Below are 109,417 nucleotides of genomic sequence, written 5' to 3' on the forward strand. Positions count from 1 at the left end.
CTGCACGGTCGCAATCGCGTTGCCGGCGTAGATGGGCCGCGTGAACGTGTCCTCGCTCTCGACCGACAGAATGTCGCTGATCTGCATGACGTCGAGCAGGGCGGCGACGCGCGGCGCGATATTCTTGCCGTTGCTGGTGGCCGGCGCGACGAACGCGTCATGGCTGCCCATCAGCTCGACGACGAGCGGCGCGATGTTTTCGGCGAGCGCGTGGCCGAAAGCTGCGTCGTCCGCGACATGGACCTTGCCCACGCCAGCGATCTTTGCGGCGGCCTCGGCGACGCCCGACACACCCTCGCCCGCGACCAGCAGATGCACCTCGCCCAGCTTCGATGCGGCGGTGACGGCGGACAGCGTCGCGTCCTTGACCACGCCGCCTTCATGTTCAACCCAAACCAGTGTCTTGCTCATGCCGCAACTCCCAGAGCCTTCAGTTTCGCAACCAGTTCATCCACATCTGCCACCTTGACGCCGGCGGAGCGCTTGGCGGGCTCCACAACCTTGAGCGTCGCGAGGCGCGGCGAAATGTCCACGCCATAATCGGCGGGGGTCTTGCTCGCGAGCGGCTTGCTCTTGGCCTTCATGATGTTGGGCAGCGAGGCGTAGCGCGGTTCGTTGAGGCGCAGGTCGGTCGTGATGATCGCCGGGGTGGAGAGCTTGACCGTCTCCAGCCCGCCGTCAACTTCGCGGGTCACGCTGACGCTGTCGCCCTCGACCTCGACCTTGCTGGCGAAGGTGCCCTGCGGCAGGTTCAGTAATGCGGCGAGCATCTGGCCGGTCTGGTTGCTGTCGTCGTCGATCGCCTGCTTGCCCAGGATGATGAGGCCAGCGCCTTCCTCTTCCTGCACCTTGGCGAGCAGCTTGGCGACGCCCAGCGGCTCCACCTCGTCATCGGTCTGGATCAGGATCGCCCGGTCCGCGCCCATGGCGAGCGCGGTGCGCAGCGTTTCCTGCGCCTTGGCGACGCCGATCGAAACCGCGACGACCTCGGTCGCCACGCCCTTTTCCTTGAGGCGAATGGCTTCCTCGACCGCGATCTCGTCGAACGGGTTCATGCTCATCTTGACGTTGGCGAGGTCCACGCCCGTCCCGTCCGCCTTCACCCGAGGCTTCACATTATAGTCGATCACCCGCTTCACGGGCACAAGGATCTTCATTTCAACATCCTCCGTTATCAATGCCAGCACGGGCGCGGGCAGCCCGTTTCCGGACCACCCGCACCCTCATTTGTTCAGTCAGGCGGGAAAGTGCCTCAGGCCGCCTTCCTCACTTCCGCCACGATCTTCTTGGCCGCGTCGCCCAGATCGTCGGCGGGGACGATGGGGAGACCCGAATTGGCGAGTATGTCCTTGCCCTGCTGGACGTTCGTGCCTTCCAGGCGGACGACCAGCGGAACCGACAGGTTCACTTCCTTGGCGGCCGCGACAATGCCGTTGGCGATGATGTCGCACTTCATGATGCCGCCGAAGATGTTGACCAGGATGCCCTTCACCGCCGGGTCCTTCAGGATGATCTTGAACGCCGCCGTCACCTTCTCGGTGGTGGCGCCGCCGCCCACGTCGAGGAAGTTGGCGGGGAATTCGCCATTCAGCTTGATGATGTCCATCGTCGCCATGGCAAGGCCCGCGCCGTTCACCATGCAGCCGATGTTGCCGTCGAGCTTGATGTAGGCGAGGTCATACTTGGACGCTTCGACTTCGGCCGCGTCCTCTTCGGTCAGGTCGCGCAGTTCGGCGATGTCCTTGTGACGGAACATGGCATTGCCGTCGAAGCCGACCTTGGCGTCGAGCACGAGCAGGTTGCCCTGCTCGGTCAGTGCCAGCGGATTGACCTCGATCTGCTCGGCGTCGGTGTCGAGAAATGCGGCATAGAGCGACGCGGCAACCTTGGCGGCCTGCTTGGCCTGATCGCCGGTCAGGCCGAGGGCTGCGGCGACCGTGCGCCCATGGTGCGGCTGGAAGCCCGAGGCGGGATCGACCGAGAAGCTGTGGATCTTTTCCGGGGTCGAATGGGCGACTTCCTCGATGTCCATGCCGCCTTCGGTCGACACGACGAAGGCGACGCGGCTGGTGGCGCGATCGACCAGCAGCGCAAGGTAGAATTCCTTGGCGATGTCCGCGCCGTCGGTGATGTAGAGGCGGTTGACCTGCTTGCCCGCTTCGCCGGTCTGGATCGTCACCAGCGTGTTGCCCAGCATGTCGGTGGCGTGGGCCTTCACCTCGTCCAGGTTGAAGGCCAGGCGCACGCCGCCCTTCGCATCGGGGCCGAGTTCCTTGAACTTGCCCTTGCCGCGACCGCCGGCATGGATTTGCGACTTCACGACATAGAGCGGCCCGGGCAGCTTCTTGGCGGCCTCGACCGCTTCATCGACGGAAAAGGCGGCGTAGCCGGCGGCGATCGGCGCGCCATATTTCGCCAGCAGTTCCTTGGCCTGATATTCATGAATGTTCATGGGGTCGCCGTCCTTGTGCGTCTAAGCGGATGACGGACGGCTAAGCACAGACCCGTGAATCGCGCCAGCGAATTTCGCAAAATGACTTTGCAAAATTGCAAAAGGCTCGGGCCGACCGCGACGCAATATATTGCGAAATGCGGATCAAAAGGCGCAGGAAATGGCCGCCCCACTAGTCACCGAAATGATCTCGGGATCCTGCAAAGCGCGCAGATTGTGGAGCAGTTCGTCCACAGACAGGCCATTACTGTGAGACTTGCGGATCGAACCCAGCGACTGGAGCCGCCGCAGTTGCAGCAGGCTCAGCCGATCCGCCATCTTCGGCGCCATGCACTCCGCCATCCGGGGCGACAGTCCCGCCTGCGTGAGACCATTCCGCAGCCGTGATTCGGGAGAGAGGGAAGCGCAACCGGGCAGCAGCAGGGCCGCAAGGCCGCAAAGATGGGATGTCATTTTCATGTCGATTTTCATGGCCGCCCGGACAGGAACGGACAATAGAAGAGAGAGCAGCTTTTTTGGAGGAAGGAACCGGCCTTGGACAGGATATTCGCCGCCATGTCGCACCGTGTGGCAAGTTGGGCGGGGCAGCCTCAGGCCTTCATCCTGGCGCTTGCGACAATCATCATCTGGCTGATCACCGGCCCGATCTTCGGCTATTCCGATACCTGGCAGTTGGTCATCAATACCGGCACCACCATCATCACGTTCCTGATGGTGTTCCTGATCCAGAATGCACAGAATAGGGACGGCTCTGCCATACAGGCGAAGCTAGACGAATTAATCCGCGCCATCGAGACCGCCCGCAACGACTTCATCGGTATCGAGCATCTGACCGAAACCCAGCTGCAAAATATCAAGGCGGTGCTGGAACGCGAATGCGGCGATGACGAGACGCATCGCAAAGCTATCGAGCGCCTTATCGATCGCCGCTGACCCGCGTTAATGCGCCAGCGCCAACAGCTTCATATTTTCCTGACGATAGGCGTCGATCTGCTCGCTATATCCCCTTGCGAGCCCCTCATAGGCCGCTCTTCCCTTCGGCGAGCGGCTGCTTTGTGCGTGGATCAAAGCCATCTGCCGCCGATGCAGCAGATAATTCACATCCTTCTCCATATCTCGCCCTCCTCCATTATCTTTAAAGAGTGTGGTCGAATTGGCGCGCAACGGCCCTGAATCGTGCATGCGGGGCGCAGTTTACCATCAATTTTCACGCTTGGCGAATCGGCTCAGGCGGAATGTTCGACATCCTGCCGCGCCGACGTGGCGATCCAGCGCAGTACCGCATAACCGGCAAGCGCCGACAGCAACGATCCCATGAGAACCCCGCCCTTCGCCTCCTCGATCAATTCAGGCGAAGCCGGGAAGGCCAGTGCGCCGATGAAGAGACTCATGGTGAAGCCGATGCCGCACAGCAAGGCCATGCCGTACACCTGTCCCCAGCCAGCGCCGCCCGGCCGCTCGGCGATACCCAGCCGCGCCGCCCCCCAGATTGCGCCAAATATGCCAAATTGCTTGCCGAGGAAGAGTCCCAGCGCGATCCCGAGCGGCAGCGGCGCGAGAAGGCCAGCAAATGTGCTCCCGTCCAGAACCAGTCCCGCATTGGCGAAGCCGAACAGCGGCACGATCAGATACGCGCTCCAGGGATGGATACCATGTTCCAGCCGGTGCAACGGGCTGTCGTCGGCATCGGGCGCGGCGGGCGTGCGCCGCAGCGGCACCGCCATCGCCGCCAGCACGCCCGCAACAGTCGCATGGACGCCCGACAACAAGGTCAGATACCAGAGCAGCAGAAAACCGATCAGATAGACCGGCAGCGCCTTCACGCCCACCCGATTGAGCCCGAACAGGGCAGCCAGCACGCCTCCCGCCCCGGCCAGCGCGGCGACATCGACATGCTGGGTGTAGAAAAGCGCGATGATCGCCACCGCGCCCATATCATCGACGATGGCGATAGCGGTCAGCACCAGCTTGAGCGACGCCGGCGCCCGGTCCCCCAGCAGCGCCAGCACCCCGATGGCAAAGGCGATGTCGGTCGCCGCCGGAATCGCCCACCCATTGCCGAGGTTCGGCTGGCCATGCGTGACCACCATATAGACCAGGGCCGGCGCGACCATGCCCGCCACCGCGGCGAGCACAGGCAAGCGCCGCCGCTCCCAGGTCGAAAGCTCGCCATCGACGAATTCGCGTTTGATCTCCAGCCCGACCAGCAGGAAGAAAATCGCCATCAACCCGTCATTGATCCACAGATGCGGCGTCATCGGGCCGATGGCAGGGGAAAGCACCGGCCCGACGGGCGCATGGAGCATGTCGTGGTAAAGATGCCCTGCCGCCCCGGAAAGGTTGGCGGCAATCATCGCCAGCGCCGAAGCCATCATCAACAGTACGGCGCCGCCCGCCTGACTTTTCAGGAACGCCCGGATCGCTGAGGGTTGGCGACGGCTCATGTCATTTGCTCCATGGCGTTCAGAAAGGGCAACGGGCCGCCCCGGTCAACCCGTAGAATAAAATTACATAAATAATGTTAGTGGCTTGGAACGGGCTTACGCAAATGGCATGGTCCCACCATGGCGCGTTGGGAGGCACGTCTTGGGCGATATGCTAGCGACGGCCATGGGCGGCCTTTATCGGGAAGTGCTGCTCTTCGCCGCTATCGGCATAGCGATTGGCGGTATCGACGATCTGCTGATCGATATCCTCTTCGGCTTCCGCCGCATTTGGCGCGATCTGACCGTCTATGCCCGCCATCCGCGCATGACGACGATGACGCTGCCGCCCTCGGTTAACCCTGGCCGCATCGCCATCTTCATCCCTGCCTGGCAGGAGGCGGAGGTCATCGGCCCGATGCTTCGCAACGCATTGCGACAATGGCGGGCGGACGACTACCGCATTTTCGTCGGAGCCTATCCCAACGATCCGCAGACCATCGCCGCCATCACGGCCGTTGCCGAGGGCGATCCGCGCATCGTCCTTTGCATCAATCCCCGCCCCGGTCCCACGACGAAGGCGGACTGCCTCAACCTGCTGTGGCAGGCGATGCAGGCGTGTGAGGCCAGCGGCATTATGTAGCAAACGCACCAGCATGATTACGCCTGCCCGCGCGCGCGATGGCGGATGTATCGCAGATGGTGATGCGTCGTGATCGGGATGCTTTCCCGCGCCTTTAATTGGAGGGAAGCAGGCCCCACAAATTTTGTGTTCGCATTGAGCGAACCATTCCTATATATAGCCAGAGGGGCGTTCGCAGTTTGTTCTAGGGGTTGCAAACGGCGCACCAAGGCCATCAATATGACTTACACGCCGCAGCACATAGCTAACTACTTTCTGGCAAAGGCCGAAGAGGACGGGCGGCCTTTGACGCCGCTTAAGCTGATCAAGCTCGTTTACATTGCTTACGGCTGGGTCTTAGGTTTGCTTGGCACTAGGTTGTTCGAAGAGCGCATAGAGGCATGGAAGCATGGGCCGGTAATTCCGTCCATCTACCATGAGTTCAAGCATTTCGGCGGCGGAGCTATCACAGATGATGCCGTTTGGTATGATCTTGATACAGGCGACTGCAGGCGTCCAACGATAGATTCCTCGGACCGGGATCTGCAGATTATCCTTGATAAGGTTTGGGCTGCTTACAAGCGGTTTTCAGGTTGGGCGCTTCGTCAAAAAACCCATGAGGTTGGCACTCCTTGGGAGCAGACTTACGATCCTAATGTCAAAGGCAAGCAAATTCCTGACGATCTGATCAAGCCTCATTTTCAACAGAAAATAAGAGAGATCGTTGACGCAGCCGAGCGATGATGGTGATGCCGACCTATTGCGGCGCTTGAGCGGACTTAGCAGCAAGGACGTTGGCCGCGCTGCTGAGATGAAGTCTCCGAATTTTTCGGAAGACGATGACGCTAATGACAAGCGTTGGTGGAAGGCTCAGCACCGCCGAACGATAAACAAAATCAAAAGGATTTTTTTTTGGTTTTTGCTGTTGGCAACATGCGGCTTCATAACCCTAAGTGCTGCAGGTTATCTTTACCTTGTATCTCTTTGGTTAGGAACAGTTCTCTATGGGACGAAGGTTCATGACCCGGTTGCTTTGAAATCCTTCATCGACGGCGTTCTTTGGTCACTTTTGATTGTGTTCGCTACCTTGTTTTTTGAGGGAACCTTCAAGGACAAAGATTAAAGCCGTAGATCGTGCGACCCAATCGCCTCTAAACATTGGACCAGAAACACCGCTGTAAATTTACCCCGGCTCAGCTTGTTCCTGATATTCGGCTCAGAGTCCATCACCCCTATATCGGCCAGCTTCCCCACTAGGTCGGCGTAGGACAAGCTACGGCGCTTTAGCTCCGCTTTAAGCAGCCCCTTGACCTGTTCCTCCCAATCCTTCTGCGACTTCGGCATGGTGCATCCCTTTCGATTACGGATGCATCATATTCGATACCTTTGCCATTGACAACAGTGCGCGATTGCCATTATATGCGATGCATAAGCAACGGATACGATGACAATGCAGCACTTTCTCCTCTCTGCCCAGGCCCGCACGATCAGCCTCAAGGCTGTTTTCACCATGGGCGAGGACAAGGCTTACCGGACCTTCTGCGAAATGCGCTGGCCGGAAACCGAGGGTGAGGCTGTTTGCCCGCGTTGCGGCTGCGTCGAAACCTACAACATCACCTCGCGCCGCAAGTTCAAGTGCGTCGCCTGCCATCACCAGTTTTCGGTTACTTCGGGAACCATCTTCGCCTCGCGCAAGATGAGCTTCACCGACCTTCTGGCTGCGATCGTCATCTTCGTGAACGGCGCTAAGGGCGTTTCCTCGCTCCAGCTTAGCCGCGACCTCGATTGCCAGTATAAGACGGCCTTCGTTCTCACCCACAAGCTGCGTGAGGCGATGGCGAAGGAACTGGCTGATCGCCAGCTCGACGGCACGGTCGAAATCGATGGCGCTTACTTCGGCGGCTATGTGAAGCCGGAAAACCGCAAGGAAGATCGGAAGGACCGCCGCCTCAAGGTGAACCTCACCGGCAAGCGCCAGTGTGTCGTCATCATGCGCGAGCGTGATGGCAAGTCGCTGCCCTTTGTCGTGAAGAACGAAGGCGATGCCGTTCCCTACGTTCGCGATCATGTCGGCACTCTCGCCACCATCTGCGCGGACGAAGGCACTGGCTGGGATGCCCTTCACGCGGGCTGGGAAACCCACCGCGTCAATCACTCGGTTGCGTTCATGGACAAGGGCGTCTGCACCAATCAGGCCGAAAGCTATTTCTCGCGCCTGCGTCGCATGGAAGTCGGCACCCACCACCATATCGCCGGCCCCTACCTCTATGCCTACGCTGGTGAGGCTTCGTGGCGTGAGGATAACCGCCGCGTAGCAAACGGCACTCAGGCCGCGCTGGTGACGGCGGCGGCGATGGATGCCCCTGTCAGCCGTCAGTGGAAGGGGTATTGGCAGAGGGCTGCTTGACAGGTATCATAATACCTTTATAGTTGCACTATGTGGTCCTACATTCGCCTCAAACTTATTATGGACCTGGCGCGGGCGCTACGTGTCCCCGTCCAGGTCCATCAATCCTATTTCACGTCAACGAGTGGAAGGAGCGCCCGCAGAGTGCTGGGCTGACTAAATTTCCCACGCGCAATTGCTTTGTCGTAAGAAACGTCAATAACTAGCATTTTGTCACGCGTTGGAGAGAACAAACTCATATACAATCGCCGCTCAAGAATTTCGAGAGTCTCATAGGTTTCAACTAAGCAGAACGAGGTTGTCTCTGCCCAGACCCTTTGACACTTATTTACCTCTGCCATGAAGCTAGCATATCGAGCTCCGTATGACGCGGCAGTGTCGTAGTCGATTGTAAAGCTAATTGCGTAAGTTGCCATTGCGTAAATTCCCCGTTCGGGTTGCCGCAATCGCCTTGACGCTTCGCTTCAAAGGAGTAGGATTCTCCCTGCTTAATTGCTCAGTCCACCGGCGATTGCATGATCGTGGTGGTTGATCGAGGGGCTGGACCACGAATCCGGCCCCTCAACCATGTCGGGTACGGATCATGAACGCATGATCCGAAGAGTCTATGGGGCATTAACTAAGATAAAGAAAAAGTTATGTATTGTTGCTTGCGAGCAACAATTAAAGACGGCTTTATATACAGCTTTCCTTATGTAGAGCCATTCCGCCACTCGCCCGTAGGCTCCCCCTGCTTCCCGGATAGCTGCCATCGCAGCAGCCCGCCCGCTGTGGCCTTGCTGGAGGCCACGAAGCCCTTGTCGCGCAGCTTCTTGAGGCTGTGGCCTGTCCGTGTCGCTATGAGCTTCTTGAGCGCCTTGTCGGACGTATTCAGCCCGCGAACCTCCATCACCATTCTGGCGAGGTCCAGCGTCGTCAGGGCAACGTCGCTCTTGCGTATGGCGTCCAGCAGGAAGCGTTGAACCTCGCCACGAAAGGCAGCGTTCGGCGGCGGCACTGGTTTGACCGGCGCGTCGGCCAGATCAATGTCAGGCTCGAATATGCGGATGGATCGCTCAAGGCTGTCCAGGTCCGCCATGTGCTGGGCTAGCTGCGCCTGTAGCGCCTCTATCTTCCCGACGATTTCCGCCCGCTTGTCGATCAGGCCATGCACAACGAGTTTCATATGATGACATTACGCCACCTTGACGATTACATCTATCATTGCGCTGGTGCGTTTGCTACATAATGCCGGAGGCCAGCGACGGGGCACTGTTCAAGGCGGTGGTGCTGCACGATGCCGAAGATGTCGTCCACGCCGATGAAATCCGCCTGTTCGACTTCATGATCGACCGGTTCGACCTGGTGCAACTGCCCGTCCTGCCGCTGCCGGGCAAAGGCCGCTGGCTGACCCGTGCCATTGCCGATCATTATTGCGACGAATTCGCCGAAAGCCATGGCAAGTCTCTGACGGTACGGGAATCTCTGGGCGCGTCCATTCCCTCTGCAGGCGTTGCCTGCGCCTTCGACCGGCAGATGTTGGGTCGGCTGACTGATCCGGCACATAGCGGCCCATTCGATCCCACGTCGCTGACCGAAGACTATGAAGCCGGACTGCGTATCGCCAATATGGGCGGTCGTGGCGTGTTCGTACGGATGCGCGACCGGCAGGGCGGACTGGTCGCCACACGCGAATATTTCCCCGACACCATCGATACCGCCGTGCGGCAGAAGGCCCGGTGGATGGTCGGCATATCACTCGCCGGCTGGGACCGGATGGGGTGGCATGGCGGTCCGGCGGAATGGTGGATGCGCGTCCGCGACCGTCGCGCGACACTCGCCGCGCTGGTGTTGTCCGCCGCCTATCTGGCGCTGATCCTCTGGGCGCTGCTTGCGGTGCTGGGGTGGATCATGCCGCTGCCGCCGCTGCCGCCCGCGCCCCTGCTCGACCTGCTGCTGTGGCTGAACGTGTGGCTGATGGCATGGCGGACGGCGGTGCGGGCGCTGTTCGTCGGACGCACCTACGGCTGGCGGCAGGGCCTGGCTTCGATCCCCCGGACGGTCATCGCCAACTATATCGCCATTCTAGCCGCCAGGCGCGCTGTGTTCCAATATGCCAAGTCGCTATGGGGCGTGCCGCTGCGCTGGGACAAGACCCAACACCGCTTCCCTGAACTGCACGCCGACTCATGATGAGCGCCGCCAACAGCCGCCCGCTGCGCTTCTTCTGCCTGCTGGCGGTGGGCTGGACCGGGGCGCGGCTTGTTGGAGAAATGGCGCTGTTGCCCGATACGCACTCCCCTGCGCCGGTCGACTATGTCCCCTCGCCCGGCAGGTCGAATCCAGCCATTCCCCAGGCCGTTCTCGCCTCCGCCGCCGTCGCGGCTCTCCCCCCTACATTGCTCGACCGCCGGCAAGGCCGTTCAACGCCCTTCGCCGCTCACGCTGCGGCGCCCATCCCCCGCCTGCCTGCTCCTTCGCGCGCTGATCAAGGCATGCCGATCCATCTCATGAATTTCATCATATTCACCGCCGCCTTCGCCAACCGCCATTATGCCTCGGACCGGGACTATATGCAGGCTTTTGAGCCGACCGCCGCGCCGCCGCCGGTCCCCCTCGCCGCGCCGCGCAGTCCCGATCGCTGGCGCGCCAGCGCCTGGACACTCTGGCGCGCGGATGGGTCAGGTGGGACGGAACTTGTGTCAGCCGGCAGGCTCGGCGGATCGCAGACAGGGCTGCGGGTGGATTATGAACTAACCCCGCAAGCCCGCAGCCGCGCCACTGCCTATGCCCGCCTGACCAGCGCGCTCCAGCGCCCCTCCACTCCAGAAGCAGCGGTCGGCCTTGCCTTCCAGCCATCGCGGGCCATTCCCGTCACCCTCGCCGCTGAACGCCGCATCGCCCTTGGCAAAGGCGCACGGGACGCCACCAGCCTGATGGCCGTGGGCGGTTTCGGCCCCGTCGATGTCGCGCCTCGCTTGCAGGCGGAAGCCTATGCCCAGACAGGCATGGTCGGCTTGCGCCGGCGCGACCTTTTCATCGACGGGAAGCTCTCGCTCCTTTCGCCCCTCGCCCGATCGCGCGTGAAGATAGGCGGCGCGATTTCCGGCGGGGCGCAGCCCGGCGTCAGCCGGCTGGACATCGGGCCGGAACTCCAACTGCGCCTGCCGCTGCCACAGATGGGCGCCCGCATTGCCGTCGAATGGCGCGAGCGGATCGCCGGCAATGCCCGGCCCGGCTCTGGCATGGCCGTCACCTTGGCCGCTGATTTTTAGCGGCCCAGCCTTCCTCTGGCACCGCTTTGGGGCTACCGCAGGGTCAGCATGGATCTTTACCTGCCCATCGCCAACCTGTCGGTCAACGCGCTGGTCATCATTGGCCTTGGCGGGGTCGTCGGCCTGCTGTCGGGCATGTTCGGGGTTGGCGGCGGGTTCCTGACGACGCCGTTGCTGATCTTCTACGGCATCCCCCCCACCGTCGCCGCCGCTTCGGCAGCGTCGCAGGTCACCGGCGCCAGCGTTTCTGGGGTTGTCACCCACATGGAGCGTGGCACCGTCGATTTTCGCATGGGCGGCGTGCTGATCGCCGGCGGCGTGGTCGGCGCGGGGCTCGGTGTGCTTATCTTCCGGCTGCTGCAGCAATTGGGGCAGATCGATACGGTGATCGGCATTCTCTATGTGCTGATGCTCGGCGGCATCGGCGGGCTGATGGCGAAAGAGTCGATCCAGGCGCTGGTCGCGCTGAAGACCGGAAAGCGGCTCCAGGCTCGCACCCGCCGCCACCATCCGCTGGTTGCGGCGCTGCCGATGCGCTGGCGCTTCTACCGCTCGGGCCTCTACATCTCGCCGCTCGCTCCGCTGCTGCTCGGCATGGCGACCGGCATCCTGACCATGTTGCTGGGGGTTGGCGGCGGCTTCATTCTTGTGCCCGCCATGCTCTATCTGCTGGGAATGACCACCCAATCGGTCGTGGGCACGTCGCTTTTCCAGATCCTGTTCGTCACCATGGCGACGACGATGATGCACGCGATGACGACGAAGGCGGTCGATCTCGTCCTTGCCATGCTGCTGCTGATCGGCAGCGTCACCGGCGCGCAGATCGGCACGCGCATCTCCATGTCTATCCGGCCGGAATATCTGCGTATCCTGCTGGCGGCGATCGTCCTGATCGTCGCCTTTCGTATGGCGCTTGGCCTTGGCTGGCGGCCGGACGAAATCTACACGATCGAGCTTCGCTGATGCGCCAGCGGGCCCTCGTCTTGGTGCTGGCCGCGTTTCTGCTAAGCGCCGCCGATGCGCCGATCCTCGTGCCGGACGTATCGCAGCGCGAAGTCGTCATCCAGTACAGCTTCACCGGGGCGGACCTGCTGCTGTTCGGCGCCATCGTCTATCCCGACGGGCGGAAGCCAGACCGGCCCGCCGACATCGTCGTCGTCCTTAAAGGACCGGAACAGTCGATCGTCATGCGCGAAAAGCAGAAGGTCGCCGGCATCTGGGTCAATGCCGACACCGCCCGCTTTCGCTCGGCACCCAGCTTCTACGCCATGGCATCGTCCCGCCCGATCGACCGGATCGTCGACGAACGCACCGCCGCCATTTACGAGCTTGGCGTGGACAAGCTTCAACTCTCCCCCGCGTCGCTCAACGAAAGCGCGGAACTGACGCGCTTTCAGGCGGGGCTTGTCGATCTGCGCGACCGCGCGGGGCTGTTCGTGGAAAAGCCCGGCACGGTCGAGATCACCGACGGCGTGCTGTACCGCGCCCGCTTGCCGCTGTCGGCCCGCGTGATCGTAGGCGATTATACCGCCGAGACATTTCTGGTGCAGGACGGCCGCGTCGTCGCCGCCGCCGTCCGCGACATCACGGTCCGCAAATCCGGCTTCGAGCAGTTCATGGCGACCGCGGCCGAACATTGGTCCTTCGCCTATGGTCTGGTAGCCATTGCCATGGCAGTCGCTATGGGTTGGGCCGCCGGGGCGATCGCACGCCGGGTCTGATGGCGGTGGGCAAAGGATTGCGCTGAGACCATTAGTCAGACTAAAAGCACCTAGGGCGGCTGGGGAACAGGCATGGGCATCGATACGCACGACGCGCCAGGGGACTTTCTTCGCCTGGCCGATCGCAGCCATCCCCTGCGTGCCTCGCTTTCGCGCGAGATGCACATACGCAAGATGCCGCCCCTGCGCGCGCCTGCCCGTATGCTCCAGTTCGTGATGCAGGTGGACGAGCACGAAGCCCGGCAGAGCGTCGCAGCCATGACCGCTCTGCTCGCAACGGACGGCATCGCCGCCGCGCCCGCCGAACGCTTTTTTACCTGCCGCCTGGGCGACCTCGGCTTCGCCTGGGAACGGCATACGGAGTTCATGACCTACAGTTTCACCTTGGCAGGCGACGGCGCACCGTTCGACTTGGCGCCGTTCGACCGGGTGCCCGACTGGATCGCGCGCTTGCCCGGCGTCATCCTCCGCTCCAGCCAGATCGCGCTGGTCGATGCGCCGCCGGCGGAGATGGACATCGCCCGCTGGTTCTCGCTCGACGACCTCGTCATATCGGACGTAGCGCACGGCCGCGCCCGCATCTGGAGCGATTTCCGCCTCCACCCCCGTGGTTTCGGCCAGTTGCTGATCGAGGACCGGGGGCTGGAAGGGGCGGAGACGGCGCAACTTGTCCAGCGGCTCCAGGAACTCGGCAATTACCGCAAGATGGCTCTGCTCGGCCTGCCGGAAGCACAGCAGGCGACCCCCATCGTCACCGACCTGGAGCAAAGGTTGACCGCGATCACCACGCAGGTCGCGGAAAAGGAGGCCGATCCCGATCAGGTGCTCGATCGCCTTTCGGCCCTCAGCGCCGAACTGGCGCAGATCGTCGCCCGCACCCGTTACCGCATGAGCGCCACCCGCGCCTATGCCGACATCTGCTTCGATCGGCTGCGTCGGCTGGATGTCGCGCCGGTGCGCGGCTATGGCTCACTTGACGATTTCACCGAACGTCGGCTGCTGCCCGCAACCCGCACCTGCGACGCCTTCACCCGCCGGCTGGAGGATTTGTCGCAGCGCACCGCCTGGACCAGCGCCATGCTGCGCACGCGTGTCGACACCGCTCTCGCCCGCCGCAACCGCGATCTGCTAGCGTCGATGGACCGGCGGACCGGGCTTCAGCTACGCCTTCAGCATACGGTCGAAGGGCTGTCAGTGGTCGCGATCAGCTATTATGCGCTGGGCCTGCTCCATTATGTCCGCGAAGCGCTGGAGCATCAGGGGCTGCATTGGCCCAGCTGGCTCGACCTCGTGCTGATCCCGTTGACTGTCGTCGCGGTGGGGCTCGGTCTGCGCCAGATAAAGAAGGTGAAACGACCGCTCCGCAGCGAAGCCGATCACTGACCCGCGCTGATTATCTCAGCGAACAGCCCCGGATCGACGTTGCTGCCTGACAGAACGACTACGCTCGCCCCGTCGCAGGGCGGTGCGATGCCGCTCAGCATCGCCGCCAGCGCCACGGCGCCGCCCGGTTCGACCACCAGCTTCAGCACCGAGAAGGCGAACCGCATCGCGTCGCGAACCTGTTCGTCGCTGACCGCCAGGCCGCCCGCCAGCAAGGAGTGGTTGATCGGAAAAGTCAGCGCCCCGGGGCTTGGCGCCATCAGCGCGTCACATATGGTGCGCGCATCGGGGGCCACGCTTTCCCGCAGCCCGCTCGCCAGCGAACGCGCCGTATCGTCATAGCCGGCCGGCTCGACCGTGTAGATGGCAGTCGCGGGATGATGCGCCTTTACCGCCGTCGCGATCCCGGCGGTCAGCCCGCCACCGCCGCAACAGACCAGCACCTGCCCTATGATTGCACCAGCCTCCCTCGCCTGTTCCACGATCTCAAGCCCGGCCGTCCCCTGTCCGGCGATGATCCATGGATCGTCGAAAGACGGCACCAAGGTCGCCCCCCGGCTCTGCGCCAATGCGGTGGCGATATCCTCACGGCTCTCCCGGTGCCGGTCATAGGTCACGACCTCGGCCCCCAGCGCGCGCGTGTTGGCGAGTTTGATGGCGGGCGCGTCGGACGGCATCACGATCATCGCCGGCATGGCGAGCAGCCGCGCGGCCGCCGCGATCCCTTGAGCATGATTGCCCGACGACCAGGCGACCACCGCCGCCGCCCGCTCTGCGCCAGTCAGCCGCGCAAGCCGGTTGTAGGCGCCGCGAAACTTGAACGATCCGGTGCGCTGCGCGCCCTCGAACTTCAGCAGAACCCGGCGCCCGCAGCGTACATTCAGCACGCCATTTTCCAGCAGAGGCGTCCGCACGGCAGCCGGCGCGATAACCCGCGCCGCGTCGATAATGTCGTCCAGGTCGATCATGCGGGTCTCCTTCGCTACCTGCCCTAAAGCGCTGCGCCGCTCATCGCCATAGCCGCTTGGCCGCCAATGGCCGACATAAAGAAGGGCGCGCCCGGCGTTTCCGCCACGCGCGCCCTTGAGGCTTGGGAGAAGAGGGGTTCAGCGCGAGGCGAACTGGCGGCCCCGGTTTGCGATGGCCCAGCGCTGCGGCGTCGCGCCCGGGGCGGATTCGCGCACGAAGCACTGCCCCTTGTTCGACTGGATGATGCGGCAGGCGGCCTGCGCGTCACCGCGATTGGCAAAGCCGCTGATGGCGAGGCGGTGATAGGCCTTGCCCTTGACCGTCGCCTGGCTGGTGAGGACCGGAAAGGCGGCCAGCGTGGCGTTGCGGCCAGCCATGCTCAGCCATTTTTCCTTGGCGATCGCCGGGCTGTCATAAGCGCCCAACTGGACCACCCAACCGCTTGCGCCGTTGGCGACGGGCTTGAGGAAGGCGACCTGTTGCATCCTGGCGGCAGGTGCGGGCTGCGCCTTGGGCATCGACCTGACGGCTGGCTTCAGCACTGGCTTGGCGGCCTGGCCTTCGACCACCAGATCGCGGGCAGCGACACGAACGGGGGTTTCAGGCGCCTTGATGGCCGGCGCTTGTTCGACAGCGGGTTCAGGCGCGGGTGCGGCCTCAGCTACGGCAACCGGCGCTTCAGGCTCGGCTGCGGGTTCCGCCGCGGCCTCCGCCATCTGCACCGGCGTGTCGGCGGCCGGCGCGGCAAGCGCCAGCGCGACCGGCTGGCCCGGATCAGCCTCGTTCAGCGTCACGCCCATCAATGCCGCGACGCGCAGCGGCGCGAGCGACGGTTCGGCGATCTGCGCCCAGTCGGAAATGCGCTTGTTGGCGGCCAGCGGCTCCATGTCCATGCCCACCATCATGCGCGCGTCCTTCCAGCGGCCCGCCAGCGCGAAGGCATAAGCCAGGTTCTGACGGGTGCGCGCGGTGGCGGAAGGCTCCTGGATCGCTTGCGTGAGGATGCGGACGCCCTCGACCGGGTCGCCTGCCATCGCCATCGCCAGACCATAGTCGCCAGCCGGGACAGTGCCGGCATTGGCGGAAAGCAGGCTGCGTGCTTCGTCGGCGCGGCCCTGCGCCACCTTGACCAGTGCCAGGCTGATGATCGTGCTGGCATCGCTGCTGCCCAGCGTCATCGCGTCGCTCAGCGCCGTGTCGGCCGAAGCGAAGCGGCCGGCGAGCACATAGGCGCGGCCCAGCATCTGGCGATAGGCCGCGTTCTGCGGCGCGAGCCGCACGGCGGCTTCGGCGGCATCCACCGCCTTGCCGGCGTTGCGGGCGGCGAGTGCGCGCCCTGCCTCCTCGGCGAATTTGGCCGGATCAGCCTTTGGCTGCACGGCGGACGTGCGCGGATGGAAAGCGGCACCGGTGCAGCCCACCATGGTCGTGGCGACGATCAGCGATGACAGCGCCGCCTTTCCGAGATTGTTGCGGTTCATATGTCTACCCACCCTTCATTCACTGGCCGTCGCGCGTCAGCGGCAGCTGCTTGGTCAGCCGGTCGATCTCCGGCAGGTTGTCGAGAAATTCGTCCAATGCTTGCGTCACGATCTGTTGCGCCGACCGCCGCGTGACCGCGACAGCCAGCCTCAGCTTCAGGTGCCGCTCGGCGTCGAGCCGCAGCGTGAAGGCAGCCTTGCGCCCGGCCGGGGCTGGCGCGATGGTCGCGGCGACCCGCTTCGCCAACTGCTTGCGCTCGGCGACGACCGGCGGCACGGCAGCGGCCGGTGCGGGCATCGGCGTCAGGCCGATCGGCACGGGCGCTTCCTCGACCGGCTCGGGCGTCGGCTCGACGTCGAAGCCCATATCGTTCCAGCCCAGGTCATCCTGCTGCACCGCACCCGCCGTCGCCCGGCCAAAGCCCAGCATCGGACGGCGCATGGCGGGCTGCGCCGCGCCCTTTCGCGCCAGCAGGCCGGAGGTGAGCGAGGCCAGCGGTTTCGGTTCGGCCATGACTTTCGCGCTCCCTTACTGGCCGATCACGCGACGACCGAAGCCGCCGCTGGACGGGCGGGTCGCGACGGTGCCAACGCTGCCCTGGGGCACGGAAAAGACCGTGCGGCGGAAATTCTTTTCGAGTCGGTCGGAGATATAGGTCCACAGCGCCCCGACTTCGGCCGCCGAGCGCCCCTTGGGATCGACCTCCATCACCGTGCGCCCGTCGATCATCGAGGCGGCGAAATCGGTGCGATGGTGCAGTGTCACCGGCGCGACCGTGCCATGTTGCGAGAGGGCGACGGCGGCCTCGGACGTGATGCGCGCCTTTGGCGTGGCGGCGTTGACGACGAAGATCAGCGGCTTGCCCGCGCGCTCGCACAAATCGACGGTCGCGCCCACGGCGCGCAGGTCGTGGGGGCTGGGGCGGGTCGGAACCACGATCAGCTCGGCGACCGAAATGACGCTCTGGATCGCCATTGTGATGGCGGGCGGGGTGTCGATAACGGCCAACTTAAAGCCCTGCTGGCGAAGGATCTCTAGGTCGGCGGCAAGCCGGGCGACCGTGGTCTGGGCGAAGGCGGGAAATTCCGCCTCGCGCTCGTTCCACCAGTCGGCAAGGCTGCCTTGCGGGTCGATGTCGATCAGCACGACGGGGCCAGCGCCGGCGATCTGCGCCTGCACGGCGAGATGGCCCGACAGGGTGGTCTTGCCCGATCCGCCCTTCTGCGAAGCCAATGCCAAAATCCGCACGCTATTCCCCCCAGGAAATCCACTTCCTTTGCGGGATGCCATGGCTGCGCCTAAAATTCGGTTAACCGGCAAAGTCTTTGCCAACATGGGACAGACGCCCTTACGAACAGCGGCTATGCTAACAGGACTTTAACCTTGAGAGATGATAGAAGCGGGCGACATCATCTCGCGCGGGAGCTTTGGGCGCATGAAGCAGTTTTGGGGAATGGCGGCTGCGGTCGCGGTGCTGGGCCTGGGCACGCCTGCATCGGCGGACGTGAAAGCGGGCGTCGATGCCTGGCAGCAGGGCGACTATGCCAAGGCGGTGGGCGAATGGCGGCCGCTGGCGCAGGCAGGCGATCCCGACGCGCAGTTCAACCTGGGCCAGGCGTACAAGCTGGGGCGCGGGGTGCAGCCCGACCTCAATGTCGCGCTCGACTGGTATCGCAAGGCGGCGCAGCAGGGTCATCTCCGCGCAGAGGATAATCTGGGGCTGCTGATGTTCCAGCAGGGCGACCGAGCCAACGCGATCACCTATTTGCAACGCGCCGCCGCGCGGGGCGAGCCGCGGGCGCAATATATCGTGGGCACGGCCCTGTTCAACGGCGACCTGATCGGCAAGGACTGGGTCCGCGCCTATGCGCTGATGACGCGCGCGTCGGCGTCGGGCCTGCCGCAGGCCGCGACCAGCCTGGAGCAGATGGACAAATATATCCCTGAGGACCAGCGCAAGCAGGGGCTGGCGCTGGCCGCCAGCCTGGAGAAGTCGGGGAGCGGGACGGCGCTGGCCGCGGCCCCCTCGACGCCCGCGCCGGTGCGGAGCGCGCCGTCGTCCGTCCGCACGACCGACCTGCCGCCTTCCACGCCCTATCAGCCGGCACCGACGCCGCCGGCACCCAAACCGGCGCAAGTGGCAGTCGCAAAACCCGCCCCCCCCAAGCCCGCGCCACCCGCCCCCCGCCCGGCTGCCCCGGTCGCGGCCCCTGCGGCCGGGGGTGGCTGGCGCGTGCAACTCGGCGCGTTCGGCGAGGAAGGGCGCGCCCGCGCTCTCTGGAGCGAACTTAGCCGAAAGGTCGGTGGCCTCTCCGCCTACCAGCCCTATCTGGTGAAGGCCGGCCCCGTCACCCGGCTTCAGGCTGGCCCGGTCGCCAGCAGCGAAGCTGCCGCGCGGCTGTGCGGTGCGATCAAGGCTGCCGGCGCGGACTGTATGCCCAAGAAGATGTAGGCATCAGCCCCGCGCCTGCTCCACAATCCAGTCGCGGAACAGCGCCATCGGGCCGGTCAGCGCCTCGCGCGGATAGACGAGATAATAAGCGCGCTCGCTCGACAGCGGGCGGTCGAAGGGGATGACGAGCGTCCCGGCGTCCAGCTCCGGCCGGATCAGGAAGCTTGGGATCAGCGCGACCCCCGCCCCTGCCGCCGATGCCTGCGCCAGCATCAGGAAATGCTCGAACGCCGGACCGGGCCGTAGGCGCGATGCGTCCACGCCCGCCGCGCTCAGCCATCGCGGCCAGGCGTCGCGGCGCGAACTTTGGCTGAGCAGCGGCACGTCGAGCAGGTCGGCAGGCGTGCGGAGCGGATGGGCGGCGAGCCAGTCGGGCGCGCAAACGGGCACCGCTTCCTCGCGGAACAGGAAGTCCATTTCGACGCCCGGCCAATCCTGTTGAACACCGAAATGTACCGCTGAATCGAACTCTTGATCGGCGAAATCGAACGGTTCCGACCGGGCGGCGAAGTCCACGATCAGGTCGGGATGGCGCGCCGTCATCTGTGGCAAGCGTGGCGCGAGCCAGCGCATCCCGAAGCTCGGCAGGGTGGCGACGCGCAGGGCGCGCTGTGTCGACCGGGCCGCGGCGCGGGCGCTGGCTCGGCGGATGCGGTCGAGCGCGGGGACCAGTTCCTCGGCAAAGGCGCGGCCGGCCTCATTGAGACGGACGCGGCGGCCGATCCGGTCGAACAGCGGCGTCCCCAGCATCTCTTCCAGCTGCGCGATCTGGCGGCTGACGGCGCTCTGCGTCAGGCCGATCTCCTCCCCCGCCTGCGAGAAGCCTCCCAGCCGCGCCGCCGCGGCGAAGGCGGTCAGGGCGCGCATAGGAGGCAGTCGACTCGCTCCGTTCTTCATTCCGTTCTCGCATCTGCATATGCGCTCTATCGATTTTGAAAGCAGCGCAGGCCATGCCATATAGGAGGCTCTATCGGGAGCCTATCATGTCGAATGCGAATATGGGACATTTGAATGCGTTGCTCGTTCACGCGCTGGGCGAGGACCGTGCGCGCGCGACGTTCGACATGCTGGTGATCGATCCGGCTCTGCGCGTCGATCAAGGGCCTATGGTGTCGCGCGCCGCCTTCGCGATGGCGATGAACGTGGCGCTGTTCGACGATCTGCTGCGCCGGGTGCCGAGCGGGGCGGCCTATGTCGCGGATACGCTGGCGCGCGGCGGCAAGGTGGTGTTCGACCATGGCGCGCTCCGGACCGTGCGCTTCCCCGAAGGACCGACCGGCGCGCTGCCCGGCGGCGAGGACGCCTTCACCCGCATCTTTCTGCCATTGGGTTATGAGATGGCGGCGCTCTACCCGCTCGACCGGCTGAAAATGACCGGGCGCGCCTATCGCCACCGCGATTTTCCGGAGGCGATCCCGCAATTCTTCCTGTCCGAACTCCATGTCGATCGCTTTGACCCCGAATTTGCCGAGGCGGCGCAACGGGTGTTCGGCTCCTCGCGCGACCCGCTCGACGCGGCGGCGGAAGCGCTGCTGGCGCGGTTCGCGGCGGACGGGCAAGCGCCTCTCGCTGAGGCCATGGCGTCGCTACCCGCGATCCTTGCCGCCTTCGACCGCCAGCATGACGCGCCCGATTTCGCGGATTATCAGTTGCTCCTGTCCCGCTCCAACGAAGCCGCCTGGATCGCGACCGAGGGCAATGCCTTCAACCATGCGACCGACCGGGTGGCGGATGTGGCCGCGCTTGCCGATCGGCTGAAGGACGAAGGCCGGCCGATGAAGGAGCGGCTGGAAATCTCCGCCAGCGGTCGCGTGCGCCAGACCGCTTTCCGCGCCGACAGCGTCGAACGCGCCTTCGCCGGCGGGGATGCGCGGCAGGTGCCCGGCTCCTTCTACGAATTCATCAGCCGCGATATCGACCCCGAGACGGGTCGGCTCGACCTTGCCTTCGATACCGGCAACGCAACCGGCATCTTCGCGATGACCAGCGCACAGGCGAAGGGATGACCGCGATGCTGCAATCCTTCGATCCCGCCTCGCGCGAACTGGTGTGGGAAGGGCGGCAAGCCGACGCCGCCGCCTGCAACGCCGCCATCGCCGCCGCCCGCGCGGCCCTGCCCGGCTGGCGGGCGCTGCCGGTCGAGGAACGGATCGCCGTCGCGCGCCGCTACTCCGCCGTGCTGGGCGAGCGGCGTGCGGCACTGGCGGAGTTGATTTCCCGCGAGACCGGCAAGCTGCTGTGGGAAAGCGACGCCGAAGTGGGGTCGATGATCGCCAAGGTCGAGGTATCGATCCAGGCCCATGCCGAGCGCACGGGCGAGCGCGCCGCCGACATGCCATTCGGCCGCGCGGTGCTTCGCCATCGCGGCCATGGCGTGATGGCGGTGCTCGGCCCCTATAATTTCCCCGGCCACCTGCCCAATGGCCACATCGTCCCAGCGCTGATCGCGGGCAATGCCGTCGTCTTCAAGCCGTCCGAGATCGCGCCCGCGACCGGCGCGGCAATGGCGGACGCCTGGGCGGCGGCAGGGCTGCCAGACGGGTTATTACATGTCGTGCAGGGCGGCCGCGCGACCGGAGAGGCGCTGGTCGCGGGCGATATAGACGGGTTGCTCTTCACCGGATCGGCGGGCGCGGGCGCGGCGCTGAGGCGTGCGCTGGTCGACCGGCCGCATGTCATCATGGCGCTGGAGCTGGGCGGCAACAACCCACTGATCGCGTGGGATTCGCCGGAGGCCGCCGCATCGATCATCGTCAATTCGGCCTTCATCACCACCGGCCAGCGCTGTTCCTGCGCGCGCCGGCTGATCGTGCCGGAGGGGGCGGTCGGCGACGCCATCGTTGAAGCGACCGCCGCCCTGGCCGGTCGCCTGCCGATCGCCGCTTGGAACGAGCCGGGCGCGGCGTTCATGGGGCCGTTGGTGTCGGACCAGGCGGCGGCCGGCGCGCACCGCGCCGTCAGCGACCTCATCGCGCGCGGCGCGCGGGTGATCCGCCCGTTTACAGGCGTGGAGGGCCGCAGCGCCGCCTTCGTCGCCCCTGCCCTTCTCGACCTGACCGGGGTGAATGCGCCCGACGCGGAGATTTTCGCGCCGGTGCTGTCGGTCATCCGCGTGCCCGATTTCGACGCCGCGATCTCGGTCGCCAACGCCACCGCCTTCGGCCTTTCCGCCGGCCTGATCTCGCAGGCCGAAGCGCTTTGGCGGCGCTTGGTCGAGGAAAGCCGCGCCGGCGTCGTCAACCGCAACCGGCCGACGACGGGCGCGGCAGGCAACATGCCCTTCGGCGGCCTCGGCGCATCGGGCAACCACCGGCCCAGCGCCTATTATGCCGCCGACTATTGCGCCTATCCCATCGCGAGCTTCGAAGCCGACGGGGTGGCGGCGGTGCCGGTTAGCGGGGTGGCGGCATAGGGGTGGGTGGCGGAATGGCGGCTTTTGGAGAGATGACCGGCGATAGCTGACCTAGCGCGTTAAAAGATCGTTCGGCAACAATCGCACCAGCTTCGGCCATTCACTCTGGCTCTGGTGCGCCATAAATATCGAGATCGAGGCACAAACCCCGATCACCAAGACGAGCGAGAGTTTCAGAACGGAGGGCAACGCCCTCGTTGCTATCTTCAAGAAACAGGCCGCAAAATACGCGACTGCTAAACCGCTGCGAGAACATCCGCCATGATACGATGTCATCCGACAAACTATCTAACAGATCATTGATTTGTCGATCAAGATCAGCTGGTTGCTGATCTTTTGCTGACACCCGCCATGACCCAGTGTGGGCTATCTTGTCCCTGCCGCCGGGCGTTTGAAATGTGCCGCCCATCTTGACGGCGACAGTTGGCTCACCAAGCCGCTCTGTTATCTCAGTCGGGTCGAGATCGTCTCCATAGAAGCCTATTGATGCAGCCGATCGGTGTAAGACGCCCATATCGCAGCCTAACATGAGCGGTGGCTTTCCGCCAGATTTCGTCGCTCAGCGTCCGATGTGCTATCTGCATGAGCGGCCGGTTTCAGGGATGCGTATGACATTAGCGAGCGACGAAGAATGGTCGATAGTTGACCATCCGCCTCACGAACTCCGGTTGCCGTCAGCGCAGGCTCACGCGCCATCACCGCAAATCACGCAAGCCTACTCCGTCACAACCCCAGCTTCGCCCAGAAATCGTCCGGCGTGATGCTGTTGGCTGGTGCTTTCGCTTCGGCGCGGCGCGTCCACGACGAATGGGGCAAATGGTCGCCTGCGATTGTCGGTGCGGCGCGGCGGTGGGGGCGAGAACGTCTGGCGGGGCGGGTCATGTGTCTTCTCCTGCTCTGAGAGGAACACGAAACCTGCGTGGTCGCATCGGCGCCGTGCGCTTTAGCCGTTGGTGACGCGGAGCAAGCTGACATCCATCAAAAGCCGCGGAGCGAAGCGCTCGCAACTATATCTACCCATCAACTAGAGAATGTCGAAATAGCTTTGCTTGCAGCCCTGGCAGCGCGGCTTGACCGTCGCCGGACGATGTTCGGGCTGCAGACGGCCGGATCAGGTGATGATGCTGTAGAGGAACCAGCCCACGATCAGCAGGCTGGAGACGATGCAAATACGATCACCAAAAATGTCGATACGCGACATTGCCGAACATCCTTCCATTCAGCCGATCTTTGCCGGTCTGTATGAAAGGCATTACACCGATTTTCACCTAGAAGAAACAGCAAACATAAGTTGAGGCGTTCAATCAACGCGGTGAACAGATGTTTGACAGGGGTTGAATTGACGAGAGCGGTACTGGGAGCGCTAACATTGCCTATGTGCCGCCCGTTAACGACAATCGGGCCCTCGTCGTTGCTGAAAGGCGCGAGTCGCCTCCTGCGGTCCCCTATAGGCTTCCTGATGCTCCGCGCTCCAATAAGTGAGTTCGTCGATCGCGATCCGTTCGCCCGACACGGCGCACAGCACGAAATTGCCTGGCCGAACCACGTCGAAATGGGACGGCCCATATTGAAGGATCGCGAGCCCCTGAATGTCCGCTGCCATCAGTCGCCCGTCAGGATACGGTCGACCAGCTGCTTGACCGTGGGCACGAAGCCGTTGGAGTAGAAGGGGTCCTGCTTGAACTTGTACGCGCCATGGCCGGCGAAGAGCAGGTTCTTGTCCAGATCACCGCCATGCACCGCCTGTTGCAGGGATTTCTGGATGCAGAAGCTGCGCGGATCGGCGAGCCGGCCGGTCGAGTTGGTCTCGCTGTCCATCCAACTGGAAAAAGCGCATTGGGACAGGCAACCCATGCAGTCGGTCTGATCCTTGCGGATCTCGTCGCGTTCCTCGACCCCGACGAACACCAACGTATTGTCGGGCGTCTTGAGCGCGGAGACGAACCCCTGCCCCACCCATTCCCGCGCGCGCTGAAGGTCGCCGCGCGTCACCCAGAAATTCTTGCCCTTCACCCCCGCGTCGAGCTGGTGCGTATGATCGCCCGCCTGCTCGGTGCTGAACGGAATCTGCCGTTCGGACCGCGCCTCCAACTCGCGCAGGAAGGGGTTGCGGACCGCCGAGCTGTAGAAGCCGGTGGGCGAAAAGCGATGCAGCAGCACGTCGCCCGGCTCCAGCTGCATCAGCCGCTCCTTCCAGAGCGGCGGGATCGGGCTTTCCTGCGTCAGCAGGGGACGGGTGCCGAACTGGAACATGATCGCGCCCAGTTCCGGGTTGTCGATCCAGTCGTTCCAGTCTTTTAGGTGCCACACCCCGCCCGCCATCACGATCGGCACATCGTCCGATATGCCGCCCTCCCGCATGGTCGCGCGCAGGTCGCGGACGCGGGGATAGGGGTCTTGCGGCGCTTTGGGGTCTTCCGCGTTGGACAGGCCATTATGGCCGCCGGCCAGCCACGGGTCTTCATAGACCACCGCCGCCAGCCATTCCGACGCCTTGGAATAGGCACGTTTCCACAGAGCGCGGAAAGCGCGGCCCGATGACACGATCGGCAGATAGTTGACACCGTAGGACGCGGCGATTTCGCTGAGCTTATAGGGCATCCCCGCGCCACAGGTGACGCCGGCCACCATGCCGCGCGTCTTTTCCAGGACGCCGTGCAGCACCCGCTGCGCCCCGCCCATTTCCCACAGAACGTTGATGTTGATCGCGCCCTTGCCGCCCGCGATCTCGAAGGCGCGCTTCACCTGCTCGACGGCCCCGTCGATGGCGTAGGCCACCAGTTCCTCGTGCCGGTCGCGGCGGGTGCGGCCATGATAGATTTGCGGGATCACGTTGCCAAAACTGTCATAGCTGTCGGCGTTTACCGCCGAAACCGTGCCGATGCCGCCGGCAGCCGCCCAGGCGCCGGAACTGGCATGGTTGGACACGGCGACGCCCTTTCCGCCCTCGACGATCGGCCACACTTCGCGGCCACCATAGACGATGGGCTTCAACCCCTTGAACAACGACATCTCCACATGTTCATCCGGTCATCGGACCGGGTAAAATCGACCCTATAGCAGCAATTGCCGTGTATGACGAACTTCGCGGCCCCTAGCGTAAAATATGGGGACGTGCCAGAGCCCCGCCATAAAGCACGGCATAGGCGTTCACCATCGCATCTTCGGCATAGTCGCGCTGCGCCCGCGCGCGGTTCGCCGCGCCGAGGCGGGCGCGCAGATCGGCGTCAGCCGCCAGCGTGCCGAGCGCCTGCGCCAGCGCCGCTTCATCGTCGACGACGAAGGGCCGGTTCTCCGGCGCGACCATGTTGGCGACGTCGCCTACGTCCATCGACGCCGCCGGCACGCCCGCCGCCATCGCCTCCACCAGCGAGATCGGGAATTGCTCGCTGTCGGACGACAAAGCGAAGATGTCGAACAGCCCGACGAAGCGCCACGGCCGGTCCATGAAGCCCGCCATGTGCAGATCGTCCATACCGTGCGCGGCGGCCTCGGCCAGGATCGCGTCACGCTCCGGCCCCTCGCCTACCACCACCAGTTGCAGCCGGTGCTTGTGCGCTGCCACGGCACGGACCAGGCGCGGGATATTCTTGACAGGGCGCAGCCCGGCGAGCGTCCCGACCAGCATCTTGCCCGGCGATCGGACGAGGCCAGGGATGGCATCGGACGCGGGCGGTTGTTCGTAGCGGGCGACGTCGATGCCGTTGCGGATCAGATGCACCTTGTCCGCCGGTTGTTTCCAAACCTGCCGCGCGATCCCCTCCAGCCGCACCGAAGGCACGACCAGCGCGTGGGCGCTTTTCAGCGCCAGGCGGCGGAACAGGTTGCGCTTGGTCTTGAGGCCGTTTGCCTCGTCAGCGTTGAACCCGTCCTCATGATGGATCAGCGGCGGCATTGCCGCGCCCCGCCCTGCCAGCCGATGCGCCATCACCGCGTCCATCGACCCCCAGTTATAGGTGAGGACAAGGTCGAAGCGCTTGAGAAACGCGCGAATCTCCCGGTAGCGGGCCGGCCCCGGCTTGCCCGCGAAGGACGGGCCGTCGGGGAACTCGACATCGACCGAAGGGTCTATCGCGTCGCGCGCGCCCATCGCTTGGCGGTCGGCGCTCATGATGCTGTGCCGCGCCTTGTCGCCCCAGATGTTCATCAGGCGCACGGCTCGGGCTTCCTTGCCGCCGAGCGAGAAGCTGCCATGGACGTGGAGGATATGGGGCGGCTCAGCCATGCAGCACGCGGGCGAGCAGCTGGTCGATCGCCGCGATGCTCTCCGGCTCGTCGAGGACGGGCGCATGGCCGACGCCCGATACCGTCACCAGCTCGGCGCTGTCGCCGATCTCGCGCGCCATCCGCGCCGCATTGGCTTGGCTCAGCAGGTCAGACCGCGCGCCGCGCAGCAGCAGCGTGGGAATATCGCGAAAGGCGGGCATCACCGGCCACATGTCGACTCCGGTCTCGCTGCCCATGGCGCGGATCGGCTCGGCGATCTTCATGTCGTAATCGAGCACGATGCGCCCGCCGCTATTGAGGCGATAGAGGCGCTTCGCCATCGCCAGCCAGCGTTCCAGATCATAGCCGGGATAGACGTCGCCATTGGCCTCCGCCAGCGCGCGGGCGGCATGGACCCAGGTGGGGTGCGACTGGCCGACGCCGACATAGGCGCGGATACGATCGAGCCCCGCCTTGTCCAGTTCCGGCCCCACATCGTTGAGCACCGCGCCTGCGAGCCATTCCCGGTGGGTGGCGGCGATCAACATGGTGATGATGCCGCCAAGCGACGTGCCGATCGCGACGAAGCGGATGACGGCAAGGTCCGCCAGCAACCGGCTTATGTCCTGCAAATAGGTGAGCGGGACATAGGTCATCGCGTCCTTGGCATAGGCGCTTTCGGCCCGGCCACGCATGTCGGGGCAGATCAGCCGCCATTGCCCCGCCAACCGCCCGGCGAGCGGCTCGAAATCGCGCGCGTTGCGCGTCAGCCCCGGCAGGCACAGCAAGGGCGGCCGACCGTCGCCGCCGCCGGCATAGTCCCGATAATGGAGCCGCAGCCCATCGGGTGACCACCAATATCCGTCCTTATAGCCGCTCAAGCTTGATCCTTCGGCTGCCCCACCCCCATATCGCCGCATGAGCCAGCCCCCGCAAGCCGCCAAATATCGTCCCGCCACTCAAATCGACGCGCTGATGCCCGACATCGCCGCCCCGGTCGCGGCGGCGGATTTCCCGCAGACGATCCTGCGCTTCCGCAACGACCGCGCAGCGACGACCGTAGGGCTGGACGCGATCGGTGATGACGAATGGATCGCCCATTTCGGCCGCTTCGCGACGCTGGAGGGCAGCCTGCCGCAGCCGCTGGCGCTGCGTTATCACGGCCATCAGTTCCGCCATTACAATCCCGATATCGGCGACGGGCGCGGCTTCCTGTTCGCGCAACTGCGGGACGATCGCGACCGGCTGATGGACCTTGGCACAAAGGGGTCGGGCCAGACGCCCTATAGCCGTTTTGGCGACGGGCGACTGACGCTCAAGGGCGGCGTGCGCGAGATATTGGCGACCGAGATGCTCGAAGCGCTCGGCGTCAACACGTCCAGGACTTTCTCCCTGATCGAAACCGGCGAGGCGCTGGAGCGCAACGACGAGCCGTCCCCCACACGCGGATCGGTGCTGGTGCGGCTCAGCCATTCGCACATCCGCATCGGCAGCTTCCAGCGCGCCGCCTTCCATAACGACACGGCGCTGCTGGAGCGGCTCACGGATTATGCGCTGACGCACCTTTATGGCGATACGCCCGGCGACAATCCGCCAGCGCAACTGCTCGGCCACGTGGTCGAGCGCACCGCCGATCTTGCCGCCAGCTATATGGTCGCGGGCTTCGTTCATGGCGTGCTCAATAGCGACAATATCAATGTGACGGGCGAGAGCTTCGACTATGGTCCTTGGCGCTTCACCCCGCTCTGGGACGCGGGCTTCACCGCCGCCTATTTCGACCATTCGGGCCTCTACGCCTTTGGGCGGCAGGCGGAGGCGATCCATTGGGACGTGGCGCAGCTTGCGGTGTCGCTGCGGCCGTTGACGCAAGCCCCGCCGCTGGTCGAGCAGCTCGAACGCTTTCCCGCCCTCTATGCAGAGGCGATGCAGCGCCGCTTCTGCTGGCGGCTGGGCGTCGTGACAGGCGGCGATCCCGCACCGATGATCGAGGCGGCGGTGCGCGGCATGATCGCGACAGCGACGCCGATCGACCGCTTCTTCCACGACTGGCGTGGCGGTGAGCCGCGCGACCCGAGCGCCTATGCCGGCGCGGACTGGGCGCTGTTCCGCGAAGCGATCGCCGGCGTCGCGACCATCCCTGGCGCGCGCGACCATAACTATTGGTCGGATGATGCCCCCTGCTCCATGCCTATCGGGGAGGTCGAGGCGATCTGGAGCGCCATCGACCAGGCCGACGACTGGACTCCCCTCCATGCCAAGGTCGCGGCGATCCGCCGCATGGGCGAGGCGCATGGGACTTTCGAAACCGCCTAGCTCAGTCCTTGCCGTAGTCCCCGGCAAAGAAACGCTCGATCACGTCGCGCGCCAGCCGTGCCGGGCGGAGCGTGCTGGCGTCGACACAACACCAGCTCGACTTGACCTCGGCCAGCACGTCCTCGCCGCGGCGGATCACCGTTTCATAGAAAGCGCGCGCGCCCTGCACCTTTTCCAGAAAGACGGTGGCGATCACTTCGTCGTTGAGGAAGGTGGGCTTGCGATAGGTGATTTCGTGCTTGAGCGCGACCCAGAGATGCTGCGCGACCGCCTCGGCCGGCGCCAGCGCGCGCCAATGGTCGAGAACGGCATTCTGCACCCATTTCAAATAGCTGGCATTGTTGACATGACCCATGAAGTCGATGTCGGCGGGATCGATGCCAATGGCATAATCATGGGGAATCGCGTTACTCACAATCGTGTAAATAGCAGTCCTGCAAAGCGGCCGATAGGGCGCCATGAATAAAAAGGGCCGGATCGCTCCGGCCCCCTTTTCGTTGGTTGGATCAGAAGCGCCAGCCGACGCTCGCCACCACCTGATGCCGGTCGGTGTCGACGTTGAAGCGCTCGCTGGTCGCGCCATTGGGGAAATTCAGCTTGCCGTCGGTATAGTTGGAATAGCGATATTCCACCTTGGCGAAGGTATTGGCGTTGATCGCGCGCTCCACGCCGCCACCGATGCGCCAGCCATCGAGCTTCAACGACGTGTCCGTCGTCTCGTTGGTGTTACCCGCCAGCACATTGAGCTTGCTGTTGGTATAGCCGCCCTTGACGTAAACCAGCGTCGCCGGGTTGGCGAGGATGCCCGCGCGCGCGCCGACATAAAGGTCGCGGCCCTGGCTCACCCGGCCGAAGCCGAACTGGTCGGTGGGATCGAAGCGGTCGCTCTTGGCGGTGGAGTCGGTATATTCACCCTCGACGCCGACGACCGCGCTGCCAAGGTTCACGTCATAGCCGACGCCGACACCATAGAGCAGCCCGTCGATCGACTGGTCGTCGCGACCATTGTCATTGTCGAAATCGCTGCCCGCTCCGACATGGTCATAGCCCAGGATCGCCTCGACGCGGGGGCCGGTGAAAGTGGGGTTGACGTCCTGTGCCATGGCGGGTGCGGCGACCGTTACACCGGCGAGAAGGCTTGCGACCAGAATCTTTTTCATTTGGGTAACTCCGTTGTTCATCACCCCCGCGGGAGTGAGACGACGAAAGCAACGGCACCCCGTCCGGGTTTCATGAACGCCAGATAAACAACTGATTATGTGGCATCATTGCCACAATTGCGGCTCGGCTGAACCCATCTTTGGTCATTTGAAGCGGCAGACCGTTCTGATCTGAATCAACATTCAACCACGTTGACGGCCAATCCGCCGAGCGAGGTTTCCTTGTACCGGCTCGCCATGTCCTCGCCGGTCTGGCGCATCGTTTCGATCACCGCGTCGAGGCTGACAATGTGGCGGCCGTCCCCCTGGAGCGCGAGATAGGCGGCGTTGATCGCCTTGACCGCGCCCATCGTGTTGCGTTCGATGCAGGGGATTTGCACAAGGCCGCCGATCGGATCGCAGGTCAGGCCGAGATTATGCTCCATGCCGATTTCGGCAGCATTTTCGACTTGCCCGTTGGTGCCGCCCAGCACCGCGGCGAGCCCGGCGGCGGCCATCGAACAAGCGACGCCGACCTCGCCCTGACAGCCCATTTCGGCGGCGGAGATGGAGGCGCGCTTCTTGTAGAGGAAGCCGATCGCGGCGGCGGTAAGCAGGAAGCGGCGCTCCCCGTCGCGGTCCGCGCCGGGCACGAAACGGCGATAATAATGCAGCACGGCGGGGATGACGCCCGCCGCGCCGTTGGTCGGCGCGGTGACGACCCGGCCGCCCGCCGCATTCTCCTCGTTCACGGCCAGCGCGAACAGGCTGACCCACTCGAAGATCTGCGCCGGGCCGAGCGCATCCTGTTGAAGCCGCAGCCGCTGATGGATGGCACGCGCGCGGCGGCGTACCTTGAGCCCGCCGGGCAGCAGCCCCTCCTGCTCCAGTCCCCGGTCGATCGAGGCGGACATCGCATCGATCACGGCATCGAGGAAGGTCTCCGTCTCGCCCTGCGTGCGCCATGCGCCTTCGTTGCGAAGGACGAGCGTAGCGATGGAAAGACCGCTGTCTTCACCTTGCCGCAGCATTTCAGCGCCGGATGAAAAGGGATAAGGCTGGACGACATTGTGGCCGAGCGGCGTGTCGTCGCCCACCGGCACGTCGCCCGCCAGCACCGCGCCACCGCCGATGGAATAATAATCGCGCACCACCGGCTCTGCCGCATCCTGACCCCAAGCGGAAAAGCGCATCCCGTTGCTGTGCGCTTCGAGGAATTCGCCCATGCGGAACAGAAGGTCGCGCTCTTCCTCGAAGAGCACATGGCCGCCCAGCGCGCTCCCGAAGCGGATGCGGCCTTCCTTGCGGATGGACGCCAGGATCGCCGGGATGCTGTCAAGATCGACGCCCTCGGGCGTGTAGCCCGACAGGCCGAGCAGGATCGCGCTGTCGGTTGCATGCCCCCGCCCGGTCAGCGCCAGCGAACCGAACAGTTCGCACTGGACGCGGACGGGTTTCGCCACAAGCGAGTCCATGAACATCAATGCTGCGCGCATCGGGCCGACCGTGTGCGAGCTCGATGGACCGATGCCGATGGTGAACAGGTCCATCACGCTGATCGCGGTGGCGGCGTCGATGCGGCTGCCGGTCATGGATCAATAATCCTTCGACACGCGCACGTTCGCGCTTTGCCGCCCGAGCGTGGAGATCGCGCCCAGCAGCGACAGCCAGCGCGTCACCTGATATTCGATCCGTGTGGCGCTGTATCCCTGCCCGTCGGTGATGAGTTCGACATAGGTCTTGCGCGTCAGATATTTGCCCGCCGCGATCGACGTGCCCTGCCCCTGAGTCGGATCGGCGGCGATGATGCGGAGCCGGTCGAGCCCCGCCGCCTTGCGCACCGCGTTGATCGGGTCCAGCCCGCCGCCGCCCTGGAGCGATCCCACGGCGGAGGCAAGTTGCAACGCTTCGGGCGCGGACAGGTTGGTGATGGAGGTGCCGAACAGGATTCGCGAGAGCAGCTCGTCCTGCGGCAGCGCGGGCGTGCTGGTGAACGTAATGTCGGGTTTCAGGCCGGTGCCGCCGACATGGATGACCGCGCTAAGGTCGCTCACATCCGCCTCCGCGCTGATGTCGAGCGTGGGGTTGGTGGGCACCTTGCCATCGAACTGGATATTGCCTTCGCGCAGCTCGAAGCGGCGGCCGGCAAATTCATAGCCGCCCCGCACCAGCTCGGCCCGCCCGGCAATGGCCGGATTGGTGACGGTGCCGCCGATGTCGAGATTGGCGCGCCATTCGCTGTCGAGACCAAGGCCGGTGACGATCAGCCGGTTGCGCGCCCGCGCCTTGATCGCGAGCGCCCACGGCACGGTGGTGCGCGGCCGCTCAATCTCCTCGCCGCGCCGGTTGATCTCGATCACCTTGAGCTCCGGGATCTGCGCTACAGCCGCAGCGCGGCCCAGGGTGAAGCGGCTACGGTTGAGGACCAGGTCGCCGCCGATCGTACCGCCAACGCCATCGGATTTGAGAGAGATCGGGCCGGTTACGGTCGCGGCGATATCATCCCGCTCCAGCAGCGCGGCATTGTCGGCCTGGAGCGCCAGATCCATGCCCACCCCGGCGATGCCGTTGAAGGTGAAGCGGCCAGTGCCAGTCACACCCCCGCCATTTTGCGCGGTCGCGGCGAAGCTGGAAATGACAAGCTGCGCGCCGGAGAAGCGCCCCCGCGCCTTGACCCCGCGCAACCGCATTCCGGTCACGGGGCTGTTGATCGTCGCAGCGTCTGTGACCAAGCTGCCGGTGATGACCGGCTGGCCCAGCGTGCCGCGCATGTTGGCCGACACCGCCACCATGCCGCCGATGTCGACGATCTCCACGCCTGTCAGCCGCCAGAGCGTGTCGGCGGTGCCGTTATAGCGCAGCTGCGCGAAGAAGGGCGCGCGGTTCAATCGCTCGACAAGGCCGCCACTTTGGCCCAGCGGATTGAGCAACGCCTGCGCCTGGCCGATTGTCCGACCATCGGCGACGAAAACCATGCGGGTCGCCAGCCGATCCTGCGTCAGCACGGCGTTAACGCCGACATCGACGGGACGCGAACTCAAGGACAGGCCGGAGCGGGACAGGCCCCGGATACGCAGTTCCGCTTTGCCGGTGGGCATCCCGCCGCCGCGTGGATGGACGAAGGTGAGGGAGCCGGTCGCCATGCCGCCCAGCCCCAGATTATCATATGCAATGTCGAGCAGCGATAGCGGCAGCTTTTCCATCCGCGCCTCGATCCGGGTCGTGGCCACGCCCAGTTCGCCCGCAAGTTGGAGCGATCCTCCGGCATAGCTGATCGTCGCGGGCGACAGCCGCCAGCCATCCTGCGTCCGGGTGAACAGCGCCGCGCGGTCGAGGCGGATGGCGCGCTTGTCGATCGTTCCGCCGGCTGACAGGCGGATGCGGTCGCGCTCCACCTGCGCCTCGCCCTGGATGTCGAACAGCCGTCCGCGCTGGCCCGACAGGCTCCCGCGCACCTTGCCGACGCCGTCCACCAGATCGGCATTGGCGACGAAACGGCCGAGCAGCACGCCGCCTACGCGCAGTCCACGCGCCTGCGCCGTCATGGTGACGCTGGTGCCCGCCGGGTCGAGCAGGATCATGCCATCGAGCGTGCCGCGCCGCACCGCGATAACGGTCGGGCCATCGAAGCTGGCGTCATTGGCCGTCAGCTTCAGCTCCACCTGCTGCACGGCGTTGACGGGCTTGAAATTGATGTAGCCGCTGACCGGGCCGGTGACGCCGAGTTGGCCGTCGAGGCCGCCGGTGACCGGGCGGATGTCGCCGCTGGCGGTTACGCCCGAAACGGCAAGATTGGCGACGCGCACCACTGCCTGCCCGCCCGGCGGCAGCAATATGACGCCGCGCCCGGTGAACGGGCCAAGGGTCGATCCGCCCTCCGCGGTGTAGCTGTAGCCTGCCGCATCGGGGACGAGGTGCGCGCGCACGTCGCGCAGGCCGAGCGCGTCGAGCGGGCGTTGCAGCAACAGGTGGATTTCCGGCCGCTCGATCATCCCGTCGAGCGTCAGTTGCAGCGGCCCGTAACGCTGGTGCCGCCCGCTCGCCTCTATATGTAACGTCTGATCGGGGTTGCGGATGCCTGTGCCGGCGAGCATGAGCAGTGGCGAATCAAGCTTTAGGCCGGTGAGCGCGATCCGGCCGTCCGGAAGCAGCTCTATGTTGCTGCGGGCATTCGGCAAGCCACCGCCCAGGGTCCGCAGAAATTCATTGTCGAGCCGCCGGACCTTCGCCGCGACGACACCGCTGAGCCCGAAGCCGCCGTCGCGGCGCGGCACGGCCTTCAGCTTCGACGTGATGTCGACAATGCCAAAGTTGCGAATGAAGAGGTTGTTCAACTGCCCGTCGAGGCCGAAATCATAGCGGCCGCTCGCAAGGTCGATCAGCATCACCAGCCGGCCGCGCAGCTTGTCCGATCGGAACGGCATGGGGTTGCTGATGATCTGCTGGCCGTTTAGCTGAAGCACGCCGTCGATCTGGAAATTGCGGACGATCCCTTCGACCAGTTCGCCCTGTCCGTCGAGGCGGCGGGCGCGCAGGCTGATGGGGATCAGCGCCGGCCCGCGCTCGGCAATGCGGCCCTTGCCCTGCGCGCGCACGTCGCGGATCACCGTCTTGTCAAAGGCAATGTCGCGCGCGGTCAGCAGATAATTATAGCCGAGCGAGGCGAACGCTCCGTCCAGCCGGGCTTTGAGCGCCACATCGCTGCCGCGCATGGTTTTGATCAGCGCCTGCGGGCGGGCGAGCCGTACTGCCAGTTGCACATTGTCGAGCGCATTGTTGCGCAGGTCGATCGCGCCATCGGCGCTGAGGTCGAAAGCCGCCGATTGCAGCGTCACGTGCCCGTCGAGGACGCGGTCGATCAGGGTTCCGTTCGCCCGTACCGCCAGGCGCGGGTCGGCCATGCGGCGCAGCAGGCCGTTGCCCGCGATCGCCTTGCCCTCGATCGAGCCGCGCGCCGAATAAGCGCCGCTGCGCGCCGCCAGCACGAAGTCCGCGACCGGCTGGGCGTCCAGCGTTGCGGAGAGACGGCCATCCCACTGCGTCCAGCTGCCCTTGCCGCCGATCCGCAGATTGGCCGCTTGCTTGAGGCCCGCCATCGCCGCCAGCACGCCGCCCTTCGGCGCGTTGACAGTGACGTCCAGCGAGAAGCGATCATCGTCCGGCCGGCTGTCGAGCGCGATGGCTAGCGCGTCGCCGCCGTCGACGGTGCGCGCCGACAGGTCGATGATCGCCCGGCCGCCGCGAATGTCGGCGTCGCCCGTCATCGTCGCGACCTGCTCCTGCCCCGTGACGCCACGCGCGATCGTCAGGCGGCCGACCGAAAACTGCATCAGCCGAATGTCGAAGCCGGGCAGGATCGGCCCCTGCCGCCGGGTGGGATTGAGGCTGGGCAATTTATGCAGCGTCGCGCGCGGGATGGACAGCCGGTCGATGTCGAGCCGGTTGGACAACCAGGCGAAGGGCCACCAGTCCAGCTCCACACGGGGCGCGTCCAGGAACAGGCCCTTGGGGTCGGACAGGGTCAGATTGTGCAGGACCGCCTTGCGATAGATGCTGCCCTCGATCCGGTCGACATGGATGCGAAGGCCCGAGGACGACTTGATCGTGGCGATGCGCGACGCGAGGAACCGGTGCCCCGGCCCCGTGTCGAGCCATAGCAGTGCGCCGACGACGATCCCCAGCAGGGCGAGCAGCACGCCCAGCAGCCAGCGCTGCCACCGCCCGTCCCAGGCGCGGCGCGGGCGGGGCGGCGGCGGCACGGTTGGCGCGAGCGGCTCCTCCGCCATCAAAAGGCCTGCCCCAGCGAGACATAGACCGCGATCTTGGGATCACCCGACTGCGGATTGAGCGGCGTGCCGACATCGACACGGATCGGGCCGAAATTGCTGTAGTAGCGCACGCCCATGCCCGCGCCGATGCGCAGGTCGCGGAAGCGGGGCAGGAAGCTGGTCGAGATATTGCCCGCGTCCACGAACGGCACGACGCCGAAATTGCCGAAGCGGATGCGCCCCTCCAGCGAAAATTCGGCGAGGCTCTTGCCACCCACCGGATCGTCGTCCGGGCCGTAACGCGGGCCGATCGCCTGATAGCCATAGCCGCGCACCGATGCGCCGCCGCCGGCATAGAAACGGCGGGAAGGCGCGATCCTGTCCACCGTCGATCCCAGGATGGTGCCGAAGCGCGCGCGCGCCGCCACCACGACCTTTTCCCCCACCGGCTGGTACAGGCTGCCGTCCAGCTGCACCCGCGCATAGCCGAACGTGCTCCCCTGAAACGACAGTTCGGGACTGACCCGCCCGCCCAGGCGAAAGCCCTTGCTGGGGTTCAGCAGGTCGTCGCTGCCGTCATAGGTGAGGCTCAGCGGCACCGCGCCGATAAAGAAGGTGCGCCGCGCGCCGCCGGAAAAAGCATCCGCCTCGTCCGATGCGATCAGTTCCGCGCCGACCCGCCAGACCCAGTTCTTCTGGAACAATATGTTGGTCTGGCGCTCCAGCCCGCCCGACAGGGTGATGGTCCGCGCGTCATAGGCGTCGCGCCGGATGTTGCTGACGGACACGAGCCCCGTCAGCACATTGTCGCGCCGATGAAAATTGTTGCGACGATAGGTGAAGGACGCGGTCTGCTCCTGCGTGCCGACGACCCCGCGCACCGTCACCGAACCTTCGGGCGGGAAGAGGTTGCGATGCTGCCAGCTTACCTCGGCGCGATAGCCCTCACCCGTGCCATAGCCCAGTTCGCCCGCGATCGTCCTGAGCGGCGCGGGGCGCAGAGCGACGTCGAGATCGACATGCTCGCCGTCGCCTGCATCCACGGGCTTGAGCGTCACCGACGAAACCAGCCCGGTCGCCACGATCGCGCGGCGCAGATCCTCGACATCCGACGCCATATAGGTATCGCCCGGATCGAAGCGGGCGATTTCCTGCACATGGTCCGCGCCGAACAGCCGGGTGTCGTCCATCCGGATCGTGCCGAAGCGGCGGAACCCGCCCGGCGCGACGATGAGGTCCAGGTCTCCCTTGCGCTCCTCATGGTCGATGCGGACCTCGGGCTCGTCCACGCGGGCGAAGGGGAAACCGCTCTCGGCGAGCTTCGTCGCCAGCGCATCGCGACCCGCCAATATCGCGTCGGCATCGACCGGATCGCCGGGCTTGGGCGGGAAGGCGGCGCGCAGCCGCGCCTCCTGCCCGGCCGCTTCGGCCAGCCCCAGCACATCGACCGACGCCAGCAGATATTGGGTGCCGGGTACGATGTCGAAAGCGACCGAGAGCCGATCGCTGCCGGCGGGCGGCGCGGTCACGGCGCTGCGGATGCGCGCGGCATAATAGCCCTTGGCCCGCAGCAGCCGGTCGAGCAGTTCGCCATCCTCTTTCATCCGGCGATTGATCTGGGCGAGGTTGGCGGCCTTGCCCTCCCCCTGTTGCAGAACCGAAAGCTCGTCGAAGCGCTGCGTGAACTGGGCGTCCGCGATGGCGTCCACCCCGTTAAGCTGAACGCTGTAGCGGCGTTCTTCGCCCGTGTCGGCGAAGCTTGCAGCTTCCTCGACTGGTTCCTGCGCCGATGCGGGGTCGGCCGGAAGGGGGGCGGCGTCCACGGCCTGCGCCGCCGGATCGACCGGATCGTCGGGTAGTGGAGCGACGCTGTCGGGCTGGGCCATGTCGGGCCAATCCACGCCGATGTCGGGCATGGCGTCGAGCGGCTGCGCGACATCAGGGCTATTGCCAGGCGGCGCGGCCTCTTGCGCGCGCACGGCGACCGGCGCGGTCGCCAGCAGGGACGCGATCAGAAGGCGGGCGGCATCCGGGCAGCCAGAGACGCGGCGTTGGAACCGCAAACCATCGGTCATGGCGTGGGTCTAAACCAGATTCCCGTTCAAGCGCCAGCCCGGAAACGGCCGGCAGACCTGCCCTTCAGAACGCCTGGCTCAGCCGGTCGAGCAGCGCGCGAGCGGGGCTGATCTCTTCCACCCTACCCTGCCCCATCATCATGTCCATCCTGTCCTGAAGGCGCGAAACGCGATCGTACAGTTCCTGGCTGGCGTCGATCAACGCGCGGGCGGTGAAGGGGAAAGTCGCCGCCAAGTCAGCGTCGCTCGGGCTTGCGCGGCCGAGGCGATATTTCTCGTCGGCCAGGTCAGCATCGCCAATTTCGCCTCGCTGCCAGGCGCGCTGGCTCAACAGCCAGGCGATGATGTGCATCAGCCGGGTCGTGACCTTCAATGATTCGCAGGCGAAGGCAACGCGCCGCAGCGGGTCCGCAATGCCGTCGTCCAGCGACGCGCTCCCGTCGAAATAGGTGCGCGCCTCATCCGCCATAACCATCGCCTCGACATAGAGGCCGTCGACCAGCCGGCGGTGAAGTCCGCGATCAAGAAGGGCTGCGCTTGGCATCCCGCCTGACTGCCATATTATGGCAATCTTGTCAGGCCCGTTACGGCGCCTCTCCAGCGGCTGTCCCATTTGGGATCGGTTAGCGCGGCGTTAACCATGCCGGGGCCTAGCGAGGATACTCAGGCGATGATGTCGGGGACCAGCGCGTCCTCCAGCATCGCAATCTCGTCGCGCAGGCGCAGCTTGCGTTTCTTGAGCCGCGCGATCTGCATCTGGTCGCCGCCACCTCCCGCCGCCAGCGCGCCGATCGCACTGTCCAGATCGCGATGCTCTACGCGCAGATGCTCCAACCGGCGCATGATGTCTTCCCGGCTCACCGCGCCCTCGATTCCCCGTCACCAACCCTGACTGCCCCTGATAGCGAGGCAGGCCGATGCGGGCCATCGCAAATTTCCAAGCGGCCCATCGCAAAGCGATCCAGGGGGCGAGACAAGCCCGGCGAATCATGATCTAATCGGTCATCCATCGCCCCTGTAAGGAGATTGTCATGGAAAATAGCCACATTTCAGCTCTTTCGGCAAAGCATGCCGGTTTGGAAGCGCGAATTAAGGCGGAGACGAGTCGGCCTATGCCCGACGACATCCTCGTCGCGTCGCTCAAGAAGCAGAAATTGCGGCTCAAGGAGGAGATAGCGCAGCAGCATTGATGCAGCGCCCGATCGGCCCGGCGGTCATGCAGTGACCGCCGCCAGCCCGATCCCTCTCCTTTTCATATGACATGAAAGCCCCGGTGACCCAGTGGTCAGCGGGGCTTTTTCATAGGACAAAAATATCGAGAGCGCGGCTCAGCGACGCGGCAGGCGGTGCTGGGCGGAACGCAGATAGTCGGGGATGGCCGGCTGCTGGCCGTTGCCGGTCACCGGCTTGCGGGCGAGTTGGGGGTCGATGGGTTCATCGAAAGCCAAGCCGATCTTGTCCTCGCGCGACCAGGCGACGGTGCCGCTGATCTGGCCCACCCCGCGCAGATCGCAGATGATGTGCGCACCAGCCGGGACCGGCCGCTCACAATCGGCCATCAGACCAGTCGCCGACAGGTTACGCACCCGCGCCTTGCCCAGCGGCGCGCCGTCGGGCGTGGTCAGCGTGGTGAGCAGGAACAGGCTGTCACGCGGCGCGGCGCGCGCCGGTCCCCGGTCAGATATGTCCTGATTATCGTCCATGCACCAACCCGCGTGAATATTGTCTCTGGATGACCAGCATTCTAACCGCGGGGTGATGGAAAAAGGGTTAATCGTCGCGCGAAATCTTTTCCTGCCGTTCGTGGCGTTCCTGCGCCTCGACCGTCATAGTCGCGATCGGGCGGGCCTCCAGGCGACCGAGCGAAATGGGTTCGCCCGTCACTTCGCAATAACCATATTCGCCCTCGTCGATGCGGCGGAGCGCAGCGTCGATCTTCGATATGAGCTTCCGCTGGCGGTCGCGGGTCCGCAGTTCGATCGACCAGTCGGTCTCGCTCGACGCGCGGTCGTTGAGGTCGGGCTCGCGCAGCGGCTCATTCTGGAGCACGGCGAGCGTGCCTTCCGCCTCGGCCAAAATCTGCTTCTTCCATGCCCAGAGACGCTGGCGGAAATATTCCAGCTGCATCGGGTTCATGAACTCTTCGTCGGCCGACGGGCGGTAGTCTGCGGGAAGCGTTACAGTCGATTTCGGCGGCTTTTCACCGTCTTTATCGGAATTCAGCACCGATGCCATCTGGCTCTCCGACTCGTAAGACCCCGGCGCTTTTCTCTTTGTCCGGGCGCCTATGACTTTGATTGCGCGCCTCATAGCCATCGGCACGAGCCGACACAAGCGGACATTCGTCGCACCCGCCGCCCCTTTAGAGTCCTCCGCCGCGTGCGGTCTCGCTGCTGGAGAGCAAGTGCTCTTAACGTAGCGCAAGCCGGCCGTGCCAGAGTGGGACGTTAACCATATTCCTTGATCAGACAGCAGCTTTTCCCTCGACTTGGAGGCCAGATTCAGAGTTAACGGCATTGAAGTTAACCCTTCTTTTGCGTTCTTAGGCACAGGAAGTTTCCGACACCCACCAGGCGCAAGTCACGGCGGGTCCAGCGGCAACAAAGATAAGAGTGGATCCTATGTCGGTACGGATGGCTTTGGCTAAATTGTGCGCCTGCACCTGTGGCGGGGCGATCATCGGTGGCGGCGCAGTCCATGTCGCCGAAAGCGCTCGGCCGGCGGTGGTCCACAGCAGCAAGAGCATGAAGGCGGCGCCCAAGAAGCGCTACGCCGTGCGGACGGTCAAGCGCAAGGTGGTGCGCACCGTGACCGCCTGCGCGCCGCAGACCGTCACCGTCACCAGCCAGCAGGCACCCGTGCCCCTGCCCGCGCCGATCCCCATGGCCCCCGCCGAAATGCCGGTGATGTCGGGCGGCGGCGGCGCGGTGCCGATCGTGATGGGCGGTGGCGGCGGCTTCGGCGGCGGCGGTTTCATCGGCGGCTTCTTCGGCGGCGGTGGCGGCGGCAGCGGCGGATCGGTCGTGATCTCGTCCACCAGCAGCTCGACCGGCGGCATCAGCAGCTCGACCTCGACCGGCGGGAGCTCCAGCTCCTCCTCGTCGAGCAGCAGCTCGTCCTCCTCTTCCTCGTCCAGTTCCTCTTCGAGCAGCTCGGGCGGGTCGAGCGGCGGCAAGCCGGGCAAGCCCGATCACCCGCACAAGCCCGATCATCCGTCCAGCTCCGGTTCGAGCGGCAGTTCGGGTTCGAGCGGGTCGTCCAGCTCGTCCTCGTCGAGCGGCTCGTCATCCTCGTCGGGTGGCTCGTCCAGCTTCGGCAGCACCGGGTCGAGCGGCAGCAGCTCGTCGTCCTCGTCCAGCAGCAGCTCTTCGAGCAGTTCCTCTTCCAGCAGCTCGAGCGGGGGCTCGAGCAGCACCGGCGGCACGGATGTTCCCGCGCCGCCCATGGTGCTCCTGTTCGGCGCGGCGGCGGTCGCTCTGGTCGCCCGCCGGCGCTTCGCCGAGCGCAAGGCACAAAGCGCGGCCTGACCGGCGGCCCCGAACGGACAAAAGGAAAGGGCGGCCCGCGCGAGCGGGCCGCCCTTTCCTTTTGCGCCAGTCGACTCAGCTGGCGGCGATCAGCTTCTCGATCTCGGGCACCGGATGGTTGGTCAGATCCTTCGCGATCTCGCCCACCAACCGGTCCTGCACTTCCTTGTGCAGATGCTTGCGTATCTCGCCCAGCGCTGTCGGCGGCGCGACGATGATCAGCTTCTCATAATCCTGGGCGAAGGCACGCTGCTTGAGCAGATCAGCGGCCTGGGCGGCGAATCGCTGTTCCTCCAGCTCATGATAATTATTCTCGCCCATCGTGCCGGACTGGGTGCCGGTGCTGGAAGACTGCCCCGCCTTGTCCGACGCCTGATCGAGATGGGATGGATTATCCTGCTGCTTCACCGCCTCGGCTTCCAGGTTCGGATAGTCGCCGTCGCCCTTGTTGCGGAAGAAGAGCAGCTTGCGCCCGTCCGCCACCAGCACCATCGCGTCATGATCGATCCGCATCACCTTCTCTCCTTTGTCTTGGTGTAGTGGACACCCAACGGACAGGAGTACGCAGGGTTGCGCGGTTCGCCGCGCGGCGGCATAGCGCTGCCCCATGCACGACATCCGCTTCATCCGCGAAAACCCCGCCGCTTTCGACGCTGCTCTCGCCCGCCGCGGGCTGGCACCGCTGTCGGGGGAGATATTGGCGATCGACGAGCGGAGCCGTGCGATCAAGACGGAATTGCAGCAGGGCCAGGCCCGCCGCAACGAAGCCAGCAAGCTGATCGGCCAGGCGATGGCGGCGAAGGACGCCGCGACCGCCGAAGCGCTCAAGGCCGAAGTCGCCGCGCTCAAAGACCGGCTACCCGCGCTAGAGACCGAGGACCGCGAGACTGGCGAGGCGATGACCGCGACACTCGCCGCCATCCCCAACCTCCCCGCCGACGATGTACCCAATGGTGCCGACGAAGCGGACAATGTCGAGCTGACCCGCTGGGGCGAGCCGCGCGCGTTCGACTTCGCGCCCCAGGATCACGCTGACTTCGGCCCCGCGCTAGGGCTGGATTTCGAGGGCGGCGCGGCACTCTCCGGCGCGCGCTTCACCGCGCTGCGCGGGCAGATGGCGCGGCTGCACCGGGCGCTGGCGCTGTATATGCTCGACACGCAGACCGCACAGAACGGGTATGAAGAAACAGCCGTGCCGCTGCTGGTGCGGGACGAAGCGCTGTTCGGGACCGGGCAACTGCCCAAATTCGCCGAGGATCTGTTCAAGACCACCGATGGCCGCTGGCTGATCCCGACCGCCGAAGTCTCCCTCACCAACCTCGTCGCGCAGCAGATCGTCCCGGTCGAGAGCATGCCGCTCCGCCTGACAGCTCTCACCCCCTGCTTCCGCTCCGAAGCGGGATCGGCAGGGCGCGATACGCGCGGCTTCATCCGCCAGCATCAATTCGAGAAGGTCGAACTGGTCGCCATCTGCGCGCCGGACGACTCCCAAGCCGAGCATGAACGGATGTGCGCCGCGGCGGAGGGCATCCTTCAGGCGCTGGATCTCCCCTATCGCAAGATGCTGCTCTGCACGGGCGATATGGGCTTTGGCGCGCGCAAGACCTATGACCTCGAAGTCTGGCTGCCGAGCCAGCAGACCTATCGCGAGATCAGCTCCGTTTCCAATTGCGGCGATTTTCAGGCGCGCCGGATGAACGCGCGCTACAAGCCGGAGGGCGAGAAACAGACGCGCTTCCTGCATACGCTGAACGGTTCGGGCCTCGCCGTGGGCCGGACACTGGTCGCGGTGCTGGAAAACTACCAGCAGGCGGACGGCAGCGTTACCGTGCCGGACGCGCTCGCCCCTTATATGGGTGGCGTCACCGAACTGCGTCCCAGATAAGCTTTCCCGGAGTGACCCATGCGTATCCTGCTGACCAATGACGATGGCGTCCATGCTCCCGGTCTCAGGATATTGGAGCAGATCGCGCGGCGCTTTTCCGACGATATCTGGATCGTCGCGCCGAGCGAGGAGCAGTCGGGCGCTGGGCACAGCCTGACCCTCACGCGCCCCTTGCGCATCCGCAAGCATGGGGAGAAGCATTACAGCGTCACCGGCACCCCGACTGATGCCGTCATGATGGCGGTCGGGCACCTGATGAAGGATGCAAAGCCCGACCTCATCCTGTCGGGAGTCAATCGCGGCGCGAACCTGGCGGAGGACGTCACCTATTCGGGCACCGTCGCCGCCGCGATGGAAGGCGCGATCTCGGGCATCAAATCGATTGCCTTGAGCCAGGTCTATGCCCGTGAGGGAATGGGCGACGCCGTGCCCTTCGCCGCCGCGCTGGCCTGGGGCGAGCGGGTGCTGCGCCCCTTGATCGACATGCCGCCCAGCCCGCGCCTGCTGTTCAATGTCAACTTTCCCGCCATCGATCCCGAAGCGGTCAAGGGCGTGCGTGTCGTGCGGCAGGGCTTTCACGACGTCGATCGCACCCGCATCGTCGAAAGCACCGACCCGCGCGGTTATCGCTATTACTGGTTCGGCCTTGGCTCCAGCGACGCGGTGCCGGAGGGCAGCGATCTTGGCGCGATAGCGGCGGGCTATGTCACAGTGACACCGCTCCATTACGACCTGACGCAGGACAGCGCCATGGCGGCGACGACGGCGGCGTTCGCGGGAGTGGATGGTTAAGGGCTGGCAAGCATCGCGCGATGCGATACACAACCGCGATGCAGCGCTTGTTCCTTCTTATTATGCCGCTCGGTCCGCTGATGCTGTCCGCCTGCATACCTAACGAATCCAACCGCGCGCAGCCGCAGCCCACCCCTCCGCCCCGACTGGATGCCGACGCCTCGGCGGTCGATCTGGCAGAGCCCGAGCCGGTATGGACGGCGCAGCAGGTGGTGCCCAATGCGCGGCCGGTGAGCGCGTCGAGCTATATCGTTCAGCCCGGCGACACGCTGCGCGGGATCGGCAACCGCACTGGCGCGGGATCGGAAGCGATCGCGCGCGCCAACGGCCTGTCCCCGCCCTTCACCATCCGCGCGGGGCAGCGGCTGTCTATCCCCGGCGGCCGCTACCATCTGGTGGCGGAGGGCGAGACGGGGATCGCCATCGCGTCGGCCTATGGGGTGGCGTGGAGCCGCATCGTCGCGGCGAACGGCCTTGCCGAACCCTTTGTGCTAAGGCGCGGCCAGCGGCTGCTGCTGCCCGACGACACGCCCGCCCGGCCGCCCGGCATCGAACAGCGTGCCGCCGCCTTTCGCATCGACATTGACGATGTGCTGACCGGCGGCCAGCCGGCGGCGGCGGACGATGCTCCTACCCCCGCCGCCTCCTCGCCGCGCCGGCCGCTTCCGACGAATGTCCCGATCGCGCCGCCTGCCCGCTTTGCCGGCAGCTTCGCCTGGCCGGTCAGGGGGACGATCCTGTCCCGCTTTGGACCCGGCGAAAGCGGCGCCCGCAACAATGGCATCGACATCGCCGTGGCGATCGGGACGCCGATCCAGGCGGCGGCGGACGGCGTCGTCGCCTATGCGGGCGACAAGGTTGCGGTGTTCGGCGGGCTGGTGCTGCTCAACCATGGCGGCGGCTGGGTCAGCGCCTACGGCCATGCGAGCCGGGTCGACGTGGTGCGCGGGCAGAAGGTCACGAAGGGTCAGGTCATCGGCCTGACTGGCGACACCGGCTACGCCAGCAAGCCCAAGCTGCATTTCGAACTGCGCAAGGACCGCGCGCCGGTCAATCCGCTGGGCCAGCTGCCGCCGGCATGAGGATCAACGACCCGCAGATAAGTCCCGACAAGGCCGGCTTTCTGCGCCGCCGCTCGGCGCTGCCGCTCTGGGCCGACCTTGCTTGGCGATTGGCGCTGGTGTTCGGGCTGATCGCGATCGTGCTGGCTCTGCACTGGTTCGGGCGCGATGGCCTGAAGGACAATTACGACAACGCCATCAGCTTCATCGATGTCCTGTATTTCACCACGGTCACGGTCACGACCGTGGGCTATGGCGACATCGTGCCCGTGACGCCGGAGGCCCGGCTGTTCGAATCGATCTTCGTGACGCCGATCCGGCTGTTCGTCTGGCTGATCTTCCTCGGCACGGCCTATAACCTCTTTTTCCGCAACATCCTCTACAGGTGGCGCATGGCGCGTATTCAGGCCGATCTGCACAATCACATCGTCGTCACGGGCTTCGGCACCAGCGGGCAGGAAGCGGTGAACGAACTGCTGGCGCGCGGCGCCGACGCGCGCGAGATCGTGGTGATCGACGGTAGCGAGAAGGCGCTGGCCGAGGCTGAGGCGCTGGGCTGCAACATCCTGTGCGGCGATTCGACCCGCGACCGCACCCTGAAGGACGTGGCGATTCACCGCGCCCGCAGCATGATCGTGTCCGCCGGGCGGGACGACACCTCGATCCTCATCACGCTGACCGCGCGGCACCTCGCCCCGCGCCTGCCAATCAGCATCGTCGTGCGGAACGAGGATAATGAGTTGCCCGCGCGGCAAGCGGGCGCGACGACGGTCATCAATCCCGTCAGCTTCGCCGGACTGCTGCTGGCCGGCAGCACCAGCGGCAAGCACATCGCCGACTATATGGCGGACCTTGCCGCGTCGGGCGGGCGGGTGAAGCTGAATGAGCGCCCGGTGCTGCCTGAGGAAATTGGGGGGCCGCTGTCCGCTATCCGAACCGGGCTTGGCGTGCGGCTTTATCGTGGCGACCGACCGATCGGCTTCTGGGAGGCGGAGGCGCAGAAACTCCAGACTGGCGATTGCATCATCGAGATCGTCGAGGGCGCGGGCGCAGGCACGGAAGGCTGACGCGCCTACCCCGTGACATTCGCGCGCAAAATCCCTATGTGCGCGGCGATCATGGCAACCAAAATCCCGCAAGCGCCGAAAGTCGGCATGGTGTCGCTCGGCTGTCCCAAGAATCTGGTCGATAGCGAACGCATCCTCACCAAGCTGCGCTCTGACGGCTATCAAATGTCGCCCGACTATGCGGGGGCGGACGTGGTGCTGGTCAACACCTGCGGTTTCCTCGATTCCGCCAAGGAGGAGTCGCTCGAAGCCATTGGCGAGGCGATTGCGGAGAATGGGCGCGTCATCGTCACCGGCTGCATGGGGGACGAAGCCGACGTGATCCGCGCGAAATTCCCGCAGGTGCTGGCCGTTACCGGCGCGCACCAATATGAGCAGGTGGTCAACGCGGTGCATGACGCATCGCCGCCAGTGCCCAACGCCTTTGTCGATCTGGTGCCCGAGGGCGGCCTCAAGCTGACGCCCCGCCATTACAGCTATCTCAAGATTTCCGAAGGCTGCAACCACCGCTGCTCCTTCTGCATCATCCCCTCGATCCGGGGCGATCTCGTCTCCCGCCGCATCGACGCGGTGCTGCGCGAGGCGGAGAAGCTGGTCGCGGCCGGCACCAGGGAATTGCTGGTCATCAGCCAGGACACGTCGGCCTATGGCGTCGATGTGCGGCACGAGCCACGACAGTGGAAGGGACATGAGGTCCGCACCCACATGACCGACCTGGCCCGCGAACTGGGGCAGCTCCGCACCGCGGAAGGGCGCGCGCCCTGGGTCAGGCTGCACTATGTCTATCCCTATCCCCATGTCGATCATGTCGTGCCATTGATGGCCGAGGGGTTGCTGACCCCCTATCTCGACATCCCGTTCCAGCACGCCGCGCCGAGCGTGCTGAAGGCGATGAAGCGCCCGGCCAACGAAGCCAAGGTGCTGGACCGCATCCGCAAGTGGCGGAGCATCTGCCCGGATATAGCCATCCGCTCCAGCTTCGTCGTCGGCTTCCCCGGCGAAACGGAGGCCGATTTCCAATATCTGCTCGACTGGCTGGACGAAGCGCAGCTCGACCGGGTCGGCGCGTTCCGTTTCGAGCCGGTGGAAGGCGCAGCCGCCAATGACCTGCCGGGCGCGGTGCCCGAAGAGGCCAAGGAAGAACGCTACCAGCGCATTATGGAGAAGACCGCCGCGATCAGCGCCGCGAAGCTCGCCGCCAAGGTCGGGCGCGTGCTGCCCGTCATCATCGACGAGGTCGGCGAGCCGGACGAGGAGGATGGCTCGATCGGCGCGACCGCGCGCTCACAAGCCGACGCGCCGGAGATCGACGGGAATGTCTTCCTGCGCGACGTCGGCGCGACATTGAAGCAGGGCGACATGATCGACGTCTGTATCGAGGACGCCGACGACCATGACCTGTATGGAGTGCCGGTTTAGACCCCGATCGCCAGGAATTTGTCGGCGCGGTCGGTCCGCAGCGCATCGGCGTCCATGGCGACGAGCGCGTCCAGTTCCGCCTCGATCGCGGTGCCAAGGTTGGCGATCGCCTGCACCGGATCGCGATGCGCGCCGCCCACCGGCTCGGGGACAATGCGGTCGATCACGCCGAGCGTTTGCAAATGCTGCGCCGTCACCTGCATCGCGGTTGCAGCATCGCTCGCCTTTTCGGCGGTGCGCCAAAGGATCGAGGCGCAGCCTTCGGGCGAGATGACCGAATAAACGGCATGCTCGAACATCAAAACACGGTTCGCGGCCGCAAGCGCGATCGCGCCGCCCGAACCGCCCTCGCCCACGACCGCCGAAACCATCGGCACGCCCAGTTTCAGACAGGCTTCGGTCGAACGGGCGATGGCTTCTGCCTGGCCCCGCTCTTCCGCCTGCACGCCTGGGAAAGCGCCCGAGGTATCGACCAGCGTCACGACCGGCAGGCCGAACCGATCCGCCAGTTCCATGAGGCGGATCGCCTTGCGATAGCCTTCGGGCTTCGCCATACCGAAATTATGGCGCACCCGGCTCGCGGTATCGTCGCCCTTTTCATGGCCGATCACGACCAGCTTGCGCTCGCCAAGCGTAGCGAAGCCGCCCAGTATCGCCTGATCGTCGGCAAAGGCGCGGTCACCGGCCAGCGGCATGAAATTGTCGAACAGGCCCGCGACATAATCCTTGAAGTGCGGCCGGTCGGGATGGCGCGCGACCTGGGTTTTCTGCCAGGGCGTCAGTTTCGCGTAGGTGTCCGCCAGCAGCTTGGCGGCGCGCTGCTCCAGCGTAGCGATCTCGCCGTCGATGTTGATATCGCCCACGCTGGCGGTGGCGCGCAATTCCACAATGCGCGCTTCCAGTTCGGCGATCGGCTTCTCAAATTCCAGAAAGCTTACCATGGGCGCTGCGTTAGGGCGCTGGCGGCGCGGCGTCAACGCGGTCGCGCGAGGCCATGGTCGCGAGCGGATGGCGCTGGTTGACCAGCTCGACCAGGCGGCGGCTGTCGACATGGGTGTAGATCTGCGTCGTGCCGATATCGGCATGGCCGAGCATCGTCTGGAGCGCGCGCAAGTCGGCGCCGCCCTCCAGCAGGTGCGTGGCAAAAGCGTGGCGCAGCACATGCGGGCTGACCCGTTCCGGCGCGATCCCGGCGGCGGCGGCAAGCGCCTTCACCAGCTGATAGAGGCGGATGCGGCTGAGATGATTCTTGCCCGATGGGAAAAGCCAGACGCTGTCCCCCGGCACATGCGGCAGCCAGGTGGCGACGGCGTGCCGTGCCCGGTCGGATATCGGCACCAGCCGCTCGCGCCCGCCCTTGCCTTTCAGGATCAGGAACGGCCGATCCGCCGCCAGCGCCCGGCGCGGCAGCGACACTAGTTCCGTGGCGCGCAGCCCGGAACCGTAGAGCAGCTCGATGAGCGCGGCAAGGCGGAGGTCGAGCGAGGCTGGTTGCTCAGCCCCGATGCGCTCGGCGATTAAAGCGAACAGTCTGTCCACCTCCGCCGTAGAGAGAATTTTGGGCAGAGGCCGGCGCGTCACAGGACGCGGCAGGGCGGCGGCGGGATTGTCCTCGCGCAGCCCTTCCTCCTCCAGAAAGCCGTAAAAGGCGCGCAGGGCCGACGCTTTGCGCGCCACCGACGAGGCCGCCAGCGACGCCCACTCCGCTGCCAGCGTGCCCACCGCGTCCTTGCTCGCGCCTCCAAGGCCGCCCATGATCGCCCCCGCGCCGGTCAGGTCGGCGCGATAGGCCAGCAAGGTGTTGCGCGACGCGCCCCGTTCCGCCGCCATCATTTCGAGAAAACGGTCGATCAGGGCGTCGTCGTCCTGCCCCATCAGACCCGGCTGAGCGCCTCGGCCGCGATCATCCGCGCTTCGGGATCGAGGCCGACGCGATGCAACGCCGCGACGATATGGTAGAGATGCGTCGGCGGCAGCCTGCCCCAGTCGCTGCCTTGCATGCCGACCGCGGCGAGCAGCGCGACCGTCGCCTTCTCGCCACGCTGCGCCGCGCCGCCGATGGCGCGCGCCCAGCGGCTGTTGGCGGCCAGGGTGAAGCCATTGTCCTGCGCCAGCGTCGCCGCGTCTCCCGGCGACAGGCGCGCGAGGCCAGCCAGCGCCGCGATCAGCATTCGTCCCTTGTCGACGCCTGCATCGCCGACATAGCTTAATGCCCGACCGCTGCTGATCTCCACCACCGGGCTAGGCGCGCCCACGGCCAGCAAGGCCCAGAATTGCGATGCGCCTGTCCCGCTCAATTGCCCATCGGCGCGCGCCCAGCGGGCGGCGTTGCGGTCATAGCCAGCGGTCAGCATCGACGCGACGAGATTGGCGGCGTCCTGCGCGTCCGCCTGGGCCACCGGCAGCGCGGCGGCCGCGCGCGCGGTGGCGATCAGGCCGACATAGTCGGGCTTGGCCCCATCCTGCCACCAGCCGCGCATCGCGCCGATCCGGTCGCCCACGGTCGCGCCGGCGTAGGCGGTCCGCAGCGTATCGATCCTGTCCGAAAGATCCGCCGGAACGTCACCGTCGCTGCGGATCTGCCCGTAAAGGCCGACCAGCGAGGCGCTCGACAGCACACCCAGCCGCGCAGCGACGTCCGCCCCCGCCCGTCGCCGCAGCGGCGTCAGCGCCGGCGCGCGGGCTTCCCAGGCGCGGACATGCGGACCAACGGTGGCGTAGAGCGTATCAGGGATCTCGACGTTAAGGGCGGTCGCGAGGCCGAATCGCCAGGCGGTCAGCCGGTCGACGCCATCCCATTCGATCTTGACCGATCGGCGCGCGTTGAATCCGGTGCCGACCACCTTTTCCGCCAGCCGATAATCGACGCCGCGCACCACGCCGCGCCGCTGCGCCTGATTGAGCGCGCCGCTCGCCGTGCCCTGATCGCCCGACAGCGCCGGGCAGATGGCGCGGGTCATGTCCCAGCCGGGGGCCTTGCTGGTCCGCAACGCCCCTTCTGACAGCGGGCAGAGGCCGGCCGGATCGGCGGTCGCCAGATAGGTTTCCATCGCGACGGCGTAGAGGCGCGGACTGAACTGATCCGAATCGACGCTCTGCACCATGAGGCGTGCGCTGTCCGCCTCCCCCATTCGCAGCAGCAGCCAGGCGCGCTCGGCCGCCCAGTCCGCGCCGTTGACGTCGCGCGGCGTGTCGGTTGCGGACAGCAAGGCGCGCCGCAGCAGAATGGACGCCCAGCGTGACATGATCGGCGCGCGGGTTTCGCGCATCAGCGCGGCGAGGAACTTGCCCTGCTGGTTGCCGAACGCTGTCGGTTCAAAACCCCGTGTTTCAGGCGTCAGCGGTCCGATCCGATCAAGCGAGCGGCGCGCGCTGTCAGGCAGGTCGTATTTCGCCTTTTCCGCCGCCAGTTCCTCGGGCGTCATCTCCTCGGCGGCGTTGCCAGCCTCGGCCAGCGACAGATCGGGTGGAGTCGCGGGGTCGAGCGGCTGCACCATCGGCGCGCCTGCCGTCGGCGCAGGCGCACCGGGGGTCGGCCGCGCGGGCGGAGGCGTTGGCGCTGGCGCTTCGGGCGGGTCGCCGAAGCCGGGCGGCAGCAGCGATTCCGGCGCCTGCTGCGCGACCACGGGCAGGGTCAGGGCAAGCGCGAAGCTGCCCAGCGCCCATCTGGCGTTCCCCCTCGGCCAGCGCATCCGCGTTACTGGCCCAGCTTCTCTTGCGGGATGACTTTCTCGACGCGCTGCTGCGGCTGCTCCCCGCCGCGCGACCAGAAGAAGGCCAGCAGCGCCACGACCAGCAGCACGAGGACGAGGGGGATGATCGGCAGCCGCGGGCTGCGGCGGCGCGCGCCGCCTTCGAAACTGCTGAAGTTGCGATTATTCTTCATAAGTCCTTGGCTTAAAGCTGATCCGCCCGGAGTCAGGCCGGACAAGAGGGGAAAGATGCGATTTGCCTCTCTGACGGCTGGCTGTATAGCCCCGCAGGCCATGCAACGAAACAGCAAAATCCCCGACAGTTCGGCGAGGCGCGGCCCGATCGTGCTGGTGGGCATGATGGGCGTGGGCAAATCGACCGTCGGCCGGCGGCTGGCGGCGCGGCTGGGCCTGACCTTCGTCGACGCCGACGAGGAGATCGAGAAGGCCGCCGGCATGAGCGTGGCGGAGATTTTCGAGCGCTATGGCGAGTCCCACTTCCGCGACGGCGAGCGGCGTGTGATCGCCCGGCTGATGGACGGCGCGCCCAAGGTGATCGCGACCGGCGGTGGCGCCTTCATGCAGGAAGAGACTCGCCAGCTGATCCTGGAAAGCGCGACCGCCGTGTGGCTTGACGCGGATATCGACATATTGGTCGACCGGGTCGGCCGGCGCGACAGCCGCCCCTTGCTGAAGAATCGCGATCCGCGCGCGGTGCTCACCGAGCTGGCGGCGGTGCGTAACCCCGTTTACGCGCTCGCGCCCATTCACGTCAAAAGCATCGCCGCGCCGCACGAGATCGCGGTCGAGAAGATCATGGAGCAATTACCGCAATGGCCCTAGTCCGTGTCGCGCTGGCGGAGCGCAGCTACGACATCGTGATCGAAGAAGGCGCGCTCGACCGGGCGAGCGACTGGCTAGTCGGCCATGCGCGCAAGGGGCGGCTGGTGGTCGTCACCGACGCCCATGTCGCCGCGACCCAGTTCCCGCGCCTCGACGCGAGCCTGCGCGCCGCCGATATCGCCGTCGAACCGATCATCCTGCCGGCGGGCGAGAAGACCAAGAGCTGGCACCATCTGGAACAACTGCTCGACGCGCTGCTCGCGTTGGAGATCGAGCGGGGCGATCATATCGTCGCGCTGGGCGGCGGTGTCATCGGCGATCTGGTGGGCTTTGCCGCGTCGATCCTGAAACGCGGCTGCCACTTCATTCAGGTGCCCACGACCCTGCTCGCGCAGGTGGACAGCTCGGTCGGCGGCAAGACCGCGATCAACACCCGCGCGGGCAAGAATCTGGTTGGCGCCTTCCATCAGCCTTCGCTGGTGCTGATCGACCCCTCGACGCTCGACAGCCTGCCGCCACGCGAGACGCGGGCGGGCTATGCCGAAGTAGTCAAATATGGGCTGATCGACGATCCCAACTTCTTCGCCTGGTGCGAGAGTGACGGACACCGCCTGCTTGCCGGCGATTCCGCAGCCCGCGCCTACGCCATCGAGAGGAGCGTCCGCGCCAAGGCCGCGATCGTCGCCGACGACGAGCGCGAAACGAGCGGCCGCCGGGCGCTGCTCAACCTGGGGCATACATTCGGTCACGCGCTGGAGGCGGATACCGGCTTTTCCGACACGCTGCTGCACGGCGAGGCGGCGGCGGCGGGCATGGCGCTCGCCTTCCGCTACTCAGCGCGGCTGGGCTTGTGTCCGCAGGCGGACGCTAATCGCGTGACGGCCCATCTGAAGGCGGTGGGCCTCCCGTTCGACCTGGCCTCCGCGCATGTGAAGGCCAACGGCGCGGCGTTGGTCGCACACATGCTGCACGACAAGAAGATGGCGGCGGGAACCCTTCCCTTCCTGCTGGCGCGGGGCGTCGGCCAAACCTTCCTTTCGAAGGACGTGGCGCTGGACGATGTGGCGGCGTTTCTGGACACGGATCGGGCGGCAGGCTGAGCGGGGGCGCCTAAGGCCCCTGCACCCATTTCCGCCCCTCCTGCCGCCAGAAGCGCGGCTCCACGCCGCCCGTCTTGCTCAGCGCCCGCCAGCTTGCCCGCGCCCCATCGATCGTCGCTGCATCGAAGAAATAGAAGGCCCGCTCAAACCCCAGCGCCTCCTCCCGCCAGACCCCGTCCGCCAGCGCCACATGCCGCGCGCCGTTCGCCGCCGCGCAGCTTTCGCCGAGCAGGATCGGCTGGTGCACCTCGCCGCCCTCTCCCGCCATCCCATGCGCCAGGAAGCTCTCCGGCGGCCCGGCCCACAATCCCTGCGAGATACGGGCGCGCTGCGCGTCGTCCTGCGCCACCACCAGCAGCCGCGCGCCGAGATCGAGCACGCGCGCCGCGATCGCGGGGAGCACCTGTTCGACGGGATCGCGGCTCAGCTGGTAGAAGTCGACCTGCATTATGTGCCCGTCAGCGCTCGAACCGGTCCGCCACCAGCCGGTCGAGCAGCCGCACGCCGTAACCCGTCGCGCCCTTGTCCCAGGTGCCGCCCGGCTTGTCGGCCCACACCATGCCGGCAATGTCGAGATGCGCCCATTTGACGCCGTCTTCGACGAAGCGCTTCAGAAACTGCGCCGCCGTGATCGACCCGGCATAACGCGGGCCGATATTCTTCATGTCGGCGATCGGACTGTCGATCAGCTTGTCATAGGCGGCCGACAGCGGGAAGCGCCACAATTGGTCGCCCACCGCCTGCCCGGCCGCCGTCAGGTCCGCCGCGAGCGCATCGTCATTCGAGAACAACCCGCCATATTCATTGCCGAGCGACACGATCATCGCGCCGGTCAACGTGGCGAGATCGACGATCACCTCCGGGCTGTAAGTCCGCTGCGCCCAGGTGAGCGCATCGCACAGCACCAGCCGCCCTTCGGCGTCGGTGTTCAGCACCTCGATGGTCTGCCCCGACATGGAGGTGACGATGTCGCCGGGGCGCTGGGCATTGCCATCGGGCATATTCTCGACAAGGCCGCAGATGCCGACGACCCGCGCCTTGGCCTTGCGTCCGGCAAGCGCCATCATCGCGCCGGCGACCGCACCCGCGCCGCCCATGTCCCACTTCATGTCCTCCATGCCGGCGGCAGGCTTGATCGAAATGCCGCCGGTGTCGAAGGTCACGCCCTTGCCCACGAACACGACCGGCTTGTCGGCCGTGCCTCCCGTACCGTCCCATTCCATCGCCAGCAGCCGCGCCTCGCGCGGCGAGCCTTGCGCCACGCCAAGCAGCGCGCCCATGCCCAGTTCCGTCATCGCCGCCTTGTCGAGCACGCTGATCTTGACGCCCAGCGCCTCCAGCGGCCGGCAGCGTTCGACGAAGCTTTCGGGGTAGAGGATGTTGGCCGGTTCCGACACGAGTTCGCGGGTAAAGGCGACCCCGGCGGCGACGGCGGCCTGCCGCTCCCACGCCGCGTCCGCACCCGTCGCGACCAGCGTCAGCGTCTGGAGCGTGGGCTTGGCTTTTTCCGGCTGCCGGGTGCGATAGGTGTCGATGCGCCAGCCGCGCAGCCGCGCGCCGAACGCCAGCGCCGCCGCCTGATCGGCGCTCGCCCCACCGAAAAACTCGACCGCCGCATGGATCGCGCCGCTCGTCGCCAGCTTGGCGGTAAGCGCCGCGCCGGCCTTCTCATAGTCCTGATCGGTCTTGCCGCCTACCCCCAGCAACAACACGCGCACCGTCCTGCCGCCTTCGTCGACGAAGCTCTCGAAGCTGCTTCCGGTCTCGCCCGCAAAGCGCGATGCGTTCGCGCCCGCAGCCAGCAGGGGCGCGGCGGCAAGCGGCAGCGTGTCGAACCCGCCCTTGGGAACAACGAAGACCAACGTATCGGCGGCGGGGCGGGTCGGGCTGAACTGAATGTCCATTGGGGCGGTTTTTCCTCTTATAGGGCCAGCGGCGGACGCCGCGCTCATCCCTGCCAGATAGTGCGCTTTTAGGCGCGGGCAAAGCGGTTCGACCGATTTTGCGGCGCACCATGCGCCGCGACCGATTGCGGAGGCCGCATCAGTGCGATAGGCGGAGGCGATCACGCGCCCGTCGATAAGGCCCAGACCGCTTGCGAAACGCCCTTCTTTCCCTGCCCTTCCGCGCGGCTATGCTGGGGGGCGTCGCGTGCTGCGCCGCCGCGCCGGCGTTCGCGCAGCGGCTCAACGAGCCGCAAACCCCGATCAGCGCGCCCGACGCTCCTGTGCCCGCCAGCGACGACCAGATCGGCTTTGCCGCCGATGCGCTGGAATATGACAGCAACAGCGAGGTGGTGACCGCCAGCGGCAATGTGCAGCTGCTGCGCGAGGGCAATCGGCTGCGCGCCGACAAGGTCGTGTGGAACCGCACGAGCGGCAAGGTGGAGGCGCAGGGCAACGTTTCCGTCACCGATCCTGACGGCAACATCGCCTATGGCGACCGCTTCGACGTGACCGACACGCTGAAGGACGGGGCCGTCGATAACATGCTGCTGGTGCTCCAGTCGGGCGGACGGCTGGCGGCGGTCAAGGGCACGCGGGTCAATGGCATCTACACGCTGAACCGCGCCGCCTATACCGGCTGCGCGGTGGAGGACAGCGAGGGCTGTCCCAAGGAACCGACGTGGCAGATCAACGCGGTGCGGGTGATCTATGACCCCAATCGTCAGCGGGTCACATACAAGAACGCCAATATCGAACTGTTCGGCCTGCCGCTGATCCCGTTGCCGGGCCTTAGCCACCCGGTCGGCGAGGGGGGCGGCGCTGGCCTGCTGGTCCCCAATCTGCGCTACGACCGCAACAACGGGTTCGAGATCGCGCTGCCGTATTTCTTCAAGCTCGCGCCCAATCGCGACCTGACCATCACCCCGCATGTCTATTCGGACACGCTGCCGATGCTGGAGGGCAATTACCGCCATCTCTACGATCGCGGCGCATATCAGATCACCGGCTATGCCACTTATGGCCGGCGCGTGGGGATCGGCGATGCGGCGGGGACCGGCCCTGCCGACGCCGAAAAGGATATTCGCGGCTATCTCGACGCCAACGGGCAGATGCAGCTATCGCCCGAATGGAGCATCGACGGGTCGATCCGCATGGCGACCGACCGGACCTTCCTGCGCCGCTACGACATCAGCCGGGAAGACCGGCTGCGCTCGACCATCGGCGCGCAGCGGATCGGGCAGAACAGCTACTTCTCGATTCGCGGCTGGGCGGTGCAGACGCTACGCCAAGGCGATTCGCAGGGGCAGACGCCGATCGCGCTACCGGTGATCGACTATCGGTTGCGGATGAAAGACCCGTTGCTTGGCGGAGTGCTGCAATTGCAGGCGAATACGCTCGCCATCACCCGCACCCACGGGCAGGATACGCAGCGCGCCTTCGCCGCCGCCGAATGGAATTTGCGGACGCTGACCGGCATGGGGCAGGAAGTGACCTTCACCGGCTATCTGCGCGGCGACCTCTATCACAGCATGGACAATCTGCTGACATCGGTCGTCAGATACGCCGGCAGCCCCGGCTGGCAGACGCGCGGCATCGCCGCCGCCGCGATCGACATGCGCTGGCCTTTCGCCGGCGAAGCCTTTGGCGGGGTACAGCGGATCGCGCCGCGCATCCAGATCGTCGCCGCCCCCCATCTCGCCAACCTGTCGCTGCCCAACGAGGACGCGCGCGCAGTCGACCTGGAGGATAGCAACCTCTTCGCGCTCAACCGCTTTTCGGGCTATGACCGGTTCGAGGACAGCTCGCGGGTTGTCTATGGCCTAGAATATGGGCTGGAACTGCCCAACATCTCGCTTCAGTCGATCGTCGGCCAGAGCTATCGCCTCGACAGCCGTGAAAGCATCCTGCCTGACGGTACGGGCCTGAGCGACCGCACATCCGACATCGTCGGGCGAACCACCATCCGCTACAAGGATTTCGTCAGCTTCACCCACCGCTTCCGGCTGGACAAGGACGGTTTCGCCGTCCGCCGCAACGAAATCGACGCGACGGTCGGCTCCAAAAAGACCTATGCGATGGTCGGCTATCTGCGCCTCAACCGCGACGCGCGTTCGGGGCTGGAGGATTTGCAGGACCGGGAGGAATTACGATTGGGCGGCCGGGTGCAGTTCGCCCGCTTCTGGTCGGTGTTCGGCTCGACCGTTCTCGACCTCACCGATGCGAAGGAAGACCCGATCAGCATATCCGACGGCTATCAACCGGTGCGCCATCGCCTGGGCATCGCCTATGAGGATGACTGCCTGACGCTCGGCGTCACATGGCGGCGCGATTACCAGACCAATGGCGACGCGCGACGGGGCAACAGCTTCCAGCTACGGCTAGCTTTCCGCAATATTGGTATATAAGGAACAGGCTCCCGCAACCCCGTCAGGGCCGGTTAAGGCGGACCCGCGCATCAGGCGCGGGACCGAGTGGAGATTTTTGCCGACGATGCTGCCCGCCGTTTCCCCGTCCAGCCGCCTGATCCGCGGCGCGCGCGCCATGTTCTTGTCCTCCGCCCTGCTCGCCACCGGATTGCAGCCGGTATGCGCGCAGTCGGTCGATGACGACGGCGGAGTCGCCACGCAGCAGCTCAATATCCCCAATGACGTCACCGTCTTCGGCAAGAGCGACCCCAATGTCCGCAAGGCGACGGCGATCGTCAACGGCCGCATCATCACCGGCACCGATGTCGACCAGCGCCTGGCCCTCATCATCACCGCCAATGGCGGCAAGGTGTCGGACGAGGAAAAGGAGCGGCTGCGCGTGCAGGTGCTCCGCAACCTGATCGACGAGACGCTCCAGATCCAGGAAGCCGCCGCCAACGACATCAAGATCGATCCGGCCGAGGTCAACCAGAGCTACGAACGGGTCGCGGGCAATTTCCGCCGCTCGCCCACCCAGTTCGACGCTTACCTGCGCACCCAAGGCAGTTCGGCCGCGAGCATCAAGCGGCAGATCGAGGGCGAGCTGGCATGGAGCCGGCTGCTCCGCCGCAACATCCAGCCCTTCGTCAACGTGTCGGAGGAGGAAGTGAAGTCGGTCGTCGATCGGTTGAACGCCGCCAAGGGCAGCGACGAATATCGAATCGGCGAAATCTATCTGTCGGCGACGCCTGAAAACCAGGACCAGATTATCGCCAACGCGCGCAATATCATCGAACAGATCCAGAAGGGCGGCAGCTTTCAGGCTTATGCCCGCCAATTTTCCGAAGCATCGACGGCGGCGGTCGGCGGCGACCTTGGCTGGGTGCGCCCGGCGCAGCTCCCGCCCGAACTCGCCCAGGCGGCGACCGAGATGCAGGTCGGCCAGATCGCCGGGCCCATCCCCGTCGCCGGCGGCGTGTCTTTGATCTACGTGATGGACAAGCGCAAGGTGCTGACCGCCGATCCGCGCGATTCGCTCCTCAGCCTCAAGCAGCTGTCGGTTCTCTTCCCGCAGGGCACGACCCGCGAGCAAGCCAGCGCCAAGGCCGCAAGCTTTGCCGCCGCGATCAAGGAGATCAAGGGCTGCGGCCAGGCCAACGAGATCGGTGCCAAGGTCGGCGCGGACGTGGTCGACAATGACAATGTGAAGGTCCGCGACCTGCCGCCCCAGTTGCAGGAAATCCTGATGAACCTTCAGGTCGGCGAGGCGACTCCGCCCTTCGGATCGATCAACGAAGGTGTGCGCGTGCTCGTCGTCTGCGGCCGCGACGACCCGCAGTCGGCCAACGCCCCCAATGCCGAGCAAATCCAGGCGCAGCTTGAAGAAGAACGGGTCAACAAGCGCGCCCGCATCTATCTGCGCGATCTTCGCCGCGATGCCGTCATCGAATATAATTGACGCGCCCCTCCCGCCCTTCGCCGTTCCGCTCGGCGATCCGGCGGGCATAGGGCCGGAAATCGTCGCCAAAAGCTGGGTGATGCGCGAAGCGCGCGGCCTGCCGCCCTTCTTCGCGGTGGGCGACGCGGCTTCGCTGCGCGCGGTGTGGCTGGGGCCGGTCGCCCAGATCGATTCGCCTTCCCAAGCCGCCGCCTTGTTCGGGTCCGCCCTCCCCTGCCTTCAGGTCGCCGACGCCGGGCCGATCGTGCCGGGCACCCCCAGCATCGACGGCGCGCGCGCGGCGTTCGAGGCGCTTGAGGTCGCGGTCGGCCTCGCCCGGTCGGGATCAGCGGCGGGGATCGTGACCGCACCGGTGGGCAAGGAACAGCTTTATGGCGTCGGCTTTACCCATCCGGGCCAGACCGAATTCATCGCCGAACGTTGCGGCGTCGCGCCCCATAATGCGGTGATGATGCTTGCCGGCCCGTCCTTGAAGGTCGTGCCGATTACTATCCATATCGCGCTTGCCGACGTTTCCGCCGCGCTCACCATCGACCTGATCCGCGCCCGCGCCCTGACCACGGTCAAGGGTTTGCAGCGCAATTTCGGCATTGCTCGTCCCCGCCTCGCCGTCGCCGGCCTCAATCCCCACGCCGGCGAAAATGGCGCATTGGGCCGCGAGGAGATCGAGGTGATCCGCCCGGCCGTGGAGCAACTGCGGGCCGAGGGGCTGGATATCGTCGGCCCGCTCGCCGCCGACGGCATGTTCCACGCTCGCGCCCGCGAAACCTATGACGCAGCGCTCTGCATGTATCATGACCAGGCGCTGATCCCGATCAAGACCCTGAATTTCGACGAAGGCGTCAACATGACGCTCGGCCTGCCGATCGTGCGGACATCACCCGATCATGGCACCGCCTTTGGCATAGCCGGCAAGGACAGCGCCAATCCCGGCGCGATGATGGCCGCGCTCAAAATGGCGGCGGAATCGGCGCGCGCGCGCATCGTCCATGGCTGACACGCCCCCGGCCCGCAAGCCGGACCTGCCGCCCATCCGCGACGTGATCGCGCGCCACGGGCTCGCCGCCAGCAAGGCGCTGGGGCAGAATTTCCTGCTGGACGAACAGTTGCTGGCCCGGATCGCCGCCATACCCGGCCCGCTCCAGGACGCCCCCGCCTTCGAGGTCGGCCCCGGCCCCGGTGGCCTCACCCGCGCGATCCTGCGCGCCGGCGCGCGGCTGGTCGTGGTCGAGCGCGATGACCGCTGCCTTCCTGCCCTCGCCGAATTGCAAGAGGCGTTTCCAGGCCAATTGCGGGTCATCTCCGGCGACGCGATGCAGGTGGACGCTCGCGCCGAAGCGGGGAATAGCGCGCATATCATCGCCAACCTGCCCTATAATGTCGGGACGCCGCTACTGGTCGGCTGGCTGTCGGCAGCATGGGAACCTCTGCCCTGGTGGGCGAGCCTTACCCTCATGTTCCAGATGGAGGTTGCCGAGCGCATCGTCGCAAAGCCGGGCACGGACCATTATGGCCGGCTCGCCGTCCTCTCCCAGTGGCGCAGCGACGCCCGCGTCGCGATGAAGGTGCACCGCAGCGCCTTCACCCCGCCGCCCAAGGTCAGGTCGGCGGTGGTGCACATCACCCCCAAGCCCTCTCCGCAAGGCGTGGACCTGAAACATCTCGAACGCCTCACCGCCGCCGCCTTCGGCCAGCGCCGCAAGATGCTGCGCCAGAGCCTCAAGGGCCTCCCCGGCGCGCTCGACGCGCTGGCCGCGCTCGGCATCGATCCCCAACGCCGCGCCGAAACGCTGAGTGTCGAGGAGTTTGTGGACGTGGCGCGGGTACTGAGCCGTTGAACGCGGTACAAACATCCTCCCCTGGCAGGGGAGGTGTCTGGCGCAGCCAGACGGAGGGGTGTGGACCTATCGAGGGGGCGACACCCCTCCGTCATCGCTGCGCGATGCCACCTCCCCTTGCTGGGGAGGATGTTTGTCACCCATGCCCCGGCTGATCCTGTTCAACAAACCCTATGACATGCTCTCGCAATTCACCGACCGGGGCACCGACACGGCGCGCGCCACCCTCTCCGACTGCATATCCGTCCCCGGCGTCTATCCCGCCGGCCGCCTCGACCGCGACAGCGAGGGGCTGTTGCTGCTGACCGACGACGGGCGGCTCCAGGCGCGAATCGCCGACCCGAAGTTCAAGCTGCCCAAAACCTATCTGGTCCAGATCGAAGGCGCGCCGGACGACGGCGCGCTGGACGCGCTGCGCCGCGGCGTGACGCTGAAAGACGGCCTCACCCGCCCCGCCGAAGCCGACCGCATGGACGACCCGCACCTCTGGCCGCGAGATCCCCCGATCCGCGTCCGCAAAAGCGTGCCCGACTGCTGGCTCCGCCTCACCATCCGCGAAGGTCGCAATCGGCAGGTCCGCCGCATGACGGCGGCGGTCGGCCACCCGACGCTGCGGCTGGTGCGCTGGTCGGTCGGCGACTGGACGCTGGACGGCCTCGCGCCGGGGGAATGGCGGGAGGTGAGCGTTTAGCTCAAATTACCCCTCTTCCCAAGGGAGAAGGGTACAAAGACTCGGCAGCGTGCTGCTTGGTCGTAGCCGGGTGAGGGTGAAGCGACGTCAGGAAATACCCGAACGCCCGCCCGATCCCCTCATCCAACTCCGCCTGGCCGCTACGCGGCGAGGCTTCCTATCCTTCTCCCCCGCCGGGAGAAGGGAAGTTAAGGCGTTTCGGTCGGCGCGACCTTCGGCGCGGGCACGGGACTCGTCATCGCCACCGCCGGCGGCCCCTTCTGGATCGCGGCGGCAAGCTTGCCGACGGGTGCGCAATTGCCCTTGCAGAGCGCTTGCGCCTGCGCCAGCACATCCTTCGCCTTCGCGATCGCGCCTTTCTCCACCATAGCCTCGCCCTGCCCGGCCAGCGCCACGACATCGGTAGGGTCGAGCAGCAGCGCTTCCTTGTAAAGCCGGATTGCCTTGCCCTGAAGCCCCTGCGCGCGTGCGACCTCGGCCAGTTCGACATAGGCGGCGCGGTTGCGCGGATCGAGCGCCAGCGCGCTTTCCAGCGCGTCGGTAGCGCCGGTCAGGTTGCCGGCTTGCCGCGCGGCCTCGCCCGCCTTCTGCCATTCGATCGATTGTGGACTGATCTGACTGTCGGGCTTCTGGCTGAGCCCGACGCTCGAAACGGTGGTCAGCACGGCGGCGAGGGCAATCGAGGCAGGGGTAAAACGCATCACAAACTCCAGCCATGTTTCAGGCGTTGATTCCCGATCCTCGCCATTTTGCAGGCCCATGTCCATGCCTGTTTAAGGCGCTTTCCGCCGCAAACGCGCGAAGAAGAAACCGTCCGTCCCGTCATGCCCCGGCGTCAGCAGCCATCCGCCGCCATGCGGCCGGCCGATCGGCAGGGCCAGCGATTCGCTCTCCCAGCCACCATGACGAGTAAGAAATGCCTCCACCTGATCGCGCCCCTCCCGATCTATCAACGCGCAAGTGGCATAGACCAGCGCGCCGCCCGGCGCCAGCAGCGGCGCTGCAAAGTCGAGGATGCGCGCCTGCTCCGCCACCAGCCGGTCGAGCCGCTCCGGGGTCAGGCGCCAGCGTGCCTCCGGATTGCGCCGCCAGGTGCCTGTCCCGGAACAGGGTGCGTCCACCAGCACAAGGTCGGCCTGCCCCTTCAGGCTCTCCAGCCCTCGCGCCTCATGGCTCTGGTCGAGCAGCAGCGTCTCGATGAAGGTCGCGCCCGCCCGGTCGGCGCGAGGGCCAAGGCGCGCCAGTCGCGCGCGGATCGTGTCGGCGGCGATCAGCGTTCCTTGCCCCCCCATAGCGGCCGCCAGCGCCAGCGTCTTGCCCCCGGCCCCCGCGCACATATCGACCACGGTCATGCCCGGCTGAGCCGCGCACGCCTGCACGATCATCTGGCTGCCGGCATCCTGCACCTCGACCAGCCCCTGTTTCCAGGCGGGATTCTGCTCGATCGGGAAGCCTTCGGACAGGCGGCGCGCGTCGGCCAGGCCGGGAATGGGATCGGCGTCGGGAAGCAGCGCGGCAAGATCGGCCGGGCGGGCTTTCAGGCTGTTGACCCGCAGGTCCACCGGCGCGCGGCTCAGCAGCGCATCCTGTTCCACCAGCGCGGCGAGCAGCGGCGCGATCCAGCCCGGCACCGCGCCCGGCGCGGCGGCCGGCTCGCCCGCCACGATGGGCGCGGGGCCGTGCGGCGATCCGTCGAACTGGGCTGCAATTTCGGGCAGGTCACGGGCCAGGCCCACCATCGCGGCCCGGCCGTTATCGGGCCGCTCAGCGGCGCGGCGGATGGCGCGATAGACATGCTCGCGCACGGCCCGCCGGTCACGCGATCCGGCATAGCGCCGGTCCTTGAAATAACGAGCGATCAGCGTGTCGGCGGCAGGGCCGCCGTCACGCGCGGAGAGGATGATAGCGTCGAGCAGTTCGATCGCCGCCTGGATGCGAGCCGATGGTGTCATTATGGTCGGGCACCCTGTTCCGGGTGCGTTACAAACAGGTTAACGGGTCGGATAATTGGGTGCTTCCCGGGTGATCGTCACGTCATGGACATGGCTTTCGGACAAGCCCGCATTGGTGATCTGGACGAAGCGGGCGCGCTCCTGAAGATCCTTGATCGTGCGACTGCCGGTATAGCCCATCGCCGCCTTCACCCCGCCGACGAGCTGGTGGATGACATCCTTGGCCGGCCCTTTGAACGGCACTTGCCCCTCAATGCCTTCGGGCACCAGCTTCATCTGGTCCTTGATATCCGCCTGGAAATAGCGGTCCGCGCTTCCCCGCGCCATCGCGCCGACGGACCCCATGCCACGATAGCTCTTATAGGCGCGCCCCTGATAGAGGAATGTTTCGCCCGGCGCTTCGGCGGTGCCGGCCAGCAGCGACCCCACCATGACGCAGCCCGCGCCGGCGGCCAGCGCCTTCGCCACGTCCCCGCTGGTGCGAAGGCCGCCATCGGCGATGACGGGAACGCCATGCTTGTGCGCTTCCTCGGCCGAATCCATGACGGCAGTGAGCTGCGGCACGCCCACGCCCGCGACGACGCGCGTGGTGCAGATGGAGCCCGGCCCGATGCCGACCTTCACGCAATCGGCGCCCGCGCCGATCAGCGCCTTGGTCGCTTCGGCGGTGGCGACATTGCCTGCGACCACCTGGACATGGTTGGAGAGGCGCTTGACCGCTTCGACCGCGACCGCGACCTGCCGGCTATGGCCGTGCGCGGTGTCGATGACGATCAGGTCGCACTCGGCGTCGATCAGCGCTTCGCTCCGCTCCAGCCCCTTGTCGCCCACGGTGGTCGCGGCGGCGACGCGCAGCCGCCCGGCGGCGTCCTTGGTCGCCTGCGGATAGGTGACGGCCTTCTCGATGTCCTTGACGGTGATGAGGCCGACGCAATGATAGGCGTCGTCCACCACCAGCAGCTTTTCGATCCGGCGCTGGTGCAGCAGCCGGCGCGCCTCGTCCTGACCCACGCCGGCCTTGACCGTCGCCAGATTGTCCTTGGTCATCAGCTCGCTGACCGGCTGGTTCGGGTTTTCGGCGAAGCGCGTGTCGCGATGGGTCAGGATGCCGACCAGCTTGCCCGACTGCTCCACCACTGGAATGCCGCTGATCTTGTGGCGGGTCATCAGCATCTGCGCGTCAGCCAGCGTCGCGCTCGGCAATATGGTGATGGGGTTGACCACCATGCCGCTCTCGAACCGCTTGACCGCGCGCACCGCCTCTACCTGTTCTTCGACCGACAGGTTGCGGTGCAGCACGCCGATCCCGCCCAGCTGCGCCATCACGATCGCCATGTCGGCCTCCGTTACCGTGTCCATGGCGGAGGACAGGATAGGGATGTTGAGCCTGATCTCGCGCGTCACCTGCGTGCTGGTATCCGCCTGGCTGGGCAGCACGTCCGATTCGCCGGGCTGCAAGAGCACGTCGTCAAAGGTGAGGCCAAGGCGGATATCCATGGGGCGAGCCACTTTCTGATGCGGGACATGGCGGCATGTCCCAGGGGATTTGTGGCGGCCCATGTAACCACTTCATGGGGGAACGGCCAGACCCTATGGCGCATTTTGTTGCGCGGGTGCGAAAGGTCGGCGGACATGAAAAAGGCGGGCCGCCAACGCAGCCCGCCCCGAAAAATCCTGGGCGGCGAGATTAGTTCGCCGCGGCGACACCCTGCTCGGTCATGAGCTGTTGCAACTCGCCCGCCTCGTACATTTCCATCATGATGTCGCTGCCGCCGACGAACTCGCCCTTAACGTAAAGCTGGGGGATGGTCGGCCAGTCGGAAAAGGCCTTGATCCCCTGCCTTATGCCTTGGTCCTGCAACACGTCGACCGTGTCGTACGCGACACCCAGATGCTCCAGTATCGCGATCGCCCGGCTGGAAAAGCCGCATTGCGGGAAAAGCGGCGTGCCCTTCATGAACAGCACCACGTCATTGCCCTTGACGATCTCGGCGATCCGCTCCTGCACGGCGTCGGTCATGTCTGTCTTGTCCAATCTGTCTGGCGACGCCATGCGGGCGGCGCGAATGTCTCAAACCGGTTAATTGGGAACGGCGGTGGTCAGTTGCAAGGCGTGGAGCACGCCGCCCATCCGCCCGCCCAGTGCCGCATAGACCGCGCGCTGCTGCGCGACCCGGCTCATGCCCCGGAAGCTCTCCGCCACCACCCGCGCGGCATAATGGTCGCCGTCGCCGGCCAGATCGGTGATCTCGACCTCAGCATCCGGAATAGCGGCGCGGATCATGTCCGCTATCTCGTCGGCAGCCATCGGCATGGAATGCGCCCTTATTCGATGAACATACGGCGCGCGATTACCGCCTGCTCGTCCAGCGCGGCGCGCACGCCTGCCTCATCGATGTCGACGCCGGCGGAGGTCATGTCTCCTACCAGCTTGCGGATGACATCTTCGTCGCCCGCTTCCTCGAAATCGGCCTGCACGACAGCCTTGGCATAGGCGTCGGTCTCTTCGGGGGTCAGCCCCATCTTTCCCGCGGCCCATTCACCGAGCAGCCGGTTGCGCCGCGCCTGGATGCGGAATTCCATTTCCTGGTCGTGGGCGAACATATTCTCGAACGCTTTTTCGCGGTCGTCGAAGGTGGTCATGCGTCAAGAACCCCGTTTGGATCGATTATCATGTGATAGGGAGCACGGGCGGATTACGCAACGGCGGCGGGTACGAGCCAGGGCCGTTCGTGCGCCTGCCGCGCCTCGTAGCGGCCGATCGCGCCAGCGTCGCCCAGCGTCAGGCCGATTTCGTCGAGACCGCCGAGCAGACAATGTTTGCGAAACGGGTCGATTTCAAAGGCGAAGCGATCCTGGAACTGGGTCGTGACGGTCTGCGATTCCAGATCGACATGGATAGGATCGCCGCCGCGAGCGACGTCCAGCAGCCGGTCGATCGCGTCCTGCGGCAGCGCGACGGTCAGGATTCCGTTCTTGAACGCGTTGCCGGAGAAGATGTCGGAAAAGCTCGGCGCGATCACCACCTTGATGCCCAAGTCCGCGAGCGCCCAGGCGGCATGTTCCCGGCTCGATCCGCAGCCGAAATTATCGCCCGCGATCAGGATCGGGCTACCGGCATAGGCGGGATCGTCGAAGACGTTGCCCGGCTCCTTGCGCAACACCTCGAACGCGCCCTTGCCCAGACCCGATCGCGAGATGGTCTTGAGCCAGTGCGCCGGGATGACGATGTCGGTGTCGACATTCTTCATCCCGAACGGATAGGCGCCGCCTTCGACGGTGGTCAGCTTCTCCATCAGCGCGCCTTCTTGGCCTCGGCGGCGGCGGGCGTATCTTCGGCGCGACCGAGCGTCGCGGCCATCGCGGCGCTGGCCAGCGCCCCCAATGTCAGCAGCCAGAAAATCTTCTTCACAGCGCACCCCCCTCATTCTCGTTCATCAATTCGCGCACGTCGGTCAGACGTCCGGTGATCGCGGCGGCGGCGGCCATGGCGGGCGACACCAGATGGGTGCGCGATCCCGGCCCCTGACGGCCCATGAAATTGCGATTGCTGGTCGACGCGCAGCGCTCTCCGGCGGGCACCTTGTCCGGGTTCATGCCCAGGCACGCGGAACAGCCCGGCTCCCGCCACTCGAACCCCGCTTCAAGGAAGATGCGGTCCAGACCCTCTTCCTCGGCCTGGCGCTTGACGAGGCCTGAGCCGGGCACGACCATGGCGTGCTTGACGCCAGGCGCCTTGGTCCGTCCTTTGAGCAGAGCGGCGGCGGCGCGCAGATCCTCGATCCGGCTGTTGGTGCAGCTGCCGATGAAGATATGCTCGATCGCCACATCCTGCATCCGCTGGCCGGCGGACAGGCCCATATAGTCGAGCGACTTGCGCGCGGCGGCCTGCTTGCTGGGGTCGGTGAAGCTGTCCGGATCGGGCACAATTCCCGTCACCGGCACCACATCCTCCGGGCTGGTGCCCCAAGTGACGGTGGGCACGATGTCGGCAGCGTCGATCACGACCGTCTTGTCGAAGGTCGCGCCTTCGTCGGTGTGCAGCGTCCGCCAATAAGCGACCGCCGCGTCCCAGTCCGCGCCCTTGGGCGCCAGGGGGCGGCCTGCCAGATAAGCAAAGGTCTTCTCGTCCGGCGCGAACAGGCCCGATCGCGCGCCCGCCTCGATCGACATGTTGGCGACGGTCAGCCGCCCTTCTATCGACATGTCGCGGAACACGGAACCGCGATATTCCATCACATGGCCGGTGCCGCCCGCCGTGCCGATCCGCCCGCAAATGGCGAGCGCCACATCCTTGGGCGTAACGCCGGGTGCCAGTTCGCCCTCGACCACCACTTCCATCGTCCTGGATTGCTTGAGCAGCAGCGTCTGCGTCGCGAGCACATGCTCGACCTCGGACGTGCCGATGCCGAACGCCAGCGCCCCCAGCGCGCCGTGCGAGCTGGTATGGCTGTCGCCACAGACCAAAGTCGTCCCCGGCAGGGTGAAGCCCTGCTCCGGCCCGATCACATGGACGATGCCCTGCTCGATATCCGCGTCGCCGATCAGGCGCACACCGAATTCCGGCGCGTTCCGCTCCAGCGCGGCGAGCTGCTGCGCGCTTTCGGGGTCGGCGATGGGGATGCGGTTGCCCGCAGCGTCGCGTCGCGGGGTGGTGGGCAGGTTATGGTCGGGCACCGCCAGCGTCAGGTCGGGCCGGCGCACCGCGCGGCCGGCCAGACGAAGACCTTCGAACGCCTGCGGGCTCGTCACCTCATGAACGAGGTGGCGGTCGATATAGATAAGACAGGTGCCGTCCGGGCGGCGCTCGACGACGTGCGCGTCCCAGATCTTCTCATAGAGGGTGCGGGGCTTAACCATGATGCCCCTCCCCCTAGACCCGTCCGCCCGATCAGGAAAGGGGCGGGGCGATAGAAAGCGGCGGTTTTTGTCATCGGCAGGGCAAGAAAGTTACACCGCCCATCCGTCGCCAATCTTCCTGTCACGCTGCTCGAAGGTTTATAAGCTGTTCCCCGGCGAAAGCCGGGGCCCAGGGCCACACGCGCAGCGCCTCGAACCCTGGACCCCGGCTTTCGCCGGGGAACAAGCGGGTGAGGCGATCTACACCGCGCGATAGTCGGCCACGATCCGCCCCGCCGCGCCGATATCCGCCTCGTGGCTATCCTCGCGCCACGTCTCTGCGAGCGCTTCTGCCTCCCACTGCTTCATCGCGGGGTGTTCGAGCATATGGTCCACCCAACCCTGTCCTATCGGACCGACATCAAGGCCATAGGTCCGCACCCGGAAGGCGACGGGGGCATAGAAAGCGTCGATCGCGGTAAAGATCGCCCCGGCAAGATAGGGCCCGCCGAAGCGATCCAGCCCCTCCTCCCACAATTCGCGCAGGCGAGCGATGTCGCGGTGGAGCGCGGGAGAGGGCATATGGGGCTCCACCCTGACGCCAACATTCATGGCGCAGTCGCTTCGCAGCGTGCCGAAACCGCTGTGCATTTCCGCGACGGCGCATTGGGCAAAAGCGCGCGCCGCCTCGTCCGCGGGCCAGACGCCGGAATGACGATCGGCAAGATACAGGGTGATGCCGAGCGAATCCCATATCGTCCGGGCACCATCAATGAGCGCGGGCACCTGTCCGGTCGGCGAGAAGCTGCGGAAGGCGGCATAGTTGGTGGCGGACGCGAACGGCTCGATCCGGCCCTCAAAGGATATGCCCAGCGCCGTCATCAATAGCCAGGGCCGCAGCGACCAGCTGCTATAATTCCGGTTAGCCGTGATGAGCGTATAGGACATGGCGCATCTCCCGTAACTGACGGGGGCGCCTTATCCGATCGTGCAGCGGCGATACAGGCGGAACCGCTATGGGGTGTCATAAGCAAGGCTTATGAAAAAACGGCCCGGCGGTGCGCCGCCGGGCCGTCCAGTCCTTCCACCCAAGCGCGCGGCGCGTCTGCACAGCGCCACGCGATGGCTCGCAGCAGCCTGTCAGGCCGCGAACTGGTTCCCCCGCGGCCTGTCAGGCTGCAAACTGGTTCATCGTGTTGTGCGCGCCGCCGGCCTTTAAGGCGGCCTCCCCGGCGAAATATTCCTTGTGATCGTCGCCGATGTCGGAGCCGGCCATGTTCTGATGCTTGACGCAGGCGATGCCCTGGCGAATTTCCTCGCGCTGGACCTGCTTCACATAACCCAGCATCCCCTCCTCGCCGAAATAGCGCTTGGCGAGATTGTCGGTGCTGAGCGCGGCGGTGTGATAGGTCGGCAGGGTGATGAGGTGGTGGAAGATGCCCGCCTCGCGCGCCGCGTCCTTCTGGAAGGTGCGGATGCGCTCGTCCGCCTCGATGCCGAGATCGGTGCCGTCATAGTCAACGCTCATCAGCCGCGCACGGTCATAGGCGGACAGGTCCCGGCCTTCCTTCTCCCAGGCGTCGAACACCTGCTGACGGAAGTTCAGCGTCCAGTTGAAGCTGGGCGAATTATTATAGACCAGCTTGGCGTTGGGAATGACCTCCCGGATGCGGGTGACCATGCCGCCGATCTGGCCGATATGCGGCTTTTCGGTCTCGATCCACAGCAGGTCCGCGCCGTTCTGGAGCGCGGTGATGCAATCGAGGACGCAGCGATCCTCGCCGGTTCCGGCACGGAACTGATAGAGATTGCTTGGCAGGCGCTTGGGCTTGAGCAACTGACCATCGCGGCTGATGAGCACGTCGCCATGACCGACCGCGGCCGGATCGACCGGATCGCAATCGAGGAAGCCGTTATACAGGTCGCCGATGTCGCCCGCCGCGCGGGTGTAGGCGATCTGCTTGGTCAGGCCAGCGCCCAGGCTGTCGGTGCGCGCGACGATCACGCCGTCATCGACGCCCAGTTCGAGGAAGGCGTAGCGAACGGCGCGGATCTTGGCGAGGAAGTCCTCGTGCGGAACCGTGACCTTGCCGTCCTGGTGGCCGCACTGCTTTTCGTCCGAGACCTGATTCTCGATCTGGATGCAGCAGGCGCCCGCCTCGATGAATTTCTTGGCGAGCAGATAGGTCGCCTCAGCATTGCCGAAGCCGGCGTCGATGTCGGCGACGATCGGGACGATATGGGTTTCGTAATTGTCGATCGCGTGCTGGATGCGCTGCGCCTCGACTTCGTTGCCACCGTCTCGCGCGGCATCGAGGTCGCGGAACATCATGCCCAGTTCGCGCGCGTCAGCCTGCCGCAGGAAGGTGTAGAGTTCCTCGATCAGTGCGGGGACGCTGGTTTTCTCGTGCATCGACTGGTCGGGCAGCGGCCCGAATTCGCTGCGGAGCGCGGCGACCATCCAGCCCGACAGATAGAGGTAGCGGCCCTTGGTCGTGCCGAAATGCTTCTTGATGCTGATCATCTTCTGCTGGCCGATGAAGCCGTGCCAGCAGCCCAGCGATTGGGTGTAGTTGGCCGGGTCCGCGTCATAGGCCGCCATGTCGGCGCGCATGATCTTCGCGGTGTAGCGTGCGATGTCGAGGCCGGTGTGGAAACGGTTCTGGAGGCGCATCCGCGCGACTGATTCGGCCGCGATGCCGTCCCAGTGGCTCTCCGCGCTGATGACGTCGCCGGCCTTCGTGATTTCGCTGTGATAGGTCATGTCTGCTTCCTCGGGTGAACCATTTGTACAGCGAGCTAGACAGTTGTTTGGGCATCGCGAAGACGGGGCGCGGTTCAGTTGTCGATCTTTACAGAATATTCGTGTAAAGTTGTAAAGCTCGTACACAGGAGAACGCGACATGGCAAAGGACCGCCCCGTCTATATGGGTCCGCGGCTGCGGCGGCTGCGACGCGAGCTGGGGCTGACCCAGGCGGACATGGCGGCGGACCTCGACATTTCGGCTTCCTATGTCGCGCTGCTGGAACGCAACCAGCGGCCGCTGACCGCCGACATGCTGCTGCGCCTGGCGCGCACCTACAAGCTCGACATGGGCGAAGTCGCGGGCGACGGCGGCGCGGAGCAGACCGCGCGACTACAGGCGGTGCTGCGCGATCCGATGTTCGCCGACATCGACCTGCCGGCGCTGGCGACCGGCGATGTCGCGGTCAACTATCCGGGGATCACCGAAGCGCTGCTGCGCCTTTATACCAGCTATCGCGAGGAGCATCTGGCGCTGGCCGATCAGAATGCGGGCGGCCCGGCGCAGGAGGATGCGGCCGATCCCGTCGCCGAGGCGCGCCGCTTCCTCGCCGCGCGCCGCAACTGCTTCCCCGCCCTCGACGATCTGGGCGAGCGCCTGGCGTCCGAAGCCGAAGCGGAGGGGGGCCTAACGGGATGGCTCAGGGCCAAGCATAATCTGCGCGTGCGACGGCTGCCGTCCGACGTGATGGCGGGATCGATGCGGCGGCTCGACCGCCACCGCGACGCGGTGCTGCTCGACGATGCGCTCGACGGGGCGAGCGCGCAGTTCCAACTTGCGCTCCAGATCGCCTATCTGGAAATGCGAAAGAGCTTCGACATGCTCCTGAAAGACGGGCAATTTTCCGGCGAGAGCAGCCGTCGCCTCGCGCGGCGCGCGCTGGCGAGCCATGGCGCGGCGGCGATCCTGATGCCCTACGCCGCCTTCGCCAAGGCGGTGGAGACCCGCCGCTATGATGTCGAGGCGATCGCCCGCCAGTTCGGCGTCAGTTTCGAGCAGACCGCCCACCGCCTCACCACGCTGCAAAAGCCGGGACAGGAGCGCATCCCCTTCTTCTTCCTGCGGGTCGATCCGGCCGGCAATGTCAGCAAGCGGCTGGACGGCGCGGGCTTTCCCTTCGCCCGGCATGGCGGCTCCTGCCCGCTCTGGTCGGTGCATCGCGTGTTCGAACGGCCGCGCGAGGTGGTGACGCAGTGGCTGGAACTGCCCGACGGACAACGCTTCTTCTCGATCGCGCGCACCGTGACGGCGGGCGGTGGCGGCTGGGGCGCGCCCAAGGTCGAACGGGCGATCGCGCTGACCTGCGCCGGCGAACATGCCCATCGGCTGATCTACACGCAGGACAGCGCGCCGCCGGAGCCAACGCCGATCGGCGTCACCTGCCGCCTGTGCCACCGCGCCCAGTGCATGGCCCGCTCCGCCCCGCCGATCGGACGGGACATGCTGCCCGACGATTATCGGCGGACGCGGGCGCCCTTCGGTTTCGAGGGGTAAGCTACCCCTCCACGAAGTCCAAATAGGCGACCACGTCATTGTCGGTGGCGAGGAAAAGCCCATCCTGCACCTCGGCCGGCTGCTGCTCCGCGACGCGTAGAGCCTCGCCCAGCGGGCCGTACATCAGGGTCGTCGCGCCGCCGTCGTCGCCCAGATGATAGAGGCGCACCGTCGCGCTGTCATAGGTGGTTCGCATCGCCATAGCCTATACCGAAGCGGGGGAACGAAACCTATAGTTTGCTGTCTCCGGCCGTCGCCAAGGTCGCGCCCGCGCCGGGGCGACGCCATGCGCCGCGATTGACCCGGCGCCTCAACGGGATGAACCCGCCCTTTGGGCCAGCTTGGGAGCCAGGCGGCATCTCGTCCATTGAAGGGCGATGCCCATCCTCATCCCCGTCCTTGGCGACCAGCTAAGCCTCGATCTGGCCTCACTGCGCGCGGTGGACAAGGCGGACGCGATCGTCCTGATGATGGAGGTCGCCGACGAAACGACCTATGTGAAGCATCACAAGGCCAAGATCGCCTTCATCCTGTCCGCCATGCGCCACCATGCAGAGGCGCTGCGCGACGCGGGATGGACGGTCGATTATGTCAGGCTCGACGATCCCGACAACAGCGGCTCCTTCACCGGCGAAGTCGCGCGGGCCGTCGAGCGCCACGCGCCCGACGCCATCCACGTCACCGAAGCGGGCGAATGGCGCGTCCGGGCGATGCTGGAAAGCTGGCAGGACCGCTTCGCCATGGCCGTCACCATCCACGAGGACGACCGTTTCCTATGCTCCCATGCCGATTTCGACACATGGGCGGCGGCGCGCAAGCAGATGCGGATGGAATATTTCTACCGCGACATGCGCCGCAAGACCGGGCTGCTGCTGGATGACGAGGGGCAGCCCGAGGACGGGCAGTGGAATTACGACGCGGATAACCGCAAGCCCGCCCCTGGCCGCGACCTGCTGATGCCGCAGCCGATCCGCTTCCGCCCCGACGCCATCACGAAAGAGGTGCTGGCGATGGTGGCCGATCGCTTTTCCGACCATATCGGCAGCCTCGACCATTTCGCCTTCGCCGTGACCCGCGCCGATGCCCTGCGCCAGCAGAAGCGGTTTCTCGATGAAGCGCTGCCTCGCTTTGGCGACTATCAGGACGCGATGCTGACCGACGAGCCGTTCCTGTGGCACTCGATCCTTTCGCCCTATATCAACGCCGGGCTGCTCGACCCGCTGGGCCTGTGCCGCGAGACGGAGAAGCGTTATCGCGCCGGCAAGGTGCCATTGAACTGCGCGGAGGGCTTCATCCGCCAGATCATCGGCTGGCGCGAATATGTGCGCGGCGTCTATTGGCACGAAGGGCCGGACTATGGCTCCCGCAATGCGCTGAACGCCACGCGCGATCTGCCTGCCTTCTACTGGACCGCCGAGACCGACATGCATTGCATGGCCCAGGCGATCGGCCAGACCATCCACCATGCCTACGCCCATCATATCCAGCGGCTGATGATCACCGGCAATTTCGCCCTGATCGCCGGGATCGACCCGCACCAGGTCCATATCTGGTATCTGGAAGTCTATGCCGACGCGTATGAATGGGTCGAAATGCCCAACACGGTCGGCATGGCGCTGTTTGCCGACGGGGGGCTGCTGGGGTCGAAACCCTATGCGGCGGGCGGCGCCTACATCAACCGGATGTCCGATTATTGCCGCTCCTGCCGCTATGACGTCAAGCAGCGGGTGGGCGAGGACGCTTGCCCGTTCAACGCCCTCTATTGGGATTTCATCGCCCGCAACGGGAAGATATTGGCGCGCAACCCGCGCATGGCGATGCCGTATCGCACCTGGGAAAAGATGGCGGAGAAGGACCGCGCCGCCATCCGCGAGGCGGCGGCGCGGTTCCTCGATAGCCTGGCCTAGCCCACCCCGCACAATGTCAGCATCCGCGACGCCAGCTCGCGTTCGCCCATCACGATATGCGGCACGCCCAGCGATTCGAGATGCGCGACCTCCTCGTCGCTGTGCGCGCGGGCGATCACGTTCAGGTTGGGGTTGAGGTGGCGCGCATGTTCGTGGATCGCGCCGCCCTCGAAACCCTCGGGCACGGCGATCAGCATGTTGCGCGCCTCGCCGATTCCCGCCGCGCGCAGATGCCGGTCCTCCAGCGCATTGCCGCGCACGACGATATGTCCCGCCTCGCCGGCTTCCTCCGCCTTTTCCTTGTCGCCCTCGACGACCACGAAGTCGACGCGCTTGGCGGCCAGTCGCGCGGCGATCAGCTTGCCGACGCGGCCGTAGCCGACGAGGATCGTATGGCCCATGGCCTGGGCGACCTGCTCGTCGGCGGCCGACGGCACATCCTCTTCCTTGCGGTGGCCGCGGACGATCATCGAGAAAAGGATGGGGTTGAGGAAGATCGACACCATCGCGCCCGCCAGGATCAGGTCGCGCGCATCCGCCGGCAGAACGCCCAAGCCCGTGCCGAGCGAGGCGAGGATGAAGGAGAATTCGCCGATCTGCGCGAGGCTGGCGGCGATGGTGAGCGCGGTGACATTGGCATGGCCGAAGGCGCGGACGATGCCCCAGGCGGCGATGGACTTTCCGATGACGATGATCAGCACGGTCGCCAGCAGGGGAAGCGGCTGCTCAACCACGATCGCGGGATTGAACAGCATCCCCACCGACACGAAGAACAGCACCGCAAAAGCGTCGCGCAGAGGCAGCGTCTCCTCGGTCGCGCGGCGGCTTAGCGGGGTTTCGCCCAGGATCATGCCCGCAAAGAACGCGCCCAGCGCGAAGGACACGTCGAACACATAGGCCGCGCCGAACGCGACGCCGAGCGCGATGGCAAGAACGGCGAGCCGGAACAATTCCCGCGATCCGGTATGCACGACCCAGTGCAGCGCCCAGGGAATGATGCGTCGACCGACCACCAGCATGACGACGACGAAGCCCACCACCTTGAGCAAGGTGCCAAGCAGCGGCGCGAGCAGCGCTGAGGCCCCGCCCCCATCCGCGCTGGTCATGACCGCGGCCAGCGCCGGCAGCAGCACGAGCGCCAGCACCATCACCAGATCCTCGACGATCAGCCAGCCGACCGCGATCCGCCCGCGCCGCGTATCGACCAGGTCCGCGCCCTGCAAAGCCCGCAGCAGCACGACCGTGCTGGCGACCGACAGAGCGAGACCGAAGACGAGTCCGCCCATCAGCGTCCATCCCATCAGATGCGCCAGCCCCATGCCGAGCAGCGTCGCTACGGCGATCTGCACCAGCGCGCCGGGCACCGCGATATTCTTGACCGACAGCAAATCCTTGAGCGAGAAATGCAGCCCCACCCCGAACATCAGCAGGATGACGCCGATTTCCGCCAGTTCGTTGGCAAGGCCGGCGTCCGCCACGAAGCCCGGCGTGAAGGGGCCGACCATGATGCCGGCGATCAGATAGCCGACCAATGGCGAGAGTTTCAGCCGATGGGCGATCGAACCCATGAGGAAGGCGACGACGAGACCGGCGACGATGGTCCCGATCAAAGGTGTATGGTGAGGCATTGTTTTTTCTCTTCAAGCGGCCGGACGCGCATGTGCGCGTCCGGCCCTGTTCACGTCATTCCACGATGCTGATCATGGTCATGGACAGCATGGCGGCTGCAAGTCCGAGGCCGGTCATGACCGCGGGCATGAACCACCAGGGCGGACGGCGCCGGGAGCGCTCATCCAACGGGTCATCGTCATGGGGCATGGTGTCCCTCCTGTGCCGACGAAAGCTCGCGCCGGGCGAGCCGCTTCAAATCGTCAGGCCGCGATGGGGGGCGCGCGGGACCGGCCGGTGCGGCGAAGAGAGGCAGGAACGGAGGCAGACGCGCGCCGCCGCGTGAAGAAAGCCGGCATGACGAACGGTGTCAGGGCCAGAATCGGCAGCACCGCCAGAATCCCGACGAACGGCACCGCCTTGCCATCGGGCAGCCGCTCCGGCCGCGCGTCCGCGCGGACCGCCGGGCGTGTCTTGAGCACCACGTCGCTGGTCGCGGGATTGAAGGCGGAACCCCGCGCCCGGCTCAGCGGCGGACCGAGTGGCGCGAGGGCGGACAGGAGCGTGACGGCAATCAGGGTCCAGAGCGCGGCGAGAATCGCGGGGCGATGACGCCCCTTGCTTCCCTTCCGTCGGTCTGCACCGTCCTGCCGCATCGTCGCTCCTGCCCGGGCCTCGATAGATCGGGCCTCGATAGATAAGGCGCCGGTCCTGCCAAAACCACCCCGCAAAACCGTGCCGGATCGGTTGACAGCGCCATGTCCTTCCACTAACGGGCCACATTCCCGCGCGGGTCGAGAGGATTTGCTCCTCGATGATCTGCGTAAAGCAGATTTGAACGAGAAGAGACAAGCCATGTTCGCTATCGTGCGTACAGGCGGCAAGCAGTATCGCGTCGCCGCCGGAGACAAGATCGTCGTTGAGAAGCTGGCCGGTGAAGCCGGCGACAAGGTCACGCTGGGCGACGTCCTGTTCGCCGGCGAAGGCAGCGACGTGAAGGATGTCTCGAAGCTGACGGTCGCCGCCGAAATCATCGCGCAGGCGAAGGGCGAGAAGGTCATCGTCTTCAAGAAGCGCCGCCGCCACAATTATCGTCGCAAGAACGGCCATCGCCAGAATCACACGATCCTCAAGATCGTGTCGATCGCCTGAGCCGCAGCGCAGCAGAATCAAGGAGTTTAGGTCATGGCACATAAGAAAGCTGGCGGTTCGTCGCGCAACGGTCGCGATTCAGAGTCGAAGCGCCTTGGCGTCAAGAAGTTCGGCGGTCAGGACGTGATCGGCGGCAACATCATCATTCGCCAGCGCGGCACCCGCGTCTATCCGGGCCGCAATGTGGGCATGGGCAAGGACCACACCCTCTTCGCGCTCGGCGAAGGCAAGGTGGTGTTCCACACCGGCAAGCTCGGCCGCAAATATGTGTCGGTCGACGCAATGGCCGAAGCGGCCGAATAACGGACGACCGATGACGGGTCGTCCTTCAGGGGCGATCCTCCCGGCGTTTGGATGACTATTCCGACGCCGGTGTCCGAGGGAACAAGGGGCGCTCCTCACCAGAGGGGCGCCCCTGTTCGCGTTGGGCGGCATTTCCCCTCAAATTCCCTCAAGTCACTGGAACTAAGCGGCTTTTCGCGCGTCATGCGAGCAAAGCCGATAGCCCAGGAGCAGCGTCGTCAAGCCGTCATCATGGGCGGCTAACGGCGCACCCAAGAGGAGAGACGAGAATGTTCGCCCGCACCCCGCGCCTGCTGCTGCGTCCCGGCTGGATGGAGGACGCGCCCGCGCTGGCCCACGCCATCAACGACCCTGCCGTCGCGCGGAACCTGTCCCGCGTGCCCAGCCCCTATACCCGCGCCGACGCCGAGGCATTCCTGGCCTTGCCGCAGGATACGCGCTTGCCCCGGCTGCTCGCCTTCACCCGCACCAATGGCGCGCCGCGCCTCGTGGGCGGGTGCGGCGTGCATCTGGATGAGGAGGGTCGCCCGGAACTGGGCTACTGGATCGCGCGGCCCTATTGGGGCCTCGGCTTCGCCACGGAGGCAGGACGCGCCGTGCTGTCGATGGCGCGCGCGGCCGGTGTCGCCGACATCCGGGCAAGCCATTTCATCGACAACCCCGCGTCTGGCAACGTCCTGCGCAAGCTCGGCTTCCGCCATGACGGCAAAACCCGGCCGTTGTTCAGCGTCGCGCGCGGTGCGACGGTCGAAAGCCTGATCTTCGAGGAAGGCGACGTCGGGCAGTTGAACGACGACCCGGCGATGGCTGTTTACGCAGACGCGCTGCTGGTGGCGGCCTGAGCGGGGCGGCGTCTCGGCCGATCGAAAACCCGCGTCGGCCTGCCGCCATAGTCGGCGTCGGTCAATGCCGCAAAGCCGAGCTTTTCGGCGACCTTGATCGACGCGGCATTGTCCGGATCGATGATGCAGCGGATCGACGGCGCGTCGACATGGCCGTCCACCCAATCGAGCACCGCCGCCATCGCTTCGGTCGCGATGCCCCTCCCCCAGGCGTCCGGCCCCAGCACCCATCCCGCTTCGGGCACGCCCTCCAGTTCAGCAAGGCCGCGTTCCGCGTTCAACAGTCCAGCCTCGCCCAGCATCGCTCCGCTCGCCCGGTCCTCGACCACCCACATGCCATAGCCGAGCAGCGCCCACATGCCGGCGTAGCGCAGCAGGCGGAACCAGACCGCCTGCGCCTCCTGCGGCGCGCCGCCGATGAAGCGGACGACATCGGCATCGGCCCAGAGGCGGCGACAGGCGGCATAATCGTCTAGGCGATGCGGGCGAAGGATGAGGCGGGCGGTTTCGAGGACGGGGGCTTCAGGCATGGGGCGATAAAAGAGCGCGCCCGTCCCCTCGTCAAGCGGGGGAGACTATGTCCCCGGTCACCCGCGCATCGGCATAGGGCGTATCGGGAAGAGCAATGAGCGCGCGGTCGTCCACCGCCCACGGATGAAAGCCCGGCAGGAAATAACCCGCCCAGGGCAGCGCTATGCGGCGAAGGATGCCGGGCCGCACCAGTGCGTAGCGAAGCAACCCGCCCCACGCCCGCCCGTCGGTGATCCCGTCCTGCCGCAACAGGTCCATCATGCCGCGCGCGCGATGATGCAGGAAATGCCTGGTGACGATCAGCATCATCAGCGTCCTGACCCACCAGCGCTTGAACCGCGTCCAGTCGCGGGTGGCATGAACCCATGTGTCATGCGCGACGCCCTTATGCTCGATCTCCTCGACCGCGTGCCAGCGCCAGAGCGCCGCCAATTCCGGGTCCGCTCCGTCCAGATGGCTGGGATCGCGCAGCAACTCATGCGCCAGGATCGCGGTAAAATGCTCCAGCGCCATGGTCGCGGCAAGCCGCACGATCGGCGGGCGTCCGTAGGCGAGGTCCAGCACCAGCGTCACATCGTCGTCGAGGCGCGACACGTCATACCCCTGATCGGTCATCTGCCGGTTGAACGCCAGATGCTCCCGGCCGTGCACCACCTCCTGCCTGATGAACGCGGCGATCTCCCCCGCCAGCTTCGTCGGCACATCGTCGCGGAAGGCCCGGACGGAATCGATGAAGAAGGCCTCACCCCGCGGAAAGGTGATCGACAGCGCATTGAAGAAAGCCGTGGCGATCGGATCATTGTTCAGCCAATGTCGCCCGCGCGCACGGTCCCGTCCAAAGCGGCGATCGCGCGGAGTGATGGTGAGGTCGGTGGGTGTCACGGGACGCCTCCTTCGCTTACTTACATTGATGTAAATACGAGCTACTGACACTGATGTCAATAATCCGCGCGCGCCTCACCCCCGACGAAAGCCGCCTCGCCGCCGTCGAGGCTGCGCGGACGCTCCTGATCGAAGCAGGCCCGCAAGCGGTCACGCTCAAGGCCGTCGCGGCGCGGATCGGGAGAACGCACGCCAATCTGCTCCACCATTTCGGGTCTGCGGCGGGCCTTCAGAAGGCGCTCGCCGCGCATCTGGCCGACATGATCACCGCCAGCATCGGCGAAGCGGTGGACGCGGCGCGGCGCGGCGAAGTCAGCCCGCGCACCATCGTCGACATGACCTTCGACGCCTTCGACGCGCAGGGCGCGGGCGCGTTGGCGAGTTGGATGCTGTCATCGGGCAACGAGGATGCGCTCGATCCGGTGGTGGAGGCGATCCACCGCCTGGTCGAAAAGCTCGCGGCAAGCGCGCTGACCCCGAACATGGGCGACATCATTCGCGAAAATACGCTGATGCTGGTGCTGCTGGCGCTGGGCGATTCGCAACTCGGCGGGCCGATGGCCGCCGCGATCGGCCTGTCTCGCGAAAAGGCGCGCGAGATCGCGACGCGCAGCCTCACGTCGGCGCTGCTTCAGGAGGCAGCGACCTTTGCCGCGCAGGCCAAGGTTTAACTTTGCCGCATATGGCGTTATGGGCGCGCCATGCATTTCCTCGATCAAGCGAAAATCTACATCAAGTCCGGCTGGGGCGGCCCCGGCGCGGTCAGCTTCCGGCGCGAAAAATATGTCGAATATGGCGGCCCGGACGGCGGCAATGGCGGCAAGGGCGGCGACATCATCTTCGAGGCGGTCGCCGGGCTCAACACGCTGATCGACTTCCGCTACACCCAGCATTTCAAGGCGCAGCGCGGCCAGCCCGGCATGGGCAAGAACCGCTATGGCGCGGGCGGCGAGGATTTGGTCATCAAGGTGCCGGTCGGCACGCAGATCCTGTCCGATCCGGTTCCCGTCGAGGGGACGGAGGACGCGGAAGACGGCACGATGGAATATGAGCAGGAGCTGCTCGCCGACCTTACCGAAGTCGGCCAGCGGCTGGTGCTGCTGCGCGGCGGCGACGGCGGGCGCGGCAACCTGTCCTACAAGACCAGCACCAACCGCGCGCCGCGTCAGCATGGCACCGGATGGCCGGGCAAGGAAATGTGGGTTTGGCTGCGGCTGAAGCTGCTCGCCGACGTGGGCCTCGTGGGCATGCCGAACGCCGGCAAGTCGACCTTCATCAACCAGGTGACGAACACCAAGGCGAAGGTCGGCGCCTATGCCTTCACCACCACCAAGCCGCAACTGGGCGTCGTGCTGCACCGCGACCGCGAATTCGTGCTCGCCGACATCCCCGGCCTGATCGAGGGCGCGGCGGAGGGCGCGGGGATCGGCGACCGGTTCCTGGGCCATATCGAGCGATGCCGGGTGCTGCTGCACCTGATCGACGCGACGGCGGACGACCCCGTCGATGCCTTCCGCATCGTGACCGACGAACTGGCGGCCTATGGCGGCGGCCTTGACGAAAAGCCGCAACTGGTGGTGCTGAACAAGGGCGACCTGCTGGGGCAGGAACTGATGGAGGACATCGCCGGGCAGCTGCGCGAGGAGGCGGACGTCGAGGATGTGTTCATCATCTCCGGCGCGACCGGCGAAGGCGTGGGCGCACTGCTGGACGCGGTGCTGCCGCTGCTCGACGAACCGGCCGAGGCGGACGAGGAGGACGCGCCCGAGGCCGAAAAGCCATGGTCGCCGATCTGACCTCCGCCTGAATCCCCGAACGGATGTTGAGTAAGTGACCCACCCCCTTTCCGGCTTCCCCCCTGCCCTCATCCGCCGCCTGGTCGTGAAGATCGGGTCGGCGTTGCTGGTCGATCCGGCGGGCGAGGTCCGCACCGACTGGCTCCGCACGCTCGTCGCCGACGTGGCGGAGCGGCACGCGGCGGGGCAGCAGGTCATCATCGTCTCCTCCGGCGCGATCGCGCTCGGCGCGCGGCGGCTGAAACTGCCCAAGGGCGGTCGCGCCAGCCTGGAGGACGCGCAGGCGGCGGCGGCGACCGGGCAGATCGCGCTGTCGCAATGCTGGGCCGGGCTGCTGGCCGAACGCGGCATCACCGCGGCGCAGATGCTGGTGACGCTGGACGACCTTGAAAATCGCCGCCGCTACCTCAACGCATCGGCCACGCTGGAGCGGCTGATGGCGCTGCGCGTCGTACCCGTGGTCAACGAGAATGACAGCGTGGCGACCGCCGAAATCCGCTTCGGCGACAATGACCGGCTCGCGGCGCGCATCGGACAGGCGGCACGGGCCGACGCGGTTGCGCTGCTGTCGGACGTGGACGGGCTTTACACCGCCAACCCGCACGTCGATGCGGATGCGATGCTGATCGAGACGATAGAGACGGTAGACGCGGCGGTCATGGGCATGGCCGATGACGGCTCGGCGTCCGGCATGGGATCGGGCGGCATGGTGTCGAAGATCCAGGCGGCGAAGATCGCCACCGGCGCGGGCGCGCACCTCGCCATCCTGTCGGGCAAGGTGGATGCGCCGCTGTCGCATTGGGCGAAGGGCGGGCGTGGCTCGATCTTCATGGCGGCGCAGGGCAAGGGCGCGCGCAAGGGCTGGCTTGCCGGACGGCTGACGACGCGCGGGCGGCTGGTGATCGACGCGGGCGCGGAAAAGGCGCTCGGGCGCGGCAACAGCCTGCTCCCCGCCGGGGTCGCCAGCGTGGAAGGGCTGTTCGAGCGCGGCGACGTCGTGGACATCGTCGCGCCGGACGGCCGGGTGATCGCGCGCGGCCTGGTCGAATATGACAGCGCCGCCGCCGCGAAGATCGCCGGCCGCCGCAGCGAGGAGATCGCCGCCCTTCTGGGCGAAATGCCGCGCTCCGTCCTCGTCCACCGCGACCATTTGGCGATGATGTGAAGCCCGTGCCGTTCAGGATTGCCATGACGGGTGCGACCGGCTTCGTCGGGACCGAGGTGCTGGAGCAGGCGCTGGGCGAAGGGTTTCGCGTGAACGCCCTGACCCGCAAGGCGCAGCCGCCCCGCGCCAGGCTCAAATGGGTGCCGGGATCGCTGGAGGACGCCGCCGCGCTCGATACGCTGGTGCGCGACGCCGACGCCGTGATCCATATCGCCGGCGTGGTGAACGCGCCCGACCGCGACGGGTTCGAGGCAGGCAATGCGCGCGGCACGGTGGCGGTCATCGACGCGATGCGGCGGCGCGGCATCAGGCGGCTGGTGCATGTCTCCTCGCTTGCCGCGCGGGAGCCCAAGCTGTCGGACTATGGCTGGTCCAAGGAACTGGCCGAAAAACATGTCAAGGCAAGCGGCCTCGACTGGACGATCGTGCGCCCGCCAGCGATCTACGGCCCCGGCGACCGCGAGATGCTGGAACTGTTCCGCATGGCGAAGCGCGGCATCATGATGCTTCCGCCCGGTGGACGGCTGTCGGTCATCCATGTCGGCGACCTCGCCCGGCTGCTCCTCGCCCTGGCGCAGGAGAAGGAGAACAGCCTGACCCGCAGCTACGAAGTCGATGACGGCGTGGCCGGCGGCTGGGACCACAAGGATTTTGGCGCGGCGATCGGTCGCGCGGTCGGGCGCAATGTCCGCGTGATGGCGACGCCCGAATGGCTGCTGTGGATCGCGGCGCGCGCTGACCGGCTGGTGCGCGGCAAACGCGCGAAGCTCACCCCCGACCGCGTCGACTATTTCTGCCATCCCGACTGGGTGGCCGCGAAACGCAAGCAACCGCCCAAGCGGCTCTGGCTGCCGCAGGTTCCGACCGAAGAGGGGCTGAAGTCTACGGCGGCGGCGTATCGGGAGAAGGGGTGGCTGTAGCCGCTGAGGGCGCCCAAACTGTTGGATGGCGGATTTGGGTGGTTAGCGGCCGCCTGCTTCCGTCTCTCCTACCCTAATTAGCCAACAGCCGGATTGTAAGAGGAGACCGCCCTCCGTCCATCTGAGGCAGCTAGACGGCTCGTCCAGTGGTTCCGCTAAGACAGAATTCGCGTTTTATCTCCAAGAATTTGGGTAAACGCTCCACCATCTCCGTCAGCTGTGAATTTGATCGATACCTCGACGGTTCGTTTGCAGGCTTCGATCGGCCAGACTTCAGTCCAACTGCCGGAGTAGCGAATTCCAAAGACATTTTTACCGACGCTCGCCTCCCCAACCGCAATCCGTGTGACTCCCAAAATCGTCTTTTCGTTGGAACTGCACGTAACGCCCGCTCGCTCGAGAGCAATGGTTGCGGCAAGTTGAGCCGCCGGGAGCGTATCGCCAATCAGCGAATCCCATGCATAGGAAATCCCGCGGTTCACGCGGACTGTGCGTAAGCTATTGTCAGCGTTCTGCAGGACCATAAAGCGCATGGGTGCCTGCTCACAACCCGGCAATTTCGCGGTTACGAACCAGGCGTTCCTCAACGCTTTTCGTAAGATGGCATTGAAAGCATATCGATCGGCAGTTGCGGGTTCGATCGTGTCGATTGCAATATCCGAACTATTGCAATCGGCCTTCCCGCCATAGATTTCGCCCGCTTCTCCTCGAATCTCTGTTTTCAAAATCTCATCGGCAGGGACGGGCGCGGCGGCGTTCCATTCATTAAGTCTCGCCAAGATCATCGGATGTTGAGCATCCAAGGGGGCAAGAGGGACAAAAAGGGCCATCAGTAAGGCCAAGCATCTACCGTTCATCGCTCATATCCATCATCAGAATTCCGTGCCAGTATATACTCGTAGCCTCTGATTGCTCAAATGGCGCCGACGCGATATCCGCAATCTGGAGACAGAAATAGCTAATCTCCCGTCCGCAACTAATCGATACGCAACACGCCCTCAATCTACCCTTCCACCGCCGGCTTCTTCGCCCGCTGCTCCGCCAGAAATTCGCTGATCGCCTGCCCGCTGGCGTTGAGCAAAGGATAGGTGCGCGCGTCGCTCAGCCAGTCGGGACGGCGCGCCGCGCTACCGTAGAAGGTGTCATAGACCAGGCTGAAGGCAAGGAAGACCAAAGTCGCGCCGATCAGCCCCTTGACTGCGCCGAAGCCTGCACCCAGCACCCGGTCCACCGGCCCAAGCACCGACTGGCGCGTGCGGCGGCCGATGGCGTGGGCGATCAGCTTCCCCGCGCCGAAGGTGACGCCGAACACCAGCACCAGCGCCAGCATCGCCGCGCCGCTGCTGTTGCCGACGAAGGCGCTGAGCAGTTCGGCCGCCGACGCATGGAACAGGCGGATGGCGAAGATCGCCAGCACCCAGGCGATCAGCGACAGCGTTTCCAGCACGAACCCGCGCATGAGGCCGAGAACGGCGCAACCGCCGATCGCGAGCAGGACGAGAATGTCGATGGCGTTCATGCCGCGCGTGGCTATCCCCGCCCGAGCATCTGGTCAACAAGCTGACTCAAGGTGCGGAAGCCGCTGACGGCGATCCCCTTGACCCCGTCGGCCGCCGACGCAGGGATGAAAGCGCGGTTGAAGCCCAGCTTCGCCGCTTCCCGCAGCCGCAGCGGCGCATGGGCCACGGGTCGAATCTCGCTCGACAGCGCAATCTCCCCGAACAGCACCACATCGGCCGCAACCGGCCTTTCGGACAGCGCGGAAATCAGCGCGGCGGCGACGGCCAGGTCGGCGGCCGGATCGCTCAGCCGATATCCCCCCGCGACGTTCAGATAGACTTCCGCCGTCGAAAAGCTGAGGCCGCAACGCGCCTCCAGCACGGCAAGGATCATGGCGAGCCGCCCGCTGTCCCACCCCACGACCGCGCGCCGGGGCGTTGCCCCGCTGGACAGCCGCACCACCAGCGCTTGAATTTCGACCAGCACCGGCCGCGTCCCCTCCAGCGCCGGAAAGACCGTCGCGCCCGTCACCGTTTCGTCCCGATGCGTCAGGAACAAGGCGGACGGGTTGGCGACTTCCTCCAGCCCCTCCGCCACCATGGCGAACACGCCGATCTCGTCCGTGCCGCCAAAGCGGTTCTTGATCGCGCGCAGGATGCGATATTGGTGGCTGCGCTCGCCCTCGAACGCCAGCACGGTATCGACCATATGTTCGAGCACGCGGGGCCCCGCGATGCTGCCGTCCTTGGTCACATGCCCGACCAGGATCAGCGCCGTGCCACGCTGCTTGGCGAATTTGATGAGTTCCTGCGACGACGCCCGCACTTGGCTGACCGTGCCCGGCGCGCCTTCGATCAGGTCGCTGTGCATCGTCTGGATCGAATCGATCACCAGCAAGGCGGGCGGCGGCCCCTCCCCCAGCGTCGTCAATATGTCCCGCACCGACGTGGCGCTCGCCAACTGCACCGGCGCATTGCCAAGGCCAAGCCGCTGCGCCCGCAACCGCACCTGATCGGCCGCTTCCTCGCCGCTAATATAGGCGACGCTCAGCCCGCGCGCGGCGATCCGCGCCGCCGCCTGAAGCAGCAGGGTCGACTTGCCGATGCCGGGATCGCCGCCGATCAGCGTCGCCGATCCGCTGACGATGCCGCCGCCCAGCGCCCGGTCGAACTCGGCGATGCCGGTGGAGGTGCGCGGCGGCAGTTCGACCTGGCTGTCGAGGCCGACCAATGTGATCGCCCGCCCGCCCCCTTGCAGGTCATGCCGCGCGGAAAAGACCGTCTCGGCCGCTTCCTCGACGATGCTGTTCCATTCGCCGCAATCCTCGCACTGGCCCTGCCACCGGCCGGTGACGGTGCCGCATTGCTGACAGACGAACTTACGCTTTGCCTTGGCCATGCCACAGCTATGCCGGGGCATGGCGAACAATGCAAGAACATCGCACGAGACTCTGGAAACATCCGCGCCGCTGGCGCATTGATCCGGCATGACAACGATCCGCGTCGCGAGCTACAATATCCGCAAGGCCATCGGCACCGACAGGCGGCGGGTTCCCGAGCGGGTGCTGGAGGTGTTGAACGAGGTCGATGCCGACGTCATCGCGCTTCAGGAGGCGGACCGGCGCTTTGGCGTGCGCTCGGCGGCGATCCCGCCGCACCTGATCGAGAAGGCGAGCGATTACAAGCCCGTGCCGCTCAATGTTCAGGTCGATTCGATGGGCTGGCACGGCAATGCGCTGCTGGTCCGCAAGGCGGCGGAGATCGGCGCGCATGACGTGCTGCACCTGCCCTATCTGGAGCCGCGCGGCGCGACCATGGCGGAGGTCGGCGTGAATGGCGCAGCCCTGCGCGTGTTCGGCATGCATCTCGACCTGTCGGGCCTGTGGCGGCGCAAGCAGGCCGCCGCCGTCATCCATGCCGCTGGCCAACGCGACGCGATGCCGACGGTGCTGATGGGCGACCTTAACGAATGGAGCGCGGATCGCGGCTGCCTCGCCGATTTTGCGCGCCATTACAGCTTCGCCCCATGCGGGCGCAGCTTCCACGCGCGCCGTCCGGTGGCGCGGCTCGACCGGATCATGCATTGCGGTCGGCTGACGCTGAAGGATTGCGGCGTCCATGAAAGCGCGGCCGCGCGCAAGGCGTCCGATCATCTGCCGATCTGGGCGGACTTCGCGATTGGCTAAGGCCCCCTCGACAATCCGCCCACCCTCTGCGACGGTTCCTCCATGAAGGAGAGGGAGCTGCGCCTGGCGCTGGTCTGCTATGGCGGGATCAGCCTGGCGGTCTACATGCACGGCATCACCAAGGAGGTGTGGCGTCTGGCGCGGGCCAGCCGGGCCTTTCACGACCATGCGCCGCCGAGCGAAGGCAGCGAGGCGGTGTATCGCGGCGTGCTGGAGGCGATCGAGGCGCACAGCGGCATCCGGCTGCGCGTCATGCCCGACATCATCGCCGGGGCGAGCGCGGGCGGGATCAACGGCATCTTTCTGGCGCAAGCGATCGAAACCGGTCAGTCGCTGGAGCCGCTGACCGACCTGTGGCTCGACAATGCCGATGTCGACCGGCTGCTCGATCCCGATGCCCGCCCGGCACGCGCGCTTACCAAATTCTGGGCGACGCCGCTCGTCTGGATGGCGGCGCGACGGCCGGGCGATGCGGTCGAACGCACCGTCGCGCCCGACACGCGCGAGGAAGTCCGCATGAAGCTGTCCCGCTTCATCCGATCGCGCTGGTTCGAGCCGCCCTTCGGCGGCGAGATATTCACGACCATGCTGCTCGACGCTTTCGAGGCGATGGGCGTGGCGGAACGCGGCCCGCCGCTGTTGCCGGCGGGGCATCCGCTCGATCTGTTCGTCACCGTCACCGATTTTGAAGGTCATCCGCAAAGCCTCAATCTCAACAGCCCGGCGCAGGTCATTGAAACCGAGCATCGGCTGTCGATCGGCTTCCGCGCGCGTGGGCGCGACAGCCGCGCCTTCGCCGATCCCGTCGAACTCACCTTCGCCGCCCGCGCGACGGCGAGTTTTCCCGGCGCCTTCCCGCCCTTCACCGTGCGAGAGCTGGACCGGGTGCTCAAACGCCGCCACCGCAGTTGGCCGACCCGCGACGCCTTCCTCGCCCGCGCCCTGCCCCGCCACGCCGCGCGCGGCACGGCGGAGGACGCGGTGCTGATCGACGGATCGGTGCTGGCGAACGCCCCCTTCGCGCAGGCGATCGGCGCGCTCCGCAACCGGCCCTCGCGGCGGGAGGTGGACCGGCGCTTCGTCTATATCGATCCCAAGCCCGGCCATCGCTCGATCCGCCTCAACCGCGAAGGCGAGCAGGAGGACGCGCCCCAGGGCGAGGGCGCGCCGCTCCCCGGCTTTTTCCGCACCATCTTCGGCGCGCTGTCGGACATTCCGCGCGAACAGCCGATCCGCGACAATCTGGAGGCGATCGATCGCCATTCGGCGCGCATCCGCCGGATGCGGCGCATCCTCGACGCGCTGCGCCCCGGCATAGAGGCGGAGGTGGAAAGCGCGATCGGCAATATGCTGTTCCTCGACCGGCCCAACCCCGCACGCCTGTCCGCGTGGCGCGCGAAGGCGCAGCAGCGGGCGGCGAGCGCGGCGGGCTTTGCCTATCCCGCTTACGGGCACCTCAAGCTCTCGGGCATCGTCGAGGCGCTGAGCACGCTGCTGTTCCGCCTCTCCGGCGAAGACAGCGCGATGATGCGCGAAGCCTATCGCCAAGCGATCTGGGCACAGGTGCGGGCCGTCGGCGCGGACCAGCTGACCGAGGCGAGCGGCTCTGCCTCCGCTCCGGTCGCCTTCTTCCGCGCGCACGATCTCGCCTTCCGCATCCGGCGGCTGCGCTATCTGGCGCGGCGGCTGGCCGACACGCTGGAACTGGAGACGGAGGCCGACGATCCGGCGGTGCAGGCGATGCACGACGCCATCTATGGCGCGCTGGCGCTCTACGCCGAATGCGAGGAAGCGGACTTCCACGGCCCGGCCGTCATCGCGGCGGCGCAGGATGTGCCAGGCGACGCGGCCGCCGCGCTCGACGCCGTGGCGCAAGCCCGCGACCTCAAAGCGCGCGACGAGGCCGCCGACCGGATGCTCGCCGACGCCTTCGCCGCGCTGCCCAAGGCCGGGCGGCGCACCATGCTGCTCGCCTATCTCGGCTTTCCCTTCACCGACATCGCCACCCTACCGTTGCTTCAGGGTGACACTCTCGACGAATATGATCCGGTGAAGGTCGACCGCATTTCGCCCGAAGACTGCTCGGCGCTGCGCGGCGGCGGCGCCAATGCAACTTTGAAAGGTATAGAATTCAATAATTTCGGAGCCTTTTTTAGTAGGGCTTACCGGGAGAATGACTATCTCTGGGGCCGGCTGCACGGGGTCGAACGGCTTCTGGACATCGTGAATAGTGCAACACCCGTGGCAAGCCGTCTTTCCCCCGACATGGTCCGCGATTATAGGCGGGCGGCGTTTCTGGCGATCTTGGACGAGGAAGAGTCGCGATTGCCCCTCATGGGCGATCTCATCGCCAGCTTGCGGGAGGAGATCGGGTGAACGGGCGTGCAAGTCTGGGTCCGGTGGTGCTGATGCTGGCGTTGCTCGCCGGCTGCCGCGACACATCCGATGACATGGCCCAGTCCAATGCTGCGCCCGCTCCGGTCGCCGTCGCCGCGCCTCGGCCCGCGCCCCAACCGGCGCCGGTCGTTTCGGAACCCGAACCTTTGCCAGCCCGTCCGGGCCCCAAAGTGACCGTGCGCGCGCAGCCCGCCCCCTTCAATCCGCTGGACCTGCCCCCGTCGCAGAACAGCGCCAGCGTCGAGCCCTTCCCGCAGGAAGTCACCGCCTTCATGGTCGATCGCGATGGCTGCGACCATTTCCGCGGCGAGGAGCCCTATGACGCTGAACGCCGCGCCTATATTGCGGAAAATGTGGCGGAACTCTGCACCGGCACCGACGCGCGCCTCGCCCTTTTGCGCCGGCGCTATGCGGGCGATCCGTCGGTCATCGCCGCGCTCAAGGGCTATGAGGACCGGATCGAAAGCGGCGGCTACTAGGCCCCCAGCGCCTCGATCGACTTGGCCAGATAAATGTCGCGCTGCGACAGCCCACCCGCATCATGGGTGGTGAGAAGGATATCCACCCGATTGTAAACATTGGACCATTCAGGATGATGGTCCGCCTTCTCCGCCAATATCGCGACCCGGGTCATAAACCCGAAGGCGGCGTTGAAATCGGTGAAGGTGAAGCGGCGCGTTATCCCGTCCGGCTCCATCACCGGCGTCCAGAGCGGCAGGTCGGCAAGCGCGAGCGCGCGCTCTTCATCGGTCAATTTCGCGATCATGTCCCTATCCAAATCCTGGGGCTTTGGCGTATGTGGCAGCCATGTTAGCCAACGGTCAACCGCCCCGCTTCGCTCCCACCCGTGAGGAGATCGAGACGCTGGCGCTGGAGGCGCTGGGTCGCCTGCCCGCGCCCTTTGCCGAGCATCTGACCCATGTGGTTCTGTTCGTCGAGGAATTCGCGGATGAAGCGACCCTAAAGGCCATGGATCTGGAAGACCCGTTCGAACTGACCGGTCTCTATACCGGCCGCAGCGTCGGGGAGGAGGCGCAGACCGGCGACACGCCGCCCACCGTCCATCTCTACCGCCGGCCCTTGCTCGACGAATGGGTCGAAACCGGCGTCCCGCTCGACGCGCTCATCACCCATGTCGTCGTGCATGAGATCGGCCATCATTTCGGACTGTCCGACCTCGACATGCATGTGCTGGAGGATATGGTCGCGCCATGACGCCCGCGCATCTGCGCCTGTCGGACGTCGCCTGCCTGCGCGGCGGGCGGCTGCTGTTCCGGGGCGTGTCGCTGGCGCTGGAGCCGGGCGGCACGGCGCTGCTGACCGGACCTAACGGCGTCGGTAAATCCAGCCTGCTGCGGCTGTGCGCCGGCCTGCTTCGCCCCTTTGCCGGCACCATGGAGGCCGTTGGCCGCATCGCGCTCGCCGACGATCGGCTGGCGCTCGATGCCGACCGGCCGCTGCGCGATGCTCTGGGCTTCTGGGCAGCGCTGGACGGCGCGGATGTCGCGGCGGTCGCGGGATCGCTCGACGCCATGGCGCTCGCGCCGCTGGCCCAAGTCCCCGTGCGGATGCTCTCCACCGGCCAGCGCAAGCGCGCCACGCTGGCGCATGTCATCGCCAGCGGCGCGCCGATCTGGTTGCTCGACGAGCCTGGCAATGGCCTCGACACCGCCTCGCTCGACCTGCTCGGTGCGGCAATCGCCCGGCACCTCGCGGCGGGCGGCATCATCCTCGCCGCCTCGCATCAGCACCTGCCCATTGCCACGCCGGTTACGCTTTCGCTGGCCGACCATCAGGCGGAGACGGCATGAGGCTGCTCTACCTCCTCGCCGCCCGCGACCTGCGTCAGGCCTGGGCGTCAGGCGGCCTGTGGCTTCCGGTCGCCTTCCTGCTGCTCGTCGCCAGCCTTTACCCCTTCGCCGTCGGCCCGGACGCCACCGTCCTGCGGCGCACCGGCGGCGGGATGATATGGATCGCGGCGCTGCTCGCCAGCCTGCTCCCGGTCGACCGCCTCGTCGCGCCCGATGCCGACGCCGGCATCCTCGACCAGATCGCGCTGCGCGGCATCGGCGAGGAAATGCTGGTGAGCGCACGGCTCCTCGCGCACTGGTTCGGCTTCGGCCCGCCGCTGATGATCGCCACCCTGCCCGCCGCCGCCCTGCTGAAACTGGAAGGGCCGACCATCGCGACGCTGGAACTCGGCCTGCTGATCGGCACGCCGGCGCTCGCCGCGCTTGGCCTGCTGGTCGCGACCCTCACCGCCGGGCTTCGCTCCAGCGGCGCGCTCGCCGGGCTGCTTGCGCTACCGCTCGCTGTCCCGCTGCTGATCTTCGGCGCGGGGACGCTGGGCGACGGCAGCGGCGCGGCCTTCAAATTTCTCGGCGCAGCGTCGCTGCTGCTGGTGGCGATCACCCCGATCGCCGGCGGCGCGGCCATCCGCGCCGGCCGGGACTAAAGCCTACCACTCATAGGCCTTGGGCAGCGACCCCTCGGTCGGCGTGGCGTAGCGGTCGCGCAGCCGCGTCTGGCGGTTGTCGAGCGGCTGCTGCACCCCGTCGATCCACACCGCCACCGGGGCGGAGGTCATTTCCAGTGGATCGCCGTCCCACAACACCACGTCGCCCGCGCGTCCGGCCCGGAGCGATCCGAAACGATCGCCCAGCCCTATCGCCTCGGCCGGCGCGGAAGTGATCGTCCGCAGCGCCTGCCCCCAGCTGAGTCCGGTCGCCCCCGGAACCTTGGTCAGCGCGACCATATTGCCCGCCTGCTGCGTTGCCGCGCGCAGCTGCAAGGCATCGTCGCCGGTCAGCATTCCCATTGATACGCTGACCCCCGCCTTCACCAGTCGCCCGACATTGCTCTGCGTGGCAGCCAGTTTCTCGAAGCTCGACGGCAGGTCTTCAAGGCCCGCCGTGATGACCGGCACCTTGGCCGCGGCAATCTGGCTCGCCACCATCCAGCCTTCCGTCGCGCCGGCCAGGACCAGCTTCAGCGCCGAAAATTCCTGCCGCAGCGCCAGCACCGCCAGGATATCGCGCGCGCTTTCGGCATGGACCATCAGCGGCATCGCACCCGTCACGACCGGCACCAGCGCCTCGGCATCGACGCGGTTCAGCAAGGCGTCCTTGCTGTTGCCGTCATAGCTGGCGGGCGCCCTGGCGAACTCCTGCGCCTGCCGCAGCATCATGCGGAAGGTCAGGATCATCGCCGCGCGGCTGCCGCCCGCCTCGGCCGAACCCGTTTCCCCCATCTCGACATATTGGAAGGCGCGCGCCTTGGTGATGGGATTGAGGTCCGATCCCAGATCGACGACCGCGCCCTGCCCCGCAAAGATGCTGCTGCCCGTCGCCGGCGCGACCACCGCGCGGGTGATGCCGGCGGTCCGGCTGATCGCGATCGGGTTGGCGAGCGGGTTGATGACGGGCGCGACATCGATCGCGGCGGAAAAGGGCGACCGCCCGGCGCTGGTGTCGTTGGTCTCGCGCACCGCCGGCACTTCGGCCAGCCCCACGCGCGAGAAGCCCGATACGATCCCCGGCGTCACCCATTTGCCGCCCGCATCGACCGTTGTCGTTCCGGCAGGCACCGCCACGCCGGCCCCCGCCGCGACGACCCGCCCCGCGCTGATGACCACTGTCCCGCCCTTGATCGGCTCCGACCCGTCGCCGATCGCAAGGGTGGCGTTGGTGATCGCGACCGACTGGGCGAGGGCCGGGGCCGTCGCGAATCCCGCAGCTACCACAAACCAAACTGCCGTTTGTTTCGAGCAGCTTCGAGCGAAGCCGAGAAGCGTCGGTCGGGAACGGCCCGCGTCAACGGTTCTCGACAAGCCCGAACGGAAGGGAAGGATAAGCGCGTTCGTCTTCATTTCACGTCTCCCGCGCCGATCTGTCCCAGCTCGAAATCGACCACGCCGCGGCGCTTGGGGTCGGTGCTGTCATAGAGCAGCGCCCCGTCGATCCACACTTTCTCCGGCCGGGTATAGGTGCTGAACGGATTGCCATTCCACAGCACAACGTCGGCCATCTTCCCGACCTTCAGGCTGCCGGTCCGGTCGGCGATTCCCATCGCCCGCGCGGGATTGATCGCCAGCCAGGTCCAGGCCACCTCGTCGCTGATGTCGATCCCCATGCGCCGCCCCGCGCCCAGCGCCTTGGCCGCTTCTTGGTTCAGCCGCTGTATGCCGTCCTGATCGTCGCTATGGACGATGGCGCAGGCACCCGCGCGATGGACCAGCGGGACATTTTCCTTGATCCCGTCATAGGCTTCCATCTTGAAGCCGTACCAGTCGCCCCACATCGCCGAACAGATGCCGTTCTCGCGCAGCAGGTCGGCGATCTTGTAGGCTTCGACCGCATGGTGGAAAGTCGAGACCTTGTAGCCGAACTCCTTGCTCATATCGATGACGTTGGCCATCTCGTCGGCGCGATAGCAATGGTTGTGCACCAGGATCTTGCCCTCCAGCACGTCGGCCAGCGTCTCCATAGCAAGGTCACGGGTCTGGTCCTTGCCCGCCGCCCGCTTCTTCTGATATTCGCGCGCCTTGATCCAGGTCTGGCGGTTGACCGCCATATTGCCCATGCGGGTGGAAGGTTCGCGGCCCTTGCTGCCATAGACGCGCTTGGGATTTTCGCCGCACGCCATCTTCAATCCTTGCGGCGCACCGGGGAATTTCATCCCCTGCATGGTGCGCGCCGGGACATTCTTGAGCGTCACGCTGCGCCCGCCAAACAAATTGGCCGATCCCGGCAAAATCTGGAGCGAGGTGACGCCGCCATTGGCGAGCGCGCGGGTGAAGCCGGCATCCTGCGGCCATATGCTGTGTTCGGCCCAGACGTGCGGGGTGACGGGCGATGTCGCTTCATTGCCGTCCGACAGCGCATCGACGCCGGGCGAGGGATAATCGCCCAGATGGCTGTGGATGTCGATCACGCCCGGCGTCACATATTTGCCCTGCGCCTCGATCAGCAGCACGTCGGCCGGGATCGGCGTGTCCGGTCCGCCGACCGCCGTCACCTTGCCGTCCGACAGGAACACGACGCCATTGTCGATCCGTCCGCCTTCGCCGTCGAAGATCGTCGCCCCGCGCAGCACGGTCGGCCGGCCCGGATAGGGTTTGTAGGTGGACGGATAGGGGTTCTCCGGCTCGGCCGACGATCCCTGGCTGGCCGGCGCCTCCTCCTTGTCCTTCTTCGCCGCGAGCGGGCCGGCGACACCCGCCAGCAACGTCGCGACCAGCAGCATCCTGCCCGTCCTGTTCATGCCTTTTCCTCCGCGCCGATGCTGTCCAGGTGCATCATCCGTTTGACGAAGGGGGAAACGAGCAGAACCAGCCCCCCCACCACCACGGCAAACCAGCCGATCTGCGTATAAACGTCAAGCACTTGGGCCACGTCGCCCGCCTCACCGCTGCCGGTCGCGCGGGCGATCAGCCCAGCGATGAAATTGCCCGCCGCCATCGCGAGAAACCAGGTGCCCATGACCAGCCCCACCATCGAAGAGACCGACAGCCGCGTCATGGCCGACAGGCCCACGGGCGAGAAGCAGAGTTCCGCCATGGTGTGGAACAGGTAGATCAGGAATACGAAGAGCACCGGGGTCAGGCTCTCCCCCGCCATAGCCGCGCCCGCCACCAGCACCAGGAACCCAGCGCCGCACAGGATGAGGCCGATGCCGAACTTCGCCGGCGAGGACGGCTCCAGCCGGCGCTTGTCGAGGATCGTCCAGAGCACGGCGAACAGCGGGGCGAGCAGGATGATGAAGATCGAATTGACCGACTGGAACAGCGATGCCGGCACCTCCCACCCCAGGATCGCGCGATCGACATTGCGGTCGGTGAAGATGTTGAGCGACGACCCGGTCTGCTCGAACAACCCCCAGAACAGCGGGTTGAGCGCGATCAGGAACAGCGCGGCGAACATCCGGTCGCGCTCGACGCGCCGCAGCGTCATGACGCTGCGCCAGACGATGTAGATCAGCGTCGCGGCGGCGAAGATCAGCAGCGCATAGCCCAGCAATTCGGCGTAGCGGATCACCAGCCAGATCGCGAGAACCCCCAGCGCCGCGCCAAGATAGATGGTCCATTCGCGCGACAGGCCGGTCCCGGTGCGTTCGCGCAGCACTTGCGGCGCTGGCGGCTCGCCCTTGCCGAGCAGCCATGGCTTCAGCCACACGAACCCCGCAAGACCCAGCAGCATCCCAACGCCCGCCGCGCCGAAGCCCCAGCTCCATCCCCATAGCTCGCCCAGCAGCCCGCAGACGATGGGCCCCAGCATCCCGCCCATGTTGATCCCCATGTAGAAGATCGAATAGGCCGGGTCGCGCCGGGCATCGTCGCGCGGATAGAGTTCGCCCACCAGCACCGAGACATTGGCCTTGAGGAACCCGGTGCCCACGATGATGCTGGCGAGCGCCAGATAGAAGCCGTTGAGGAAGAAGGGCTGCTGCCCGCCCGGCCCTTCGGTGATGGCGATCAGGAAGTGGCCGATGGCGATGAACACGCCGCCAGCCGTCACCGCCTTGCGCGGTCCCAGGAACCGGTCGGACAGATAGCCGCCGATGACCGGCGTGATATAGACCAGCGAAGTGTAGGCCCCATAGAGCAGATAGGCCTTGTCCTCGCCGAACAGGAAATGCTTGGTCAGGTAGAAAATCAGGATGGCGCGCATCCCGTAATAGGAGAAACGCTCCCACATTTCCGCGAAGAAGAGCAGATACAGCCCGCGCGGATGGCCGAGCCAGGTCTTGCCTGCCTCGCCCGCAACGCTATCCGAAGTCGCCATCCGGCACCCTTTATATGTGTTCTGTGTCGGCCCTCCGCGATCGGCGGCCGCATGATGGGCGCAGCCTAGAACCATGTGGATCATCCTGTCAAAAGGCGCGGTGCGCCCTTGCGTCGCTGGGCCGCCCGCGCCATGTCTGGCCGCGATGTTCAACGATCGCTCCACCCCGCTCTCGCTCCTCCAGACCCGTCGTTCGGGCAAGCCGCGCGACCTGATCGCGCCCGGCCCGGACGACGCGCAGCTGCGCCAGATTTTGGAGGTGGCGCTCCGCACCCCCGATCATGGCAAGCTCGCGCCGTGGCGCTTCGTCATCGTGCCGCAGGACCGGCGCACGGCGCTCGCCGCGCTGCTGGAGGCCGCCTATCGCGCCGAAAAGCCGGACGCGGGACGGCTCGAGATCGAATCGATGCATCAATTCGCGCATCAGGCGCCAACCCTTGTGGTCGCCCTGTCGGCGCCGGTCGCGGGCAGCAAGATACCTGTGTGGGAACAGCAATTGTCGGTCGGCGCGGCGATCATGAACCTGCTCCACGCCACCCATGCGCTGGGCTTCGCTGGCGGCTGGCTCACCGGCTGGCCGACCTACAATGCGGATGTGCGCGCCGCTTTCGCCCGCGATGGCGAGGCGATCGCCGGCTTCATCTTCATCGGCACGCCTGGCCGTCCGCAGGAAGAGCGCCCCCGGCCAGATTATGACTCGATCGTTTCGGTGTGGGACAGATAATTACCCAGACAAATGGATCGGCGTAATTTGCAAACTTGACCCGCATGGCTGTATTATGGCACTGATGCACTATGGCCGACGACTCCAAACCCGTCTATCTCCGCTTGCGGGAGATCATAGCCGCTTCGATCCTGGACGGGGAATTCGCCGATGGCGACCTGCTTCCTTCCGTGCGCGCCTTCGCCGCGACGCAGGGCGCGAACCCGCTGACCGTCGCCAAGGCCTATCAGAGCTTTCAGGATGACGGCATAGTCGTGGTGAAGCGGGGCGTGGGCATGTTCGTCGCCAACGGCGCGACCCGCCGCCTGCGCGAAGCCGAACGCGAGCGTTTTCTCGAAACCGTCTGGCCCCCCGTGGCCGCCCAGATGCGCCGCCTTGGCCTCCGTCCCGCCGACCTGGACCTGGCGAAGGCGTAAGGCGCCCTCCTACTGATGTGGAACCGGTGCTCCTGCGAAAGCAGGAGCACGGAAGTTCAATCACATCAGGACTGTGACGCCTACAGCGCCCTCAGCGCCTCCAGCGCCTCATCCCGCCCGGCGAAACCCGGTGCGCGCGCTGCCCGGCCCAGCGCCAGCTTCGCCTCCCCCTTCCGTCCCGCCGCCGCATAGGCCTGCCCCAGATGCATCTGGACCGCTGGCGCGCCGGGGACCAGCGCCACCGCCTTTTCCAGCAGGTCGACCGGCGCAGCCCCCTTCTCCCCCGTTCGCAACAGCACCCAGCCCAGCATGTCCGCCGTCACCGGATTGCCCGGCATCAGCCGGTAGGCGTGCGCGGCATAGGCCCGGGCGGCGTTCCTGTCCCCGCTCTCCAGCGCCGCACGGGCTAGGTCCGCCATCAGCACCGCGTCATTGTCGCCGATCCGCGCCTGCACCGCGCGCAGCAGCCGCAGCGCCCCGCGCCAATCTTCCGCCTGTAAGGCCATCGCCCCGGCCAGCCGCTGCGCCTCCACGTCATTGGGGTTCTGCGTCAGGAACAGCCGCACGACCTGGCCCGCGCGCGCGGGATCGCCGGCACGGCCCCAGGCCGCCGCCAGCCGCAATGCCGCTGCCCGATCGAACCGGATATTCGCCGCCGCCTCATAGGCGCGCGCCGCATCGCCCGCCTGCCCCGCCGCGCCCAGCGCATCGCCCAGGATCAGCCAGGCGTCGGGCGCGCCCGGATTGGCGCGGCTCAGCAACCGCGCCCGCTCCACCGCCTCGGCGCTCCGCCCGCTGCTCAGCAGCGCGCGGATATAGGGAATATTGTCGCGCGCCGTCGCGACATCGGCCGGGGGCGGCATATCACTTGGCGCCATGAACGGATCGGCCGCCGCCCGGACCGGCCAGGCGGCGCGCGCCAGCATGTCCGCCGCCATAACCCGGTCGCCCAGCGCCTCCTGCGCCCGCGCCGCCAGCGTCAGCACATAGGGGTCGGCGTCGCGCTGCGCCACGATCGGGGCCAGACTCGCGGCGGCGGCCGCGTAATCGCCGTTCAGATAATGCGCCTTGCCCAGCAAAGTCCGCGCCGCCCGGTTATCAGGCTGCCCTTCCACCAGCGGCGCGAGCGCCTCGGCCGCCAGCACCGCATTGCCCTCGCCCAGATGGAGCACTCCGCGCAGCAGCCGCGTCGCCGCCTCGCCATCCAGCCGCCCTTGCGTCCGCTCCAGCAGCTTGCGCGCGAGATCCTCCTCCCCGGCCCGCGCCGCCATCACCGCCTGAAGCATCCAGGCGCGCGGGTTCGCCGGATCGAGCGCCAGCAGACGGCGGCTGAGGCTCAGCGCCTTGCTCGCCTGCCCCGCATCGGCCAGCGTCGCGGCATATTGCTCCAGCGTCGGCACCGCATCGGGATTGGCGACAAGCGCCCGGTCGAACCAGGGCAGCGCCGCCGTGAGGCCATATTGCGCGCGCGTGAGTTCGCCCCGCAGCGTCAGCGCCTTGGCGCTGCTCGGCGACAGCGCCACCGCCCGGTCGGCCGCCGCGATCGCACCAGCCTGATCGCCGATCGCCAGCCGGAACCGGCCCAGCTCCACCCATGTCTCGGGATCGTCCGGCGCGGCCGCCAACGCCTTCTCCAGCGACCGCCGCGCACCCGCCGCATCCTCCAGCATCAGCGCCGCCCGCGCCATCACTCGCGCCGCCGCCACGGCCTGATCGGGTGGCAGATCCCCCGCCCGCGCCTCGCGCAACGCGCCGGCCGCATCGCCCTGCAGCAACAGCGCCTGCGCCATGATCGCGCGCGTCTCCGCCGCAGGCATCCCCAGCGCCCGCGCCCGCGCGACCTCGGCCTGGGCACCCGCGCCATCGCCCAGTTCGACCAGCGCCGCCGCTTGCGCCGCACGCGCCCTTGCCGATCGGGGATCGCCCTTGATCGCGTTCATCAACTCGACCCGCGCCGTCCGCGCGTCGCCCTTCTCCAGCGCGGCCATCCCCCGCGTCAGCGCCGCGCTGCCGTCGCGCTCATGCGCGCGCCATTGCCACAGCCCCGCACCGCCCAGCGCCAGCGCCGCCACCCCGGCGATCAGAAACAGCCGCGACCGACGCATCAGCCCTGCCCCTGCATCTGATATTGCTTGAGCAGATCATAGAGCGTCGGCCGGCTGATCCCCAGCATCTTGGCCGCGCCCGATATATTGCCGTCGGTGCGCGCGATGGCGCGGCGGATCGCGCGCCGGTCCGCCATTTCCCGCGCCGCCTTCAGGTTCACCACCTCGGCCCCCTCGACCCGTTCCTCGTCCAGGTCGAGGTCGGCGGCGGTGATCAGCTTGCCGTCCGCCATGATGATGGCGCGCTTCATCCGGTTCTCCAGTTCGCGCACATTGCCCGGCCAGCCCCAGGCGTCGAGCGCGGCGAGCGCGTCGGGCGCCAGCCCCTTGACCTGCGGGTTGAGGTCGCGGGCGAAACGGGTCAGGAAATGCCGCGCCAGCAGCGCCGGATCGCCCGGCCGCTCGCGTAGCGATGGGATACGCACCACAATCTCGGCTAGCCGATAATAAAGATCCTCGCGAAAACTGCCCGCCGCGATCATCTCCTCCAGATTCTGGTGCGTCGCGCACACGATCCGCGTATCCACCGCGATCGGCGTCCGCCCGCCGATCCGCTCGATCACCCGCTCCTGCAAGAAGCGCAGCAGCTTCACCTGAAGCGCCAGCGGAATGTCGCCCACCTCGTCCAGGAACAATGTGCCGCCCTGCGCCTGCTCGATCTTGCCCGGCGTCGTCTTGACCGCGCCGGTGAAGGCCCCCTTCTCATGCCCGAACAGTTCCGATTCCAGCAACGTCTCGGGGATCGCCGCGCAATTGATCGCGACGAACCCGCCGGAGCGGCGGGGACTGGCGTCGTGCAACCCTTGCGCCAGCAACTCCTTCCCCGTCCCGCTCGCGCCCAGCAGCAGTACGGATACATTGGCGCTCGCCACCCGCTCGATCGTGCGGGCGACCTTCATCATCTCGGGCGCGCCGGTGATGAGGCGGCCCAGCACGCGCCCATCCTCCGGCGCTGTGTCGGCGAGCCGGGCATTCTCCCGCTCCAGCGCATGGACATGGAAGGCGCGCCGCACGATCAGGCCCAGTTCGTCTATATCGACCGGCTTCTGGTAGAAATCATAGGCTCCGCCCGCGATCGCATCCAACGCGCTTTCCCGCGCGCCATGGCCCGACGCCACGATCACTTTCGTGTCGGGCTTGATCTTCAGCATCTCGGCCAGCGTGGCAAAGCCTTCGCTGGTGCCGTCGGGATCGGGCGGCAGGCCCAGGTCCAGCGTGACCACGTCGGGCGCCTCGGCGCGCAGCATCTCGATCGCTTCCTCGCGATCGCCGGCGATGAAGAGCCGATAATCCTCATAGGCCCAGCGCAACTGCCGTTGCAGCCCCGGATCATCCTCGACGATCAGCAATTTGGGTCGCGTGTCGCTCATCAGGCGGCCTTCTCTCGTGTCTCGCTCGCTGTCTCGATCGGCCATTGCGGGGCGAGCGGCAGGCGGAGCGTGAAGCGGCTGCCCTGCCCCGGCTGGCTCTCCACCTCGATCCGCCCGCCCATCGCCTCGGCCAGGCTGCGCGCCTCGAACGCGCCCAGGCCAAAGCCGCCTGCCTTGCTGGAGGAAAAGGGCTTGAACAATTCCCGCCGCACATAGTCGGCGCTCATCCCCCGCCCCCGGTCGACGATCTCGACGATGGCATGCTCCGCGTCGGCGGACAGGCGCAGCAGCACCGGCTGGTCGGGGGCGCTGGCATCGATCGCATTTTGCAGCAGATGGACGATGATCTGTTCGACCCGCGCGGGATCGGCCAGCGCCATCGGCGCGTCGCCGCTGACCTCCACCCCATGCTGCCGCCGCCGACTGCGCGCCACCTGCTCCAGCAGCGCGCGTAGCAGCATCGGGCGCGGCTCTTCGGGGCGGCCCTTGTTATGCTGGGACAGGCGCGCGAGCATGTCGTTCATCTTGCCCACCGATTCCTTCAGCGTCAGCACCATGTCGGCGCGGAATTCGGGATTGTCGGCATGGCGCTCGGCATTGCGCGTCAGCAGCGACAGCTGGCTCACCAGATTCTTGATGTCATGCGCGATGAAGGCGAAACGGCGGTTGAACTCGTCGAACCGCTGCGCGTCGCTCAACGCCTGCTGCCCCTGCGCCTCGCTGATATGGGTCGCCGCCTGCCGCCCGGCGGCGCGCAGCATGTCCAGATCCTCCCAGTCGAGTTGCCGGTCCACCGGCGGCCGCGCCAGCAGGATCGCGCCGATCAGCCGGCCATAATGCAGCAGCGGCGCCAGCGCCCAGACGCGCCGGTCATGCACCATCCATTCAGGCAGGTCGATGATCCGGTCCGTGATCGGCAGCCGCGCGAAATCGACGATCCAGCCGCTCTGCTCGATCGTCGCGGCGGCCTCCGGCGAGACCGGCCCCGCCTCCGCCAGATCGCCGCCCCAGTTCCACCCCGTCTCGACCGACAGGCCCCCGCGCTCGTCACGCAGCAGCAGCATCGCGGCGGGGCTGTCGGTGATGTCGGCCACCGCCTTGGCCACCCGCTCGCCCAGCGGCGCGGCATCCTGTCCGGGCCGCCCGATCGTCTCGCCAAAGCGCATCCATTCGGTGCGATAATCATAGCGATGCTGGAAGAAATGCTTGGCCACCTGCACCTTCCACAGCGCCCGCAACCGCGGCGATGGCAGCAGCACGAGCGCGCTCACCGCCGTGAAGAAGACGGCGGCGATCTCCACCACCCGCGCATAGGGGCCGGCGATGAGTTCGATGAGAACCGCCACCGCGCTCAGCGCCAGCACATAGAGGCAGGCAGCCATGACCGACAGCGACTGAAAGGTGATGGCGCGCGACAATTGCAACCGCCCCCGGACACCCTTCCGCAGCCCCACCGCGATGACCGGCGCGAGCAGCGCCATCAACAGCCCGCGCATCGCGTATAGCTCGCCGACATGACGCGGCACGAAATAGCAGATGGCGTAGAGATTGAGGTCATATGTCCACATCGCCGCCAGCGCGCCCAGCACCAGCGTGATGCCGCCCCGCTCACGCGAGGGCCAGTTGCTGTAGAGATGATGGACCAGCAGCAGAGTGCCGATAGCGGTCATCATCCGCAGGATCAGCGACGTGACGACCAGCGCCTGGTGCAGGTCGCTTTCGACCGGCAGGCCGCGCCAGACCAGGTCGGTGAAGGTCTGGAGCAGGATCAAGCCCGCGACGGCGGCATAGAGCGCCACCACCGGCCGGCTTATGCCGCTGCGCCCCGCCGGCCCGCGCCGCAGCATCAGGAACAGCGCCAGCAGCCAGGCGGCGTTGCGGATGCTCTCGCAAATCCCCGACAGCGGCTTCGACACCCCGCCGAACGAGACATAGAGCGCCCAGCAGGACGTCAGCAGCAGCGCAACCGCCAGCAGCCGCATGTCGGCCGCATCCTCGCGCCGGCGCAGCAGGAATATGCCGAGCGCCGCGAACAGGACGGCCGCGAGCGCATGGCCCCAGTCGCCGACAAATTGCAGGAGCACGCCCATCGGCCGCCGCTCCTCAGCGCGCGCCGTCGGGCCAGAGGATGACCCGCACCGTCTGGATCAGGATCAGCAGGTCCAGGAAGGGCGTGTAATTCTTGGCATAGTAGAGATCATATTCCAGCTTGTGCCGGCTGTCCTCGATCGACGCGCCATAGGGATAGTTGATCTGCGCCCATCCGGTGATGCCCGGCTTCACCATGTGCCGCTCGGCATAGTAACGCAGATGCTGCTCCAGATCCTCGACGAACTGCCGGCGCTCCGGACGCGGACCGACGAAGCTCATCTCGCCCTTCAGCACCGTCCAGGTCTGCGGCAGTTCGTCGATCCGCAGCTTGCGGAGCCAGTAGCCGAGCCGCGTGATGCGCGGATCGTCCTTTTCCGCCCATACCGCGCCGGTCGCGACCTCGGCATCCTGCCGCATGGTTCGCAGCTTCACGATCCAGAATTCCTGGCCGAAGAGGCCGACGCGCTGCTGGCGGTAGAAGGCCGGCCCCTTGCTGTCCATCTTCACCAGGATCGCCGCGATCAGGATGACCGGCCCGGTCAGCAGCAGCAGGATCGAACTGGCGATGATGTCGAACAGCCGCTTGGCGATGCTCGACAGGCGGCGGCCGGCGGAAAAGCCGTCCGAAAAGATCAGCCAGCTGGGATTGACGCTGGCGAGATCGACCCGCCCCGTCTCGCGCTCCAGAAAGGTCGAAAGGTCGTTCACATGGACGCCCGTGGTCTTGATGCGGAGCAGATCGGCCATGGGAATCGCGTTTCGCCGTTCCTCCAGCGCCAGCACCACTTCGCTCGCGTTCAGGCGGACCACGAAGTCGGACAGGTTGAAGATCGCGTCGCGGTTGATCGCCTCCGGGATCACCTGCGGCCCGTCGTTCATCGCGATATAGCCGACGACCAGAAAGCCGGACCCGCGCCGCTCCTCCAACTGCTTGATCCGGTTGGCGCGATTGCCCGCGCCCAGCACCACCAGCCGCCGCTTGAACGCCTCGCCGCCCAGCATCGACCCCAACAACAGCCGCACCATGACCAGCAATGCCAGCGCCAGCCCCATCGCATAGAGCGAATTGGATCGCCACAGGGTCATGCCCGGCAGCAGGAAATAGAGCACCGACAGAAATATGACGCCCAGCGATATGGCGACGATGAGGCGGGCGAACGCAAAGCGCAGCGACTGAAGCGATTCGGTGCCATAGACGCCGACCGCGATCATGGCGGTCTGAACCGCGAACGCAAAGCTCAGAAGCGGGCCGATCCGGGTCGTGACATGCTCGATATCCATGCCGATCTGGTTTGCGCGCAGCACCCATCCGGTCTCGGCCGCCCCCAGCAACAGCACGAAATCAAGCAACCCCAGCAGCAGCACCGCATGGGGCACATAATGTTTGAACAGCCTGATCATCGTCGCCAAGTCCCGCGAGCGGCCGTGCTGGCGCGCCCTTCCATGCCGGGCATCAGCTTACAGGCGGGTGTAAGATTATCCGACATGGGGCCACCCTGCCGGAAAATGGCAAAGAAATGCTGAACAATCGGCCGATGCGACGCGACTGCGACGATCCGCGGTCAGTCGGCGCGGAACAGATTCAGGCGGACCCGGTTCTTGTCGCCCTTGTCGCGCAGCCCGTCGGCGGCCTCCCTGGCCGCATCGCCGACGTGCCTTGCCGCGTCGTCCAATGTGCCGGCCGCCTTGGTCACCGCCTCGGATCGGCGATCATCGCGCGTGTCGCTCGTCAGATAAAAGAAGATGATCGCCAGGATCAACGCGATCGCCACAATCGCGAACACCACTCCGCTGCCACCACTGTCCCTGTCCACAGGGTCCGCGGCGTCGGTGTCCCGTCGCACGGGGTCGTCGGTCATGATGCGTCTCCCGGCCCCCGCAATCAGCAGCCGGCGACCGCGCGCGGCGCCGGTCGTCATTGTTCGTCGGATGCGCCCGCTGTACCGATGCTCCGGCCGCGGCTCAGGCGGTCGACATCTTCCATGATCTCGTCGAGCACGGCGGTTTCCGTCGTTTCCTGCGTCCGGCGGGACGGCAGGTCGCCATTCTCCATGATCTGCTCCAACGCAGCGCGCCCGCGCGCCACCCGGCTCTTGATCGTGCCGACCGCGACGCCGCAAATCTCGGCGGCTTCCTCGTAGGCGAAGCCGCCCGCCCCCACCAGGATGAGAGCCTCCCTTTGCGGCTGCGGGAGTTGCAGGAGCGCGCGCTGCATGTCGCTCAGTTCCACATGCTTGTCCTGCCCTGCCGGCGCGGCGAGGATACGGTCGGCGGTCAGATCGTCCCAGTCGCCGCGAAAGCGCGAGCGGCGCATCTGCGACAGATAATGGTTCCGCAAAATGATGAAGGTCCAGGCGCGCATATTGGTGCCCGCCTGAAACCGGGCGCGCGCGGCCCAAGCCTTCAGCAACGTCTCCTGCACCAGATCGTCGGCCAGGTCGCGATTACCCGACAGCGAGCGCCCGAAGGCGCGCAGATGCGGGATCACCGCAGCAAGCTCGCGCTTGAAGTCCGAATCGGACAGTTGCGCCCGCTCCTCGAACGGGCTGATTTCGGTTACGTCGTCATCCATCGCAGCATTCCCTGCGCCGATCGTCGCTCTCGCTGCATGAACCGACGTTGTCAAAGCCATATAAGCGCCCGCACCCTGAACCATATAGTATAGAATTGAAAGCCCTGCTCGTCCGGCGACTTAGCGCCAGACGACCAGCAGCAGCATGGCGATGACCGCCAGCGCCAGCGATACGCCAAGAACGTAGCGCACGATATGCGGCGTTGACCCCGCGCGCGCCTCCTCGGTGGAGACATGCTGTTCCTGTTCGGCCATCGCCCTTCTCCCGATCGTTACGCATCATTAACGCGGCGGGCAAAGGGCGGTTCCCGATTATCTTGACGGCCGCCTCAAGCCGGCGCTGTCGCCTCGTCAAAGAACAAGGCCTGCGAAATCGCGGCCTTGACCGTGGATCGCTGAAACGGCTTGGTGATAAGGAAGGTCGGCTCGGGCCGCTCGCCGGTCAGCAGGCGTTCGGGGAAGGCGGTGATGAAAATCACCGGCACCGAAAACTCGGCAAGGATATCCTTGACCGCATCGATGCCGCTGCTGTCGTCGGCCAGCTGGATGTCGGCCAGCACCAGGCCGGGCCGATCCGCCATCGCCTCGCGCACGGCGTCCTCGGCGGTGACCGCGATGGCGGTGACGTCATGGCCCAGATCACGGACGATCGTCTCGATGTCCATCGCGATGATCGGCTCGTCCTCGATGATCAGCACCTTGGCGCGGGTCTGCGCCTCGATCTCGCTCAGCGCCTCCTCGACCAGCGCCTCGACTTCATTGGTGTCCATGTCTATCAGGTAGGACACGTCGTCGACGGTGAAGCCTTCCAGCGCCGTCAGCAGCAGCGCCTGACGCGGCAGCGGGGTCAGCCGGGCCAACCGCGCTTGCGCGATCGCCTCACGGCTGCCACCCAACGACACCGGCACATCCTCAAGATGCGACGACGACCAGATCGCGTGGAACGTCTTGTAAAGGCCGAGGCGCGGGTCGACATCGGCCGGAAATTCCTCGGGCGCCGCCACGATCGCTTCCAGCGTCGCGCGCACATAGGCGTCGCCATGCGCCTGGCTCCCGGTCAGGGCGCGGGCATAGCGGCGCAGAAAGGGCAGATGGGGGTGCAGTTGCTGTCCAAGCGACATCGTCAAATCGTCTCCCTGCCCATGTCGGGCGTCCTCGTCCCGCAGCATGGACGGCGACGGCAAGGATGGAATGTGAATGCAGCCATGGCAAGCCCCCCGTCCCCCTCATCGCCGCCCGCTCACGGGCAGCGCAAAAAATGCTTGAGATGCCGGAACCAACGAAGGAACGATTTGTTTCGCTTCCATATGGTTTTTTTGCGATGCCGCGCCTATCCGGGATGGGTAACGTCAAATTGACCTGACCGGTTTATGTCGCACAGCGGGCGGCCGCGTTTATAGAGATTGTCACAGAGGGGCTGATTTTGGTTTCTTCAATCAGGGAGCGGGACGCGGGCGGTGACGGTAGCGAAGCCGGCGTCGCGGCGTCGGAGCCGAAGGCCAAGGCCCTATCTCCCCGGAAAAAGCGCGCCCCCACCAAGGAAGGCGGCCATGTGTCGCAGGCGCTCAAGACCGTCTATCAGCGCGCGGTTGACGAGGATATTCCCTCCGAAATGCTGGACCTTCTGAGCAAGCTGGACTGAGCCGGTCATGAACGGGGGCAGCCTTCCTCCGGCAGCCCGCTCCGAGCCGGGATCGCTGCTGCGTTTCTTCCAGTCCACCGGCGTCAAGATGTTCCTCATCCTGACGCTCGCGCTGCTGCCTCTGGGGCTGATCGCGCTCGTCGCGTCCCTGCAGGCGATCCGCAGCGCCGATCTCGAAAAGGAGGCTCTGCTCCGCGTGGCGGCGACGCAGAGCGCGAGGAAACTGACGTCCGACCTTCAGGCCGACCGGACCGCGCTGCAACTGACCATCAATGCCATCGCCAACAATCGGGCGGATGGCGCCATGTGCCAGAGGCTGCAATTCTTTCTGACTGCCCAGAATGACGATGCGCGCTTTTATATCTATGACAGGGGCGGGCGGCGCCTGTGCGGGTCGCCGCAACCCGAGCCGCGCGGTATCGCGCCGGATCGCCGTTTCGATTGGTCGCCCGCGCTGCTTCTGCCCGCGGAGCAATTTTTGGTCACGCGGGTCCGCAGCGGCAATGGCCGCCTGGTCGCGCTCACTTATTATGACCGCGACCATCTCGAAAGCATCGCCGATCCGGCAACCGCGCTCCAGAACCGCCAACTGGTGCTGAGCCAGGGCGCTCGCCGCCTGGTCATCAGCCGCCCCGGTCCGATGCGCGACGGACACGGCGTCAGCCTTTCTGCCCGGCTCGATCCGCCCGACATCGTGCTGACCATGACGATCCGCGACCCGCCCGCCACGCTCGCACGGATGCTCTCGCTCTTCCTGCCGCTGGTAATGTGGTTCGCGGCGGCGGCGGTCGGCTGGTTCGTGGTCAACCGGCTGCTCATCCGCCCGCTGGTCATCCTGCGACGGGTGGTTGCCGCCTATGAGCCTGGCGAAGTGCTCGAACCGATGCAGCGCGTCCGCACGCCGGCGCAGGAGATCATCGCATTGGGCGACACGTTCCGCGAAATCAGTCAGGACGTGGCGACGCACGAGGCGGAGATGGCGGAAAGCCTCGAAACCCAGCGCAAGCTCACCCGGGAGGTTCATCACCGCGTCAAGAACAACCTCCAGATCATCGCCAGCCTCATCAGCCTCCATGCGCGCGGCGCGCACGATCTGGAGGCGATCGAAGCCTATGCCTCGATCCAGCGCCGGGTCGACGCGCTCTCCGTCGTCCACCGCAACCATTTCGCCGAGCTGGAGGAAAATCGCGGCGTCGGCGTGCGCGCCCTCGTCAGCGAACTGTCCGCCAGCCTGCGCGGCACCGCGCCTTCCCACGCCCGACGCTTCGCCATCCAGATCGAAAGCGACAATCTGCACATCAGCCAGGATGTCGCCGTGCCCGTCGCTTTCCTGGTCACCGAACTGGTCGAACTGGCGATGATCCTCTCGCCCGGCGGCAATATGCGGATCAGCGTGCAGCAGGATATGGAGCGAGACGATCGCGCTATCCTGGCGATGCAATCGGCGGGGCTTCAGGAATCGGACGAAAAGACCCAGCTTCTATCCGAACGCTACGGCCGCGTCCTGACCGGCCTCTCGCGCCAGCTCCGCGCCCCGCTCGACTATGATGGCGAAAGCGGGCGGTACGCCATCGCCATCACCGTCACTTCCTAAACCCGCCGATAATCCTGTCGGAACGCCGCGGCGAAGGCGGC

At 66.2% G+C, this 109,417-nt stretch carries 114 protein-coding genes and 1 pseudogene (2 of these 115 running past the window's edge); 46 read left to right on the forward strand and 69 right to left on the reverse strand.

The window, feature by feature from the left end:
- From ACETPF_RS06995 to ACETPF_RS07010, 4 genes are all read right to left on the reverse strand, one after another.
- Positions 1-411, reverse strand: the 5' end (the start) of a protein-coding gene (locus ACETPF_RS06995) for an electron transfer flavoprotein subunit alpha/FixB family protein (protein WP_373933661.1). Its footprint begins 522 nt before the window's first position; only the first 411 of its 933 coding nucleotides appear in the window; it begins with the start codon at positions 409-411; its stop codon lies beyond the left edge, outside the window.
- Entirely contained in the window at positions 408-1,157 is a 750-nt protein-coding gene (locus tag ACETPF_RS07000; protein ID WP_373933662.1) for an electron transfer flavoprotein subunit beta/FixA family protein, read from the reverse strand. The genes ACETPF_RS06995 and ACETPF_RS07000 overlap by 4 nt, the downstream gene beginning before the upstream one ends.
- A gap of 95 nt (positions 1,158-1,252) precedes the next feature.
- The gene (gene sucC, locus ACETPF_RS07005; protein WP_373933663.1) at positions 1,253-2,452 is read right to left on the reverse strand and encodes an ADP-forming succinate--CoA ligase subunit beta; all 1,200 of its coding nucleotides are present in this window, start codon (positions 2,450-2,452) and stop codon (positions 1,253-1,255) included.
- A gap of 144 nt (positions 2,453-2,596) precedes the next feature.
- Positions 2,597-2,911 carry a hypothetical protein gene (locus tag ACETPF_RS07010; RefSeq protein ID WP_373933664.1) on the reverse strand — a complete coding sequence of 105 codons (315 nt, stop codon included), beginning with the start codon at positions 2,909-2,911 and terminating at the stop codon, positions 2,597-2,599.
- A gap of 75 nt (positions 2,912-2,986) precedes the next feature.
- Here ACETPF_RS07010 and ACETPF_RS07015 point away from each other — a divergent pair, with 75 nt between their 5' ends.
- Positions 2,987-3,385: a low affinity iron permease family protein gene (locus tag ACETPF_RS07015; RefSeq protein ID WP_373933665.1), complete on the forward strand. Its 399-nt coding sequence runs from the start codon at positions 2,987-2,989 to the stop codon at positions 3,383-3,385.
- A gap of 6 nt (positions 3,386-3,391) precedes the next feature.
- On the opposite strand, the gene ACETPF_RS07020 is transcribed toward ACETPF_RS07015, so the two are convergent.
- Both ACETPF_RS07020 and nhaA read right to left on the reverse strand, forming a co-directional pair.
- Positions 3,392-3,634 carry a hypothetical protein gene (locus ACETPF_RS07020; protein WP_373933666.1) on the reverse strand — a complete coding sequence of 81 codons (243 nt, stop codon included), beginning with the start codon at positions 3,632-3,634 and terminating at the stop codon, positions 3,392-3,394.
- 44 nt (positions 3,635-3,678) lie between these two features.
- Positions 3,679-4,896 (reverse strand): Na+/H+ antiporter NhaA, encoded by a 1,218-nt coding sequence (nhaA, locus tag ACETPF_RS07025; RefSeq protein WP_373933668.1) that lies wholly within the window; start codon positions 4,894-4,896, stop codon positions 3,679-3,681.
- Positions 4,897-5,047: 151 nt separating this feature from the next.
- On the opposite strand from nhaA, the gene ACETPF_RS07030 reads away from it, so the two are divergent.
- From ACETPF_RS07030 to ACETPF_RS07040, 3 genes are all read left to right on the forward strand, one after another.
- Positions 5,048-5,518: a glycosyltransferase gene (locus tag ACETPF_RS07030; protein ID WP_373933962.1), complete on the forward strand. Its 471-nt coding sequence runs from the start codon at positions 5,048-5,050 to the stop codon at positions 5,516-5,518.
- Between the two features lie 219 nt (positions 5,519-5,737).
- The gene (locus tag ACETPF_RS07035; RefSeq protein WP_373933669.1) at positions 5,738-6,241 is read left to right on the forward strand and encodes a Panacea domain-containing protein; all 504 of its coding nucleotides are present in this window, start codon (positions 5,738-5,740) and stop codon (positions 6,239-6,241) included.
- Positions 6,222-6,620 (forward strand): hypothetical protein, encoded by a 399-nt coding sequence (locus tag ACETPF_RS07040; protein WP_373933670.1) that lies wholly within the window; start codon positions 6,222-6,224, stop codon positions 6,618-6,620. Before ACETPF_RS07035 ends, ACETPF_RS07040 begins: the two co-directional genes overlap by 20 nt.
- Here ACETPF_RS07040 and ACETPF_RS07045 read toward each other — a convergent pair.
- A complete protein-coding gene (locus tag ACETPF_RS07045) occupies positions 6,617-6,841 on the reverse strand; it encodes a DUF6471 domain-containing protein (protein WP_373933672.1) in 225 nt (74 codons plus the stop codon). The genes ACETPF_RS07040 and ACETPF_RS07045 overlap by 4 nt on opposite strands.
- 106 nt (positions 6,842-6,947) lie before the next feature.
- Here ACETPF_RS07045 and ACETPF_RS07050 point away from each other — a divergent pair, with 106 nt between their 5' ends.
- Positions 6,948-7,904, forward strand: coding sequence for an IS1595 family transposase (locus ACETPF_RS07050; RefSeq protein WP_373933963.1), 957 nt, complete (start codon positions 6,948-6,950; stop codon positions 7,902-7,904).
- Positions 7,905-8,595: 691 nt separating this feature from the next.
- Here ACETPF_RS07050 and ACETPF_RS07055 read toward each other — a convergent pair.
- On the reverse strand, positions 8,596-9,069 hold the full coding sequence (locus ACETPF_RS07055; RefSeq protein ID WP_373933673.1) for a hypothetical protein: 474 nt from the start codon (positions 9,067-9,069) through the stop codon (positions 8,596-8,598).
- 32 nt (positions 9,070-9,101) lie between these two features.
- Between ACETPF_RS07055 and ACETPF_RS07060 the strand changes: the two are divergent.
- The 5 genes and pseudogenes from ACETPF_RS07060 to ACETPF_RS07080 form a co-directional block, all read left to right on the forward strand.
- Positions 9,102-10,076 (forward strand): annotated as a pseudogene (locus ACETPF_RS07060) (glycosyl transferase family protein); the annotation flags it as partial.
- Positions 10,076-11,158, forward strand: a complete 1,083-nt coding sequence (locus ACETPF_RS07065) for a hypothetical protein (RefSeq protein WP_373933674.1) — start codon at positions 10,076-10,078, stop codon at positions 11,156-11,158. The pseudogene ACETPF_RS07060 and the gene ACETPF_RS07065, both read left to right, overlap by 1 nt.
- 48 nt (positions 11,159-11,206) lie before the next feature.
- Positions 11,207-12,121: a sulfite exporter TauE/SafE family protein gene (locus tag ACETPF_RS07070; RefSeq protein ID WP_373933675.1), complete on the forward strand. Its 915-nt coding sequence runs from the start codon at positions 11,207-11,209 to the stop codon at positions 12,119-12,121.
- On the forward strand, positions 12,121-12,879 hold the full coding sequence (locus tag ACETPF_RS07075) for a TIGR02186 family protein (protein WP_373933676.1): 759 nt from the start codon (positions 12,121-12,123) through the stop codon (positions 12,877-12,879). Before ACETPF_RS07070 ends, ACETPF_RS07075 begins: the two co-directional genes overlap by 1 nt.
- Positions 12,880-12,951: 72 nt before the next feature.
- Positions 12,952-14,262, forward strand: a complete 1,311-nt coding sequence (locus ACETPF_RS07080) for a DUF3422 domain-containing protein (RefSeq protein ID WP_373933677.1) — start codon at positions 12,952-12,954, stop codon at positions 14,260-14,262.
- Here ACETPF_RS07080 and ACETPF_RS07085 read toward each other — a convergent pair.
- The 4 genes from ACETPF_RS07085 to ACETPF_RS07100 form a co-directional block, all read right to left on the reverse strand.
- Positions 14,256-15,230, reverse strand: coding sequence for a threonine ammonia-lyase (locus ACETPF_RS07085; RefSeq protein ID WP_373933678.1), 975 nt, complete (start codon positions 15,228-15,230; stop codon positions 14,256-14,258). The genes ACETPF_RS07080 and ACETPF_RS07085 overlap by 7 nt on opposite strands.
- 138 nt (positions 15,231-15,368) lie before the next feature.
- The gene (locus tag ACETPF_RS07090) at positions 15,369-16,712 is read right to left on the reverse strand and encodes an SPOR domain-containing protein (protein ID WP_373933679.1); all 1,344 of its coding nucleotides are present in this window, start codon (positions 16,710-16,712) and stop codon (positions 15,369-15,371) included.
- Positions 16,713-16,731: 19 nt separating this feature from the next.
- Positions 16,732-17,226 carry a hypothetical protein gene (locus ACETPF_RS07095; protein ID WP_373933680.1) on the reverse strand — a complete coding sequence of 165 codons (495 nt, stop codon included), beginning with the start codon at positions 17,224-17,226 and terminating at the stop codon, positions 16,732-16,734.
- Positions 17,227-17,241: 15 nt separating this feature from the next.
- Positions 17,242-17,961, reverse strand: coding sequence for an AAA family ATPase (locus tag ACETPF_RS07100; protein ID WP_373933681.1), 720 nt, complete (start codon positions 17,959-17,961; stop codon positions 17,242-17,244).
- 187 nt (positions 17,962-18,148) lie between these two features.
- On the opposite strand from ACETPF_RS07100, the gene ACETPF_RS07105 reads away from it, so the two are divergent.
- Positions 18,149-19,165 (forward strand): SPOR domain-containing protein, encoded by a 1,017-nt coding sequence (locus tag ACETPF_RS07105; RefSeq protein WP_373933683.1) that lies wholly within the window; start codon positions 18,149-18,151, stop codon positions 19,163-19,165.
- A 3-nt stretch (positions 19,166-19,168) separates the two neighbouring features.
- On the opposite strand, the gene ACETPF_RS07110 is transcribed toward ACETPF_RS07105, so the two are convergent.
- Positions 19,169-20,032 (reverse strand): LysR substrate-binding domain-containing protein, encoded by an 864-nt coding sequence (locus ACETPF_RS07110; protein ID WP_373933685.1) that lies wholly within the window; start codon positions 20,030-20,032, stop codon positions 19,169-19,171.
- Between the two features lie 116 nt (positions 20,033-20,148).
- On the opposite strand from ACETPF_RS07110, the gene ACETPF_RS07115 reads away from it, so the two are divergent.
- Together ACETPF_RS07115 and astD are read left to right on the forward strand one after the other, a co-directional pair.
- A complete protein-coding gene (locus ACETPF_RS07115) occupies positions 20,149-21,171 on the forward strand; it encodes a 2-oxoadipate dioxygenase/decarboxylase family protein (RefSeq protein WP_373933687.1) in 1,023 nt (340 codons plus the stop codon).
- Complete coding sequence (gene astD / locus ACETPF_RS07120; RefSeq protein WP_373933689.1) at positions 21,168-22,577, forward strand: succinylglutamate-semialdehyde dehydrogenase; 1,410 nt, start codon at positions 21,168-21,170, stop codon at positions 22,575-22,577. Before ACETPF_RS07115 ends, astD begins: the two co-directional genes overlap by 4 nt.
- A 100-nt stretch (positions 22,578-22,677) precedes the next feature.
- Here astD and ACETPF_RS07125 read toward each other — a convergent pair whose 3' ends face one another.
- The 6 genes from ACETPF_RS07125 to ACETPF_RS07150 form a co-directional block, all read right to left on the reverse strand.
- A complete protein-coding gene (locus tag ACETPF_RS07125) occupies positions 22,678-23,091 on the reverse strand; it encodes a DUF4279 domain-containing protein (protein WP_373933691.1) in 414 nt (137 codons plus the stop codon).
- Between the two features lie 209 nt (positions 23,092-23,300).
- Entirely contained in the window at positions 23,301-23,459 is a 159-nt protein-coding gene (locus tag ACETPF_RS07130) for a hypothetical protein (protein WP_373933692.1), read from the reverse strand.
- A 505-nt stretch (positions 23,460-23,964) separates the two neighbouring features.
- Positions 23,965-24,180 (reverse strand): DUF2093 domain-containing protein, encoded by a 216-nt coding sequence (locus tag ACETPF_RS07135; protein ID WP_373933693.1) that lies wholly within the window; start codon positions 24,178-24,180, stop codon positions 23,965-23,967.
- Positions 24,180-25,583 carry an NAD(P)H-dependent flavin oxidoreductase gene (locus ACETPF_RS07140; protein ID WP_373933964.1) on the reverse strand — a complete coding sequence of 468 codons (1,404 nt, stop codon included), beginning with the start codon at positions 25,581-25,583 and terminating at the stop codon, positions 24,180-24,182. The genes ACETPF_RS07135 and ACETPF_RS07140 overlap by 1 nt, the downstream gene beginning before the upstream one ends.
- Before the next feature lie 88 nt (positions 25,584-25,671).
- The gene (locus ACETPF_RS07145; protein WP_373933695.1) at positions 25,672-26,802 is read right to left on the reverse strand and encodes a glycosyltransferase; all 1,131 of its coding nucleotides are present in this window, start codon (positions 26,800-26,802) and stop codon (positions 25,672-25,674) included.
- Complete coding sequence (locus ACETPF_RS07150) at positions 26,795-27,664, reverse strand: alpha/beta fold hydrolase (RefSeq protein WP_373933697.1); 870 nt, start codon at positions 27,662-27,664, stop codon at positions 26,795-26,797. Before ACETPF_RS07150 ends, ACETPF_RS07145 begins: the two co-directional genes overlap by 8 nt.
- A gap of 37 nt (positions 27,665-27,701) precedes the next feature.
- Between ACETPF_RS07150 and ACETPF_RS07155 the strand changes: the two genes are divergently transcribed.
- A complete protein-coding gene (locus tag ACETPF_RS07155; protein WP_373933698.1) occupies positions 27,702-29,096 on the forward strand; it encodes a protein adenylyltransferase SelO family protein in 1,395 nt (464 codons plus the stop codon).
- A 1-nt stretch (position 29,097) separates the two neighbouring features.
- Here ACETPF_RS07155 and ACETPF_RS07160 read toward each other — a convergent pair whose 3' ends face one another.
- From ACETPF_RS07160 to ACETPF_RS07190, 7 genes are all read right to left on the reverse strand, one after another.
- The gene (locus ACETPF_RS07160; RefSeq protein ID WP_373933700.1) at positions 29,098-29,511 is read right to left on the reverse strand and encodes an acyl-CoA thioesterase; all 414 of its coding nucleotides are present in this window, start codon (positions 29,509-29,511) and stop codon (positions 29,098-29,100) included.
- Positions 29,512-29,602: 91 nt separating this feature from the next.
- Positions 29,603-30,256: an outer membrane protein gene (locus ACETPF_RS07165; protein ID WP_373933702.1), complete on the reverse strand. Its 654-nt coding sequence runs from the start codon at positions 30,254-30,256 to the stop codon at positions 29,603-29,605.
- Between the two features lie 176 nt (positions 30,257-30,432).
- On the reverse strand, positions 30,433-31,827 hold the full coding sequence (locus ACETPF_RS07170; RefSeq protein ID WP_373933703.1) for an L-serine ammonia-lyase: 1,395 nt from the start codon (positions 31,825-31,827) through the stop codon (positions 30,433-30,435).
- Positions 31,828-31,830: 3 nt separating this feature from the next.
- Positions 31,831-36,021 (reverse strand): translocation/assembly module TamB domain-containing protein, encoded by a 4,191-nt coding sequence (locus ACETPF_RS07175; protein ID WP_373933704.1) that lies wholly within the window; start codon positions 36,019-36,021, stop codon positions 31,831-31,833.
- Positions 36,021-38,078 (reverse strand): BamA/TamA family outer membrane protein, encoded by a 2,058-nt coding sequence (locus ACETPF_RS07180; protein ID WP_373933705.1) that lies wholly within the window; start codon positions 38,076-38,078, stop codon positions 36,021-36,023. The genes ACETPF_RS07175 and ACETPF_RS07180 overlap by 1 nt, the downstream gene beginning before the upstream one ends.
- Before the next feature lie 64 nt (positions 38,079-38,142).
- Positions 38,143-38,622 carry a DUF1465 family protein gene (locus ACETPF_RS07185; RefSeq protein ID WP_373933706.1) on the reverse strand — a complete coding sequence of 160 codons (480 nt, stop codon included), beginning with the start codon at positions 38,620-38,622 and terminating at the stop codon, positions 38,143-38,145.
- 119 nt (positions 38,623-38,741) lie between these two features.
- A complete protein-coding gene (locus ACETPF_RS07190) occupies positions 38,742-38,921 on the reverse strand; it encodes a DUF465 domain-containing protein (RefSeq protein ID WP_373933965.1) in 180 nt (59 codons plus the stop codon).
- A 188-nt stretch (positions 38,922-39,109) separates the two neighbouring features.
- On the opposite strand from ACETPF_RS07190, the gene ACETPF_RS07195 reads away from it, so the two are divergent.
- Positions 39,110-39,268 (forward strand): YdcH family protein, encoded by a 159-nt coding sequence (locus ACETPF_RS07195; RefSeq protein WP_373933708.1) that lies wholly within the window; start codon positions 39,110-39,112, stop codon positions 39,266-39,268.
- Between the two features lie 138 nt (positions 39,269-39,406).
- Here ACETPF_RS07195 and ACETPF_RS07200 read toward each other — a convergent pair whose 3' ends face one another.
- From ACETPF_RS07200 to ACETPF_RS07220, 5 genes are all read right to left on the reverse strand, one after another.
- Positions 39,407-39,781: a PilZ domain-containing protein gene (locus ACETPF_RS07200; RefSeq protein WP_373933709.1), complete on the reverse strand. Its 375-nt coding sequence runs from the start codon at positions 39,779-39,781 to the stop codon at positions 39,407-39,409.
- Between the two features lie 67 nt (positions 39,782-39,848).
- Positions 39,849-40,313: an RNA polymerase-binding protein DksA gene (gene dksA / locus ACETPF_RS07205; RefSeq protein ID WP_373933710.1), complete on the reverse strand. Its 465-nt coding sequence runs from the start codon at positions 40,311-40,313 to the stop codon at positions 39,849-39,851.
- 532 nt (positions 40,314-40,845) lie between these two features.
- Positions 40,846-41,253, reverse strand: a complete 408-nt coding sequence (locus tag ACETPF_RS07210) for a hypothetical protein (protein WP_373933712.1) — start codon at positions 41,251-41,253, stop codon at positions 40,846-40,848.
- A 33-nt stretch (positions 41,254-41,286) separates the two neighbouring features.
- The gene (locus ACETPF_RS07215) at positions 41,287-41,523 is read right to left on the reverse strand and encodes a hypothetical protein (protein WP_373933713.1); all 237 of its coding nucleotides are present in this window, start codon (positions 41,521-41,523) and stop codon (positions 41,287-41,289) included.
- Between the two features lie 157 nt (positions 41,524-41,680).
- A complete protein-coding gene (locus ACETPF_RS07220; RefSeq protein WP_373933714.1) occupies positions 41,681-42,118 on the reverse strand; it encodes a host attachment family protein in 438 nt (145 codons plus the stop codon).
- 94 nt (positions 42,119-42,212) lie between these two features.
- Here ACETPF_RS07220 and serS point away from each other — a divergent pair, with 94 nt between their 5' ends.
- The 5 genes from serS (at position 42,213) to rimO (ending at position 47,829) form a co-directional block, all read left to right on the forward strand.
- On the forward strand, positions 42,213-43,490 hold the full coding sequence (gene serS, locus ACETPF_RS07225; RefSeq protein WP_373933716.1) for a serine--tRNA ligase: 1,278 nt from the start codon (positions 42,213-42,215) through the stop codon (positions 43,488-43,490).
- Between the two features lie 18 nt (positions 43,491-43,508).
- The gene (gene surE / locus ACETPF_RS07230; protein WP_373933717.1) at positions 43,509-44,282 is read left to right on the forward strand and encodes a 5'/3'-nucleotidase SurE; all 774 of its coding nucleotides are present in this window, start codon (positions 43,509-43,511) and stop codon (positions 44,280-44,282) included.
- Positions 44,283-44,344: 62 nt separating this feature from the next.
- Positions 44,345-45,364 carry a peptidoglycan DD-metalloendopeptidase family protein gene (locus ACETPF_RS07235; protein ID WP_374909594.1) on the forward strand — a complete coding sequence of 340 codons (1,020 nt, stop codon included), beginning with the start codon at positions 44,345-44,347 and terminating at the stop codon, positions 45,362-45,364.
- Positions 45,361-46,410, forward strand: a complete 1,050-nt coding sequence (locus tag ACETPF_RS07240) for a potassium channel family protein (RefSeq protein WP_373933718.1) — start codon at positions 45,361-45,363, stop codon at positions 46,408-46,410. The genes ACETPF_RS07235 and ACETPF_RS07240 overlap by 4 nt, the downstream gene beginning before the upstream one ends.
- Positions 46,411-46,446: 36 nt before the next feature.
- Positions 46,447-47,829 carry a 30S ribosomal protein S12 methylthiotransferase RimO gene (gene rimO, locus ACETPF_RS07245; RefSeq protein ID WP_373933967.1) on the forward strand — a complete coding sequence of 461 codons (1,383 nt, stop codon included), beginning with the start codon at positions 46,447-46,449 and terminating at the stop codon, positions 47,827-47,829.
- Here the strand turns inward: rimO and ACETPF_RS07250 are convergent.
- The 4 genes from ACETPF_RS07250 to ACETPF_RS07265 are packed head-to-tail and all read right to left on the reverse strand — an operon-like array spanning position 47,826 to position 51,715.
- The gene (locus ACETPF_RS07250) at positions 47,826-48,770 is read right to left on the reverse strand and encodes an acetyl-CoA carboxylase carboxyltransferase subunit alpha (protein ID WP_373933719.1); all 945 of its coding nucleotides are present in this window, start codon (positions 48,768-48,770) and stop codon (positions 47,826-47,828) included. The genes rimO and ACETPF_RS07250 overlap by 4 nt on opposite strands.
- A gap of 10 nt (positions 48,771-48,780) precedes the next feature.
- On the reverse strand, positions 48,781-49,704 hold the full coding sequence (locus ACETPF_RS07255; RefSeq protein ID WP_373933720.1) for a tyrosine recombinase: 924 nt from the start codon (positions 49,702-49,704) through the stop codon (positions 48,781-48,783).
- Positions 49,704-51,521, reverse strand: a complete 1,818-nt coding sequence (locus ACETPF_RS07260; protein WP_373933722.1) for a hypothetical protein — start codon at positions 51,519-51,521, stop codon at positions 49,704-49,706. The genes ACETPF_RS07255 and ACETPF_RS07260 overlap by 1 nt, the downstream gene beginning before the upstream one ends.
- Positions 51,522-51,526: 5 nt before the next feature.
- Positions 51,527-51,715 (reverse strand): hypothetical protein, encoded by a 189-nt coding sequence (locus ACETPF_RS07265; protein WP_373933724.1) that lies wholly within the window; start codon positions 51,713-51,715, stop codon positions 51,527-51,529.
- 100 nt (positions 51,716-51,815) lie between these two features.
- Between ACETPF_RS07265 and ACETPF_RS07270 the strand changes: the two genes are divergently transcribed.
- Together ACETPF_RS07270 and aroB are read left to right on the forward strand one after the other, a co-directional pair.
- Positions 51,816-52,364, forward strand: a complete 549-nt coding sequence (locus ACETPF_RS07270) for a shikimate kinase (protein WP_373933725.1) — start codon at positions 51,816-51,818, stop codon at positions 52,362-52,364.
- Positions 52,355-53,464: a 3-dehydroquinate synthase gene (gene aroB / locus ACETPF_RS07275; RefSeq protein ID WP_373933726.1), complete on the forward strand. Its 1,110-nt coding sequence runs from the start codon at positions 52,355-52,357 to the stop codon at positions 53,462-53,464. Before ACETPF_RS07270 ends, aroB begins: the two co-directional genes overlap by 10 nt.
- Positions 53,465-53,474: 10 nt before the next feature.
- Here the strand turns inward: aroB and ACETPF_RS07280 are convergent, their stop codons facing one another.
- Together ACETPF_RS07280 and ACETPF_RS07285 are read right to left on the reverse strand one after the other, a co-directional pair.
- A complete protein-coding gene (locus tag ACETPF_RS07280; protein ID WP_373933727.1) occupies positions 53,475-53,912 on the reverse strand; it encodes a DNA polymerase III subunit chi in 438 nt (145 codons plus the stop codon).
- A gap of 10 nt (positions 53,913-53,922) precedes the next feature.
- The gene (locus ACETPF_RS07285; protein ID WP_373933728.1) at positions 53,923-55,368 is read right to left on the reverse strand and encodes a leucyl aminopeptidase; all 1,446 of its coding nucleotides are present in this window, start codon (positions 55,366-55,368) and stop codon (positions 53,923-53,925) included.
- A 230-nt stretch (positions 55,369-55,598) separates the two neighbouring features.
- Between ACETPF_RS07285 and ACETPF_RS07290 the strand changes: the two genes are divergently transcribed.
- From ACETPF_RS07290 to ACETPF_RS07310, 5 genes are all read left to right on the forward strand, one after another.
- Positions 55,599-57,815 carry an LPS-assembly protein LptD gene (locus ACETPF_RS07290; RefSeq protein WP_373933730.1) on the forward strand — a complete coding sequence of 739 codons (2,217 nt, stop codon included), beginning with the start codon at positions 55,599-55,601 and terminating at the stop codon, positions 57,813-57,815.
- A gap of 85 nt (positions 57,816-57,900) precedes the next feature.
- Positions 57,901-59,274, forward strand: coding sequence for a peptidylprolyl isomerase (locus ACETPF_RS07295; protein WP_373933731.1), 1,374 nt, complete (start codon positions 57,901-57,903; stop codon positions 59,272-59,274).
- Entirely contained in the window at positions 59,252-60,271 is a 1,020-nt protein-coding gene (pdxA, locus tag ACETPF_RS07300; protein ID WP_373933732.1) for a 4-hydroxythreonine-4-phosphate dehydrogenase PdxA, read from the forward strand. Before ACETPF_RS07295 ends, pdxA begins: the two co-directional genes overlap by 23 nt.
- Entirely contained in the window at positions 60,264-61,112 is an 849-nt protein-coding gene (gene rsmA / locus ACETPF_RS07305) for a 16S rRNA (adenine(1518)-N(6)/adenine(1519)-N(6))-dimethyltransferase RsmA (protein ID WP_373933734.1), read from the forward strand. The genes pdxA and rsmA overlap by 8 nt, the downstream gene beginning before the upstream one ends.
- A gap of 142 nt (positions 61,113-61,254) precedes the next feature.
- A complete protein-coding gene (locus tag ACETPF_RS07310) occupies positions 61,255-61,803 on the forward strand; it encodes a pseudouridine synthase (RefSeq protein WP_373933735.1) in 549 nt (182 codons plus the stop codon).
- Positions 61,804-61,991: 188 nt separating this feature from the next.
- On the opposite strand, the gene ACETPF_RS07315 is transcribed toward ACETPF_RS07310, so the two are convergent.
- The 10 genes from ACETPF_RS07315 to ACETPF_RS07360 all read right to left on the reverse strand — a co-directional run bounded on the left by ACETPF_RS07315 (position 61,992) and on the right by ACETPF_RS07360 (position 71,358).
- Positions 61,992-62,504, reverse strand: a complete 513-nt coding sequence (locus ACETPF_RS07315) for a tetratricopeptide repeat protein (protein WP_373933737.1) — start codon at positions 62,502-62,504, stop codon at positions 61,992-61,994.
- Between the two features lie 72 nt (positions 62,505-62,576).
- Positions 62,577-63,755 carry an RsmB/NOP family class I SAM-dependent RNA methyltransferase gene (locus ACETPF_RS07320; protein ID WP_373933738.1) on the reverse strand — a complete coding sequence of 393 codons (1,179 nt, stop codon included), beginning with the start codon at positions 63,753-63,755 and terminating at the stop codon, positions 62,577-62,579.
- Positions 63,756-63,794: 39 nt separating this feature from the next.
- Positions 63,795-65,252 (reverse strand): IMP dehydrogenase, encoded by a 1,458-nt coding sequence (guaB, locus tag ACETPF_RS07325; protein WP_373933739.1) that lies wholly within the window; start codon positions 65,250-65,252, stop codon positions 63,795-63,797.
- Positions 65,253-65,442: 190 nt separating this feature from the next.
- Positions 65,443-65,775, reverse strand: coding sequence for a Grx4 family monothiol glutaredoxin (grxD, locus tag ACETPF_RS07330; RefSeq protein ID WP_373933741.1), 333 nt, complete (start codon positions 65,773-65,775; stop codon positions 65,443-65,445).
- Between the two features lie 60 nt (positions 65,776-65,835).
- Positions 65,836-66,069 (reverse strand): BolA/IbaG family iron-sulfur metabolism protein, encoded by a 234-nt coding sequence (locus ACETPF_RS07335; protein WP_021237344.1) that lies wholly within the window; start codon positions 66,067-66,069, stop codon positions 65,836-65,838.
- An 11-nt stretch (positions 66,070-66,080) separates the two neighbouring features.
- On the reverse strand, positions 66,081-66,398 hold the full coding sequence (locus ACETPF_RS07340; protein WP_373933742.1) for a DUF1476 domain-containing protein: 318 nt from the start codon (positions 66,396-66,398) through the stop codon (positions 66,081-66,083).
- 53 nt (positions 66,399-66,451) lie between these two features.
- A complete protein-coding gene (leuD, locus tag ACETPF_RS07345; protein ID WP_373933743.1) occupies positions 66,452-67,051 on the reverse strand; it encodes a 3-isopropylmalate dehydratase small subunit in 600 nt (199 codons plus the stop codon).
- Between the two features lie 112 nt (positions 67,052-67,163).
- Positions 67,164-68,615 carry a 3-isopropylmalate dehydratase large subunit gene (leuC, locus tag ACETPF_RS07350; protein WP_373933745.1) on the reverse strand — a complete coding sequence of 484 codons (1,452 nt, stop codon included), beginning with the start codon at positions 68,613-68,615 and terminating at the stop codon, positions 67,164-67,166.
- A 240-nt stretch (positions 68,616-68,855) separates the two neighbouring features.
- Positions 68,856-69,542: a glutathione S-transferase family protein gene (locus ACETPF_RS07355; protein ID WP_373933746.1), complete on the reverse strand. Its 687-nt coding sequence runs from the start codon at positions 69,540-69,542 to the stop codon at positions 68,856-68,858.
- A gap of 223 nt (positions 69,543-69,765) precedes the next feature.
- Complete coding sequence (locus ACETPF_RS07360; protein ID WP_373933747.1) at positions 69,766-71,358, reverse strand: isocitrate lyase; 1,593 nt, start codon at positions 71,356-71,358, stop codon at positions 69,766-69,768.
- A 139-nt stretch (positions 71,359-71,497) separates the two neighbouring features.
- Here ACETPF_RS07360 and ACETPF_RS07365 point away from each other — a divergent pair, with 139 nt between their 5' ends.
- The gene (locus tag ACETPF_RS07365; RefSeq protein ID WP_373933748.1) at positions 71,498-72,892 is read left to right on the forward strand and encodes a helix-turn-helix domain-containing protein; all 1,395 of its coding nucleotides are present in this window, start codon (positions 71,498-71,500) and stop codon (positions 72,890-72,892) included.
- A gap of 1 nt (position 72,893) precedes the next feature.
- On the opposite strand, the gene ACETPF_RS07370 is transcribed toward ACETPF_RS07365, so the two are convergent.
- Positions 72,894-73,088, reverse strand: a complete 195-nt coding sequence (locus tag ACETPF_RS07370; protein ID WP_373933749.1) for a hypothetical protein — start codon at positions 73,086-73,088, stop codon at positions 72,894-72,896.
- A 181-nt stretch (positions 73,089-73,269) separates the two neighbouring features.
- Between ACETPF_RS07370 and ACETPF_RS07375 the strand changes: the two genes are divergently transcribed.
- The gene (locus ACETPF_RS07375; RefSeq protein ID WP_373933750.1) at positions 73,270-74,799 is read left to right on the forward strand and encodes a cryptochrome/photolyase family protein; all 1,530 of its coding nucleotides are present in this window, start codon (positions 73,270-73,272) and stop codon (positions 74,797-74,799) included.
- Here the strand turns inward: ACETPF_RS07375 and ybaL are convergent.
- From ybaL to ACETPF_RS07390, 3 genes are read right to left on the reverse strand one after another with little or no spacing between them, the layout of a single operon-like run.
- On the reverse strand, positions 74,796-76,427 hold the full coding sequence (gene ybaL / locus ACETPF_RS07380) for a YbaL family putative K(+) efflux transporter (protein WP_373933752.1): 1,632 nt from the start codon (positions 76,425-76,427) through the stop codon (positions 74,796-74,798). The two genes, ACETPF_RS07375 and ybaL, sit on opposite strands and share 4 nt — an antisense overlap.
- 55 nt (positions 76,428-76,482) lie before the next feature.
- Complete coding sequence (locus tag ACETPF_RS07385; RefSeq protein ID WP_373933754.1) at positions 76,483-76,617, reverse strand: hypothetical protein; 135 nt, start codon at positions 76,615-76,617, stop codon at positions 76,483-76,485.
- 53 nt (positions 76,618-76,670) lie between these two features.
- The gene (locus tag ACETPF_RS07390; RefSeq protein WP_373933755.1) at positions 76,671-77,063 is read right to left on the reverse strand and encodes a hypothetical protein; all 393 of its coding nucleotides are present in this window, start codon (positions 77,061-77,063) and stop codon (positions 76,671-76,673) included.
- Between the two features lie 199 nt (positions 77,064-77,262).
- On the opposite strand from ACETPF_RS07390, the gene rplU reads away from it, so the two are divergent.
- From rplU to ACETPF_RS07405, 3 genes are all read left to right on the forward strand, one after another.
- Positions 77,263-77,559: a 50S ribosomal protein L21 gene (gene rplU / locus ACETPF_RS07395; protein ID WP_328281094.1), complete on the forward strand. Its 297-nt coding sequence runs from the start codon at positions 77,263-77,265 to the stop codon at positions 77,557-77,559.
- Between the two features lie 33 nt (positions 77,560-77,592).
- Entirely contained in the window at positions 77,593-77,862 is a 270-nt protein-coding gene (rpmA, locus tag ACETPF_RS07400; RefSeq protein WP_009822431.1) for a 50S ribosomal protein L27, read from the forward strand.
- Positions 77,863-78,131: 269 nt separating this feature from the next.
- The gene (locus ACETPF_RS07405; RefSeq protein WP_373933757.1) at positions 78,132-78,704 is read left to right on the forward strand and encodes a GNAT family N-acetyltransferase; all 573 of its coding nucleotides are present in this window, start codon (positions 78,132-78,134) and stop codon (positions 78,702-78,704) included.
- On the opposite strand, the gene ACETPF_RS07410 is transcribed toward ACETPF_RS07405, so the two are convergent.
- Together ACETPF_RS07410 and ACETPF_RS07415 are read right to left on the reverse strand one after the other, a co-directional pair.
- Entirely contained in the window at positions 78,674-79,234 is a 561-nt protein-coding gene (locus tag ACETPF_RS07410) for a GNAT family N-acetyltransferase (RefSeq protein ID WP_373933758.1), read from the reverse strand. The two genes, ACETPF_RS07405 and ACETPF_RS07410, sit on opposite strands and share 31 nt — an antisense overlap.
- A gap of 31 nt (positions 79,235-79,265) precedes the next feature.
- Complete coding sequence (locus ACETPF_RS07415) at positions 79,266-80,117, reverse strand: metal-dependent hydrolase (RefSeq protein WP_373933759.1); 852 nt, start codon at positions 80,115-80,117, stop codon at positions 79,266-79,268.
- A 53-nt stretch (positions 80,118-80,170) separates the two neighbouring features.
- On the opposite strand from ACETPF_RS07415, the gene ACETPF_RS07420 reads away from it, so the two are divergent.
- From ACETPF_RS07420 to ACETPF_RS07435, 4 genes are read left to right on the forward strand one after another with little or no spacing between them, the layout of a single operon-like run.
- Entirely contained in the window at positions 80,171-80,788 is a 618-nt protein-coding gene (locus tag ACETPF_RS07420) for a TetR/AcrR family transcriptional regulator (protein ID WP_373933760.1), read from the forward strand.
- Between the two features lie 30 nt (positions 80,789-80,818).
- Positions 80,819-81,913, forward strand: a complete 1,095-nt coding sequence (gene obgE / locus ACETPF_RS07425) for a GTPase ObgE (RefSeq protein WP_373933762.1) — start codon at positions 80,819-80,821, stop codon at positions 81,911-81,913.
- Between the two features lie 34 nt (positions 81,914-81,947).
- Positions 81,948-83,078: a glutamate 5-kinase gene (gene proB / locus ACETPF_RS07430; RefSeq protein WP_373933763.1), complete on the forward strand. Its 1,131-nt coding sequence runs from the start codon at positions 81,948-81,950 to the stop codon at positions 83,076-83,078.
- Positions 83,079-83,101: 23 nt separating this feature from the next.
- Positions 83,102-83,998 (forward strand): NAD-dependent epimerase/dehydratase family protein, encoded by an 897-nt coding sequence (locus tag ACETPF_RS07435; RefSeq protein ID WP_373933765.1) that lies wholly within the window; start codon positions 83,102-83,104, stop codon positions 83,996-83,998.
- Positions 83,999-84,153: 155 nt separating this feature from the next.
- Here the strand turns inward: ACETPF_RS07435 and ACETPF_RS07440 are convergent, their stop codons facing one another.
- From ACETPF_RS07440 to radA, 3 genes are all read right to left on the reverse strand, one after another.
- Positions 84,154-84,828, reverse strand: coding sequence for a hypothetical protein (locus ACETPF_RS07440; RefSeq protein ID WP_373933766.1), 675 nt, complete (start codon positions 84,826-84,828; stop codon positions 84,154-84,156).
- 173 nt (positions 84,829-85,001) lie between these two features.
- Positions 85,002-85,517, reverse strand: coding sequence for a CvpA family protein (locus ACETPF_RS07445; RefSeq protein ID WP_373933767.1), 516 nt, complete (start codon positions 85,515-85,517; stop codon positions 85,002-85,004).
- Between the two features lie 11 nt (positions 85,518-85,528).
- A complete protein-coding gene (gene radA, locus ACETPF_RS07450; RefSeq protein ID WP_373933768.1) occupies positions 85,529-86,896 on the reverse strand; it encodes a DNA repair protein RadA in 1,368 nt (455 codons plus the stop codon).
- An 88-nt stretch (positions 86,897-86,984) separates the two neighbouring features.
- Here radA and ACETPF_RS07455 point away from each other — a divergent pair, with 88 nt between their 5' ends.
- From ACETPF_RS07455 to ACETPF_RS07465, 3 genes are read left to right on the forward strand one after another with little or no spacing between them, the layout of a single operon-like run.
- On the forward strand, positions 86,985-87,683 hold the full coding sequence (locus tag ACETPF_RS07455) for an endonuclease/exonuclease/phosphatase family protein (protein WP_373933770.1): 699 nt from the start codon (positions 86,985-86,987) through the stop codon (positions 87,681-87,683).
- Positions 87,684-87,725: 42 nt separating this feature from the next.
- Positions 87,726-90,059: a patatin-like protein gene (locus ACETPF_RS07460; RefSeq protein WP_373933771.1), complete on the forward strand. Its 2,334-nt coding sequence runs from the start codon at positions 87,726-87,728 to the stop codon at positions 90,057-90,059.
- The gene (locus ACETPF_RS07465) at positions 90,056-90,559 is read left to right on the forward strand and encodes a hypothetical protein (RefSeq protein WP_373933773.1); all 504 of its coding nucleotides are present in this window, start codon (positions 90,056-90,058) and stop codon (positions 90,557-90,559) included. Before ACETPF_RS07460 ends, ACETPF_RS07465 begins: the two co-directional genes overlap by 4 nt.
- On the opposite strand, the gene ACETPF_RS07470 is transcribed toward ACETPF_RS07465, so the two are convergent.
- Positions 90,556-90,846, reverse strand: coding sequence for a 4a-hydroxytetrahydrobiopterin dehydratase (locus ACETPF_RS07470; RefSeq protein WP_373933775.1), 291 nt, complete (start codon positions 90,844-90,846; stop codon positions 90,556-90,558). The two genes, ACETPF_RS07465 and ACETPF_RS07470, sit on opposite strands and share 4 nt — an antisense overlap.
- 41 nt (positions 90,847-90,887) lie before the next feature.
- Between ACETPF_RS07470 and ACETPF_RS07475 the strand changes: the two genes are divergently transcribed.
- Genes ACETPF_RS07475 through ACETPF_RS07485 form a run of 3 tightly spaced genes read left to right on the forward strand, consistent with a single transcriptional unit; the run spans position 90,888 to position 92,535 of the window.
- Positions 90,888-91,295, forward strand: a complete 408-nt coding sequence (locus ACETPF_RS07475; RefSeq protein ID WP_373933968.1) for a metallopeptidase family protein — start codon at positions 90,888-90,890, stop codon at positions 91,293-91,295.
- Positions 91,292-91,891, forward strand: coding sequence for a heme ABC exporter ATP-binding protein CcmA (gene ccmA, locus ACETPF_RS07480; RefSeq protein WP_373933776.1), 600 nt, complete (start codon positions 91,292-91,294; stop codon positions 91,889-91,891). Before ACETPF_RS07475 ends, ccmA begins: the two co-directional genes overlap by 4 nt.
- On the forward strand, positions 91,888-92,535 hold the full coding sequence (locus tag ACETPF_RS07485; RefSeq protein ID WP_373933777.1) for a heme exporter protein CcmB: 648 nt from the start codon (positions 91,888-91,890) through the stop codon (positions 92,533-92,535). Before ccmA ends, ACETPF_RS07485 begins: the two co-directional genes overlap by 4 nt.
- Before the next feature lie 3 nt (positions 92,536-92,538).
- On the opposite strand, the gene ACETPF_RS07490 is transcribed toward ACETPF_RS07485, so the two are convergent.
- The 3 genes from ACETPF_RS07490 to ACETPF_RS07500 all read right to left on the reverse strand — a co-directional run bounded on the left by ACETPF_RS07490 (position 92,539) and on the right by ACETPF_RS07500 (position 96,862).
- Entirely contained in the window at positions 92,539-93,822 is a 1,284-nt protein-coding gene (locus tag ACETPF_RS07490; protein ID WP_373933779.1) for an amidohydrolase family protein, read from the reverse strand.
- Positions 93,823-93,944: 122 nt separating this feature from the next.
- Positions 93,945-95,342: an amidohydrolase gene (locus ACETPF_RS07495; RefSeq protein WP_373933781.1), complete on the reverse strand. Its 1,398-nt coding sequence runs from the start codon at positions 95,340-95,342 to the stop codon at positions 93,945-93,947.
- Positions 95,339-96,862, reverse strand: coding sequence for a peptide MFS transporter (locus ACETPF_RS07500; protein WP_373933782.1), 1,524 nt, complete (start codon positions 96,860-96,862; stop codon positions 95,339-95,341). The genes ACETPF_RS07495 and ACETPF_RS07500 overlap by 4 nt, the downstream gene beginning before the upstream one ends.
- Positions 96,863-97,007: 145 nt before the next feature.
- Here ACETPF_RS07500 and ACETPF_RS07505 point away from each other — a divergent pair, with 145 nt between their 5' ends.
- Both ACETPF_RS07505 and ACETPF_RS07510 read left to right on the forward strand, forming a co-directional pair.
- Positions 97,008-97,586: a nitroreductase family protein gene (locus tag ACETPF_RS07505; protein ID WP_373933783.1), complete on the forward strand. Its 579-nt coding sequence runs from the start codon at positions 97,008-97,010 to the stop codon at positions 97,584-97,586.
- Between the two features lie 71 nt (positions 97,587-97,657).
- Entirely contained in the window at positions 97,658-98,002 is a 345-nt protein-coding gene (locus ACETPF_RS07510) for a GntR family transcriptional regulator (protein ID WP_373933785.1), read from the forward strand.
- An 80-nt stretch (positions 98,003-98,082) separates the two neighbouring features.
- On the opposite strand, the gene ACETPF_RS07515 is transcribed toward ACETPF_RS07510, so the two are convergent.
- The 8 genes from ACETPF_RS07515 to ACETPF_RS07550 all read right to left on the reverse strand — a co-directional run bounded on the left by ACETPF_RS07515 (position 98,083) and on the right by ACETPF_RS07550 (position 107,261).
- A complete protein-coding gene (locus ACETPF_RS07515) occupies positions 98,083-100,107 on the reverse strand; it encodes a tetratricopeptide repeat protein (protein WP_373933786.1) in 2,025 nt (674 codons plus the stop codon).
- Positions 100,107-101,477, reverse strand: coding sequence for a PEP-CTERM-box response regulator transcription factor (gene prsR / locus ACETPF_RS07520; protein ID WP_373933787.1), 1,371 nt, complete (start codon positions 101,475-101,477; stop codon positions 100,107-100,109). Before prsR ends, ACETPF_RS07515 begins: the two co-directional genes overlap by 1 nt.
- Positions 101,477-103,567: an XrtA/PEP-CTERM system histidine kinase PrsK gene (gene prsK / locus ACETPF_RS07525; protein ID WP_373933789.1), complete on the reverse strand. Its 2,091-nt coding sequence runs from the start codon at positions 103,565-103,567 to the stop codon at positions 101,477-101,479. The genes prsR and prsK overlap by 1 nt, the downstream gene beginning before the upstream one ends.
- Positions 103,568-103,580: 13 nt before the next feature.
- The gene (locus ACETPF_RS07530; RefSeq protein ID WP_373933969.1) at positions 103,581-104,969 is read right to left on the reverse strand and encodes a TIGR03013 family XrtA/PEP-CTERM system glycosyltransferase; all 1,389 of its coding nucleotides are present in this window, start codon (positions 104,967-104,969) and stop codon (positions 103,581-103,583) included.
- A gap of 161 nt (positions 104,970-105,130) precedes the next feature.
- The gene (locus ACETPF_RS07535; RefSeq protein ID WP_373933791.1) at positions 105,131-105,427 is read right to left on the reverse strand and encodes a hypothetical protein; all 297 of its coding nucleotides are present in this window, start codon (positions 105,425-105,427) and stop codon (positions 105,131-105,133) included.
- A 56-nt stretch (positions 105,428-105,483) separates the two neighbouring features.
- On the reverse strand, positions 105,484-106,140 hold the full coding sequence (locus ACETPF_RS07540; protein WP_373933792.1) for a sigma-70 family RNA polymerase sigma factor: 657 nt from the start codon (positions 106,138-106,140) through the stop codon (positions 105,484-105,486).
- A gap of 120 nt (positions 106,141-106,260) precedes the next feature.
- Complete coding sequence (locus ACETPF_RS07545) at positions 106,261-106,395, reverse strand: hypothetical protein (RefSeq protein ID WP_373933794.1); 135 nt, start codon at positions 106,393-106,395, stop codon at positions 106,261-106,263.
- Positions 106,396-106,469: 74 nt separating this feature from the next.
- A complete protein-coding gene (locus tag ACETPF_RS07550; RefSeq protein WP_373933796.1) occupies positions 106,470-107,261 on the reverse strand; it encodes a response regulator in 792 nt (263 codons plus the stop codon).
- 302 nt (positions 107,262-107,563) lie between these two features.
- On the opposite strand from ACETPF_RS07550, the gene ACETPF_RS07555 reads away from it, so the two are divergent.
- Positions 107,564-107,782 (forward strand): NepR family anti-sigma factor, encoded by a 219-nt coding sequence (locus ACETPF_RS07555; RefSeq protein ID WP_373933798.1) that lies wholly within the window; start codon positions 107,564-107,566, stop codon positions 107,780-107,782.
- Between the two features lie 88 nt (positions 107,783-107,870).
- Positions 107,871-109,376 (forward strand): sensor histidine kinase, encoded by a 1,506-nt coding sequence (locus ACETPF_RS07560; protein WP_373933970.1) that lies wholly within the window; start codon positions 107,871-107,873, stop codon positions 109,374-109,376.
- Here the strand turns inward: ACETPF_RS07560 and tgt are convergent.
- Positions 109,373-109,417: the end of a tRNA guanosine(34) transglycosylase Tgt gene (gene tgt, locus ACETPF_RS07565; protein ID WP_373933799.1), read on the reverse strand. 1,086 nt of this gene lie beyond the right edge of the window; 45 of the gene's 1,131 nt are visible here — the last part of the coding sequence; its start codon lies off the right edge, out of view; it ends in the stop codon at positions 109,373-109,375. The two genes, ACETPF_RS07560 and tgt, sit on opposite strands and share 4 nt — an antisense overlap.

Origin of the sequence: Sphingobium agrisoli, assembly GCF_041877245.1 — a bacterium.
In the GTDB taxonomy this organism is placed as follows: domain Bacteria; phylum Pseudomonadota; class Alphaproteobacteria; order Sphingomonadales; family Sphingomonadaceae; genus Sphingobium.

Excerpts from the sequence above, each read along its gene's own strand:
- ACETPF_RS07000 (WP_373933662.1), bottom strand. The coding sequence starts at position 1,157 with ATGAAGATCCTTGTGCCCGTGAAGCGGGTGATCGACTATAATGTGAAG.
- sucC (WP_373933663.1), bottom strand. The coding sequence starts at position 2,452 with ATGAACATTCATGAATATCAGGCCAAGGAACTGCTGGCGAAATATGGC.
- ACETPF_RS07010 (WP_373933664.1), bottom strand. The coding sequence starts at position 2,911 with ATGAAAATGACATCCCATCTTTGCGGCCTTGCGGCCCTGCTGCTGCCC.
- ACETPF_RS07020 (WP_373933666.1), bottom strand. The coding sequence starts at position 3,634 with ATGCACGATTCAGGGCCGTTGCGCGCCAATTCGACCACACTCTTTAAA.
- nhaA (WP_373933668.1), bottom strand. The coding sequence starts at position 4,896 with ATGAGCCGTCGCCAACCCTCAGCGATCCGGGCGTTCCTGAAAAGTCAG.
- ACETPF_RS07030 (WP_373933962.1), top strand. The coding sequence starts at position 5,048 with ATGCTAGCGACGGCCATGGGCGGCCTTTATCGGGAAGTGCTGCTCTTC.
- ACETPF_RS07035 (WP_373933669.1), top strand. The coding sequence starts at position 5,738 with ATGACTTACACGCCGCAGCACATAGCTAACTACTTTCTGGCAAAGGCC.
- ACETPF_RS07045 (WP_373933672.1), bottom strand. The coding sequence starts at position 6,841 with ATGCCGAAGTCGCAGAAGGATTGGGAGGAACAGGTCAAGGGGCTGCTT.
- ACETPF_RS07050 (WP_373933963.1), top strand. The coding sequence starts at position 6,948 with ATGCAGCACTTTCTCCTCTCTGCCCAGGCCCGCACGATCAGCCTCAAG.
- ACETPF_RS07055 (WP_373933673.1), bottom strand. The coding sequence starts at position 9,069 with ATGAAACTCGTTGTGCATGGCCTGATCGACAAGCGGGCGGAAATCGTC.
- ACETPF_RS07065 (WP_373933674.1), top strand. The coding sequence starts at position 10,076 with ATGAGCGCCGCCAACAGCCGCCCGCTGCGCTTCTTCTGCCTGCTGGCG.
- ACETPF_RS07070 (WP_373933675.1), top strand. The coding sequence starts at position 11,207 with ATGGATCTTTACCTGCCCATCGCCAACCTGTCGGTCAACGCGCTGGTC.
- ACETPF_RS07075 (WP_373933676.1), top strand. The coding sequence starts at position 12,121 with ATGCGCCAGCGGGCCCTCGTCTTGGTGCTGGCCGCGTTTCTGCTAAGC.
- ACETPF_RS07080 (WP_373933677.1), top strand. The coding sequence starts at position 12,952 with ATGGGCATCGATACGCACGACGCGCCAGGGGACTTTCTTCGCCTGGCC.
- ACETPF_RS07085 (WP_373933678.1), bottom strand. The coding sequence starts at position 15,230 with ATGATCGACCTGGACGACATTATCGACGCGGCGCGGGTTATCGCGCCG.
- ACETPF_RS07090 (WP_373933679.1), bottom strand. The coding sequence starts at position 16,712 with ATGAACCGCAACAATCTCGGAAAGGCGGCGCTGTCATCGCTGATCGTC.
- ACETPF_RS07095 (WP_373933680.1), bottom strand. The coding sequence starts at position 17,226 with ATGGCCGAACCGAAACCGCTGGCCTCGCTCACCTCCGGCCTGCTGGCG.
- ACETPF_RS07105 (WP_373933683.1), top strand. The coding sequence starts at position 18,149 with ATGAAGCAGTTTTGGGGAATGGCGGCTGCGGTCGCGGTGCTGGGCCTG.
- ACETPF_RS07110 (WP_373933685.1), bottom strand. The coding sequence starts at position 20,032 with ATGCGCGCCCTGACCGCCTTCGCCGCGGCGGCGCGGCTGGGAGGCTTC.
- ACETPF_RS07115 (WP_373933687.1), top strand. The coding sequence starts at position 20,149 with ATGTCGAATGCGAATATGGGACATTTGAATGCGTTGCTCGTTCACGCG.
- astD (WP_373933689.1), top strand. The coding sequence starts at position 21,168 with ATGACCGCGATGCTGCAATCCTTCGATCCCGCCTCGCGCGAACTGGTG.
- ACETPF_RS07125 (WP_373933691.1), bottom strand. The coding sequence starts at position 23,091 with ATGGGCGTCTTACACCGATCGGCTGCATCAATAGGCTTCTATGGAGAC.
- ACETPF_RS07130 (WP_373933692.1), bottom strand. The coding sequence starts at position 23,459 with ATGACCCGCCCCGCCAGACGTTCTCGCCCCCACCGCCGCGCCGCACCG.
- ACETPF_RS07135 (WP_373933693.1), bottom strand. The coding sequence starts at position 24,180 with ATGGCAGCGGACATTCAGGGGCTCGCGATCCTTCAATATGGGCCGTCC.
- ACETPF_RS07145 (WP_373933695.1), bottom strand. The coding sequence starts at position 26,802 with ATGGCTGAGCCGCCCCATATCCTCCACGTCCATGGCAGCTTCTCGCTC.
- ACETPF_RS07155 (WP_373933698.1), top strand. The coding sequence starts at position 27,702 with ATGAGCCAGCCCCCGCAAGCCGCCAAATATCGTCCCGCCACTCAAATC.
- ACETPF_RS07165 (WP_373933702.1), bottom strand. The coding sequence starts at position 30,256 with ATGAAAAAGATTCTGGTCGCAAGCCTTCTCGCCGGTGTAACGGTCGCC.
- ACETPF_RS07170 (WP_373933703.1), bottom strand. The coding sequence starts at position 31,827 with ATGACCGGCAGCCGCATCGACGCCGCCACCGCGATCAGCGTGATGGAC.
- ACETPF_RS07175 (WP_373933704.1), bottom strand. The coding sequence starts at position 36,021 with ATGGCGGAGGAGCCGCTCGCGCCAACCGTGCCGCCGCCGCCCCGCCCG.
- ACETPF_RS07180 (WP_373933705.1), bottom strand. The coding sequence starts at position 38,078 with ATGACCGATGGTTTGCGGTTCCAACGCCGCGTCTCTGGCTGCCCGGAT.
- ACETPF_RS07185 (WP_373933706.1), bottom strand. The coding sequence starts at position 38,622 with ATGCCAAGCGCAGCCCTTCTTGATCGCGGACTTCACCGCCGGCTGGTC.
- ACETPF_RS07190 (WP_373933965.1), bottom strand. The coding sequence starts at position 38,921 with ATGCGCCGGTTGGAGCATCTGCGCGTAGAGCATCGCGATCTGGACAGT.
- ACETPF_RS07195 (WP_373933708.1), top strand. The coding sequence starts at position 39,110 with ATGGAAAATAGCCACATTTCAGCTCTTTCGGCAAAGCATGCCGGTTTG.
- ACETPF_RS07200 (WP_373933709.1), bottom strand. The coding sequence starts at position 39,781 with ATGGACGATAATCAGGACATATCTGACCGGGGACCGGCGCGCGCCGCG.
- dksA (WP_373933710.1), bottom strand. The coding sequence starts at position 40,313 with ATGGCATCGGTGCTGAATTCCGATAAAGACGGTGAAAAGCCGCCGAAA.
- ACETPF_RS07215 (WP_373933713.1), bottom strand. The coding sequence starts at position 41,523 with ATGGGCGGCGCGGGAACATCCGTGCCGCCGGTGCTGCTCGAGCCCCCG.
- ACETPF_RS07220 (WP_373933714.1), bottom strand. The coding sequence starts at position 42,118 with ATGCGGATCGATCATGACGCGATGGTGCTGGTGGCGGACGGGCGCAAG.
- serS (WP_373933716.1), top strand. The coding sequence starts at position 42,213 with ATGCACGACATCCGCTTCATCCGCGAAAACCCCGCCGCTTTCGACGCT.
- surE (WP_373933717.1), top strand. The coding sequence starts at position 43,509 with ATGCGTATCCTGCTGACCAATGACGATGGCGTCCATGCTCCCGGTCTC.
- ACETPF_RS07235 (WP_374909594.1), top strand. The coding sequence starts at position 44,345 with ATGCCGCTCGGTCCGCTGATGCTGTCCGCCTGCATACCTAACGAATCC.
- ACETPF_RS07240 (WP_373933718.1), top strand. The coding sequence starts at position 45,361 with ATGAGGATCAACGACCCGCAGATAAGTCCCGACAAGGCCGGCTTTCTG.
- rimO (WP_373933967.1), top strand. The coding sequence starts at position 46,447 with ATGTGCGCGGCGATCATGGCAACCAAAATCCCGCAAGCGCCGAAAGTC.
- ACETPF_RS07250 (WP_373933719.1), bottom strand. The coding sequence starts at position 48,770 with ATGGTAAGCTTTCTGGAATTTGAGAAGCCGATCGCCGAACTGGAAGCG.
- ACETPF_RS07255 (WP_373933720.1), bottom strand. The coding sequence starts at position 49,704 with ATGGGGCAGGACGACGACGCCCTGATCGACCGTTTTCTCGAAATGATG.
- ACETPF_RS07260 (WP_373933722.1), bottom strand. The coding sequence starts at position 51,521 with ATGCGCTGGCCGAGGGGGAACGCCAGATGGGCGCTGGGCAGCTTCGCG.
- ACETPF_RS07265 (WP_373933724.1), bottom strand. The coding sequence starts at position 51,715 with ATGAAGAATAATCGCAACTTCAGCAGTTTCGAAGGCGGCGCGCGCCGC.
- ACETPF_RS07270 (WP_373933725.1), top strand. The coding sequence starts at position 51,816 with ATGCAACGAAACAGCAAAATCCCCGACAGTTCGGCGAGGCGCGGCCCG.
- aroB (WP_373933726.1), top strand. The coding sequence starts at position 52,355 with ATGGCCCTAGTCCGTGTCGCGCTGGCGGAGCGCAGCTACGACATCGTG.
- ACETPF_RS07280 (WP_373933727.1), bottom strand. The coding sequence starts at position 53,912 with ATGCAGGTCGACTTCTACCAGCTGAGCCGCGATCCCGTCGAACAGGTG.
- ACETPF_RS07285 (WP_373933728.1), bottom strand. The coding sequence starts at position 55,368 with ATGGACATTCAGTTCAGCCCGACCCGCCCCGCCGCCGATACGTTGGTC.
- ACETPF_RS07290 (WP_373933730.1), top strand. The coding sequence starts at position 55,599 with ATGCTGGGGGGCGTCGCGTGCTGCGCCGCCGCGCCGGCGTTCGCGCAG.
- ACETPF_RS07295 (WP_373933731.1), top strand. The coding sequence starts at position 57,901 with ATGCTGCCCGCCGTTTCCCCGTCCAGCCGCCTGATCCGCGGCGCGCGC.
- pdxA (WP_373933732.1), top strand. The coding sequence starts at position 59,252 with ATGCCGTCATCGAATATAATTGACGCGCCCCTCCCGCCCTTCGCCGTT.
- rsmA (WP_373933734.1), top strand. The coding sequence starts at position 60,264 with ATGGCTGACACGCCCCCGGCCCGCAAGCCGGACCTGCCGCCCATCCGC.
- ACETPF_RS07310 (WP_373933735.1), top strand. The coding sequence starts at position 61,255 with ATGCCCCGGCTGATCCTGTTCAACAAACCCTATGACATGCTCTCGCAA.
- ACETPF_RS07315 (WP_373933737.1), bottom strand. The coding sequence starts at position 62,504 with ATGCGTTTTACCCCTGCCTCGATTGCCCTCGCCGCCGTGCTGACCACC.
- ACETPF_RS07320 (WP_373933738.1), bottom strand. The coding sequence starts at position 63,755 with ATGACACCATCGGCTCGCATCCAGGCGGCGATCGAACTGCTCGACGCT.
- guaB (WP_373933739.1), bottom strand. The coding sequence starts at position 65,252 with ATGGATATCCGCCTTGGCCTCACCTTTGACGACGTGCTCTTGCAGCCC.
- grxD (WP_373933741.1), bottom strand. The coding sequence starts at position 65,775 with ATGACCGACGCCGTGCAGGAGCGGATCGCCGAGATCGTCAAGGGCAAT.
- ACETPF_RS07335 (WP_021237344.1), bottom strand. The coding sequence starts at position 66,069 with ATGCCGATGGCTGCCGACGAGATAGCGGACATGATCCGCGCCGCTATT.
- ACETPF_RS07340 (WP_373933742.1), bottom strand. The coding sequence starts at position 66,398 with ATGACCACCTTCGACGACCGCGAAAAAGCGTTCGAGAATATGTTCGCC.
- leuD (WP_373933743.1), bottom strand. The coding sequence starts at position 67,051 with ATGGAGAAGCTGACCACCGTCGAAGGCGGCGCCTATCCGTTCGGGATG.
- leuC (WP_373933745.1), bottom strand. The coding sequence starts at position 68,615 with ATGGTTAAGCCCCGCACCCTCTATGAGAAGATCTGGGACGCGCACGTC.
- ACETPF_RS07355 (WP_373933746.1), bottom strand. The coding sequence starts at position 69,542 with ATGTCCTATACGCTCATCACGGCTAACCGGAATTATAGCAGCTGGTCG.
- ACETPF_RS07360 (WP_373933747.1), bottom strand. The coding sequence starts at position 71,358 with ATGACCTATCACAGCGAAATCACGAAGGCCGGCGACGTCATCAGCGCG.
- ACETPF_RS07365 (WP_373933748.1), top strand. The coding sequence starts at position 71,498 with ATGGCAAAGGACCGCCCCGTCTATATGGGTCCGCGGCTGCGGCGGCTG.
- ACETPF_RS07370 (WP_373933749.1), bottom strand. The coding sequence starts at position 73,088 with ATGCGAACCACCTATGACAGCGCGACGGTGCGCCTCTATCATCTGGGC.
- ACETPF_RS07375 (WP_373933750.1), top strand. The coding sequence starts at position 73,270 with ATGCCCATCCTCATCCCCGTCCTTGGCGACCAGCTAAGCCTCGATCTG.
- ybaL (WP_373933752.1), bottom strand. The coding sequence starts at position 76,427 with ATGCCTCACCATACACCTTTGATCGGGACCATCGTCGCCGGTCTCGTC.
- ACETPF_RS07385 (WP_373933754.1), bottom strand. The coding sequence starts at position 76,617 with ATGCCCCATGACGATGACCCGTTGGATGAGCGCTCCCGGCGCCGTCCG.
- ACETPF_RS07390 (WP_373933755.1), bottom strand. The coding sequence starts at position 77,063 with ATGCGGCAGGACGGTGCAGACCGACGGAAGGGAAGCAAGGGGCGTCAT.
- rplU (WP_328281094.1), top strand. The coding sequence starts at position 77,263 with ATGTTCGCTATCGTGCGTACAGGCGGCAAGCAGTATCGCGTCGCCGCC.
- rpmA (WP_009822431.1), top strand. The coding sequence starts at position 77,593 with ATGGCACATAAGAAAGCTGGCGGTTCGTCGCGCAACGGTCGCGATTCA.
- ACETPF_RS07405 (WP_373933757.1), top strand. The coding sequence starts at position 78,132 with ATGTTCGCCCGCACCCCGCGCCTGCTGCTGCGTCCCGGCTGGATGGAG.
- ACETPF_RS07410 (WP_373933758.1), bottom strand. The coding sequence starts at position 79,234 with ATGCCTGAAGCCCCCGTCCTCGAAACCGCCCGCCTCATCCTTCGCCCG.
- ACETPF_RS07420 (WP_373933760.1), top strand. The coding sequence starts at position 80,171 with ATGTCAATAATCCGCGCGCGCCTCACCCCCGACGAAAGCCGCCTCGCC.
- obgE (WP_373933762.1), top strand. The coding sequence starts at position 80,819 with ATGCATTTCCTCGATCAAGCGAAAATCTACATCAAGTCCGGCTGGGGC.
- ACETPF_RS07435 (WP_373933765.1), top strand. The coding sequence starts at position 83,102 with ATGACGGGTGCGACCGGCTTCGTCGGGACCGAGGTGCTGGAGCAGGCG.
- ACETPF_RS07440 (WP_373933766.1), bottom strand. The coding sequence starts at position 84,828 with ATGGCCCTTTTTGTCCCTCTTGCCCCCTTGGATGCTCAACATCCGATG.
- ACETPF_RS07445 (WP_373933767.1), bottom strand. The coding sequence starts at position 85,517 with ATGAACGCCATCGACATTCTCGTCCTGCTCGCGATCGGCGGTTGCGCC.
- radA (WP_373933768.1), bottom strand. The coding sequence starts at position 86,896 with ATGGCCAAGGCAAAGCGTAAGTTCGTCTGTCAGCAATGCGGCACCGTC.
- ACETPF_RS07455 (WP_373933770.1), top strand. The coding sequence starts at position 86,985 with ATGACAACGATCCGCGTCGCGAGCTACAATATCCGCAAGGCCATCGGC.
- ACETPF_RS07460 (WP_373933771.1), top strand. The coding sequence starts at position 87,726 with ATGAAGGAGAGGGAGCTGCGCCTGGCGCTGGTCTGCTATGGCGGGATC.
- ACETPF_RS07470 (WP_373933775.1), bottom strand. The coding sequence starts at position 90,846 with ATGATCGCGAAATTGACCGATGAAGAGCGCGCGCTCGCGCTTGCCGAC.
- ACETPF_RS07475 (WP_373933968.1), top strand. The coding sequence starts at position 90,888 with ATGTTAGCCAACGGTCAACCGCCCCGCTTCGCTCCCACCCGTGAGGAG.
- ccmA (WP_373933776.1), top strand. The coding sequence starts at position 91,292 with ATGACGCCCGCGCATCTGCGCCTGTCGGACGTCGCCTGCCTGCGCGGC.
- ACETPF_RS07485 (WP_373933777.1), top strand. The coding sequence starts at position 91,888 with ATGAGGCTGCTCTACCTCCTCGCCGCCCGCGACCTGCGTCAGGCCTGG.
- ACETPF_RS07495 (WP_373933781.1), bottom strand. The coding sequence starts at position 95,342 with ATGAACAGGACGGGCAGGATGCTGCTGGTCGCGACGTTGCTGGCGGGT.
- ACETPF_RS07500 (WP_373933782.1), bottom strand. The coding sequence starts at position 96,862 with ATGGCGACTTCGGATAGCGTTGCGGGCGAGGCAGGCAAGACCTGGCTC.
- ACETPF_RS07505 (WP_373933783.1), top strand. The coding sequence starts at position 97,008 with ATGTTCAACGATCGCTCCACCCCGCTCTCGCTCCTCCAGACCCGTCGT.
- ACETPF_RS07510 (WP_373933785.1), top strand. The coding sequence starts at position 97,658 with ATGGCCGACGACTCCAAACCCGTCTATCTCCGCTTGCGGGAGATCATA.
- ACETPF_RS07515 (WP_373933786.1), bottom strand. The coding sequence starts at position 100,107 with ATGCGTCGGTCGCGGCTGTTTCTGATCGCCGGGGTGGCGGCGCTGGCG.
- prsR (WP_373933787.1), bottom strand. The coding sequence starts at position 101,477 with ATGAGCGACACGCGACCCAAATTGCTGATCGTCGAGGATGATCCGGGG.
- prsK (WP_373933789.1), bottom strand. The coding sequence starts at position 103,567 with ATGGGCGTGCTCCTGCAATTTGTCGGCGACTGGGGCCATGCGCTCGCG.
- ACETPF_RS07530 (WP_373933969.1), bottom strand. The coding sequence starts at position 104,969 with ATGATCAGGCTGTTCAAACATTATGTGCCCCATGCGGTGCTGCTGCTG.
- ACETPF_RS07535 (WP_373933791.1), bottom strand. The coding sequence starts at position 105,427 with ATGACCGACGACCCCGTGCGACGGGACACCGACGCCGCGGACCCTGTG.
- ACETPF_RS07540 (WP_373933792.1), bottom strand. The coding sequence starts at position 106,140 with ATGGATGACGACGTAACCGAAATCAGCCCGTTCGAGGAGCGGGCGCAA.
- ACETPF_RS07545 (WP_373933794.1), bottom strand. The coding sequence starts at position 106,395 with ATGGCCGAACAGGAACAGCATGTCTCCACCGAGGAGGCGCGCGCGGGG.
- ACETPF_RS07550 (WP_373933796.1), bottom strand. The coding sequence starts at position 107,261 with ATGTCGCTTGGACAGCAACTGCACCCCCATCTGCCCTTTCTGCGCCGC.
- ACETPF_RS07560 (WP_373933970.1), top strand. The coding sequence starts at position 107,871 with ATGTTCCTCATCCTGACGCTCGCGCTGCTGCCTCTGGGGCTGATCGCG.